The following is an 84,353-nucleotide window of genomic DNA, read 5'->3' on the forward strand; positions in this document are numbered from 1 at the left end:
TCCTCGCCAGCGATGACTCGTCCTTCGTCAACGCCACCGACTTCCTGGTGGACGGCGGCATTTCGGGCGCGTACGTCACGCCGCTCTAGGAACGAGACGGTCACACCACAGCCCCTGGTGCACCACCACGATCGCGCGCCAGGGGCCCGGGCCGACCGGCTACAGGAACGTGTGGCCCTCACCGCGATACGTCGGCGCCGTGGCCGTCACCTCGTCGCCCGTCACGAGGTGCAGCACGTCGAACCGTTCGCACAGCTCGCCCGCCTTGGCGTGCCGGAACCACACCTTGTCGCCGATGAGGAGATCGTCGGCGGGCGCGCCCAGCAGCGGCGTCTGGACCTCCCCGGGGCCTTCCTGGGGGTCGTACTTCAGCCCCTCCGGCAGGTACGGGACGGGCAGCCGGTCGCGGCCCGCGGCGCCCGAGGCCGGGTATCCGCCGCCCAGCACGGTGACCACGCCGACGCCCGGCCGGCGGACGACGGGCTGCGCGAAGAGCGCCGCCGGACGTCCCCTGAACGAGGTGTAGTTGTCGAAGAGCCGCGGGACGTACAGCCCCGACCCGGCCCCGATCTCGGTGACCGCGTCCTCGGCGGCGGTGTACTGGACGCTGCCCGTGCCGCCGCCGTTGACGAACTCCAGGTCGGGCGCCACGGCCCGGACGGCTCGCACGACCTCGGCGCGCCGCTCGGCGAGCTCCTTCCTCGCGGCGGCCTGCATCAGCCGGACGGCCCGCGAGCGGAACGGCCGCCCCGCGAGGGAGTCGCCGACACCGGCGATGTGCCCCTCGTACGCCATGATCCCGACCAGTTTGAACCCGGGCCGCCGGGCGACCGTACGGGCCATCTCGGCGACCTGGGCGGGGGAGTGGAGCGGGGAGCGTCGTGCGCCGACGCGCACCCGTCCGCCGAGCAGCTTCAGGGACGTGTCCAACTCCAGGCAGACGCGCACGACTTCGGAACCGCCCGCGCGGGAGTCGTCGATGAGCTGGAGCTGGGCGGGGTCGTCGACCATGACGGTGACGGCGGCGGCCAGCTTGGGGTCACCGCTCAGCTCGGCGTAGCCCGAACGGTCCGCCGACGGATAGGCGAGCAGGACGTCGTCGAAGCCGGACCGCGCCAGCCACAGGGACTCGGCGAGGGTGAAGGACATGATGCCCGCGAAACCCTCACGCCCCAGGACGCGTTCGAGCAGGGCCCGGCAGCGGACGGACTTGCTGGCCACGCGGATCGGCTTGCCGCCGGCCCTGCGGAGCATGTCGTCGGCGTTCGCGTCGAAGGCGTCCAGGTCGACGATCGCCACGGGGGCGTCGAGATGAGCGGTGGCCCGGTCGTAGCGGGCGCGGTCAGCGGCACGGGCAGTCATGAACGAAGCCTGCCAGACTCGATTACCGCTGGGTAGGGGGACGTTCCGGGCAGATCCCCCGGGCCTGTGGACTGGTTCCCTCTCGGCGCGCGTCAACCCGTAGAGTGACGCGAACGCAGGGGACGACCTCGGCCGGGGATGGCCACGTGCTGTCACGGGTACGGATGCTCGTGGCGACACCTGGTCAGGCGGCTCCGGAACGACGATCGCGCCCCACGGGCGGTCGTACGCCCGGACGGTCTCCGCGGCGGCCTGACACGAGGAAACGGGGGGTGCATGAGCACGGAAGCGCGTCGTGCCTCCATCCCCCCACGCCCCACGACTCCACCCCGTCCACCGGCTCCTCCGCGGCCATCGGGTGGGAACGGATCCGCCGCACCCGGGAACGCCGCACCCGGGAACGCCGCACCCGAGGACGCCCCGTCCGGGGCCGACGCCACCGGGTCCGTGCCGGACGACCCGCGACCGGGCTTCGCCGCAAGGAGCGCCGTGCCGGGGGGATCCCGCTCCACGAGCGCCCCGTTGCCCCCTCCACGACCCGCGCCGTCGTCCACTCCGGCACCCCCAAGCCCACAGCACCCACCGACCACCGGCGCGCCGCCCATGCCTCCCTCCACCCCGCCGCGCACCCCGTCGGGTGCCTCCCGCGACGCGGCCTCCCCGAAACCCGAGGCTGCCGGACAGCGGTCGCGGCCGCACGACTTCCGCCGGGCAGCCGCACAGGGCAACGCCCCGGGCACCAGCACCCCTGGCGCCCCGCCCCCACCCGTGGCCTCGGCGCGGTTCCCCGACGCGCCACCACCGGCGTCGGCGGGCTCCGCACGGCCCGCGGACGCACCGAACCTGCCGGGCGCCACGCCGTCCGGTTCCGCGCCGTCCGGCTCCGCCACCGGAGCTCCGCCGAGGCCCACGGCGGCGCCGCCCCGCACCGCCCTGCCCGAGGAGACCCACACCGAGGCGACCACCCGGCTGCGGCCCGTCCCGGACGAGGAACCGCCCGGCTGGACACCCGCGTCGAGTTCGTCGCGGCGCTCCGTCGAGGCGCTCGACGCGGCACTCGGCGTACGCCCGGGCCGCCCGTACATCACCTTCGCGCGGCCCGAGACGTACCACCCCGAGACGCGCGACGACACACAGGCGCGGCCCAGCCGCTCCCGCGCCGTGGCGGCCGCCGCCTGCGTCGTCCTCGGCCTGGGACTCATCGGCGGGGCGGTGACCGGGAGCTGGCTCACCGGGGACGCGGACGCCGACGGCGACCGGGGCAGCTTCACGGCCGCCGGACAGCTGTGGCACGGCGTGCCCGTCGACCAGCTGTTCCCGCGCACCGTCGACGGCGAGGGCGCCGGACCCGGCGGCGCCGACCGGACCTGGACCCGGATCGCCGTCGCCCCCGACAGCGGCTGCCGGAACGCCTTCGACCCGCTGCTCCGCAAGGCCCTCGCCCCGGTCGGCTGTCTGCGGCTGCTCCGCGCCACGTACACCGACTCCACCCGCAGCCATGTCACCACCGTGGGCCTGCTCTTCACCACGGCCGACTCCGCCGCCATGACCTTGCTGAAGTCCCGCTTCGAGAAGGACGGCCTGGCCCGGCGCACCGACCTGATGCCCCTCCCGTACGCGGCCAAGGGCACCGTCGCGGCCGGTTTCGGCGCCGAGCAGCGTGCCTCCTGGACCCTCTCCGTCCTCACCGACGCGCCGGTCGTCGTCTACGCCGTCTCCGGTTTCGCCGACGGCCGCACCGTCACCGAGCCGCAGCCCGCCGAGGAGGCCATGAAGCCCGGTGCCACCACCGCCCCCGCGCAGGCCGGTCTCGGCCACGAGGCACAGGGCCTCGCCGACCGCGTCGAACGCGGCTTCCGCAAGACGGTCGCCGCCGCCGGGGACGAGTCCTCATGACCCGTGGAGTCCTCACGACCCATATGAGGCTCATAACCCGTACGAAGCTCATAACCCGTACGACGCTCATGAAGGCCCACATGAACCGCAGGACCGGAGCGCTGAGCGTCCTCCTCGCCGCCTCCCTCGCCCTCGTCCCGTCCACCACCGCCCAGGCCGACAGCATCCGCTCCCAGCAGTGGGCCCTGGACGCCATGCACACGCGGGAGGCCTGGCGGACCACCAAGGGCGCGGGCGTCACCGTGGCCGTCCTCGACACCGGCGTCGACGACGAGCACCCCGACCTCGTGGGCAACGTCCTGCCCGGCAGGGACATGGTCGGCTTCGGAGCGAGCCGGGGCGACCGCGCCTGGGCCCGGCACGGCACCGCCATGGCCGGGATCATCGCCGGCCACGGACACGGCCCGGGAGGCGAGGACGGCGTCGTGGGCATCGCCCCGGCGGCCAAGATCCTTCCCGTCCGCGTCATCCTCGAGGACGGCGACTCCGCCCGCACCAAGGCCCGCAACACCCGCGGCAACGCCCTCGCCGAGGGCATCCGCTGGGCCGCCGACCAGGGCGCCGACGTCATCAACCTCTCCCTCGGCGACGACTCCAAGTCCGCCCACCCCGAACCCGCCGAGGACGCGGCCGTCCAGTACGCCCTCAAGAAGGGCTCCGTCGTCGTCGCCTCCGCGGGCAACGGCGGCGAGAAGGGCGACCACATCTCGTACCCGGCCGCCTACCCGGGTGTCATAGCCGCCACCGCCGTCGACAAATACGGCACGCGCGCCTCCTTCTCCACCCGCCGCTGGTACGCCACCGTCAGTGCCCCCGGTGACGACGTCGTCATCGCCGACCCGGACCACAAGTACTACGAGGGCTGGGGCACGAGCGCCGCGGCCGCGTTCGTCTCCGGCGCGGTGGCCCTCGTCCGGGCGGCCCACCCCGGCCTGACCCCCGCACAGATCAAGCAGCTCCTTGAGGACACGGCCCGCGACGCGCCCGCGGGCGGCCGGGACGACGCCCACGGCTTCGGCTTCGTCGATCCGGCCGCCGCGATCAAGGTGGGCGGCAGGATCGAACCGGAAGGGCTCCACCCGGCGGCGTACGGCCACAAGTACTTCGGATCAGGCCCCGACACGGCCCAGGACGACGACAGCGCCTTCAGCTGGGCGGCCCCGGCCGCGGGCGGCCTGGGCGTCCTGCTGCTGGGCGGGGCCGTGGCGCTGTGGCGGGGCCGGGGCCGGCGGGACGACCAGACGGACCACTACGGCGTCTGAGCCGGGGAGAGGCCGCTATTGCGCCTGCCGCACCGGCTCCGCGACGGTCTCGGCGTCCTCGCCCCCGCCTCCGTACTCGTCTCCGTCCTCGCTCCTGTCCGCGAACACCGACACGGCCGCCTTCGCCGCCGCCTCCACCAGTGCGACGCCCTTCACCTTCGTGGTGTTGCCGTCCGACAGCACCGCGACGAGGTAGTCGTGACCGTCCGCGGTGACGCGCCCGATGCTGTTGATGTCCCACAGCCCGGTCGTGCTTCGGGGCAACCACCCGTTCTTCAGGGCGAAGTCCGACCCGGCGGCCGACACACCCCAGTCCTGGTCCACGGCGATCCGCCCCATCAGCTCCCGCAGACAGGTCCGCGAGGCCTCGCTGAGCTCCGAGTCGTCCCCGAACACCTGCTGGAGCAGCACGAGTTGATCGGCCGCGGTGGTCTGCGTCAGCCCCCACAGCGGCCCGTCGCCGCCCTCGGTACCGGTCAGCCCGAAGCGCTCGTTCGCGGCGTCGAGGCCGGCCGCCTGGCCGATCGCCTTCCACAGCGCGGTCGCGGACGCGTTGTCGCTGTTCTCGATCATCGCGGTGGCGTATGTCTTCTCCTGCGCGGTGAGCCGCCGGCCCGCGTCCTGCGCCTGGAGGAGCAGCGTCGCCAGGATGTCGACCTTCACGATGCTCGCGGTGTCGAACCGCGCCTTCCCGTACACCGCGCTCACCCCGGACTCCACGTCCAGTACGGCCACGGACACGTCGGCGCCGTCCTCGACCGTCACCTCCTCCATCGCGGCCGCGAGCAGCGCGTCGTGGTCCGCCTCGGGAGCCGCCACAGGTCGCAACGAAGCTTCCTCCGTAACCTCTTGAGCGGATGACGATGACGCCGACGACGCTACGGTGCCCTCCGTGCCGTGCGCCCTCCCTTTCACGTAGACGGTCCCGGCGGCCGTGCCGGTCACGATGACGGCGGCGGCCAGCACCGAGCAGAGGACGGAACGGCGCCGGGGCGGCCGAGCGCGGCGGCGGACTCTGTGAGGAGGCATGCCGCGATGCTTCAGGCCGGCCCTGTGCGCCGGGTTAGCCGGTTGTTAGACGCGTGTCAGGGGATGCTGAGAAACGCATGAGCCCGGTGAACGCCACGTTTCCGGCCCCGGGAAAGGCCCAGGAGACGCCCCCCCCGGGAGGGCCCCGATAGGGTCGGTGACCGTGGCGAACAAGAACATTCCCGACCCCGGTTTCTCCGACGACGACGGCTCCGCCGATCCCCGGCTGAGCGCGGCACTCACGGCCTGGGCCGAGGACCGCACGGCCGTGGGGCCCGTCCTGGAGGCCCTCAAGGGAGCCCGGCTGCTCGTCCCCGTCGTGGCCCTCCTCGGCGAGGTCGAGGAGGACGAGAACGGCCTGCACCGCGAGAAGACCAGCGACATGGCGGTGCCGACCCTGAAGGCCGGAAACCGCACCGCCCTGCCCGCCTTCACGTCCACCGACTCACTCGCCCGCTGGGACCCCGCCGCCCGCCCCGTCGCCGTACCCCTGCACCAGGCCCTCCAGGCCGCCGCCCACGAGAAGGCCGACACGATCGTGCTGGACCTGGCCGGGCCGGTGCCGTACGAGCTGTCCGGGCCCGCGCTGCTCGCGCTCGCCGAGGGACGGACGACCACGGACCCCCTCGCCGACCCGGCCGTCGTCGAGGCCGTACGCGCCGTCGTGGCCGCCGAGCCCGCCGTACTCCGCGCCCACCTCGGGCCGGGACAGGCCGACGGCACCCTCGCCCTCGTCCTGGATCCGTCCGCGCCCCCGGCCGAGGCCGCTCGGGCGGTCGCGCAGCGCCTCGCCGCCGACGAAACGCTGCGGGCCCGCCTGGTGCGCGGCCTCGACCTGGCACTGCTGCCGGCCGGGACAACGCCTCCGGGCGAGCCCCTGTACGTACGGTGATCGACTAGCCGTAGACCGGGCCCGTGTACTTCTCGCCCGGACCCTGACCCGGCTCGTCCGGGACCAGCGACGCCTCGCGGAACGCCAGCTGCAGGGACTTCAGTCCGTCGCGCAGCGGGGCGGCGTGGAAGGAGCTGATCTCGGTCGCGGACGCGTCGAGGAGACCGGCGAGGGCGTGCACCAGCTTGCGGGCCTCGTCCAGGTCCTTGTACTTGTCGCCCTCCTCGGTGAGACCGAGCTTCACGGCGGCGGCGCTCATCAGGTTCACCGCGACCGTCACGATCACCTCGACCGCCGGGACCTCGGCGATGTCGCGGGCCATGCTGTCGAAGTCGGGATTCGTGGCGGAGCCGGGAGATTCTGCGGAGCCGGAGGAGCCGGCCGGGCCCGAGGGGGAGGTGTCACTCATGTCCCACACGATAAGGCCGAGTCACCGGGGTACCCGAGCGCGGGAGGCGCCCGCACGCCGGTTCGCACCTGCCTCAGGTAGCTGCTAACCTTGGGTGACGACCGGTCGGACGCGCCAGAAGAGATATCAGCGTGCCCGACCCGCAAGTGGAGGCTCCGAACTCCCACCTGACCCTCCTCCGGGACGGCAGGTCACCGGTCAGGCGGCCACCACCGTTCCGTACGGACGGTGGAGTCGCCCGAAGCGCGCCCCGCGGTTCACTGCGGCGGTGCTCCGGCAGTCTGGAGCTCCCGCCTGTGTCCCGTCCGGGGCATTTTTCATGCACCGCGATGGTTGGTCTCTATGTCAGCCAGACATACACGGCGGTCCGCCAGACCGTCGTGGGGTGCTATCCGAGGAGGATCCATCAGCGCCGAGCCCCGCATCAACGACCGGATTCGCGTTCCCGAGGTGCGACTTGTCGGTCCCAGTGGCGAGCAGGTGGGCATTGTCCCCCTGGCCAAGGCACTGGAGCTTGCGCAGGAGTACGACCTGGACCTGGTCGAGGTCGCGGCGAACGCCCGTCCGCCCGTGTGCAAGCTCATGGACTACGGGAAGTTCAAGTACGAGTCGGCCATGAAGGCCCGTGAGGCGCGCAAGAACCAGGCGCACACGGTCATCAAGGAGATGAAGCTCCGGCCGAAGATCGACCCGCACGACTACGACACCAAGAAGGGTCACGTCGTCCGGTTCCTCAAGCAGGGCGACAAGGTCAAGATCACGATCATGTTCCGTGGTCGCGAGCAGTCCCGGCCCGAGCTGGGCTACCGACTGCTGCAGCGGCTCGCGGAGGACGTCCAGGACCTCGGATTCGTCGAGTCGAACCCGAAGCAGGACGGCCGCAACATGATCATGGTTCTCGGTCCGCACAAGAAGAAGACCGAGGCGATGGCCGAGGCCCGTGAGGCGCAGGCGGCCCGCAAGGCCGAAGCGAAGGCCAACCCAGGCCGCTCGCAGAACGCCTCTGAGGCCGAGGTCGAGGCCCCCGCCGAGGAGCCTGCCGAGGCGTGATTCCCCCGGACGCGAGTCCAGGGACCCCTGGGCCGACAGTCCAGGACGTCAACCGATAGACAGGACGCTCCACCGTGCCCGGTTTCACGACCGGGCATCGGAGCGCCATGACGAGGAGAGAACGGCGCTATGCCGAAGAACAAGTCGCACAGCGGTTCCAGCAAGCGCTTCAAGGTCACCGGCTCGGGCAAGGTGCTCCGTGAGCGCGCCGGCATTCGCCACTACAACGAGCACAAGTCGTCCCGCGTGACGCGTCGCCTCACCGGCAACGCCGAGATGGCCCCGGGCGACGCCAAGAAGATCAAGAAGCTTCTCGGCAAGTGAGGCAGGGTGCGCCTGACGCCCGACCGGCGTCCGGCGCCCGCCTTCACCGAGAGACCGGGACCCATTCGTTTCCGGGCCGTGTGAGGAACCACCGCGGCCCCGCTACAAGGAGTTAAAGAAGTGGCACGCGTCAAGCGGGCAGTCAACGCCCACAAGAAGCGCCGGGCGATCCTCGAGCAGGCCTCCGGCTACCGCGGTCAGCGTTCGCGCCTGTACCGCAAGGCCAAGGAGCAGGTCACCCACTCGCTGGTCTACAACTACAACGACCGCAAGAAGCGCAAGGGCGACTTCCGTCAGCTGTGGATCCAGCGCATCAACGCCGCTGCCCGCGCCAACGGCATCACGTACAACCGCTTCATCCAGGGTCTGAAGGCCGCGAACATCGAGGTCGACCGCAAGATCCTGGCCGAGCTGGCCGTCAACGACGCGGGTGCGTTCGCCGCGCTCGTCGAGGTCGCGCAGAAGGCGCTGCCGAGCGACGTCAACGCGCCGAAGGCGGCGTGACGCTGCGCCGGCTCAAGCCGCGTACGTAACGTGACCCGGACCCGCAGGCCGTTCGCCGCCTGCGGGTCCGAGTGCGTCCGGGGCCGGTTTTCCTCGCCCCCGCCGCTCCTACCCGTCCCTTCCCGGGGGCTCCGCCCCGGACCCCGCTCCTCAAGCGCCGGAGGGGCTGCATGCCCCACCCACCCGTACGGACTCCCAAAGGTGCCCCCATGCCCCCCGCCCCCGAGCTGATCTCCCCGCGCTCCGCTCGCGTGTCCGCCGCGCGGCGGCTTACCAAGCGGAACTTCCGAGGGAAGGAACAGTTGTTCCTCGCGGAGGGGCCGCAGGCTGTGCGGGAAGCGGCCGGGCACCGGACCGGCGACACGCCCACGCTCGTCGAACTGTTCGTCACCGTCGACGCCGCGGAGCGCTACGCCGACATCGTGGGCGAGGCCCGCGCCGCAGGAGCCCGCGTGCACCTCGCGTCCGAGGACGTGATCGCCGACATCTCGACCACGGTGACCCCGCAGGGCCTCGTAGGGGTGTGCCGCTTCCTCGACACCCCCTTCGAGCACGTGCTCAGGGCCCGCCCCAAGCTCGTCGCCGTCCTCGCACACGTACGGGACCCCGGAAACGCCGGTACCGTACTGCGCTGCGCCGACGCCGCCGGAGCCGAGGCCGTCGTGATCACCGACGCCTCCGTGGACCTCTACAACCCCAAGGCCGTGCGGGCCTCCGTGGGTTCCCTCTTCCACCTGCCCGTCGCCGTCGGCGTGCCCGTGGAGCAGGCCGTGGCCGGCCTCAAGAGCGCCGGAGTGCGCGTGCTCGCCGCTGACGGGGCCGGGGACGACGACCTCGACGACCAGCTGGACAAGGGGGCCATGGGCGGTCCCACCGCCTGGGTGTTCGGCAACGAGGCGTGGGGGCTTCCGGAGGAGACGCGTGCGCTGGCCGACGCCGCCGTGCGCGTTCCCATCCACGGGATGGCCGAAAGCCTGAACCTCGCGACCGCCGCCGCCGTATGTCTCTATGCGTCCGCCCGTGCACAGCGCGCCTCGGGAGGGTGCCGTTCCGTCACACTCGGCTAGTAGGGTGGCGGGCTCGGGGGCCCTCCCCCCGAGCTCTCGGCTGCTCTCCCGGTTCTCGGGCTCCGCTCGAACAGGGGGACCCCATGAGCAGGGAGGACCCCCATGCAAGACGAGAGGTGGGGTACGGGGATGAGTGTCGGCACGAGCAGGGCGCCGGGCGCACGGGGCGTGCGCGCCGAGGCGGCCACGACCCGGCACGGTGACGCCGCCGAACTCGCCGAACTCGGCATCGACCCCGACGACCTCCCCGACGGACTCGTCGTCGCCGACGAACAGGGGCGTGTCATCTGCTTCAACGCCGCCGCCGCCCGGATCACCGCCGTCCCCGCCGACGACGCCCTCGGACGCCGGCTCGAGGTGGCCCTTCCGTTAGAGGACCTGGAGGGCCGTCGGTGGTGGCAGCTGACGGATCCTTACGGCGGACTCGCCATCCGGGTCGGACAGCCCGAGCGGAACCTGCTGCTGCCGGGTGGCCGCGAGGTCCTCGTCTCGGCACGCTACGTCCGAACGGAACCCACCGGGCCCGTCCACCGTGTCGTCGTCTCGCTCCGCGACACCGAGGCACGCCGCCGCACCGAGCGCAGCCATGCCGAGCTGATCGCCACGGTGGCCCACGAGCTGCGCTCGCCGCTCACCTCCGTCAAGGGCTTCACCGCCACCCTGCTCGCCAAGTGGGAACGGTTCACGGACGACCAGAAGAAGCTGATGCTGGAGACCGTCGACGCCGACGCGAATCGTGTCACCCGGCTCATCGCCGAGCTCCTCGACATCTCGCGGATCGACTCCGGGCGGCTGGAGGTGCGCCGCCAGCCCGTCGACATCGGTGCCGCCGTCGGACGGCACATCCAGGCGTACGTCGCCGCAGGTCAGCCCGCCGACCGGTTCCTGCTGCGCATCCAGCAGCCGCTGCCCTCCCTCTGGGCCGACCCCGACAAGATCGACCAGGTGCTCAGCAACCTGCTGGAAAATGCCGTGCGCCACGGCGAGGGAACCGTCACGATTGACGTCCAGCCCTCGGCGTCCCCCCGGGAAGGGGAGGACGGCGAGAACACGGCCACGTCGGTCACGGTGAGCGACGAGGGCACCGGCATCCCGGAGGAGTCCATGAACCGCGTCTTCACCCGCTTCTGGCGGGGCAGCAAGCGCGGTGGCACGGGTCTCGGGCTCTACATCGTCAAGGGCATCGTCGAGGCCCACGGCGGCACCATCACGGTCGGCCGCGCCCCGGCCGGCGGCGCCGAGTTCCGATTTACGTTGCCCGTGGGCACCCCGGCGTATCTGCAGTAACGCCGACCGAGGCCCCACGGGCGCATTCACGTACGTCACCCCCGTTAGACTCAAGTTTTGGCACCTTTGTGTCCCGGAGTCGGCGACGATCCGCGATCGGATCAGTGACGGGGACCACCAGCCAGCCAATCGGAAGCACGGGAAGAGATGTCGGCACCGAATAAGTCGTACGACCCTGTCGAGGTCGAGGCGTTGAAACCGGAAGAGATCGAGCGCATGCGGGACGAGGCGCTCGCCGCCTTCGCCGCCGCGGACTCCCTCGACGCGCTCCAGGAGGCCAAGGTCGCCCACACCGGCGGCGCCTCCCCGCTGGCCCTCGCCAACCGCGAGATCGGAGCCCTGCCCCCGCACGCCAAGGCCGCCGCCGGCAAGCTGGTCGGCCAGGCCCGTGGCGCCGTCAACAAGGGTCTCGCCGCCCGTCAGGCCGAGCTGGAGGCCGATCGGGACGCCCGTGTGCTGGTCGAGGAGGCGGTGGACGTCACGTTGCCGTACGACCGCGTACCGGCCGGCGCCCGCCACCCGCTGACCACGCTGTCGGAGCGCATCGAGGACGTCTTCGTGGCCATGGGCTACGAGGTCGCCGAGGGCCCTGAGGTCGAGGCCGAGTGGTTCAACTTCGACGCCCTGAACATCGGACCGGACCACCCGGCGCGTGGCGAGGCCGACACCTTCTTCGTGCGGGGCCCGGAGGGCGGCACCGAGTCCGGAGTCGTGCTGCGCACCCACACCTCGCCCGTGCAGATCCGTTCCCTGCTGGCGCGCGAGCTGCCGGTCTACGTGATCTGTCCCGGCGTCGTCTACCGCACCGACGAGCTGGACGCCACGCACACCCCGGTCTTCCGCCAGGTCGAGCTGCTCGCCGTGGACGAGGGGCTGACCATGGCCGACCTCAAGGGCACCCTCGACCACATGGTCCAGTCGCTGTTCGGCGCGGACATCGAGACCCGGCTGCGGCCGAACTTCTTCCCGTTCACCGAGCCGTCCGCCGAGATGGACATGGTGTGCTACGTCTGCCGCGGCGAGTCCGTCGGCAACCCCGACCGGCCCTGCCGCACCTGCTCGTCCGAGGGCTGGATCGAGCTCGGCGGCTGCGGCATGGTCAACCCGAAGGTGCTGACCGCCTGCGGCGTCGACCCCGAGAAGTACAGCGGATTCGCCTTCGGGTTCGGCATCGAGCGAATGCTGATGTTCCGCCACAACGTCGAAGACATGCGAGACATGGTCGAGGGTGACGTCCGGTTCACCCGGCCGTTCGGGATGGAGATCTGATGCGGGTCCCGCTTTCCTGGCTGCGGGAGTACGTCGACCTGCCGGCGACTGAGACCGGGCGCGACGTCCAGGCCAAGCTCATTTCGGCCGGTCTGGAGGTCGAGACCGTCGAGCAGCTCGGCGCCGACCTCAAGGGGCCGCTCGTCGTCGGTCAGGTGCTGACCATCGAGGAGCTGGAGGGCTTCAAGAAGCCGATCCGCTTCTGCACCGTCGACGTCTCCACCGCTGGGGGCACCTCCCAGGCTTTCGGCACTGGGGGAGGCACCGGCGAGCCCCAGGAGATCGTCTGCGGCGCCCGCAACTTCGCCGTCGGCGACAAGGTCGTCGTGGTCCTCCCGGGCGCCGTGCTGCCCGGCGGCTTCGCGATCTCCGCCCGCACGACGTACGGCCGGAACTCGCACGGCATGATCTGCTCCAGCGACGAGCTGGGCATGGGCGACGACGGCACCAAGGGCATCATCGTGCTGCCGCCGGAGACCGAGGTCGGCAAGGACGCCGTCGAGCTCCTGGAACTGGTCGACGAGGTCCTCGACATCGCCGTCACCGCCAACCGCGGCGACTGCCTGTCCATCCGTGGTGTGGCCCGCGAGACCGCCATCGCCTACGGTCTGCCGCTGCGCGACCCGGCGCTGCTCGACGTGCCCGTCCCGAACGCCTTCGGCTACCCCGTCGAGGTCTCCGACGCCGCCGGCTGTGACCGCTTCACCGCCCGTACGGTCACCGGTCTCGACCCGGAGACGCGCTCCCCGATCTGGCTGAAGCGCCGGCTGCAGAAGGTCGGCATGCGCCCGATCTCGCTCGCCGTCGACATCACCAACTACGTGATGATGGAGCTCGGCCAGCCGCTGCACGCCTACGACCGGGGGCTCGTCCAGGGCACCATCGGCGTGCGCCGGGCCGAGGAGGGCGAGAAGATCACCACGCTCGACGGTGTCGTGCGCACCCTGCACGCCGAGGACCTGGTGATCACCGACGAGAGCGGCCCGATCGGTCTCGCGGGCGTCATGGGCGGCGCCAACACCGAGATCGCCGACCACGACGCCGAGAACGGAGCGAACGCCTCCACCGAGGTCGTCATCGAGGCCGCCCACTTCGACCAGGTCGCGATCGCGCGCACGGCCCGCCGCCACAAGCTGTCCTCGGAGGCCTCCCGCCGCTTCGAGCGCGGGGTCGACCCACTGGCCGCGGCCGCCGCCGCCCAGCGCACCGTCGACCTGTTGGTCCTGCTCGCGGGCGGTACCGCCGACGCCGGTGTCACCGAGGTCGTCGCGTCGTCCGCGCCGCGCACGATCACCATCCCGGCCGACCACCCGGACAAGGTCGCGGGCGTCGTCTACGGCCGCGAGACCGTCGTACGCCGCCTCCAGGACGTCGGCTGCGACGTGCTCGGGCAGGACGAGCTGACCGTGACCGTGCCGTCCTGGCGGCCCGACCTCACCGACCCGAACGACCTGGCCGAGGAGGTCATCCGCCTGGAGGGCTACGAGAACCTGCCCTCCACGCTGCCCAAGCCGCCCTCGGGCCGCGGACTGACCCACCGGCAGCGGCTGCACCGCCGCGTCGGCCGCGCCCTGGCCGGCGCCGGATACGTCGAGGCGCCGAACTACCCGTTCATCGGTGAGCAGGTCTTCGACCAGCTCGGTCTGGACGCCGACGACCCGGCCCGCCGCGTCGTCAAGCTCGTCAACCCGCTGAGCGACGAGGAGCCGGCGCTGCGCACATCGCTGCTGCCGGGCCTGCTCGGCGCGCTCAGGCGCAACGACGGGCGGGGCTCCCACGACCTGGCCCTGTTCGAGACCGGCCTGGTCTTCTTCTCGCGCGAGGAGCAGCACGTCGCCGTCTCGCTGCCCGTCGACCGCCGCCCGACCGACGAGGAGATCGCGTCGCTGGGTGCCGCGCTGCCCGAGCAGCCGCGCCACGTCGCCGTCGTCCTCGCGGGCGCCCGCGAGCAGGCCGGCTGGTGGGGCAAGGGCCGCCCGGCCGACTGGGCCGACGCCGTCGAGGCCGCGCGGACCGTGGCCCGCGAGACCGGCGCCGAACTGGTCATCCGCAAGGGCCAGTACGGTCCATGGCACCCCGGCCGCTGTGCCGAGCTGGCGATCACCGTCGACGGCGGCGCCGAGCGGGTCGTGGGCCACGCCGGCGAGCTGCACCCGCGGGTGGTGAAGGCCCTGGGCCTGCCCGCGCGCACCTCGGCGATGGAGCTCGACCTGGACGCGCTGGAGCAGGTGGGCGACGGCACGCCGCAGGCGCCGGGGATCTCCACGTTCCCGGTCGCCACGCAGGACGTCGCGCTCGTCGTGGACGAGTACGTCCCGGCGGCGGATGTCGAGGCCGCGCTGCGCGAGGGCGCCGGTGAACTGCTGGAGTCCATCCGGCTGTTCGACGTCTACGAGAACGCCGAGCAGCTCGGGGAGGGGCGGAAGTCCCTGGCGTACGCGCTGCGCTTCCGCGCGGGCGACCGGACGCTGACGGTTGACGAGGCGTCGGCGGCGCGGGACGCGGCGGTGGCGCTGGCCGCGGAGCGTATGGGCGCCGTGTTGCGAGGGTGACTCCGCCGGGGCGTGGGGACTGAGGGTTCGGTGGTCGGCCGCGGGCCGTCCGTGGCTGATCGCGCGGTTCCCCGCGCCCCTTTCGGGGCGCTTCCGTGCGCCCTGGAGAAAGCTTTCGCACTCCTGTTGTGCGCCCCTGGGCTCCCACGGGTCACTTCACTCATTTGGGTGACAAGTCGGGGCGATCTGGCCCGATCGGGGCATGTGGCCGACAGAATCGGACCGGCCTTCCGGGGTCATCTGTGTGCTGTCAGGGCCTGATGGGGGGCCATCGGCATGTTTCGTTTCAGGGCCGCGCGGGCCGGGGCCAGGTTCGTCAGCGGTGCCATGATCTTCGCTGTCGGCACCGGGCTGATGCTGCACCTCGGGCATGTGCTGTTCCGGGAGCTGCGGCAGGTCCGCAGGTCCGCGGGTACCGCACAGGGCGCACTGCTCAGGCCGCTGCCCGCGCGCATCGACGGGCTGGCCACGGCCGCCGCACAGCTCTCCGCCGACCGAGGTGCCGCCGTCGGAGGCGACCTCTACGACGTGATCGCCACCGAGCACGGCGTACGGGTGGTGATCGGCGACGTCCGCGGGCACGGCATCGGTGCGGTCGGGACCGTCGCCGCCGTCCTGGGCTGCTTCCGCGAGGCCGTGCACGACGAGGTCGAACTCGCCGGTGTGCTCCGGCGGCTGGACAGCGCCCTCGCCCGACACCTGCGCCGGCAGGCGACCACGGGACCGGACGCCGACACCACGGTCATCGAGGACTTCGTGACGGTCCTGCTGCTGGAGATCCGGCGCGACGGCGAGCTGCGCGCCCTCAACTGCGGCCACCCCTGGCCGTACCTGCTGGGTGAAGGCCGCGCACAACCCCTCACCGGCGCCGACCCTCTGCCCCCGCTCGGGCTGTTCCCTCTCCCCTCCGAGCTCCCGCTCGTCGACTGCGGCAGACTCCGGCCGGGTGAGGCCCTGTTCCTCCACACCGACGGCGTCACGGACGCGAGAGACGACCACGGCGGGTTCTTCCCGCTGCCCACCGCGCTCGCCGAGGCCGTACGCGACCGCCCGAGCTCACCTCAGTCGGTGCTGCGAGCCGTCTTCACCCAACTCCTGCGCCACACAAGGGGGAGGCCCGCTGACGACGTTGCCATGCTGGTGTTGTGCAATGACCGTCGGCCCAGCCATGCCCCAGTAGGGGCGCGGGGAACTGCGCGACCAGCCACAACCAACCGGCAGCCGACAACCAACCTGTAGTCCCGAGCTCTTGGTCATCGGCGCCCCCAGCGGAGTGCACCGGCGGAGCCGTCCGCCCCGCCACGGAGTGTCGGGCAGGCAGCCGGGCGGACGGCGTGGAATCGGGCCACCGCACTTGTACGAGGGGGAGCCGGCGGCCCGGCCGGCCTCTTTGCGAGGCATTTCAGTCAACCGGCCCGAAACTCTCCGCGACAGCGCGCGCACAACGCGGATACGAGCGCTCGGTTCACACCCCGTGTGAAGAGGGAAGCGCTACGCTGCACGCGGCCGGTACGAGCCACCGGAGGGCACCCATGCAGCCCAACACGCTGCTCGACGCGATCCTCGACGAGGCCGGGATCTCACACGCGGGCCTCGCCGCCCATGTGAACCAGGCAGGGCGCGCACGCGGTCTCGCCCTCAGGTACGAACACACCGCGGTGGCACGGTGGTTGAAGGGCCAGCGCCCGCGCGGCCAGGTGCCCGACCTGATCTGCGAGGTGCTCGCGACCCGGCTGCACCGCACCGTCACCCTCGACGACATCGGACTCGGCATCCCCGGAGAGCCGGCCGGTGCCCACGGTTCGTCGCTCTCCGGCTTCGTGGAGCGCGCCACCGCCCTGTGGCGCTCCGACGAACAGCAGCGCCCGCACATCCTCGGCGCCCCGGCCGTCACCGGAACCCCCGCCGTGATGCCCGTGTGGGAGTGGGAGAACCCGCCCGAGGACGTGGACGTCTCGCGCGGCGGCCGGCACCAGGTCAGCATGGCCGACATCGAGATGCTGCGATCGGCCCGCACCCACTACGAGCAGATGTACCGCAAGGCGGGCGGCATAGCGACCCGCACCCGTATCGTCGGCTTCCTCAACGCCGAGGCGGCGCCCTTGCTGCGCGGCAGCTACACCGATGCCACCGGGCGTCAACTCCACCGTGCCACGGGCGGTTTGGTGGCCGTCGCGGGCATCTGCGCCTACGACTCCGACGCCCACGGGCTCGCCCAGCGCTACTTCCACCAGGCGCTGCGCCTGGCGAAGGCCAGCGGGGACCGGGGGCTCGGCGCGTACGTGATCGCGCTGCTCGTGAACCAGTCGCTGTTCATGAAGGAGTACCGGCAGGCGGTCGCCTTCGCGGAGGCCGCCCTGCGCACCGCGGGCAAGCACATCACCCCGGCGCTCGCCTCGGACCTGTACGCGATGCAGGCCAAGGCGTACGCGCACCTCGGTGACGGCACGGGCGCGCTGTCCTGCATCCGGCGTGCCGAGCAGGCCGCCGAGCGCATCCGGCGCGGGTACGAGCCGGACGAGACCGGTTATGTCCAGCCCGGCCTGGTCAACGTACAGGTGGCGGAGGCGCTGCTCAGCCTCGGCGATCTGACGGCCGCGGCCGAGCACGCCGCCCACGCGGTGGACACGCCGGCGCACGACCGGGGGCGCGTCCACCGGCTCGCCATGCTCAGCCAGATCGAGCTGCGGCAGGGCAACGCCGACAAGGCGGTGGCGAGCGCCGTCGAGATGGCCGAGACGGCGCGGGGGATGGAGTCCCAGCGGCTGCGCGACAGACTGCGGGCGGTGCGCGAGCACCTCGTGCGCAGCGGCTGCGCGGGCACGGCCGAGGCCGCGGAACTCATCGACGGGGCACTGCGCGTACCGCTGTAGCGTGGAAGGCGTACCGAGGAAGACTGTGCCCTCTGCGCCTCTCCGCTCGGAACATACGGGAAAAATAGGGGAAGACCGCGCCTCCGCTGTGTCGCGAGCGGGCCGCCATGCGCTCACTGTGAGCCTGCTGTCAGGCATCTCCTGCTGCGATATTGCCACTTACTCGGCGGAAGGTGGCAGAACCGTGCAGTGGACGAAACAGAACGAACAAACTGTGTATGAAAACCGCTGGTTCAGCGTCAATCTCGCGGATGTCGAGCTGCCGGACGGGCGGCACCTCGATCACTTCCTGATACGGCTGCGGCCTGTGGCCGTGGCCACGGTGGTGAACGAGGCGGACGAGGTGCTGCTGCTGTGGCGGCACCGCTTCATCACCGACAGCTGGGGATGGGAGCTCGCCGCGGGCGTGGTCGAGGACGGCGAGGACATCGCCGAGGCCGCGGCCCGCGAACTGGAGGAGGAGACCGGCTGGCGGCCGGGACCCCTGCGTCACCTGATGAGCGTCGAGCCCTCCAACGGGCTCACCGACGCCCGGCACCACATCTACTGGGCCGACGAGGGCACGTATGTCGGCCACCCCGTGGACGACTTCGAGTCCGACCGCCGGGAATGGGTTCCCCTCAAACTCGTTCCCGACATGGTCGCCCGCGGCGAGGTCCCGGCCGCCAACATGGCGGCCGCGCTGCTCCTCCTGCACCATCTGAGGTTCGGGCAGGACGCCATGCCCTGATCCCCCCCACGGCGTCCGGCGGGTCAGCGGCCCGCGGCCTGCCAGATCGCCACGACGAGCGCGCCCACTGCCGTGAGCGCCGCCACCGCGGGCAAGGGCCAGCGGGTGTGCTCCAGGGCGACGATCCGGGCGCTCAGGTCGTCGATCTCCTTGGCGGTCTGCTCGGTACGGTGACTGAGCAGGGTGATCCCTCCCTCCACGCGGGCATGCGCCACGTCGAGGCGGCGGCGTAACTCTGCGAGTTCACCGTGGACCACGGGATGCTCGGGGTCGGTGGCCACGAGTCCCACTCCTTTCTGTAGTCGTTTCACTCCTGCATGCGCACGTGCAGTCAACTCCCCTGGTGGGCGCGTGGGGAGCGTGTGCGAGGGGCATATGCGTGCCCGGCGCGCACACGGTGTGTGAATGCAGTGGGCCCGGCACCTGTTTCGGTGCCGGGCCCACGGACATCTCAAGTCCTACGCAAAGTAATCATATTGACCTGAACGGTTGATCCGGCATCAGACCGACACGCGATCAGGCCGACGCGCGATCAGGCCGACGGGTCAGCAGGCTGACGCGCCATCACGGGTACGTGTAGAAGCCCGACCCCGACTTCCGGCCGAGCCGGCCCGCGTCGACCATGCGCTGGAGCAACGGGGGAGCGGCGTACAGCGGCTCCTTGTACTCCTCGTACATCGAGTGGGCCACCGAGGCCACCGTGTCGAGGCCGATCAGGTCGGAGAGCTTGAGCGGGCCCATCGGGTGGGCACAGCCCATCTCCATGCCGTTGTCGATGTCCTCGCGGCTGGCGATGCCCGACTCGAACATCCGGATCGCGGAGAGCAGATACGGGATCAGCAGCGCGTTGACCACGAAGCCGGACCGGTCCTGGGCGCGGATCGCGTGCTTGCCCAGCACCTTCTCGGTGAAGAGCTGGGCCCGGCTCAGCGTGCCCTCGGAGGTGGTGAGCGCGGGGATCAGCTCGACCAGCTGCTGCACGGGCGCCGGGTTGAAGAAGTGGACGCCGATGACCTGGTCGGGGCGCGAGGTGGCGACCGCCAGCTTCACCAGCGGGATGGACGAGGTGTTGGAGGCGAGGATGGCGTCAGGACGGGTCACCACCTGGTCGAGCACCTGGAAGATCTCGGTCTTCACCCCCTCGTTCTCGACGACGGCCTCGATCACCAGGTCGCGGTCCGCGAACTCGCCGAGGTCGGTGGTGAAGCTCAGCCGGGCCTGCGTCGCGTCCCGCTCCTCCGCGGTGATCTTCCCGCGCTCGGCCGCCTTCGACAGCGAGTTGAACAGCCGGGTCCGGCCGATCTCCAGCGCCTCGCCGGTGGTCTCGGCGACCATCACGTCCAGTCCGGCGCGGGCGCACACCTCGGCGATGCCCGCTCCCATCTGTCCGCAGCCCACGACTCCGACACGTGCGATATCTACCGAACTGCCTGTCACATCGTCCCTCTCGCCAGTGCACGGACCATCGCAGGAAACCAGCCGATCAGGTCCTGCGCCAAACCTGCACGTTACCTTCGGCGGCTACTGATCAGTATCGCGGGTTGCACATGGCAGGCTTTCCGGACACGGGCGCTCGCAGAGGGGCGGCACCCGGCACGCAGACGGAGGGCACGGGAATGAGTCGGATGTCGCGGCGGCTGTTCGCCGGGGCGATGCTCGGCGGCCTGGTCACGGCGGGAGGCGCGGCCGCCTGGGGCGTCACCACAGGGAACGCCGACAACGCCGCCAACGACGACAAGGCCCGGCGCGAGGCGCCCACCACCGCACTGCGCGGCATGTGGCTGGCGTCCGTGACCAACCGCGACTGGCCCTCGCGCTCCGGCCTGACCGCCAAGCAGCAGCGCGCCGAACTCATCGCCCACCTCGACACCGCCGTGCAGCGCCGCCTCAACGCGGTGATCTTCCAGGTCCGGCCCGCGGCCGACGCGCTCTGGCCGTCCCCGTACGAGCCGTGGTCGCAGTACCTCACCGGCACCCAGGGCAAGAACCCCGGCTGGGACCCGCTGGGCACGGCGGTCAAGGAGGCCCACGCGCGAGGGCTGGAGCTGCACGCCTGGTTCAACCCGTACCGCGTCGCGCTCCACGACGACCCGACGAAGCTGGTCGCCTCCCACCCCGCCCGCAAGCACCCCGACTGGGTCGTCCCCTACGGCGGCAAGCTCTACTACAACCCGGGCATCCCCGCGGTCCGCGCCTTCGTCGAGAAGGCCATGCTCGACGCCGTGCGCCGGTACCCGGTCGACGCCGTGCACTGGGACGACTACTTCTACCCGTACCCGGTCGCGGGCCAGACCTTCGACGACGACGCGGCGTACGACGAGTACGGCGGTGGTTTCCCCAACCGTGCCGCCTGGCGGCGCGACAACATCGACAAGCTGGTGCGCGAGACGGCGGCGCAGATCAAGAAGATCCGGCCCGGCACCCAGTTCGGCATCAGCCCCTTCGGCGTCTGGCGCAACGCGGCCACCGACCCGCTCGGCTCCGACACGAAGGCGGGCGTGCAGACGTACGACGACCTTTACGCGGACACCCGCAAGTGGGTCCGCAAGCACTGGATCGATTACATCTGCCCGCAGCTGTACTGGAACATCGGCTTCGCCGCCGCCGACTACGCCAAGCTGGTCCCGTGGTGGGCGAACGTGGCCAAGGGCAGCGGAACGCGGCTGTACGTGGGTGAGGCGCTCTACAAGGCCGGCGACCCGGCCCAGCCGGCGGCCTGGCAGAAGCCCGGGGAACTGTCCAAGCACCTCACCTTCGCCCGCGACTACCCGCAGGTGCGCGGGCACGTGTTCTTCTCGGCCAGGGAGGTCAAGGAGGACAAGATCGGCGCGATGGCACGCGTGGTCGCCGACCACTACAAGCGGCGGGTGAATCCGCCGCGCTGACGCACCGGGCTCCGTGAGGGGCGCGGGGCAGTGTCGACATGCGGCTTCGCCTAGTGCGCGGGTTCCCCGCGGTGGCGGACGACCGAGTCCGGTCCGGGGGAGATCAGGGCCTCGTGTCCGTCGTCCTCGAAGCGGACCCTGAACGGGGGAGTGCCGTTCGGTCCCAGGACTTCGACGATCATCGCGGTCCTGTCGTGCTGCCCGACGGTCCGGCCGTGCACCAGCAGGATGTCGCCTACGTCTGCACGCATCTGGAGGGCCTCCTCGTTCGCACAGGAGTGGTCCGTAATCGCAGTCTATGGCGGATGGCGCCGGTTGGGACCGGCAAGGGCACCGCGGTCGGGCGGTCAGCCACGCGCTCGCTGCGTGACCGCGATGCAGACCAGTACGGCCGCCGCCGTCACGGGCGCGGCGGGAGTGAGCCGCTCACCGAGCAGCAGCACCGACCACACCAGTGTGAGCAGAGGCTGTGCCAGCTGCAACTGGCTCGCCTTCGGGATGCCGATGGCGGCCATGCCCCTGTACCAGACCACGAGACCGAGGAACTGGGAGCCCGCGGCGACCCACAGCAGCCCGGTGACGCTGTGCGCGGTCAGCTGGACCGGCTCGTACGACAGCGCCACCAGCGCGCCCGGCACGGTGAGCGGCAGACACAGGACCAGCGCCCAGCCGATCACCTGCCAGCCGGGCATGACCCGGGCCAGCCGGCCCCCCTCGGTGTAGCCGGCCGCGCAGACCACCAGTGCGCCGAACAGGTACAGATCCGCCGTCGTGAGGGCGCCGCCGCTCTGCCCCACGGTGAACGCGACCACGGCGGCCGCCCCCGCGAGGGCCGCCGCCCAGAAGGTCCGGGAGGGGCGGGTTCCCACGCGCAGGGCGGAGAACAGGGCGGTCGTGAGCGGGAGCAGGCCGACGACGACGGCAGCGTGCGCGGTGGTCGACGTCCGCAGCGCGAGCGTACTCAGCAGCGGAAAGCCCAGGACGACACCGGCGGCGACGACCGCCAGTCCCGCCCAGTGGCGGCGACCGGGCAGCGGGACGCGCAGTACCAGCAGACAGCCGGCCGCGAGCGCGGCTGCGAGGACGGTGCGCACGGCCACCAGTGACCAGGGGCCGAAGCCCTCCAGCCCCCAGGCCGTGGCCGGGAAGGTGAGCGAGAAGGCGGTGACACCGAGGGCGGCCTGGAGGATGCCGACGGTGCCGGGGTTCTGCCGTGAGCCGTTCTCCCGTGCGGTGGTCCGCCGCGGAGTGCTGACCGCTATCCGGCTTGGCGCAGTAGCGCTATCCTGTGCTCTCATGCAAGAGCGTAGCAGTGTCCGTGAACTGGCGAAACAGCTGCGGCAGGAGCTCGATCGCTACTCTCCCGGAGGAAAGCTGCCGTCGAGTCGCGCACTGGTCGAACGCTTCCGGGTCAGCCCGGTGACCGTCTCGCGTGCCCTGGCACAGCTGGCGGCGGAGGGGCTGGTGGTCACGCGTCCCGGCGCGGGCGCCTTCCGCGCCGAGCCCCGGACGACTCCCGCTCCCGCCGGGGACACCTCGTGGCAGGAGGTCGCGCTGAGCGCGGACGGTGCCGCCGACCTGGTGCCGCGGACCGTGGACGCCTCGGGGGTACTGGTCTCGCTGGCCGCCCCGCCGCCGGGCGTGATCGAGTTCAACGGCGGCTATCTGCACCCCTCGTTGCAGCCCGAGCAGGCGATGGGCGCGGCCCTGTCGCGGGCCGGGCGCCGTCCCGGGGTGTGGGCACGGCCGCCCGTGGAGGGGGTCCCGGAGCTGCGGGAGTGGTTCGCGCGGAGCATCGGGGGCACCGTCACCGCGGCCGAGGTGCTCGTCACGGCGGGCGGCCAGTCCGCGCTGACCACCGCGCTGCGCGCCCTCGCGCCGCCGGGCGCCCCGGTACTCGTCGAGTCACCCACGTACCCCGGCATGCTGGCGATCGCGCGGGCGGCCGGACTGCGCCCCGTCCCGGTCCCCGTGGACGCGGACGGAGTGAGGCCGGCGCTGCTCGCCGACGCCTTCCGGGCGACCGGCGCGCGGGTGTTCGTCTGCCAGCCGCTGTTCCAGAACCCCACGGGCGCCCTGCTCTCGGCCGAGCGGCGGGGCGAGGTGCTGCGGATCGCGCGCGCGGCGGGCGCGTTCGTGGTCGAGGACGACTTCGTCCGACGGCTCGTGCACGAGGACGCGGGGCCGCTGCCGCGCCCGCTGGCGGCCGAGGACCCCGACGGGGTGGTCGTCCACGTCTGCTCGCTCACCAAGGCGACCTCGCCCAGCTTCCGGGTGGGCGCCCTCGCGGCCCGCGGGCCCGTGCTGGAACGGTTGCGCGCCATCCAGGTCGTCGACACCTTCTTCGTGCCGCGCCCCCTTCAGGAGGCCGCACTCGAACTCGTCGGCTCCCCGGCGTGGTCACGGCATCTGCGGGCGGTGTCGGCGGAGTTGAGGCGCCGCCGGGACACGATGACGTCCGCCCTGCGTCTGGAGCTGCCCGAGTACTCCCTGCAGCACATCCCCTCCGGCGGCTACCACCTGTGGCTGCGCCTGCCCGACGGCACGGACGAGTACGCCCTGGTCACCGAAGCCCTCCGCGCGGGCGTCGCCGTCACTCCCGGGCGGCCCTACTTCAGCGCCGAACCCCCGGCCCCCCACGTGCGGCTGAGCTTCGCCGGTGTCGCGGGAGCGGGGGAGATCACGGAGGGGGTGCGGAGGCTGAGATCGAGTCTCGACCCGGAACCGAGCCCCGGCCCGAGCCGCAGTCGCTGAGCGGCCAGGACCGAGGCCGGATGAGAGCAGGTCAGGAGAGGAGCGAGCGGCCTGTGGGCGCCAGCCGCAGTGTCCGCGGGGCCGCTGTCTGCACGCGCTCGATGCCCGGCAGAACCTCGTTCCGCGCGAGGGGATGGGCCCGGACTTCGGCGAGGTGCCGTCGGTGAGCACTCTCGTCGGGGTAGGAGGTGAGCACCACGGCGACGTTCTCTCCGCCGCGGACCGGCAGCCTGGGGAACGTGTTGGGCGCCGTCTCGGTGGTGAGGGCGGCGAGCGGAGCCGGCCCCGTCTTGTGGAGCAGGGGGAGGAGACCGTCCCGTATCAGTGCGACGCCGTCCTGCCGCTCGGGAGGGAAGGACCACACGGTGGCGGACACGAATCGCTCCGGTTCCGGGGCACCGGCCCGGGGCCGCTCCGCCGGGCGGACGACGGGACCGTTCCCGTCCGACACGGGACGCAGGAGCAGGACGTCGTCGGAGTCGACCATGGTGGCGTTGGCCTGAGGTCCGTGCTCGGCCCAGACGGGGCCGCCGTAGAAGGCGGTCAGCGCCCGCTGCCGTAACGCCATGTCGCGGAACCCCCGCAGCCAGACGAAACGGTCCGGATCGTCGAGGTCCCGGAACTGGCCGAGCACGACCATCCCGGCCTCTTCCTGGGTTTCGACGAACTCCCGGTCGAACAGCTCGATGAGCTCGTCGCGCATGCCGGAACGCAGTGTGTACTGGCGAAGCTCGATCACGGCGGGGTGGCCGACAGGGTCGGTGGTGGGCACGAAGGGCTCCTGTTCCGTTCTCTTCTCCGGGCGCGGGTTCGCGGCTCGTTCGGTCGGAGCCGGGCGCAGGCCGACGGTAAGCGGGCCGTGTGCCAGGTGCTGTCAGGGTTTCCGGGGAGAATGCGCTCATGTCTGCCGGTCGACTGCTGTCGGTGCTGCTGTTGCTGCAATCCCGTGGCCGCCTGTCCGCGCGAGAGCTCGCCGAGGAACTGGGCGTGTCCGTACGGACCGCCTACCGCGACCTGGAGCGTCTGCAGGCCGCCGGGGTCCCGGTCTACGCGGAGCCGGGCCGCGGGGGCGGCTACCAGCTGGTCGACGGCTATCGAACCCGCCTGACCGGGATGAGTGAGGGCGAGGCGCGGATGCTCTTCTTCGCGGGACTGCCCGGCCCCGCCGCCGACCTGGGGCTCGCGGAGGAGGTGACGGCAGCACGGCTGAAGCTGCTGGCGGCGCTGCCCGCGGGACTGCGCGAGGAGGCGGCACGGACCGCGGCGGTGTTCCACCTGGACGCTCCGGGCTGGTACCGGGAGCCCGAGCAGACGCCGTATCTGCCGCTGTTCGTCGACGCGGTGCTCACCCAGCGTGTGGTGGACGTGCGCTACCGCCGTTGGCGCGCGCCGCAGGAGGTGCGTCGCCTCCTTCGACCCTACGGTCTGGTACTCAAGTCCGGTGTCTGGTACCTCGTGGCTGCCGCGGAGAGCCGGATCTCGACCTACCGGGTCACCCAGGTCCTCGACGCGGCGCTGGGCGACGAGCGGTTCGACCGGCCGGAGGATTTCGACCTGGGCGCGTACTGGGCCTCCTACCTCGAAGACTTCCAGGCTCGCCGCTACACCGGCACAGCCACCATCCGCCTGTCCTCACGAGGACGCCGACGCCTGCCCGACAACGTCCCCCCGGAGGTCGTGCGGGCAGTCGACTCCACCGCGACCGCCGTCGGCGACGACGGGTGGGTCGAGGCGGTCATTCCGACCGAGAGCACCGAGCACGCGTGCGGTGAGCTGCTGCGGCTCGGCATCGACGTCGAGGTCGTCGCACCGGCCGCACTGCGTCAGGCCATGGCCGACACGGTGGGCGTACTCGCCAGGGCCTACGGGCGTGGCTGACCCGCCAGGACGCGCGTCGGCCCCGGGCACGGCTTGCGTCCCTTCCGGGACCCGGACGCCGTCGAGGGCACCGAGGACGAGATGAATCGTCCTCCGGGCGGACATCCTTGTCGCCGAGCACCGCTCGTCCGCACCGAGATCAAGGGCCGCCCGCGACCTGTTGCCCGACCCCGGCCGCCATGCGGTGTCTTCCCGACACGCCCTTGCGTGACAGCAACGATGGCTGATAGTCACCTTTTAGCACTCTCGCATGGAGAGTGCTAACGCGTGGGCTGATGAGCTGCTCGTTCGCAGTGGATGCCGGGACGCAAGGGGGTGGGACAGCTGTGTTCGATGTCCTGCGAGTGCGCGATTTTCGCCTGGTGGCGATCGCGGAGCTCCTGTCCAGCCTCGGAGACTGGCTCCTGCTGGTTGCCGCACCCTACTTCGTGCTCCGCCTGACAGGATCAACGCTGGCCACCGGACTGACGTTCGCGGCCGAGACGGCTCCCGCCCTCCTCCTCGGCCCGGTTGCCGGGGTGCTCGCCGACCGCTGGGACCGTCGCCGCACGATGCTCGCCATCGACGTGTCACGGGCCGCGACAGTCGCACTCATGCTCCTCGTCCACCACCCGGGCCAGGTCTGGCTCATCTACGTCGCGCTGATCGGCGAGGCCGGCCTCGGGCTGCTCTTCGGCCCCGCCCGGAAAGCGCTCATCCCGGCGCTGGTGGGGCGCGGTCCGCAACTGACCTCGGCGAACTCCCTGGCGGCGCTGGTCTCCGGCACTGTCCGGCTCGTCGGCGGGCCGGCCGGAGGCGCCCTATACGCGCTCGCCGGCTTCACCACGGTCGTGGCCCTCGACGCCGCCAGTTACGTCGCCTCCGCCATCCTGATCACCGCGATCCGTCACCGCCCCGAACCGGCAACTCCGCAAGATCACGGGGGCACAGTGCTGGGGCGGTTCACTAACGACCTGCGAGCCGGCGCAACGCATCTCCGCGCGACCCCAGGCCTGCCCGCCGTGTTCGCCACAGCCGCGACATTCCTCGTCGGCAACGCCGCCCTGACCGCACTGCTCGTTCCCTACACCGGCACAGTCCTGCACGCCGGAGCCGGGAAGCTGGGCCTGCTGTTCGCGGCGCTGGGCGTCGGTTACCTGGCCGGAGCCCCGCTCAGCCGGGCTGTCGCCGCACGCCTCTCCGACCGGACCGTCATGACCAGCAGCCTGGCCGGACTGAGCGGGGTCTTCGCCGTCACCTTCAACACCCACGACATCGCCTGGGCTCTCGTCCTGTTCGTCCTCATCGGACCGCCGGGCGTGTGCTTCCTGGTCACCGTCGACACCTACCTCGCCCGCCGTACCCCCGACGCTCTACTCGGCCGCGTCAGCTCCGCCTACGGCATGCTCCAGGCGGCAGCCACGTTGGTAGGCATGCTCGGGGGCGCAGCCCTCGGCCAGCAGGCGGGTATCGGCATCACCGCAGATCTCGCTGCCCTCTGCGTCGCTGTCTCGGCAGCTACCGCACTGCTGACGCTCCGCCCCACCACGGCCGACAGCCCCGCGCCCCTGCCGACCTACAAGCCCGAAGTGTGAAACAGGCACTCAGGATGAGCGCCTGTTGCTGATCCCGCCGAAAGCGGTGTCGCATCCCGCAGCCTCGTGGCGTGCCTGGCTCGGCGGTCGACCGTTCGGGCGGATCCGCCAGGCCTGGTCGGCACCTCATGCGCGTCAGCAGGCGGCGGGCTTGCCGAAGCGTGCCAGGCAGTGCCAGACCTTCTTGAGATCCTGGAGGGCGTAGCGGCCTGTGCGGGCGGCGTCTCCGATGATCCTGGGATCGAGCCGGCCAGCAATGGCGATGTGGGCTCCCAGCTCGACGTATTCCGGGCCGCGGTAGCTCGGATGGCGTCGCAGTTCGTCCACGCTGAGCTGAAATCCTGCATGCCACTCGACCGTGCACGCGAGGCCGTGGGCGGCGGACTCGACCGCTGTGCCGCGATAGCTGGGATCCAGCACCAGGGCCTCTACGTCACGGTCGAATCTGACCGGTCCGTGAATCTGTGCCTCGATGTGGCAGTCAAGAGCATCCAGGTCCTCCGCCTCGGCAAGCCCGATGAGCGAGCAGCGGTCGGCGATGCCGAAAGCGGAGGGCTCGGTGGAACTGTCGGGGTAACAGAACGTAGTGCGAGCCAGCGTCGCAGCGGTGAGTCTGAAGTACGAGGAACCGAACCTCGGCGCGCCACCGACCGGATCACGACGGTAGTTCAACGCACCGTAGACAGGCCGCTGGTCAGCCGCCGCGCCGTCGTATGCGCCGGCGAAGATACGGCTCTCCCAGCGCCACCGGTCTCCGCCGGGACGAGCGGTCAGGCCACCGTTGCTCGTACCTGTCACGAACTGCGACCGGTAGACGCCGTCTTCGGCCATCTGGACCAGGATGGGACGGGTCCCCGCAGCACGATCGGGATGAAAGTGCATCGTCACCCGCAGGTCACGAGCCAGCGGCTCGCCCCTGGACGAAGCCGCGACATGCCGCAGAGCCCTCTTCCGAAGCGACACGGCGATGTCAGCACCCATGCGCAGAGTGTGCACGGACGGCGGACATCAACGCACCTCGATTTGTCGGGTCTTCTGCCCCGAGCCGGTTACCCCATTGCCGTGAACGCCTCCCGGTGGTCGCGTGCCCACTGCTCGAACGTGCCCGCCGGGCGCCGGAGCAGGTGGGGTACGTGGTCCGTGATGTAGGCCGCACCGTCGGCGCGCGCCCAGTTGATGCCGGTGATCACCTCGGCAGGCAGCTGTTCGAGCGCGCTGACGTCGGTGATTTCGACGGGCCGTTCCAGCACGCGCTCCAGGATCGCCGCCTGATCCGCGAAGGTCAGCAACTCCGGTCCCGTCAGGTCGAATCGCTGCCCGTCGTACGCGTCGCTGGTCAGGGCGGCAACGGCGACCGCGGCCACGTCCCTCGGGTCGACGACGGCCTGCCGGGAGTCGCCGATCAGGTTCGGAATCGGCTCTCCGGTCCGGATCAGAGTGCGGTGGTGCAGGAAGTTCGACGCGAAGCTCGGCGGGCGGAGCATCGTCCACGCGAACCCACCGGCCTCGATGGCTTCCTCACCGGCGAGGTGCCACGCGCCGACCGTCGCCCCGTCGAACCGCTCGCCGCTGCCGATCGCGGAGAGCTTGACGATCTTGCGTACGCCCGCGTCGCGTGCCGCCGTCACCAGGGCGATGTCGTGGGCCGCGGTCGGCACGGGCGGCACGGTCACCAGGAAGACCGTGGTGACGCCGGCCAGTGCGCGCGTCAACGACGCCGGATCGTCGAAGTCGGCCCGTACCCAGCCGGGGCGCTCACGCCGGGACATCGCCCGGAACGGGATGTCGTGCTCGGTGAGAAGACGGACCACATGACTGCCGATGGTGCCGGTGGCACCCGTAACAAGGATCATGTCCCGACGGTCGCATCGCGCTCACGCCGCGCTATAGGAAGTTTCGGCACTATCGTGGGCCGCGTGAGTTCCCTCGTCGTGCCGCCCGCCCTGCTGCGTTGGGTGGCCGGGGTGGACGTGGCCGAGGCGTCCGGTTCGGCGGCGGTCGACGTGCCCGACCACGCCACGACACTTCTCCTGCGCATCGAGGAGCGGGAGTTGATCGTCATGGGCCCGCGCACCCGGGCCGCGTACCACGTCGGCGCGCCCGGCCGCTCGTGCCTGCGGGTTCGCATGCGGCCCGGCCGTGTCCCCGCTCTGCTGGGCCGTCCGCTGCGTGGTCTCGCCGACCGGGTCCTGCCGCTCGGCGCGCTGCCGGGCCTGGACGTCGACCGGCTCGCCGCCGACCCGATCGCCGCTCTCGAAACGGCCCTGGCCGACCGCCCCGAGCCTCCGGAGCGGCTCGACGAGGCGGCACGCCTCCTGGCCGGCACCACGGTCGCCGCGACCGCGGCCCGGTTGCATCTGAGTGAGCGCCGGCTGCACACCCTGTTCACCGACGCGACCGGCTTGTCCCCCAAGCTTTTCGCGCGCATCGATCGCGTTCGCACCGTGCTGGCGGCGGGCTCCGGCCGGTGGTCGGACATCGCGGCGACGGCGGGTTACTTCGATCAGTCCCATATGACGGCCGAGTTCCGCCAGTTCATGGGTGTCCCGCCGGCCACGTTCACCGCGGGGCGGCGTCCCGCCCCGACTCCCTGCACCGCCTGAGGTCCACGAGCGGGGGACAAACAGCCGCCGCCGGCCCACCGGCCGGGGCGAGCGCGAGGCGGTGTGGGTGCGGCCGTGGACCGAGGCGGCGCCGCTGGTGGGTCGACCCCGAGGTGCGCGGGAGAGGCCGAGGTGGCGCGGTGAGCGCCGCGAGGCCCGGGTCACTCCTGCGTAACGCCCATTGACCTGCGGAGTCCCGCGTTCCACTATCGCCGCATGCATCTTCGGGTCACGTTCGTCGCCGCCGCGCGCAGCGCCTCTCTGCTCGCGGAACGCTTCGGGGACGACCGGCCGCTGGACCAGGCGGGCTGGCACGAGGTGCAGCGCGCCGCCCACGCCCTCATACCGCTGGCCGCGGCCGAGCTGCGCTACTGCTCGCCCACGCCGCGCAGTCGGGCCACCGGTGAGGCCCTCGGCTTCGCGCCGCTGGCCCAGCCCGCGCTGCGGGACTGCGACATGGGCCGGTGGCGCGGCTTCACGCTCGGCGAGGCGATGGCCCGGGAGCCCGAGGCGGTCGACGCGTGGCTCGCCGATCCGCGCGCGACGCCGCACGGAGGGGAGTCCCTTCACTCCTTCATCACCCGTGTCGGCGGGTGGCTCGACACACGTCCCGGCGACGACGGCGGTCGCATCGTCGCCGTGGCCGAACCCTCGGTCGTCCGGGCCGCACTCGTCTACGCGCTCAAGGCCTCGCCGTCGACCTACTGGAACATCGACGTCCGCCCCCTGTCGACGGCCACCATCGCAGGCCACTCCGGCCGCTGGCACCTCCGCCTGGACGGAACGACGGCGCGGGACTAGTTGTATTGACCCGCGCCATTCCCGTCGCGGTGTGGACGGTCATTGCCGGACAGGTCCTACGCGTCCGGGGCGCGCGTGTAGTCGGTCGTCAGCAGCAGGTCCTTGGCCGGGCCGCGCACCCGCCACACCGTGCGCCAGTGGTCCGCGTCGTACGCCGTGAACTCGCCCCGGTAGAGGTCCGCCGAACAGGGATGGTCGGCCACCCAGTGGCCCGTGGTGAGGTCCAGGTCGTGGAACGGGCGGCCGTCCGCGAACCGTACGTCGGCGGTGCCGGGAGCGTCGTCCGGCAGGAAGCGCAGCGTCCGCTCCGCGGGTCGGGGGACGCCCTGCCAGGTGAAGGTGCCGGACTCGTGGTGCAGGAGGCCGCCGCCGTCCAGCGGGCTGAAAACGGTGGTGCCTTCGAAACGGCCCTCGCGGCCCTCGTCACCGCCGGCGAAGTCCCGCGCCGTGCGGTGTACGTGCCACCGCCCCGCGAGGTACGCCAGAACGTCCGGCACCGGCAGACACTCGCCCATCCGTGCCCTCACTTCCCTCACTTCCGACACTTTCGCTGCTGCGTGACCCATTGACGTGTACCGGTCCCCTCCCTATCTTGCCGTTCGAAGTGCTGATCAGTGTCCGATATTTCGAACATCGAACGACTGCTGTCAACGACTCCTATTGCTGAGCCGCGGAGCATTCCATGTCACACAGCACCACCCGCAATCGCTGGAGACTTGCCCTCGGGGCAAGCGCTTTCCTGCTGGCGGCCGCCGTCATCCCGGCCCCCGCCCACGCCGAGGACGTCACCGACTACGCGATCACCGTCGACCCCACCGCCAAGGGCGCGAAGATCGACGACACGATGTACGGCGTCTTCTTCGAGGACATCAACCGGGCCGCGGACGGCGGCCTGTACGCCGAGCTCGTGCAGAACCGGTCCTTCGAGTACTCCACCGCCGACAACAACTCGTACACGCCCCTCACCTCCTGGGCGGTGGACGGCAGCGCGCAGGTCGTGAACGACGACGGACGACTCAACGCGCGCAACCGCAACTACCTCTCCCTGGGCGCCGGTTCGGCCGTGACGAACGCCGGCTACAACACCGGCGTCCACGTCGAGGAGGGCAAGAAGTACGACTTCTCGGTGTGGGCACGGGCCGAGAGCGGCACCACTCTGACCGTCACCCTCAAGGACGCCGACGGCACCCTGGCGAGCGCCCGCCAGGTGGCCGTGAAGGGCGGCTGGGCCAAGTACACCGCCACCTTCACGGCGACCCGCACCAGTTCGGTCGGGCGTCTGAGCGTGGCCTCCTCGGGCGCGGCCGCCCTCGACATGGTGTCCCTGTTCCCGCGCGACACCTACAAGCACCAGTCCAACGGCCTGCGCAAGGACCTCGCCGAGAAGGTCGCCGCCCTGCACCCGGGTTTCGTGCGCTTCCCCGGCGGTTGCCTGGTCAACACCGGTTCCATGGAGGACTACAGCGAGGCGTCCGGCTGGCAGCGCAAGCGCTCCTACCAGTGGAAGGACACCATCGGTCCGGTCGAGCAGCGCGCCACCAACTCCAACTTCTGGGGCTACAACCAGAGTTACGGCCTCGGCTACTACGAGTACTTCCGCCTCTCGGAGGACATCGGCGCCATGCCGCTGCCCGTCGTCCCCGCCCTCGTCACCGGCTGCGGCCAGAACAAGGCGGTCGACGACGACGCGCTGCTCAAGCGGCACATCCAGGACACGCTCGACCTCATCGAGTTCGCCAACGGACCGGTGACGTCGACGTGGGGCAAGAAGCGCGCGCAGATGGGCCACCCCAAGCCCTTCCACCTCACCCACATCGAGGTCGGCAACGAGGAGAACCTGCCGAACGAGTTCTTCGCCCGCTTCCAGCAGTTCCGCGCCGCCATCGAGGCCAAGTACCCGTACGTGACGGTGATCTCCAACTCCGGCCCCGACGACTCCGGTTCGACCTTCGACACGGCCTGGAAGCTGAACCGGGACGCCAAGGTCGACATGGTCGACGAGCACTACTACAACAGCCCGCAGTGGTTCCTGCAGAACAACGACCGCTACGACTCCTACGACCGCGGCGGCCCGAAGGTCTTCCTCGGTGAGTACGCCTCCCAGGGCAACACCTTCAACAACGGCCTCGCCGAAGCCGCGTACATGACCGGCCTGGAGCGCAACGCGGACGTCGTCAAACTCGCCTCGTACGCACCGCTGTTCGCGAACGAGGACTACGTGCAGTGGCGCCCGGACCTGGTCTGGTTCAACAACCACGCCTCCTGGAACTCGGCCAACTACGAGGTCCAGAAGCTCTTCATGACCAACGTCGGCGACCGCGTGGTCCCGTCGACCGCGACCGGCACGCCCTCCACGACCGCCCCGATCTCGGGCGCCGTCGGGCTGTCGACGTGGGCGACCACGGCCGCGTACGACGACGTCGAGGTCACGAGCGCGGACGGGCAGACCCTGCTCAGCGACGACTTCAGCGGTGACGCCTCGAAGTGGAACCACACCGGCGGCGGCAGCTGGAGCATCCAGGACGGTCAGTACGTCCAGACCGACGTGGCCGCCGAGAACACCATGGTCTCGGCCGGGGACGCCTCCTGGCACGACTACGACCTGAAGGTGAAGGCCACCAAGAAGTCCGGCAAGGAGGGCTTCCTGGTCGCCTTCGGCGTCAAGGACACCGGCAACTACTACTGGTGGAACCTCGGCGGCTGGAACAACACCACGTCCGCGGTCGAGCAGGCCGTGGGTGGCGGCAAGTCGTCGCTGATCTCCAAGCCGGGGACCATCGAGACGGGCCGTACGTACGACATCGAGGTCAAGGTGCGGGGCCGTCAGGTGACGCTCTACCTCGACGGCCAGGAGTGGGGCAGCTTCCAGGACGACAAGCCGGCCGAACCCTTCCGGCAGGTGGTGACGAAGGACGCCAGGACCGGTGACCTGATCGTCAAGGTCGTCAACGCCCAGTCGTCGGACGCCCGTACGGCCGTCGACCTCGGCGGCGCGAAGGTCCGCTCGACGGCCCGGGTGACCACGCTGAAGGCCGCCCCGGACGCGGTGAACACCGAGAAGGAGACGCCGGTCGCGCCGGTCACGTCCACGTTCACCGGAGTGGCCGACACGTTCACGTACACCTTCCCGGCCAACTCCGTGACGTTCCTGAGGATCAAGCAGAAGTAGAGCAGAAGTAGAGCAGAAGGGGAGCAGAAGGGGAGTGGAAGGGGAGCGGAAAGAGAACGGTCCGTGATCCCGCGGGCGGCTCAGGCGCCGAAGTACGCCTGGGCCGCCCTCACTCCCTCCGCCAGCGCGTCCACTTCCTCCGGAGTGTTGTAGACGTAGAACGTCGCCCGGGTGGTCGCCGGGACCCCGAAGCGGCGCACGATCGGGCGGGCGCAGTGGTGGCCGACGCGGACGGCGACGCCGCGGTCGTCCAGGACCTGGCCCACGTCGTGCGGGTGGATGCCGTCCACGGTGAAGGACACCGCCGAGCCGCGGTCCGTGACGTCACGGGGGCCGACGATCCCTACGCCAGGGATCTCCTGGAGCAGCGTGAGCGCGCGGGCGGTCAACTCGTCCTCGTACGACGCCACTTCGTCCATGCCCAGCGCCTGGAGGTAGTCCACGGCCGCGGCCAGGCCCACTGCCTGCGGTGCCATCGGTACGCCCGCCTCGAAGCGCTGCGGTGGCGGCAGGAACGTCGCGCGGTCCATCTCCACGATCTCGATCATCGAGCCGCCCGTGAGGAACGGCGGGAGGTCTTCCAGCAGTTCGCGTCGGCCCCAGAGCACGCCGATGCCGTTCGGGCCCAGCATCTTGTGCGCGGAGAAGACCAGGAAGTCCGCGCCCAGTTCGACCACGTCTACCGGCCGGTGGGGCACGGACTGGGCGCCGTCCACCACGACCAGGGCGCCCACGGCGTGCGCGCGGTCGGCGAGGTCGCGCACCGGATTGAGCGTGCCGAGCACGTTGGACTGGTGGGTGACGGCCACGATCTTGGTGCGCTCGTCGAGGAGTTCGTCCGCGCGGGTGAGGTCCAGGCGGCCGTCGTCGGTGAGCCCGAACCAGTCGAGCGTGGCGCCCGTGCGTGCCGCGAGCTGCTGCCAGGGCACCAGGTTCGCGTGGTGCTCCATCTCCGTCACCACGATCCGGTCACCGGGGCCGAGCCGTCGCCCGTTGCCCAGCCCGTACACGACGAGGTTCACGCCCTCCGTCGCGCTCTTGGTGAACACGATCTCGTCCTCGGCCGCCCCGACGAACCGGGCCACGGTACGGCGCGCGTCCTCGTACGCCTCCGTGGCCTCACCGGCCAGTTGGTGGGCGCCGCGGTGCACGGCCGCGTTGTGCGTGAGGTAGAAGTCCCGCTCGGCGTCGAGGACCTGGAGCGGTTTCTGGGTGGTCGCGCCGGAGTCCAGGTAGACGAGCCGGGCGCCGCTCCCGACCGTACGGTCCAGGATCGGGAAGTCCTTGCGCAGCGCGTGCACATCGAAGGGCACGACGGTCACCTCTCACTTCATCTCACGCCATCACGATCGATTCTCCGTGAGAAACGCTAGGCATCCTCACGGAGAATCGCAAGCATTGGCATGAGAACCTCGGCTCGCTAGCATGGCGTCGTGGATCACGAGGCCCCCCACTACCTGCACCAGCTCCAGGTCCCCGGCGAGGAGCGCTACCTGTCGTTGGCCCTGGTCAACACGCTCTTTTCGGTGAGCCACGGCCCGGTCGACCTGCTCGACGACGCCGAGGCCGCGCACCTGTGGCTCGTACGGCACGCGCTGCTGCCGGACCGGGCGGCGCTGAACGGGAGGCAGTTCGGGCGGCTACTGGCGCTGCGGGAGTCGCTGCGCTCGCTGTTCGCGGCGCGGGCGAGCCGTGCCGAGCCCGCGGAGGAACCCCTCGCCACGCTCAACTCCGCGCTGGCGGCCGCCCCTTCGACGCCGCGGCTTGCCTGGACCGCCGACGGCCCGCACCGCGCCCACGAGCCTGACACCGGCAACCCGGCCGGTGCCGCGCTCTCCCTCCTCGCCGAGGACGCCACGGACCTGCTCACCGGCTCCGAGGCCGACCAGCTCACGGAGTGCACCGCCCAGGGCTGCGCCCGCTGGTTCCTGCGCTCCCACGCGGCCCGCCGCTGGTGCACCACCAAGTGCGGCAACCGGGTACGGGCGGCGCGGGCGTACGCGGCACGCAAGGGAAAGTAGATGTCCCCTATGCGCGTCATCGCCGGCCAGCCCGCCACCTGCCCGGCCAGGGCGGGGGCATGTGCCTTTGGAGTGCCCGTGGAGTGGCCGTGGAGGGCCCGTGCACGGAGCGGCCCGGCCGGTGTGCCTATGCTGACGCGCATGCAGTCCTACACGATCGGCCAGGCGGCGCGGCTGCTCGGGGTGAGCCCGGACACCGCGCGGCGCTGGGCGGACGCGGGGCGGGTGGCGACCCGTCGCGACGAGACCGGGCGACGGCTCATCGACGGGAAGGACCTCGCCGCGTTCTCCGTGGAACTGGCAGGCTCCGGCGGGGCCGACGAGGAGGTCTCGTACACCTCGGTCCGCAACGCCTTCCCCGGCATCGTCACCGCCGTGAAGCTCGGTGACGTCGCGGCCCAGGTGGAGATCCAGGCGGGCCCGCACCGGCTGGTCTCGCTGCTGACCCGGGAGGCCGTGGAGGAACTGGGCCTGGAGGTCGGCATGGAGGCCACCGCGCGGGTGAAGTCGACGAACGTGCACATCGACCGCTCCTGAGCGGTGGAGGCGGGTGGCCGCTACGGGGCGTCCCTCGCGCTGATCACGTCCACGCCGGGTAACCACCGTCCACGCGAATCGCGTTGATGCCGCTGATGTGCCGGGCTCCGCAGCGGTCCTGGGGCAGGACGAGCTGGGGTCCGGCGCGGTCGAGCGGGGTGTCGTCGATGCTGACGGCGAGCAGGACCGGCGCGCGGCCGAAGTCCGGGTCGATCTCGGCCCACGAGAGCAGGGCGTGGTGGCCGTCCGCGCCCGTCACCGCGATCAGGAAGCGGAGGCGGTCCTTGCGCCGGGCGGGGTCGAAGCCCGGGCCGGCGTCGGACAGCACGTCGTGCAGGAGCGGTCCGCGGAAGCGGTGGTGCTGGGTGCCGCTGGTGGCGCACTCGAAGCTGACCCGCTCCTGGTGCTGGGGCCAGGCGAGCAGGTCGGACACGGTCAGCCGGGCCGGGCGCGCGAGGTCTCCGGTCAGGGCGAGCTCCGCCACCTGATCGGCCACCGGCTCCGCCAGGGACTGGCTCATGGGCCACCACCTCCCGAAGGACGGTACCCGGCCGACGCCGCGGTGCAAACGCACCTGCGTATGCTGGTCGGCCGAGAGTATGGCTCATGCGAAGCGACAGGGTACTTACACCTCGCATATGCGCCAGTATGATCAGTGCGAGGACAGCGGCTGCCAACGTGGTCGTCGGAGGCCTTCAGCGAAGACGTTCAGCAAAGGAAGTGGACCCGTGATGACCCGTTCCGCGCGCCGGACCCGCCGGACCCGCCGGATGCTGCAGGTGGCCGGCGCGGGCGCCGCCGCGCTGCTGGCCCTGAGCGCCTGCTCTTCGTCCGACTCGGACTCGGGCTCGGACTCCGCGAAGACGGGCTCCTCGGACTCCTCTTCGCCGAAGCTGTCCGGCGAGGTGACCGTCTTCGCCGCGGCCTCGCTGAAGGAGAGCTTCACGACGCTGGGCAAGGAGTTCGAGAAGGCCCACCCGGGCACGAAGGTCACCTTCAGCTTCGGCGGCAGCGACGCGCTGGCCGCGAGCATCACGGGTGGCGCGCCGGCCGACGTGTTCGCGTCCGCCAGCCCCAAGACGATGAAGATCGTCACGGACGCGGGGGACGCCTCCGGCGCGCCCGCCACCTTCGTCCGCAACCAGCTGGAGATCGCCACCCTGCCGGGCAACCCGCACAAGGTCTCCTCGCTCAAGGACCTCACCAACTCGGACCTGAAGGTCGTGCTGTGCGACAAGGCGGTGCCGTGCGGTGCCGCCGCCCAGAAGGCCCTGGACGCGAGCAAGTTGAAGCTCACCCCCGTCTCCTACGAGGAGGACGTCAAGGCCGCCCTGAACAAGGTGGTGCTGAAGGAGGCCGACGCGGCGGTCGTCTACAAGACCGATGTGAAGGCGGCGGGTGACAAGGTGGAGGGCGTGGAGTTCCCCGAATCGGCCGACGCCATCAACGACTACCCGATAGCCCAGCTCAAGGACTCGAAGAACGCCGAGGCCGCCAAGGCGTTCATCGCGCTCGTGCGGTCCGCCGACGGCCAGAAGGTCCTGACCGGGGCCGGGTTCCTCAAGCCGTGACCTCCCCGAGCGGCCGGTCCGGCGCCGCGACTCCGTCCGGCACGTCCGGCGTCCCGGCCGACACCCTCCGGGGCGGGCCGCGGCGCCGGCGCGTCCGGACGAGCGGCGGTCGGGGTGTGCCGCTCGCCCTGCTCGTGCCCGCGCTGATCGGTCTGGCGTTCCTGCTCGTGCCCCTGATCGCCCTGCTCGTACGGACTCCCTGGCGCAGCCTGCCCGAGCAGCTGAGCAGCGCCGAGGTGTGGCAGGCGCTCCAGCTGTCCCTGATCTGCGCCACGGCGGCCACCGCCGTGAGCCTCGTCATCGGTGTGCCGCTGGCCTGGCTGCTGGCCCGGGTCGAGTTCCCGGGCCGAGGCGTCGTACGAGCCCTCGTCACACTGCCGCTGGTGCTGCCGCCGGTCGTGGGCGGTGTGGCGCTGTTGATGGCGCTGGGCCGCAACGGTGTCGTCGGACGGTGGCTGGACTCCTGGTTCGGGATCACCCTGCCGTTCACGACCGCCGGTGTCGTGATCGCGGAGGCGTTCGTGGCGATGCCGTTCCTCGTCATCAGCGTGGAGGGCACACTGCGGGCCGCCGATCCGCGCTACGAGGAGGCCGCCACCACGCTGGGCGCCTCCCGCTTCACCGCGTTCCGCCGGGTCACCCTGCCGCTGATCGCACCCGGGATCGCCGCGGGCGCGGTGCTCGCCTGGGCGCGTGCGCTCGGCGAGTTCGGCGCGACGATCACCTTCGCGGGCAACTTCCCCGGCCGGACGCAGACGATGCCGCTGGCCGTGTACCTCGCCCTGCAGAACGATCCGGCCGCCGCGATCTCCCTCAGCCTCGTGCTCCTCGCCGTGTCCGTCGCCGTCCTCGCGGGACTGCGTGACCGATGGATGACCGCCACATGACCGATACCGAGAAGGCCGGACGCGAGGCCGTGGCCGCCCCCGGCCCGGCTGCCGACGGGCTGGACGCCCGGCTCGTCGTCGACCGCGGCGGCTTCCACCTCGACGTGGCGCTGACCGCCGCGCCCGGGGACGTGGTCGCGCTGCTCGGCCCGAACGGCGCGGGCAAGACCACCGCCCTGCGCGCCCTCGCCGGGCTCACCCCGCTCACCGGAGGCCATCTCCGGCTGGACGGCGCGGAGCTGGACCGTACACCGCCCGAGTCCCGCCCGGTCGGTGTCGTGTTCCAGGACTACCTGTTGTTCCCGCACCTCACGGCCCTGGACAACGTGGCCTTCGGCCCGCGCTGCCACGGCGCCACCAAGGCGGAGGCCCGTGCGCAGGCCGCTGCCTGGCTGGAGCGCATGGGTCTCGCGGACCACGCGGGCGTCAGGCCCCGCCGGCTCTCCGGCGGCCAGGCCCAGCGCGTCGCCCTCGCCCGGGCCCTCGCCACCCGTCCTCGGCTGCTGCTGCTCGACGAACCCCTCGCCGCCCTCGACGCCCGTACCCGCCTGGAGGTGCGTGCCCAGCTCCGGCGCCACCTCGCCGCTTTCGAGGCCGTCGCCGTCCTCGTCACGCACGACCCGCTGGACGCCATGGTGCTCGCCGACCGCCTCGTCGTCATCGAGGACGGCCGCGTGGTGCAGGAGGGCACACCGTCGGACATCGCGCGCCGTCCGCGCACCGACTACATCGCCCACCTGGTGGGGCTGAACCTCTACAAGGGGCACGCCGAGGGCCACACGGTGCGCCTGGACATCGGCATGGAAAGCGATCTGGCCACCGACCTGGCCACCGACCTGTCCACCGGCCCGGACGCCGCCGACCTGGACGCCGGTCCCGCGATCACGACCACGGAGGACCTCTCCGGCCCGGTCTTCGTGGCGTTCCCACCGAGCGCCGTGACGCTGTACGCGCAGAAGCCCACCGGCTCAAGCGCCCGCAACCTGTGGCGTTGCGAGGTGGCCGGCCTGGAGACCCACGGAGACCAGATCCGCGTGGACCTCACCGGTGGACTCCGTCTCGCCGCCGACCTCACCACGGTCGCCGCGGCCGAACTCGGCCTCCACCCGGGCGCACCGGTCTGGGCGACCGTCAAGGCGACGCAGACGCACGCGTACCCCGCCTGACGCGACGCGCCGCCGGAGCCCTGGCAGACTACGGCGAGGTAGGCAAAAGAGGACTAACCCTTACCGACCCACCCATCCTCTGCGAGGCGAGCGAGGCGAGGCGCACCATGAGCCTGTCCATCCGCAACCAGCTGCCGGGCACGGTCACCGCCATCACGCCCGGCGAGGCCATGGCCACCGTCAGGGTCCGGCTCGACGGCGGCCAGGAGATCACCGCGGCCATCACGCGCGAAGCGGTCGGGGAGCTCGGGCTCGCCGAGGGTTCCGCAGTCCAGGCCCTGGTCAAGGCCACGGAGGTCTCGCTGGCCACCGGTGCGGTGGACGGCCTGTCCATCCGCAACCGGCTGCCCGGCACGGTGAGCGGTATCGCCACCGGTGGCGCCATGGCCACCGTCAAGGTCGCCGTCGAGGGCGGCGAACTCACCGCCGCGATCACCGCGGACGCGGTCGCCGATCTGGGCCTCGCGGACGGCTCCTCCGTCACCGCGTTGATCAAGTCCACCGAGGTCTCCCTCGCCGCAGGGTGAGCCACCCGGCCCCGCCACCACGAGCCCGCGATCACACCCGCCCAGGATTGCATAAACGTGCAGCGAAACGTATAGTCATGCCATCCAAGAGGAGGGTTCCATGGCGGTACGTGCAGCGGTGGCGGGAGCGAGCGGTTACGCGGGCGGGGAACTGCTGCGTCTGCTCCTGGCACACCCCGAGGTCGAGATCGGCGCCCTGACCGGCAACTCCAACGCGGGCCAGCGCCTCGGCGCGCTGCAGCCGCACCTGCTGCCCCTGGCCGACCGCGTCCTTGAGGGGACCACGGCCGAGGTCCTCGCCGGGCACGACGTCGTTTTTCTCGCCCTTCCTCACGGGCAGTCCGCCGCCGTCGCCGAGCAGCTCGGCCCGGACGTCCTCGTGATCGACATGGGCGCCGACTTCCGGCTGAAGGACGCCGGGGACTGGGAGAAGTTCTACGGCTCCGCGCACGCCGGGACCTGGCCCTACGGCCTCCCCGAACTGCCGGGTGCCCACGCCGCGCTGGAGGGGTCCAAGCGCATCGCGGTACCCGGCTGCTACCCGACGGCCGCCTCGCTGGCGCTCTTCCCGGCGTACGCGGCCGGGCTCGCCGAGGCCGAGGCCGTGATCGTCGCCGCGTCCGGCACGTCCGGCGCGGGCAAGGCGCCCAAGCCCCATCTGCTGGGCAGCGAGGTCATGGGCTCCATGTCCCCGTACGGCGTCGGCGGCCTCCACCGGCACACCCCCGAGATGATCCAGAACTTCAGCGCGGCGGCGGGGGAGCGGGTGTCCGTCTCCTTCACGCCCACCCTCGCGCCGATGCCCCGCGGCATCCTCGCCACGTGCACCGCGAAGGCCCGCGGCGGGGTGACCGGGGAGTCGCTCCGCGCCGCGTACGAGAAGGCGTTCGCCGACGAGCCGTTCGTCCACCTCCTCCCCGAGGGGCAGTGGCCCGCCACGGCGTCCGTCTACGGATCCAACGCCGTCCAGGTGCAGGTCGCGTACGACGAGAGCGCGGGCCGGATCATCGCGATCAGCGCCATCGACAACCTGACCAAGGGCACCGCGGGCGGTGCCGTCCAGAGCATGAACATCGCCCTGGGGCTCGACGAGACCACGGGCCTTTCGACGATCGGAGTCGCACCGTGAGCGTGACGGCAGCCAAGGGATTCACGGCGGCGGGCATCGCCGCCGGAATCAAGGAGAACGGCAACCCGGACCTGGCCCTCGTGGTCAACGAAGGGCCTCGCCGCGCCGCCGCGGGCGTCTTCACCTCCAACCGGGTGAAGGCCGCGCCGGTGCTGTGGTCCGAGCAGGTACTGAAGAGCGGCCAGGTCTCCGCCGTCGTCCTCAACTCCGGCGGCGCCAACGCCTGTACGGGACCCAAGGGCTTCCAGGACACGCACGCCACCGCCGAGAAGGTCGCCGAGGTCCTCGACCGCGGCGCCATCGAGGTCGCCGTCTGCTCGACCGGCCTCATCGGCGTCCTCCTGCCGATGGACAAACTGCTCCCGGGAGTCGAGGAGGCCGCCGCCCAGCTCTCCGAGCACGGTGGCGAGAAGGCCGCCATCGCCATCAAGACCACCGACACCGTCCACAAGACGTCCGTGGTGACCAAGGACGGCTGGACCGTCGGCGGCATGGCCAAGGGCGCGGGCATGCTCGCCCCCGGCCTCGCCACCATGCTCGTCGTCCTCACCACCGACGCCGACCTCGACAGCGACGCCCTGGACAAGGCGCTGCGCGCCGCGACCAGGGTCACCTTCGACCGCGTCGACTCCGACGGCTGCATGTCCACCAACGACACCGTGCTGCTGCTCGCCTCGGGGGCCTCCGAAGTCACCCCGGAGTACGGGGAGTTCGCCGAGGCCGTACGACAGGTCTGCGACGACCTCGGCCAGCAGCTGATCCGCGACGCCGAGGGCGCGAGCAAGGACATCAAGATCGAGGTCGTGGGCGCCGCGACCGAGGACGACGCCGTCGAGGTGGGCCGCTCCATCGCCCGCAACAACCTCCTCAAGTGCGCCCTCCACGGCGAGGACCCCAACTGGGGCCGTGTGCTCTCCGCGATCGGCACCACGAGCGCCGCCTTCGAGCCCGACCGGCTCAACGTCGCCATCAACGGCGTCTGGGTCTGCAAGAACGGCGGCGTCGGTGAGGACCGCGACAAGGTCGACATGCGCTACCGCGAGGTGCACATCGTCGCCGACCTCGCGGCCGGTTCCGAGACCGCCACCATCTGGACCAACGACCTCACCGCCGACTACGTCCACGAGAACAGCGCCTATTCCTCATGAGCAACGCACCCGCGCGGAAGCACACCGCCCTTCCCAAGGCACAGATCCTCATCGAGGCGCTGCCCTGGCTGGTCCGGCACAACGGCAAGACCGTCGTCATCAAGTTCGGCGGCAACGCCATGATCGACGAGGACCTGAAGGCGGCGTTCGCCCAGGACGTCGTGTTCCTGCACCACGCCGGCCTCAAGCCCGTCGTCGTGCACGGCGGCGGCCCCCAGATCAGCGCCGCCCTCGACAAGCACGGCATCGTCAGCGAGTTCAAGGCCGGCCTGCGCGTCACCACCGAGGACGCCATGGACGTCGTACGGATGGTGCTGGCCGGACAGGTCCAGCGCGAGCTGGTCGGGCTGCTCAACCAGCACGGGCCGCTCGCCGTCGGCCTCACCGGCGAGGACGCGCACACCATCACCGCCACCCGGCACCAGCCCGAGATCGACGGCGAACTGGTCGACATCGGACGGGTCGGCGAGATCACCGCCATCGACACGGGCGCGATCGAGGCGCTGCTCGCCGACGGCCGTATCCCGGTCGTCTCCTCGATCGCCCGCTCCGAGGACGACGGACATGTCTACAACGTCAATGCTGATACGGCGGCTGCGGCACTCGCTGCTGCTCTGGGCGCCGAAACCCTCATGGTCCTCACGGACGTCGAGGGCCTCTACGAGGACTGGCCCAACTCCGACGAGGTGATCAGCCGCCTCACCGCTTCCCAACTGGAGAAGCTGCTGCCGGAGTTGAGCTCCGGCATGGTCCCGAAGATGGAGGGCTGCCTGCACGCCGTACGGGGCGGCGTCACCAACGCCCGCGTCATCGACGGCCGGGTCCAGCACTCGATCCTGCTGGAGATCTTCACCGACGAGGGCATCGGCACGATGGTCGTGCCCGACGCCGAAGAGGGGGATGCCGAATGACCGCCAACTCAAGCAGCGCCGCCAACTCCACGAACGCCGCCAACTCCGCCAACGAGGAGCTCACCCAGCGGTGGCAGGGCGCGCTCATGAACAACTACGGCACCCCGAGGCTCCCGCTCGTCCGCGGTGAGGGCACCAGACTGTGGGACGCCGACGGCAAGGAGTACCTCGACTTCGTCGGCGGCATCGCGGTCAACGCGCTCGGCCACGCCCATCCCGCGATCGTCGAGGCCGTGAGCAGGCAGATCGCCTCCCTCGGCCACGTCTCCAACCTGTTCGTCGCCGAGCCGCCCGTCGCGCTCGCCGAGCGGCTGCTCCAGCTCTTCGGCCGCGACGGCAAGGTCTACTTCTGCAACTCCGGCGCCGAGGCCAACGAGGGCGCCTTCAAGATCGGCCGGCTGACCGGGCGCACCCACATGGTCGCCACCCAGGGCGGCTTCCACGGCCGCACCATGGGCGCCCTCGCGCTCACCGGCCAGCCCGGCAAGCAGGAGCCGTTCCTGCCGCTGCCCGGCGATGTCACCCACGTCCCGTACGGCGACGCGCAGGCCCTGGCCGCCGCGGTCACCGAGGAGACGGCCCTCGTGATCATCGAGCCCCTCCAGGGCGAGAACGGCGTGGTCGTGCCGCCCCCGGGCTACCTCAAGGCCGCCCGCGCGATCACCGCGGCCACCGGTTCACTGCTCGTCCTCGACGAGGTGCAGACCGGTGTGGGCCGTACCGGCAACTGGTTCGAGTACCAGGCCCACGAGGGCGTCCTGCCCGACGTCGTCACCCTCGCCAAGGGGCTCGGCGGCGGGCTGCCGCTGGGCGCCACCGTCGCCTTCGGCCGGGCCGCCGAACTGCTCCAGCCCGGCCACCACGGGACCACGTTCGGCGGGAACCCCGTCGCGTGCGCCGCCGGACTCGCCGTACTGGAGACCATCCAGGCCGAGGGACTGCTGGAGAACGTCAAGCGGCAGGGTGAGAAGCTGCGCGGCGGGGTCGAGGCACTGGGACACCCAATGATCGACTATGTCCGTGGTGCGGGCCTTCTGCTGGGTATCGTGCTCACGGAGCCGCTCGCGCCCCAGGTGCAGCAGGCGGCTCAGGACGCCGGTCTCCTGGTGAACGCGCCCGCCCCCGATGTCGTACGGCTCATGCCGCCACTGACCATCGGCGGGTCAGAGGTGGACGCGTTCCTCCAGGCGCTGCCCGGCGTCCTCGACGCAGCGCACGAGACCAGTGAGGCCGGACGACCCGGAGAATGAGACGACGATGAGCCAGGCGCAGGACCACGAGAACGCCGCAGGGCCTGCCGTTCCGCAGACCCGCACCGCCCGCCACCGCCGGATCGTGGACATCCTCAACAGGCAACCGGTGCGCTCCCAGAGCCAGTTGGCGAAGCTCCTCTCCGACGACGGGCTGAGCGTCACCCAGGCGACGCTCTCCCGGGACCTGGACGAGCTGAACGCGGTGAAGATCCGCAACACCGACGGCGACCTCATCTACGCGGTGCCGAGCGAGGGCGGTTTCCGCACCCCGCGCGCACCGCTCGGAGGGTCGGCGAAGGAGGAGCGGATGCGGCGACTGTCGCAGGAGCTGCTGATCTCCGCGGAGGCCTCCGCCAACCTCGTGGTCCTGCGCACCCCGCCGGGTGCCGCACAGTTCCTCGCCTCGGCCATCGACCAGGCCGAACTGCACGACATCCTCGGCACGATCGCCGGCGACGACACACTGCTGCTGATCAGCCGTGACCCGACCGGGGGACAGGCGCTCGCCGATCACCTGCTCCGGCTGGCCCAGAACAACCACTGAGCGGGTCGGCCGCCGGTACCAACGAGGGCGGGGCGTACCGGAGTTCCGGTACGCCCCGCCCTCGCATGGGGGAACTTGCGTGGGGGTCTTCAGTTGGGCCCCGCGTGGGGGAGCGGGGACTCGGGGCGGAGGGTGGGGCCTCAGCCCAGGCGAGCGGCGAGCCCTCCGGTGCAGCGGACCTCGTCGCCGGCCGTGATGAGCAGGGCCTCGGTGTCCGGCAGGTCCTCCAGCCAGCTCAGCGCGTCCCGCGAGCCCATCGCGAACGCGGCCGTGGCCCAGGCGTCGGCCCAGGTCAGCTTGGGGGCCACCACGGTCACGGCGACCAGGTCGGTGACGGCCGACTTGCCGGTGCGCGGGTCCACGATGTGCGTGCCGCGCTCGGCGGTGCCGGAGGTCGCGACGGCCAGTTGCGCGGTGCCCGCGGCGGAGACCACGGCGGCCAGCCCCCCGGGGCGCAGCGGGTCGGACACACCCACCCGCCAGGGCCGCTGCGGGCCGGGCACCCCGCACAGCTGCACGTCACCGCCGCCGTTCACGCTGACCCCGGAGGCGCCCGCCGCGACCAGGTGGAGGGCGGCCCGCTCGGTGGCCCAGCCCTTCACGATGCCCGTCGGGTCGAAGGTCCCCTGGAAGGTGGCGCTGAACCAGCCGTCGCTGAGCCGCTCGGCCTCGGAGCACAGCGAGAGGATCTGGGCGACCTCCGGATCGCACTCCTCGATCGTCAGCTCGCCGCGGGCCAGCCGCGAGATCTGGCTGTTGTCGCGGTAGGTGCTGAACACCTCGTTGACCCGGTGGAGTCCGGCCACGGCCTCCACCAGTGCCTTCTTCATCGCGGCGGTCTCGCCGCCGCGCACGTCGAAGGAGAAGACCGTGCCCATCACCTCCTCGACGTGGCGCAGTTGGGGCGGCGCCGGCGCCTCGGAGGGGTCAGGCATTGTCCAGGGCGGACTGGAGGGACTCCTTGTAGCCCGCGCTCGTGTAGGTGGCACCGGAGACGGCATCAATGTCGGCACTCCCTGCTGCGACGGCTTCCTGGTTGAGCTTCGGTATGGCGTTGCCGCTGACCTGGGTGGAGCGTCCGCCCATCGGCATCTGGACGGCCTCGGCCTTGGTGATCCTGCCGCCGCTGAGGGTGACACGGACCTGGACCGGCCCGTACTGCGTCTTGACGACCTCACCCTGCAGCGTCTCGCCCTTGGCCTGCGCGCTCCCCGACCCGGCGGCGGAACCGGACCCGGCCCCCGCCCCCGCCTCGGCGGAGCCCGACTCCTGCTCGGTGCCCGCCTCCTGGCCGGCGGACTCCTGCGCCCCCGAACCCTGCGCGCTCTTGACCTTGTCCAGGGCGGACTGCAACGACTTCTTGTAGCCGGCGCTGGTGTACGTGGCACCGGAGACCGCGTCGATGTCGGCGCTGCCCGCGGTCACCGCCGCCTGGTTCAGCTTCGGAACCGAGTTGCCGCTGATCTGGTCGGAGCGGCCGCCCTCCGGTTTCTGGACGGCCTCGGCCTTGGTGATCTTGCCGCCGCTGACGGTGATGCGGACCTGGACCGGCCCGTACTGCGTCTTCTCGACGTCACCGGTGACGGTCTGGGCCTGGGCGCTGCCCGCACCCGACCCCGAGCCCTGCCCGCTGCCGGCCTTGTCGAGGGCGGACTGCAGGGACTTCTTGTAGCCGGCGCTGGTGTAGGTGGCACCGGAGACGGCGTCGATGTCGGCGTTGCCCGCGGTGACGGCCGCCTGGTTGAGCTTGGGGATGGCGTCGCCGCTGATCTGGTCGGAGCGGCCGCCCTCCGGTTTCTGGACGGCCTCGGCCTTGGTGATCTTGCCGCCGCTGACGGTGATACGAACCTGGACCGGCCCGTACTCCGTCTGCTCGACGGCACCCGTCATCGTGCCGTCGGCGACGGCCTGGGCGCCCGCCTGCCCCTGCGGTGCGACCGACTGGCCCTCCGCGGCCGCCGGGTCCGACGACGGCTTCAGCGTCAGCAGCAGCACGATGCCGGACACGGTGGCGGCACTGGCGAGCAGGACACGCCGAATGGGATGGCTCTTCTTCATAGCTCCTGAGCTCCTGGCTCCGATAGGTCGCGTAGGTCCCGTGATCCGTGGATCCCCGTCGCTCACATCTCGAACGACTCGTGATGGATGCGGCGGGTGGGAACACCCGCACCGCGCAGTGCTTCGTACACCTGCTGTGCGAACCCGGGCGGCCCGCACATGAAGACGTCGTGCTCCTCGATGTCGGGGATCTTGCGGCGCAGCGTGTCCGGCGAGATGTCGGGGCGCTCACCCTCGGGACTGTTCACCGCGTACATCAGCCGGGCCCCGCGCTCCTCGGCGATCGACGCCAGCTCGTCCCACAGCGCCAGGTCCTGGGTGCTGTTGGCCCGGTACAGCAGCGTCAGGTCGCCGGCCGCGCCCGGCAGTGTCTCGAACAGCGCCCGCATCGGAGTGATGCCCACGCCGCCGGCCACCAGCAGCACCTTGCCGCTTCTGCGCCTGCTGGCCGTCATCGCCCCGTAGGGGCCCTCGGCCCACACCCGGACACCGGGCTGCAGCTCGCGCAGCGCCGAGCTGTGGTCGCCGGCCGCCTTCACCGTGATGCGCAGCATGTTGGGGCGGGGCGCCGCCGACAGCGAGTACGGGTGCGAGCTGAACCGCATGCCCGGCGCGAGGAAACGCCAGCGGAAGAACTGCCCGGCCTCCGCGCCCATCCGGTGCAGCTTCCGCCCGCTCATCAGCACCGAGACGACCCCCGGCGCCTCCTCGATGACGGCCTCGACACGCAGCCGGTGCCGCATGTTCAGCCGGATCGGCGTGAGGATCCGGTACCACACCACCAGCGCCGTCACCGTCCCGTACAGCGCGTACCAGACGGTCTTCGCGATGGGCTCCACCACGAACTCGTTGCCCGTGGACAGCTGGTGCCAGAACGTCAGGAACGTCGCCACGTACGTCAGCAGGTGGACGTGGTACCAGAGGTCGTACGGGATCCTCTTGCGTACCGGCCCCATCGAGATCAGCCCGATGAACACCAGGACACCGGTGCCGATCGCGGCCTTGCCCATGTCCGGCAGCTGGTTGATCGAGTCGATCGTCTGCTGCACGATGTCGGCGAAGGTGAGGCCGGCCTGGAGGGCGTACCCGTACATCGTCAGCACGACGTGCGCGACGACCAAGGAGATCGTGTACCGCCCGCTCATCGCGTGCCAGCGCGCCACCCGGTCCGAGCCGACCCGGCGCTCCAGCGCGGGCACCCGGGCCATCTGCAGTACGACCAGCGCCATCAGGTACCCGGCGAGCAGCCCCGTGATCCGGCCCGCGGCCAGCCACTTGCTGGCGGTGTCGGCGAGGGACGGCGTGTTGTTCCACCACAGCCAGATCACCCCGGCCGCACCCGCGAAGACGACGAGCAACAGCGGGACGGCGGGGGAGCGTCGGGGTCGAATACGGCGCATCGTCTGGCGCCGCGCGGCGCGGCCGCCTGCGATCGTGGTGGTCACGGTTCCTCCGTGGTGGCGTGCAAGGGATGGGGCGTGTCCCTTGGCCCTGAGATACGTGCCGCGACCGCCGAGTGTTCAGAGGCCCGCTTGGTCAAGCGCGGATTGAAGTGACTGGCGGTAACCCTCACTCGTGTAAGTGGCTCCGGAGACCGTGTCGACGTCGGCGCTCTGCGCGGTCAGCGACTCGCTCCTCAGCCTCGGGATCGCGTAGCCGTTGATCTGCTGGTCCCTGGGGTTTTCCTGGGGGTACGTCACCGCGGTGGCGTCGGTGATCCTGCCGTTCTTCACCGTGACGCGGACCTGCACGGGCCCGTACCGGGTCTGCGCCGCCTCCCCGGTGACGGTGCGCGTGCCGGTGGCCGATCCGCCGGCCGCGCTGCCGGACGGGGCGGGCGAGGCGACGGAGCCGGTCGACGGGGCCGACGAGGCGATGGCCGGTGCCGTGTGCGGCTTCAGCGACAGCAGCAGCACCATCCCGGACACGGTGGCGGCGCTCGTCAGCACGACGCGGCGCAGCGGACGGTTCTTCTTCAGGGCGTGCACGACGGCCTCACAGTTCGAACGACTCGTGGTGGATACGGCGGTCCGGCACGCCGGCGGCGCGCAGCGTCTCGTACACCTCCCGGGCGAACCCGTGCGGCCCGCACAGGTACACATCGCGCTCGGGGAGGTCGGGCACGGCCGCCCGCAGGGACGCCGGCGTCAGGTCCGGGCGCTGCCCCCGCGGACCGTTGAGCGCGTAGAGCACACGAGCCCCGCGCCAGTCGGCGATCGCCTCCAGCTCGGCGCCCAGGGCGAGATCCTCGACCGTGCGCGCCCGGTACAGGAGCGTGACGTCACCGGGCAGCGTCTCGAACAGCGCGCGCAGCGGAGTGATGCCGACGCCACCCGCGATCAGCAACGCCCCGGACGCGGTGCGCCGCTCCGCGGTCAGCGACCCGTAGGGACCCTCCGCCCACACCCGGGTGCCCGGCCGCAGCAGCGAGACGGCCGCGCTGTGGTCGCCGAGCGCCTTGACCGTGATGCGCATCCGGTCCCACCGGGGCGCCGCCGACAACGAGTACGGCGTGGACGTCCAGCGCAGCCCCTCCGCCAGGAACCGCCAGCGGAAGAACTGCCCCGGCAGCACCCCCAGTTCGTGCAGGCGCCGACCGCGCACCACGACCGACCACACGCCGGGCGTCTCCCGCTCCACGGACTCCACGCGCAGCCGGTGCCGCACATTGAGCCGCACCGGCGCCAGCACACGGAACCACACCACCAGGGCCGCCGCGCCCAGGTAGAGGGCGTACCAGGCGAGTTGGGCCACCTGGTTCCCGGTGAACTCCGCGCCCAGGGCGAGCTGGTGGCCGAAGGCGAGGAAGACCGCGGCGTACGTCAGCAGGTGCACGTGGTACCAGAACTCGTGGCCGACCCGGCGCCGCACGGCGCGCACCGAGGTGATCCCCACGGCGAACAGGATCACCGTGCCCGCGGTGGCCTTGAGCATCTCCGGGTAGTCCAGGACCACCGTGACCGTCTCACGCAGGACCGAGGAGCCGTCCTGCGCGGCGTACCCGGTGAGGATCAGCACGACGTGGGCGACCAGCAGGCAGATCGTGTACCGGCCCGCCATGGCGTGCCAGCGCGTCACCCGGTCCGAGCCGATCCGGCGCTCCAGCAGCGGGACCCGTGCCATCAGCCCTACGAGGACGGCACACGCGTACCCGCACAGCAGCCCCGCGATCCGGCCCGCCCCGGTCAGCCAGTCCGCCGCACCCACCACCGAGCGGGTGTCGTGCCACCACAGGGCGACCACCGCCGCGGCACCGGCCCACAGCAGGGCCAGCACAGGACGAGCGGGAGAGGTACGGGCCGACGGCGCGGGGGCGTGCCGCACCGTGGTCGTGGACGCAGTCATGGCAGGCACTGTGCCGCCCCGACCTCTGAGCGGGCTCTGAGCGGGCGCCCTCCATGGCCCACTCAGAGGAAACTCAGAGCCTCCGGCGTCACCGGACACCCCCGGACGGGGTGATCCTGGAAGTGCCATGAACAGATCCCGCTCCGGTCGCCCCGTCCTCACCCGCCCCGACGGCACCGCCGTCCGGGTCCTCGTCGTCGACGACGATCCGGACCTGGCGGAGGTGCTCTCGGGCGCCCTGCGCTACGAGGGCTGGGAGGTGCGGACGGCGGGGGACGGCGCGTCGGCCCTCACCGAGGCGCGCGACCTGCTGCCCGACGCCGTGGTCCTCGACGTCATGCTCCCGGACACCGACGGCTTCGCCGTGCTGCGCGACCTGCACGGTGTGCGGCAGGACGTCTGCGTCCTGTTCCTGACCGCCCGGGACGCCGTCGAGGACCGTATCGCGGGCATCACCGCGGGCGGCGACGACTATGTGACCAAGCCCTTCAGCCTGGAGGAGGTCGTCGCCCGGCTGCGCGGACTGCTGCGTCGCGCGGGCATGGCCAAGCAGCTGGAGGAGGGTCCCCGCCTGGTCGTCGGCGACCTCGCCATGGACGAGGAGGCCCGCGAGGTGACCCGGGCCGACGAACTGATCGAGCTGTCCCCCACCGAGTTCGAGCTGCTGCGCTTCCTGATGCGCAACCCGCGGCGGGTGCTCAGCAAGGCGCAGATCCTCGACCGGGTCTGGTCGTACGACTTCGGCGGTCAGGCCCACGTCGTGGAGCTGTACATCTCCTACCTGCGCAAGAAGGTGGACGCGGGACGGGAACCCATGATCCACACCGTGCGGGGCGCCGGGTACGTCCTCAAACCGGTGGTCCGGTGAAGCGGGGGACGCGGCTGCGCGGGTTCCTGCGGGCGGCGGGGCGCCGGGCCGCACGGCTGCCCCGGCTCAGGACCCTGCGGGCACGGCTCGCCGCCGGACTGGTGGTGCTCCTCGCCGTCAGCTGCGCCGCGGTCGGCGTGGCCGCGGTGGTCGAGCTGGAGCGCTTCCTCACCGGTCGCGTCGACCAGCAGCTGACCGAGGCCGGGCCCCGGTTCCCGGCGAGTCTGGAGCACGACGAACAGGCCCGGTCCGACCACGACGGCGACGAGCGCGGCGACACCCGCAGAATGGCCACGGGCACGTTCGGTGCCCGCCTGGTCGGCGGCAGGGTCACGCACGCCGCCGTGGTGCGCTCCGGCGACCTCGCCACGGGCCTGAACGTCACCCTGACGGCGAGGGACGAGGCGGAACTCGCCGCCGTCCCGGTCGACGGCAGGGGCCACGACGTCGAGCTGTCCTCCCTGGACGACTACCGGGTCGTCGCCGCGAAGGGCCTGGACGGCGACGTACTGATCACGGGGCTGCCCATGGAACCCGTCCAGGCCGCCGTCCACCGCCTGGAACTGGTCGCCACGGTCGTCTTCGGCGCGGCCCTCGCGATCGCCGGCTTCACCGGTGTCCTGTGGGTGCGCTGGTCGCTGCGGCCTCTCGACCGGGTCACCGCGACCGCGACCCGGGTCAGCGAACTCCCGCTGGCCAGCGGCGAGGTGACCCTGCCCCCGCGGGCGCCCGGGTCCGACCCCGGCAGCGAGGTCGGGCGGCTGGCCGACGCCTTCGACCGGATGCTCGGCCATGTGGAGGACGCCCTGACCAAGCGCCACGCGAGCGAGGAGCGACTGCGCAGTTTCGCCGCCGACGCCAGCCACGAGCTGCGCACCCCGGTGGCGTCGGTGCGCGGTCACGCCGAACTGGCGCTGCTGCATCCCGGGCCCGTGCCCGCGAAGGTCACGCACGCGCTGACACGCATCGTGTCCGAGTCGGGGCGCATGGGGGAGATGGTCGACGATCTGCTGCTGCTGGCCCGCCTTGACGCGGGCCGGCCGCTGGAGCGGCTCCCCGTGGACCTCACGCGCCTCGTCCTCGACGCGGTCACCGACGCGCGGGCCGCAGGCCCCGGTCATCGCTGGGTGCTCCAGCTGCCGGAGGAACCGGTCACGGTGCAGGGCGACGCCCACCGCCTCCACCAGGCGCTGGCCAATCTGCTGGCCAACGCGCGGACACACACCCCGGCCGGCACCACGGTGACGGTGTCCGTGGAGTCCGGCGCCACCGAAGCGGTCCTGACCGTCCACGACGACGGCCCGGGGGTCCCCGACGAGGTCCGGCCCCGCGTCTTCGAACGCTTCACCCGCGCCGACCGCCGCCGTACGGAGGGCTCCGGCGGCGGTGCGGGCCTCGGCCTGTCACTCGTCGCGGCGGTCGCGCAGGCGCACGGCGGCGGCGTCACCCTGGCGAGCCGCCCCGGCTCGACGACCTTCACGGTACGGCTGCCCACCGGTGCTGATGCCCAGTAACACCTAGCGCCGGGTAACACCTAGTGCTGGGTAACACCTAGTACCGGGTGATGCCTAGTACCGGGTGATCGCCGTGGGACCGCTCGTGGTCCCGATCGCGATGTGCGGCGCGCGCTCCGGGTCGGCCCACGCGAGGACCCTCCGCATCGCGTCCCTGGGCACGGAGACACAACCCGCCGTCGCCCCGCTCCCGTTGACGTGCAGGAAGATGCCGGCGCCGCGCTCCCGCACCGGCTTGGCGTAGTTGAAGGCGATGACGTAGGCGTACGCGTACTGCGTGTCGTACGTGACGAGGTGCTCGGCCTCGGTGGCGCGGCAGTCGGAGGCGAGGGGCTCGGTCCAGCGGTTGTAGGAGCCGGACTCGTTGTCCTGGCACCACCACGAGTCGTCGCGGACCCGCCGGTACGGTGCCCTAGTGCCGGCGGGCGCCTCCTCGATCCCGAAGGCGTACGGGAGGTCGTACAGCCCGGTGGGCGTCGTGTTGGTCCCCTGCCGGCGGGAGCCGCCCTCGGCGAGCCCCTTGGCCCCGAAACGCGCCGGAGCGGAACCCGCCTCCACCCACCGGCCGTCCTGCCGGTCCCACCACGTGACCGTGCCCGTCGTCGAGGAGGTGCCCTCGGCCACGGCGGTGATCAGCTGGGTGCCGCCCCCGGTGTCGGCCATCCGCTCGGGCAGAGGCGTCTCACCCGCGGGCGCGGCACCGAGTGCGAGGGAGGCGGCGGCGAGGACGGCGGTGGTCAGGGCAGGGCGCATGCCTCAGACGCTAGAGGGAGGAAGCGGCAACGGCAGCCCGGGTAGTCCATCCAGGCTGGTCGCGACGTGCTCCTTCTTGGTGAAGTAGGCGCTGAGCGAGGCGTCGTCCTCCCGCGCGAAGCGCTTGCCGTGCAGGTCGCGGTCCTCGTCGTACGACATGAAGGGCACCGCGTACCCGCAGGTGTCGCGCACGAGGTCGGCCCGTACGACGATGATCGCGCGCAGGCCGTGCTGCGTCGGGTCGATGTCGGGGAAGTGCGCGAGCAGGTCCGCGAAGCGAGGGTCGTCGCGGAAGACGGGCTCTCCGCGGCCGTGCACGCGGACGATGTTCGGCGGGCCCTGGAAGGCGCACCACATGAGGGTGATGCGGCCGTTCTCCCGCAGATGAGCGATGGTCTCGGCGTTGCTGCCGGCGAAGTCCAGGTAGGCGACGGTGAGTTCGTCGAGCACGGCGAAGGAGCCCCTCAGGCCCTTGGGGGAGAGGTTGACCGTGCCGTCGCCGGAGAGGGGCGCGGTGGCCGTGAAGAAGAGAGGCTGGGCCTCGATGAACGTACGGAGGCGGCCGTCAATGCGCTCATAGGTCTTTCCCATGTCAAACGATTGTCCGGGAAAGCCTTTCGACTGTCTAAGGAATTGTGGATCTGACTGAGGGGGTTCTGTCGGCGGATCTGTGCCCCTGGTCCGGGCAGAACCAGGCCGTGGCCGCCCCGGCCGGCGCGCGGGGCGGCCACGGCAGCCCTGTTACTGGTTCAGCTCGCAGGGGGCGAGGGCTTCGAGGCCCTCGGGCTTGTCCGCGGCGCGGCCGATGGCGGTCTCGATGCGGTTGAGCGCGGCGACGCGCTTGTCCTCGAGGGGGCCGAGGATGGCGTTCTGGACGAAGTTGGCGCCGCCCTGGCCGACGGTGTCGACGAGGCGCTGGTTGGCTTCCTGGATCTGGGTGTCGAGGAGGGCGAGGTTGCGGTCGACCTCGGCCTGCGCGGAGGCGGGGATCGTGGGCAGCTCGCCCTCCACCGCCGGGCAGCTGATCGTGCCGGCGGCTCCGCCGCCCGCCGCGTCACCCGCGTCCTCGGCGCCGCCGGCGTTCCCGGCGTCGCCCGCTGCCTCACCCGCGGCGTCCCCGCCGGCGGCGTTGTCGCCTGCCGCCTCGTCGCCCGCCGCCCCGCCGGCCTCGGCCGCGGCGTCCTCACCGCCGGCCTGCGCGTCCTCGCCCGCCGCCGCGTCACCACCGGCGTTCAGCTCGCAGGGGGCGAGGGCTTCGAGGCCCTCGGGCTTGTCCGCGGCGCGGCCGATGGCGGTCTCGATGCGGTTGAGCGCGGCGACGCGCTTGTCCTCCAGGGGGCCGAGAATGGCGTTCTGGACGAAGTTGGCGCCGCCCTGGCCGACGGTGTCGACGAGGCGCTGGTTGGCTTCCTGGATCTGGGTCTCGAGCTGGGCGAGGTTGTTGTCGACCTCGGCCTGTGCGGAGGCGGGGATCGCGGGCAGCTCGCCCTCCACCGCCGGGCAGCTGATCGTGCCGGGCGAGGCGGCCTTGGTCGACGCGTTGGTGCTGCTCTTCGACGTCTCCCCGGCCAAGGCGGACCCGGCGATCACCGCCCCGGACAACACCACAGCGGCGGCGCCGCCGATCATGAAGACGCGGCGCTTGTGGTACTTCGGAAGAGCCCTGGACATGCGGATGCCTCACTAGGGGTCGGGGGGTCGGGGCCGTCCGTCGGTCGGCGGGAGGGCCCGGTCCTCTGTTTCCTTTGTTTACAAACGCGGCGCCTGCGTTCGGGGAGAGGTACGAGAAAGCGCGTTCCCTCGTTCAAGGGCTCCTGAAATTTCGTTCAACTTCTTTCCGGGGGCCGCGCCCGGGGCGCGCCAGGCCCTCCCCAGATTGACGAATCATGCAGACCCCTGCATACTCATGCATGGCAGTGAGCGCACCGTGAGGAGAAACCCGTGACCGAGCGCGTCGTACTCGCCTACTCGGGCGGTCTGGACACCTCCGTCGCCATCGGCTGGATCGCCGAGGAGACGGGCGCCGAGGTCATCGCCGTCGCGGTCGACGTCGGCCAGGGCGGCGAGGACCTGGAGGTCATCCGCAAGCGCGCCCTCGCCTGCGGTGCCGTCGAGGCCGAGGTCGCCGACGCCAGGGACGAGTTCGCCGACGAGTACTGCCTCCCGGCGATCAAGGCCAACGCCCTCTACATGGACCGCTACCCGCTGGTCTCGGCGCTCTCCCGGCCGACGATCGTCAAGCACCTCGTCGCCGCCGCCAAGAAGCACGGCGCCACCACGGTCGCCCACGGCTGCACCGGCAAGGGCAACGACCAGGTCCGCTTCGAGGCCGGCATCGTCGCCCTCGCCCCCGGCCTCAAGTGCATCGCCCCGGTCCGTGACTACGCGATGACCCGCGACAAGGCCATCGCGTTCTGCGAGCAGAAGAACCTCCCGATCGCGACCACCAAGAAGTCCCCGTACTCCATCGACCAGAACGTCTTCGGGCGCGCCGTCGAGACGGGCTTCCTGGAGGACATCTGGAACGCGTCGATCGAGGGCACCTGTCGAACCCCTGACCAGGACTTCGCCCTTCAGGGTGGAGGTGTAGGGCGTTCTGCGCGCAGGGGCCCGAAGAGCCGCAGCGGCATGGCTAGAATCACCCCATCGGATAACGGAGTTGTCCGATCTACCGCCGGACGGGCGGGAAGTCAGGCCTGCGGAGGCCACGTTAGACCGACTCTCACCAGTTGGCAGAGGCCTGTGAAACAGGAACCCGTGGTGGTACTGCCTAGCAGTGCGGACCGAGATCTCCTGCCCTCGGGCAGGGGAGGGCGTCAAAAGCGGCAGGTCGAGCAGTGCTGTGCTGGGGCGAACTGGTCTACGACGGGCAGTTCGCCTCGCTCAAGCGCGCCCTGGACGGTTTCATCAACCAGGCCAACCAGCAGGTCGACGGCGACATCCGGATGACCCTCCACGGCGGCCGCGCCGTCGTCACCGGCCGCCGCTCGGAGTCCTCCCTCTACGACTTCAACCTCGCCACCTACGACACCGGCGACACGTTCGACCAGGCCGCGGCCAAGGGCTTCATCGACATCTACAGCCTGTCGTCGAAGATCGCGGCCAAGCGGGACCTGGCGTAAGCAGTAGCGTGAGTGCCGCCTCCCTGGCCGCCGGTCGGCAGGGAGGCGGCGGCACACCCGTATCTCTTCTAGGAGCAACCCAAGTGAGCAGCAACAGCGGTGACGTACGGCTCTGGGGCGCCCGTTTCGCCGACGGCCCCGCCGAGGCCCTGGCGAAGCTGTCCGCCTCCGTCCACTTCGACTGGCGGCTCGCGCCGTACGACATCGCCGGCTCGCGTGCCCACGCGCGCGTGCTGCACAAGGCGGGCCTGCTCACGGACGACGAGCTGACGCGGATGATCGCCGGCCTCGACCAGCTCGAAGCGGATGTCGCCGACGGCTCCTTCGTGGGCACCGTCGCCGACGAGGACGTCCACACCGCACTGGAGCGCGGCCTGCTGGAGCGCCTCGGCCCCGACCTCGGGGGGAAGCTGCGCGCGGGCCGCTCCCGCAACGACCAGGTCGCGACCCTGTTCCGTATGTGCCTGCGCGACCACGCCCGCACCATCGGCGGCCTGATCGCCGAACTCCAGGACGCGCTGGTCGGCCTCGCCGAGGCCCACCCGGACGTCGCCATGCCGGGCCGCACCCACCTCCAGCACGCCCAGCCGGTCCTGTTCGCCCACCACGTCCTGGCCCACGCCCAGTCCCTGTCGCGTGACGCCGAACGCCTGCGCCAGTGGGACGAGCGGACGGCCGTGTCGCCGTACGGCTCGGGCGCGCTGGCGGGCTCCTCCCTCGGCCTGGACCCGGAGGCGGTGGCGAAGGACCTCGGCTTCGAGCACGGCAGCGTCGGCAACTCGATCGACGGCACGGCCTCCCGCGACTTCGTCGCCGAGTTCGCCTTCATCACCGCGATGATCGGCGTGAACCTCTCCCGGATCGCGGAGGAGGTCATCATCTGGAACACGAAGGAGTTCTCCTTCGTCACCCTCCACGACGCGTTCTCCACGGGCTCGTCGATCATGCCGCAGAAGAAGAACCCGGACATCGCGGAGCTGGCCCGCGGCAAGAGCGGCCGTCTCATCGGCAACCTGACCGGTCTGATGGCGACCCTCAAGGCCCTGCCCCTCGCCTACAACCGCGACCTCCAGGAGGACAAGGAGCCGGTCTTCGACTCCATCGACCAGCTGGAGGTCCTGCTCCCCGCGTTCACCGGCATGATGGCAACGCTCACCGTCCACCGCGAGCGCATGGAGGAGCTGGCCCCGGCCGGGTTCTCGCTGGCCACCGACGTCGCCGAGTGGCTCGTCAAGCAGGGCGTGCCGTTCCGTGTGGCCCACGAGGTCGCCGGCGAGTGCGTCAAGGCCGCCGAGGCCGAGGGCAAGGAGCTGGACGAGCTGACCGACGACCAGTTCGCGAAGATCTCCGCCCACCTCACCCCCGAGGTCCGGTCGGTACTCAACGTGCCGGGCGCCCTCGCCTCCCGCAACGGCCGCGGCGGCACGGCCCCCAGCGCGGTCGCCGTCCAGCTCACCGAGGTCAAGGCGGACGTGGCGGCGCAGCACGCATGGGCGAACGCCAAGAAGCAGTAAGGCGCGCGTGAAGCAGTAGGGCGCGCGTGAACCCCCGCCTCCTCGGGCAGACAGTGAGGCGGGGGGACACATGGAGAACACCGCGCCGGGGCATCGCCGGCTGCTCGGCAGGTTCCGTGCCGCTCCAGGGCCCTTCTGATGGATCTCCGCGGCGTCGCGACGCCCGGCACGCACTCTCGCCGCACCGGACAAAAGCCCTAGTAGCTCCGCTACGAGGACTTCCGCCCGGCACGCCGAGAGCACGCACCGAACGCCGCTCCTTCTCCCACGGAGATCCATCAGAAGGGCCCAGCGCTGTGCGTCCTGCTCGCCGGCCTGAGCCTGGCCCTGCTGTCCAACGGCCGTGACGGCTTCGGCTGGGCCGTCCTCAATGAACTCGCTCTCTTCGCGGCGGCCGGTATCGCCGTCCCCTTCTACTACGACCTGTTCCTGCGGGACGCCGAACGGCAGACGTTCCTGGAGGAGTTGGCCGGTGTCATCGACGAGCGACTGCCCGCGGGCGACGGGGGACACGGCCTGACCGTCCACGCCCACGGACGGCCTCCGCCCACGGAGAAAGCCGCGTTCCTCGCGGGGGCGCAGACGGAGATCATCGAGATCGGCGTCGCCCTGCGGAGCCTGACGAGCCTGTTCGTCTCCCGTCCCGAGCGGGACTTCGCCGACCCCGTGCGCCGGCTGCTCAGCCGGGGCGTGCGGATCACCTATCTCGTGGCCGACCCGGAATCCGCGCTGACCATCTAGTACGCCCGCAGCATCGGCGACCCCGACCTGCCGGTACGGGCCGCGGAGTCTGCCCGCCAACTGGCTGCGGTGGCCCGGGAGTTCGCGGCGGAGGGACCCCCCGGCAGATGGCCGTGCGCTTCACACGGCACCTGCCCACCTGCTACCGGGATTCATTCGCAGTGCTCCGGCCTTCAGGCCAGGGATGAAGCGAAGCTCGCCGTGGCGACGCAGAGCGTCGCGGTGCTGTTACGGCGGAGCCGTGGAGTGCACGGCGTCGGTGACATCTCGCGCACATGTTCCCAGCGACAGCGGGTGTTCGAGCTTTCTAGAGTGATCGTCATGCAGCTCAGGTACGCGTTCAGGCTCTACCCGAATGCCGGTCAGCGCACCGCGCTGGCCAGGGCGTTCGGGTGCGCCCGGGCGGTGTTCAACGACGCCGTCCGCGCCCGCGAGGACGCCCGCCGAGCCGGGCAGCCATTTCCGACGGCCGGTCAGCTGTCGAAAAGGCTGATTACCGAAGCGAAGCAGACGGCGGCGCGCTGCTGGCTGGGTGAGGTGTCCGCGGTGGTGCTCCAGCAGTCGCTGCGGGACGCCGAGACCGCGTACCGCACCTTCTTCGCCTCCCTCAAGGGCACCCGCAGGGGCCCGAAGGTGGGAGCACCACGGTTCAAGTCCCGCAAGGACGCCCGGCAGTCGATCCGGTTCACTGCCAACGCCCGCTGGAACATCACCGACAGCGGCCGGCTGAACCTGCCGAAGATCGGCGCGGTCAAGGTGAAGTGGTCCCGCACCCTGCCCGCCACCCCCACCTCCGTCACCGTCATCAAGGACGCCGCCGGCAGATATTTCGCCTCCTTCGTCATCGACACCGACCCAGCCGCCGACGCGACCCGGATGCCGGAAACCGACCGCACCATCGGCATCGATCTCGGCCTCACCCACTTCGCGGTCCTGTCCGACGGCACGAAGATCGACTCCCCACGCTTCCTTCGGCGCGCGGAGAAGAAGCTGAAGAAGGCCCAGAAGGAACTGTCCCGCAAGCGGAAGGGCTCAAGGAACCGGGCCAAGGCCCGCCTGAAGGTCGCCCGCGCCCATGCCAAGGTTGCTGACGCGCGCCGTGAGTTCCACCACCAGCTCTCCACGAAACTGATCTCCGAGAACCAAGGGATCGCCGTGGAGGACCTGTCGGTGGCGGGGCTGGCCCGTACGAAGCTGGCCAAGTCCGTGCACGACGCCGGATGGGCCTCGTTCATCAGCATGCTGGAGTACAAAGCAGAACGGCACGGCCGCACCCTGATCAAGATCGGCCGGTTCACACCGACCTCCCAGACCTGCTCCACCTGCGGCGTCAAGGACGGACCCAAACCCCTCAACGTCCGAAAATGGACCTGTACCGCCTGCGGCACCCTCCACGACCGGGACACCAACGCCGCGATCAACATCAAGACGGCCGCCGGACTGGCGGTATCGGCCTGCGGAGCGCCGGTAAGACCAGGAGCAATCCCGGCACAGCGCGGAGAAACAGGAAGCCACGGATTCCCGACCGGACCCCGCGCCGCGTAGCGGCACAGGGTCCGGTCGAGAAGGCCAGAATCCTCGCCTTTCAGGGCGAGAAGCATGTCAAGTCTCCCTCGTCGATCCCGACTCCGCCTCGGGCCGCTGCCGTACCTCCCACTACCTGGCGGGGATGCGCAGAGCCGACTCGCCCGTGGTCGACATCCTCCGGGCCGGCCAGCCCGAACTGTTCGAACGCTATGTCCGGCACGCGCGACGCGCACTGACCGACAGCAGGCCCGCGGACGCGCACGGGTAGCCCTTCCCGTGCCTCCCGCCGGTCCGCCGTCACCTGGCGGGTTAGGTTGGATCCGCACTGCAAGGAGCCGACCGAAACGGAGCCGCGATGCCCTTCGCCCGCCTCGCCTCAGCGACGACTCCCACCTGTCACATCGGCTTGGGCCTGGCCGCCGTGGGCCGCCCCGGTTACATCAACCTCGGCCGGGACGAGGACCTCCCCGCCGGGCGCAGCGTCGACGACCTGCGGGCCCGCAGCCACGAACTCCTCGACGCCGCCTATGCCCAGGGCGTCCGCTACTTCGACGCGGCCCGTTCCTACGGCCGCGCCGAGGAGTTCCTCGCCGACTGGCTGACGGCCCGCCCCGACGTCGACGACGTCGTGATCGGCAGCAAGTGGGGCTACACGTACACCGCCGACTGGCGCACCGACGCCGAGAAGCACGAGGTCAAGGACCACAGCCTCCAGACGTACGAGCGGCAGCGCGCCGAGACCGCCACACTCCTCGGCGATCGGCTCGACCTGTACCAGATCCACTCGGTGACCCCGGACAGCCCGGCCCTCACCGACAAGGAGCTCCACGCCAAGCTGGCCGAGGCCGCGGCGCGGGGCACCACGATCGGCTTCTCCACCAGCGGCCCCGCCCAGGCCGACGCGATCCGCGCCGCGCTCTCCGTGACCGTCGACGGCGAGCCCCTCTTCCGCACCGTGCAGTCCACGTACAACGTCCTGGAGACCTCGGCCGCCCCGGCACTCGCCGAGGCGCACGACGCCGGGCTCACGGTGATCGTCAAGGAGGGCATGGCCAACGGGCGTCTCGCCGGGCCCCACGCCCCCGAGGAGGTCAGGGCCATCGCCCAGGACGCCGGACTGGGCACCGACGCGGTCGCCCTCGCCCTCGTGCTGCGCCAGCCGTGGGCGGGCGTCGTGCTGTCCGGCGCGGCGACCACCCTCCAGCTCGCCTCCAACCTGCACGCCGCCGTCGTCGACCTCGACGACGACCAGGCGGCCCGCCTCGCCGCACTCGCCGAGGAACCGGCCGCGTACTGGGAGCGGCGCGGGCAGCTGCCCTGGCACTGACACCGACTGAACCCGCTCGAACCGAGGGCCGTGAGACGCCTGCGCCTGCAGTGAGACATAAATGTCTCACATGGGCTATGGTTGTCTCATGGCCCTCGATCGTGATCACGTACTGCGCAGCGCCGCCGCCCTGCTGACCCGCAAATCCAGCGCCACCATGGACGAGGTGGCCAAGGCGGCGGGGATCAGTCGGGCCACTCTGCACCGCCACTTCGCCGGGCGCGACGCCCTCGTCCGGGCGCTGGAGGCGCTCGGCATCGAGGAGTGCGGCAAGGCCCTGGACGCGGCCCGCCTGGACGAGGGGCCGGCGAGCGAAGCCGTACGGCGGCTCGTCGGGGAGTTCGAACCCGTCGCCGGGCTGCTCGCCTTCCTCTACGGCGAGAGCCAGCTGTTCGAGGGCGAGGGGCAGAACGAGGGCTGGGCGCGGCTCGACGCGCGCATCGCCGCGCTGTTCCGGCGCGGCCAGGAGAGCGGTGAGTTCCGTATCGACCTCACCCCCGCATGGCTCACCGAGGCGATGTACGGGCTCGTCGCCTCCGGCGCCTGGGCCGTACTCGACGGCCGGGTGGCCACCAAGGACTTCCAGTTCATGATCGTCGAGCTGCTGCTCGGCGGCGCACTACGGAGAGAGGAATCATGACCAGCACCCTGCAGCCGGCGAACACGACCGAGGCGGTGAAGCGCCCTGGCCGTTGGGCGGCGCTCGGCGTCCTCGTCCTCGCCGTGCTGCTGGTGGCCGTCGACGCCACCGTCCTCGGTCTCGCCACGCCGTACATCAGCGAGGAGCTGAAGCCCTCGGGCACCCAGCTCCTGTGGATCGGCGACGTCTACTCGTTCGTGATCGCGGGCCTGCTCGTCTCCATGGGCAGCCTCGGTGACCGCATCGGCCGCAAGAAGCTGCTGCTGATCGGCGCCACGGCCTTCGGCGCGATATCCGTGCTCAACGCCTACGCCGTGACCCCGGAGCTGATGATCCTGGCGCGGGCGTTGCTCGGTGTCGCGGGTGCCACCCTGATGCCCGCCACGCTGGCCCTGATCCGCAACCTCTTCCATGACCCGCGTGAACGCAGCCTCGCCATCGGCATCTGGGGCGCCACCGCCTCCGCCGGCACCGCGGTCGGCCCGGTGCTGGGCGGTTTCCTGCTCGAACACTTCTGGTGGGGCTCGGTCTTCCTGATCAACCTCCCGGTGATGGCCGTCCTCGTCGTCGTCGGCGCCAAGCTGCTGCCCGAGTCGCGCAACCCGGCTCCCGGTCCCTGGGACCTGACCAGCGTCGTCCTGTCGTTCGCCGGCATGATCGGTGTCGTCTACGCGGTGAAGGAGCTCGCGACCCACGGGCTGTCACCGGACGCGCTGGGTGCCGCCGCGCTCGGTGCGGGCGCCCTGTACTGGTTCGTACGGCGCCAGCTCGCGCTGCCCCAGCCGCTGCTGGAGATGCGGCTGTTCCGCAACCGCGGGTTCTCCGGAGCCGTGCTCGCCGACCTGCTGACCATCCTCGGCCTGGCCGGAGTGGTGTTCTTCCTCTCGCAGTACCTGCAACTCGTCCAGGGCAGGGGCCCGTTCGAGGCGGGACTCGCCGAACTGCCCGCCGCTGTCGGTGCGGTGGCGACCGGACTGGTGGCGGGCTCGTTCGCCCGCAGGTTCTCCGTGCGCTCCGTCGTCGCGGGCGGACTGGCGGCGGTCGGCCTGGCGCTGGCAGCGCTCACCGTGATCGACCAGTCCACCGGCTACCCGCTGATCGGTACGGCACTGCTCGTGGTCGGCGTCGGCGCGGGCTTCTCGTTCACCGTGACCGCCGACGTGATCCTCTCCAGTGTGCCCAAGGAGCAGGCGGGCGCCGCGTCCGCGGTGTCCGAGACGGCGTACGAACTGGGCGCCGCCCTCGGTATCGCCCTGCTCGGCTCCATCGTCACCGGCGTCTACCGCGGCTTCCCGGCTCCGGCGGGCACCCCGGCCGCGGCGCACGAGTCGCTGGGCGGTGCCGTAGAGGTGGCGTCGGCCCTGCCCGCGCACAACGCGGCCGCCCTCATGACAGCGGCCCGCGAAGCCTTCGTGGACGGCCTCGCGATCGCGGCGGGCCTCGGCGCAGCGGTCCTACTCACCGCATCGGTCGCAGCCTGGTTCCTCCTGCGCAACCAGAAACTGGAGAACGCCCCCACCCACTAGCGCAGCCCCGCGCCCAGAGGGGCGCGGGGAACCGCGCAATAACCACAACGAACCGGTACCCGACGAGCGACCGGCATCACGCATCAGGGGCGCGGGGAACTGCGCAAAAAACCACAACGAACCCGCAGTCAACCAACAACCCGCACCCCCACCCCCACCCCGCCCAGCGGAGCGTCAGGCCGCTTCCTTGGCCTTCGTCGCGTACATGTCCACATACTCCTGCCCCGACAACCGCATGACCTCAGCCATCACGGAGTCGGTCACGGCACGCAGCACGTACCGGTCCCGGTCCATCCCCTCGTACCGGGAGAACTCCATCGCCTCACCGAACCGCACAGTGACCCGCCGAGGCCGCGGCAACCCCGAACCCCCCGGCTGGATCTTGTCCGTACCGATCATCGCGAACGGCACCACCGGCGCACCGGTCATCAGCGTCAACCGCGCGATGCCGGTGCGCCCCCTGTACAGACGCCCGTCGGGCGACCGCGTGCCCTCCGGGTAGATGCCGAACATCCGGCCCTCCTCCAGCACGCGCCGCCCGGTCATCAGCGCGGCGACCCCGCCCCGGCCGCCGTCCCGGTCGACGGGGATCATGCCGACGCCGGTGAAGAACCAGGCCATCAGCCGGCCCTTGAATCCCTTGCCGGTGACGTACTCGTCCTTGCCGATGAAGAACACCTGCCGGTCGCACACCAGCGGCAGGATCATGGAGTCGATGAACGTGAGGTGGTTGCCGGCGAGGATCACCGGACCGTCCCCCGGGATGTGCTCCGCACCCTCCACCCGTGGGCGGAACATCAGGCGCATGATCGGTCCGAGCACTGCCTTGATGAGCGCGAAGCGGGACAACAGGCCCTCCGGTGTCAAGGGGGTTGATATGAGTCTGTGCAGGTGAGGACGATACTCGCGGTTCCCCGGGTCTCGCACATCGGGTTCACGGAGTAGATACGTACTGTTGACGTAGTTTTACCTGCGGTTGCGCCCCGTTGAGCGTTTCTACACCGGGGCCGTTCGTGTGACGGACATCGCACGCTGTCCTCGGCCGAGTACCCAGGGCCGCCCCGCCCAAGCCGACGGCACGTCAACTCACCCGCCATGCAAGGCGGCTGGAAGACATCCAGCGTCATCCGCGTGTTCCGTCCCAGGTCTCCCGTACGTCACCTCACGCCACCTACGATCGTCGCGCTTTGAAAGGTGCAGGGCGTCTGGTGGGAGGAAAGCCGTATGGGGACGCAGGAGTCGTACGAGCAGCAGGACCGGGGCACGGGACGGCGGGCGCTGCTCGGCGCCGCGGTGCTCGGAGCGGGCGGAGCGGTCCTCGGGCTGTCCGGTACGGCGGCCGCCGCCGACGCCCGGCAGGGCAGCGGCGGGCTGAAGAGCCTGCCCGTGCCGACGATCATCGGCCACCGCGGGGCCAGCGGCTACCGCCCCGAGCACACCTTCGGCTCCTACCAGCTGGCCCTCGACCTCGGTGCCGACATCGTCGAGGCCGGCGACCTGGTGCCGACCAAGGACGGTCACCTCGTCTGCCGCCACGAGCCGGAGATCGGCGGCACCACGGACGTCGCGGACCACCCCGAGTTCGCCGACCGCAAGACCACGAAGTCGCTGGACGGTGTCTCCACCACCGGCTGGTTCACCGAGGACTTCACGCTCGCCGAGCTGAAGACGCTCCGCGCCGTCGAGCGCATCCCGGCCAACCGCCCGCACAACACCCTCTACAACGGCCGCTGGGATATCCCCACCTTCGAAGAGGTCCTGAAGTGGCAGGACGAGCAGACCCGTAAGCGCGGCAAGCAGGTCTGGATCTACCCCGAGCTCAAGCACCCCACCTACTTCCGCAAGCTCGGCCTGGGCACGGAGGAGCGGGTCGCCAAGCTGCTGCGCAAGTACGGCAAGGACTGGCGGAACTCGCCGGTCATCGTGCAGTCGTTCGAGCCGACCAGCATCCAGCGCCTGAACAAGCTCATCGACAACCCCCTCGTCGTCCTGCTCTCGGGCGCCACCACCCGCCCGTGGGACTTCGTCGAGACGGGCGACCCGCGTACGGTCGCCGACCTGATCAAGCCGCAGGGTCTGCGGGAGATCGCCGGCTACGCGCAGGGCATCGGCCCGACGCTCGACCTGATCATCCCGAAGGACACGAACGGCAACCTCACCACGCCCACCACGCTCGTCGCCGACGCCCACAAGCGCGGACTGGTCCTGCACCCCTACACGATGCGCAACGAGAACCCCTTCCTCCCCACGAGCTTCCGCAAGGGGACGGACGCGGACGCCTACGGCGACGTCTTCAGCGTCTTCAAGACGTACTTCGCCACCGGCATCGACGGTGTCTTCACCGACAACGCCGACACCGGGGTGCTGGCCCGCGAGGACTTCGTCAACAGCTGAGCGACAGGCCCCGATGGGGTGACAGGCGGCCGCCCGGGCAACCCCTTGCCCGGGCGGCCGCGTCGTGTCGCATATGACACACGACCTGGTCACCGTCCTGCGCCCGTTGCTGACCGCCGAGGCCTCGGCCGAGGCGCACGCCTCCGGAACCGAGCCGGGCGACCTGGAACAGGCCGTCTGGCTCCGCCTCCTGGAGCGCCTCGACTCCGACGGCCCACCGGTGGACCCGCAGGGGTGGCTGCGCCGGGCCGTTCGCTCCGAGGCGCGCCGTACGCGCCGTACGACCCGCCGGGAACGGCGATACGAGGACGAGGCCGCCGGGCCCGCCGAACTCGCCGGACTCACCGAGCCCGCCGACGACCGCGACCGGGGCCACGAGCAACTGGCCCTCGCCGCCGCCCGCCGCCGTGCCCTGTATGCGGCGGTGCGCCGGCTGCCCGGCCGCTGTCCGCGGCTGCTCGCGGCACTCCTGTCCCCTCGGGACCTTACGTACCGTGAGATCGCGAGTGAGTTGGGTATCTCACAGGGGAGTCTTGGGCCGGAACGCTCCAGATGTCTGGGATGTCTGCGTCGTTTGCTTGTCGCGGAGGTTGCGGCCCGGGAACCGCGGGGATAGGAGTGAGGGACAACAGGCGACAGGTGAGCGGGAGGCGTGCACACATGGGCATGAGCGTGACCATCTCCGTGGCGACCGAGCAGGATGCCGAACAGATCTTCAGGCTGCAGTACCTGTGCTTCCAGAGTGAGGCCGCTCTGTACGGCAACTACCGCATCGAGCCGCTCGTGCAGCCGCTCGACTCGGTCCGCGAAGAGATCACGGCCGACTGTGTGTTCGTGGCCCGGCTGGGCGACGAGGTGGTCGGGTCCGTCCGGGGCGCCATCAGCGAGGACGGCGCCGCGTCCATCGGCAAGCTCTGCGTCCACCCGCGCCTCCAGGGCCACGGGATCGGCGCCCGCCTCCTCCGCGCGGCCGAGTCGGCCCTCGCCGAGGAACGGGGCGCCACGAGGTTCCGCCTCCACACGGGCCACCGCAGCGAGGGGAACCTGCGCCTGTACCGGCGAGTGGGCTACGAGACGGTGGGCACATCGAAGGGTCAGGACGGCGTACCGATGATCGTCCTGGAGAAGTCGGTACAGGCGGGTTCGTACGCGGCGACGGCCTAGCGCGTAAGGGGTGCGGGGAACTGCGCGACAAGCCAAGAACAACCTGCAGCCGCCCGATCACCCAAGGCGGCACCCTCTATCGCGCCCCCTTCCGCAACCAGTACATGGCCGACAAGGGCAGCAGCACGGGAATGAACAAGTACCCCAGCCCATAGTCGGACCACACGGTCGCGTCGGGAAAAGCAGACGGCTCAACCAAGGTCCACGTCCCCACGGTCAGCACGCCCAACAGCTCGGCGGCGCAGCACACCAACGCCGCCTTGCGGGCCGTCTCCCCACCCCGCACCAGCGAGTACGTGATGAACCCGTAGACGAGCCCCGCGACAGCCGAGAGCGAGTACGCGAGGGGCGCGTGCTCGAACTCGGTGGAGATCTGCACCACCGAGCGCGACACCGCGCCGACGACCATCACGCCGTACAACCACACGAGCAGCATCCCCGGCCCCTTGATGAGCCGCGTCCGCTGCGGACGCTCCTGCGCGGTCGTCATCTCAGCCTCCCCAGATGTCGTAGAGCCGCACTTGGAGCACGGCCAGCACCACACCGCCGGCCGCGACGGTCACGCTGCCCCAGCGGGTGCGTTCGGCGAGCGACATGAAGCCGGCCACCGGAACGCAGGCCAGGGCCCCGAGCAGGTAGGCCACGAAGATCGTGGTGCCCTGCTCCGGCTTCTCGCCGCGCGCCAGCTGCACGATGCCGACCACCAGCTGCACCAGGGCCAGCAGCGACACCACGGCCATCCCGATGAAGTGCCAGTCCTTGGTCGGCTGGTCGCGGTAGGCCGCCCAGCCGCACCAGGCGGCCAGCAGCAGCGCGGCGACGGCGGTCGCCACGGTCAGGGCATCAAGCATGCCGTGACCCTATTACGGGCCAAAAGCCCTGGTGCCCTCGCCCCCGGCCTCCCCGCGGCGGGCCTCACCGCCGGTGCCACCGCCGGTGCCACCGCCGGTCCCGCAGCCGGCGTGGCCATCGTGGCGTTGACCACAACCCGTCAAGTCCGCACGCCGCCCACCGACCCCTCGGACCAGGGCCGAAGGCCACGACAGCCCCGTCCATGACTGTCCATCATGTGGACAACGGGTGCCGTGTCAGGACCGTAGGTCTGGTTTACTGATCGCATGACCACGACGAGCTGCCGCATCCCTGCGACCGAGGCGACCCTGACGCCCGGTGCTCGTTGTCTGTGTCGAATGTGCGCCTTCTAGAGGGCCCCCGCATCACTCCCGAGTCTCGCGCCCCGAAGCGAGCCGCTGTGGCATGTCCGTACGCCGTTCGCCGTACATGACGCAATGCCCCGCCCCCACGGCCTGACAGACGTGGGGCACCCCCTTGCGCACCTGTTCCCCTCCGTGCCCGGGCACACCCACGCCCGCGCACTCGACAGTGATGGAAACCCAGTGATCACCACATCAGGCCTCACCAAGGTCTACCGCTCGCGCGGCCGTGAGGTCACCGCCCTCGACGGCGTCGACCTCCACGTCCGCGAAGGCGAGGTGTACGGCGTCATCGGCCAGTCGGGCGCCGGCAAGTCCTCGCTGATCCGCTGCGTCAACCTGCTGGAGCGACCCACCTCCGGGACGGTCACCGTCGCCGGGCGGGACCTCACGGCCCTGACCGGACGCGGACCGCGCGCAGGCCGGGAACTCCGCGCCGCGCGCAGCCGGATCGGCATGGTCTTCCAGCACTTCAACCTGCTGTCCACGCGCACCGTCCAGGACAACGTCGAACTCCCGCTGGAGATCCTCGGAAAGTCGGGCAAGGAGCGTTCCCGCAAGGCGCTCGAACTCCTCGACCTCGTCGGCCTCACCGACCAGGCGAAGGCGTACCCGGCCCAGCTCTCCGGCGGCCAGAAGCAGCGCGTCGGCATCGCCCGCGCCCTCGCCGGCGACCCGAAGGTGCTCCTGTCCGACGAGGCGACCAGCGCCCTCGACCCGGAGACCACCCGGTCCATCCTCCAGTTGCTGCGCGACCTGAACCAGCAGCTCGGGCTCACCGTCCTGCTCATCACGCACGAGATGGACGTCGTGAAGTCCGTCTGCGACTCGGCAGCCCTCATGGAGCAGGGCCGCATCGTCGAGTCCGGCACCGTCAGCGACCTCCTCGCGACCCCCGGCTCCGAGCTGGCCGCGGCCCTCTTCCCGGTCGGCGGAGACGCCTCCGGGGACGACCGCACCGTCGTCGACGTCACCTTCCACGGCGAGGCGGCCACCCAGCCCGTCATCTCGCAGCTCTCGCGCACCTACAACATCGACATCTCGATCCTCGGCGCGGCCATCGACACCGTCGCCGGCAAGCAGATCGGCCGTATGCGCATCGAACTGCCCGGCCGCTACGAGGACAACGTCGTACCGATCGGCTTCCTGCGCGAACAGGGCCTGCAACTCGACGTCCTGGGCCGCGAACAGCAGCCCGCGCCGGTGAAGGAAGGTGCCGCCAAGTGACCTGGTCGGAAATGCAGCCCCTGCTGGAACAGGCCTGTTGGGACACCCTCTACATGGTCGGCTGGTCCACCCTCATCGCGGTCGTCGGCGGCCTGCCGCTCGGCGTGCTGCTCGTGCTGACCGACCGCGGTGGACTCCTTCAGAACGTCGTCGCCAACAAGGTCATCGGGCAGGTCGTGAACGTGGCCCGCTCGATGCCGTTCATCATCCTCATGGTGGCGCTGATGACGTTCACGCGCTGGATCACGGGAACGACCATCGGCCGCGAGGCCGCCATCGTGCCGCTCGCCATCGGGGCGATCCCCTTCTTCGCGCGCCTCGTCGAGACGGCCGTCCGCGAAGTGGACCACGGGCTCGTCGAGGCCGTGCAGGCCATGGGCGGCAACACCTGGACGATCGTCCGCAAGGTCCTCGTACCGGAGTCCCTGCCGTCCCTGATCGCCAGCACCACCACCACGATCGTCGCGCTCATCGGCTACTCGGCGATGGCGGGCACGGTCGGCGCGGGCGGCCTCGGCGACATCGCCATCCGCTACGGCTACCAGCGCTTCGAGACCGGGCTCATGTGGATCACCGTGGCGATCCTCGCCGTCGTCATCTCGCTCATCCAGTTCGCCGGCGACTACGCGGCCCGCGGGCTGCACCGGCGCGGCGGACGCTCGGGCCCCGCCCCGAGGCTGCGGCTGCTGAAGTCCAAGGAGCCCGCGACCGCGAACGTCGGCAAGGCCACCTGAGGGCTTCCCCGGACTCCCCGCCCGCCCACCCGTCGCCCGACCACCGCCCCTCAACGAGGGCGCTCCGCGCCGACACCCCTCACTCGGGGTCGCACCACCAAGAAGGAAAGGCACTTTTCGTGCGTAACACCGCCAAGCTCACCACCGCCGTCCTCGCCGCCGGAGCCCTCACCCTCGGGCTCACCGCCTGCGGTGCGGGCAACGACTCCGGCTCCGCCGACGGCCCGCTGATCGTCGCCGCGAGCCCCACCCCGCACGCCGAGATCCTCACCTACGTCAAGGACAACCTGGCGAAGAAGGCGGGACTCGACCTGGAGGTCAAGGAGTTCACCGACTACGTCACGCCGAACACGGCGACGGAGGACGGCTCCGTGGGCGCCAACTACTTCCAGAACAAGCCGTACCTCGACGACTTCAACAAGAAGAACGGCACCCACATCGTGCCCGTCGTCACGGTCCACCTGGAGCCCCTCGGCCTCTACTCGAACAAGGTCAAGAAGGCCGGCGACCTGAAGAGCGGCGCTACCGTCGCCGTCCCCAACGACACCGTCAACGAGGGACGCGCCCTGAAGCTGCTCGCCGCGAACGGCCTCATCACCCTCAAGGACGGCGCGGGCAACTCGGCGACCCCCTCGGACATCGCCAAGAACCCCAAGAACCTCAAGTTCAAGGAGCTGGAGGCGGCCCAGACCCCGCGCTCCCTGGACGACGTGGACGCCGCGGTCGTCAACGGCAACTACGCCCTGGAGTCCGACCTGTCGCCCGCCGACGACGCCCTCGTCCTGGAGAACGCCAAGAACAACCCCTACGGCAACTTCCTCGCCGTCAAGGAAGGCCAGGAGAAGGACCCGCGGGTGAAGAAGCTCGCCAAGCTCCTCACCTCCGACGAGGTCAGGAAGTTCATCGAGACCAAGTACGCCAACGGGTCCGTGCTCCCCTCCTTCTGATCCTTCTGATCCTTTTGAGGTTCCGACAGAGCGTGCCTGCTGACGTACCACGTCACCGCGCGGGGTCCACTCCTCACCGGGTGTGGACCCCGCGCGTGCGGTTGAGTGCTTTCATGCTGCATGCTGGGCAGTTCAGCAGGCCCGAAGGTTTCCGAAGGTTACGGAGCGGCGCATGACTACCACCTTCCCCGACATCTCCATCAGCACGGAGCGGTTGGTGCTGCGCCCCTTCGACGAGGACGACGTCCAGGCCCTCGCCGAGATGATGAACGACGAGCAGGTCATGGCCTGGACGGACGTCAACCAGCCCTTCACCGAGGACAGCGCCCGCACCTGGATCACCGAGTACGCGCCCGCCGAACGCACCGAGGGCCGGGGACTGGACCTCGCCGTCACCGAGTTCCTGACCCAGCGTCCGGTCGGCATCATCCAGCTGACCAAGACCAACTGGCACGTGCGGTCCGCGGAACTGTCGTACGTCATCGCCCCCTGGGCCCGCGGCGAGGGCTACGCCTCCGAAGCGGCGCTCGCCACCGCCCAGTGGCTGTTCCGGGACCAGAAGTTCGAGCGCATCGAACTCCGTACGGCCGCCGACAACACCGCCTCCCAGCAGGTCGCCCAGAAGATCGGCTGTATCAGCGAGGGCGTCCTGCGCAACGCGTGTATAGCGCGCACCCGCACCGAGGAGGGCTGGATCGAGGTCCGCACGGACTACATCGTCTGGAGCCTCCTGCCCGAGGACATCGAAGGCGTCAGCGAGGAACTGGCCGACAGCGGTGGCTTCACCGAGTTCTCGAACTGGAACTGATTCCTCGATCTCCTGGGACCGGCCGGTCCCCCGACTGCCCAGGCGGCACCAGCACGGCGGGGCGCAGGGCATGGACACCGCCCTTTCCGGTACTTCCCGCCTCGATGACGTACGACGACGTACCGCGGCCACCACCGTCCCGGCCCCGTGCCGTACGACCTGCGCGGCGCCCCCGAGCCCGACCAGGTACCCTCACGGAGCCCGTGCCCGGGCTGCATCTGACGATCTGCGCGAACCCTGGAGACTGACGACGATGGCCGACCGCGTCACGGTGATCGGCTGGGACGGCTCGCCGCTGACCGCCGCGGCGCGCTCCGCCCTCGGCGCCGCCACGCTCGTCGCCGGCGCGGCCCACCACCTGGCGCTCGCCGAAGTGCCCCCGCACGCAGAGCGCATCCGCCTCGGCAGCGTCGCCCTCGCCGCCCGCCGCATCGCCGGCCACCGCGGCACCGCCGTCGTCCTCGCCGACGGGGACCCGGGCTTCTTCGGAGTCGTCCGCACCCTGCGCGCCCCCGAGTACGGCCTGGAGGTCGAGGTCGTCCCCGCCGTCTCGTCCGTCGCCGCCGCCTTCGCCCGCGCCGGCATGCCCTGGGACGACGCGCAGGTGGTCGTCGCGCATCGCCGCACCCTGCGCCGCGCGGTGAACGTGTGCCGCGCCCACACCAAGGTCGCCGTCCTCACCTCACCCGGTGCGGGACCCGCCGAACTCGGCCTGCTCCTTGAGGGAATCCACCGCACCTTCGTCATCTGCGAGGAGCTCGGCACCGAACGCGAACAGGTCACCGTCCTGACCTCCGACAAGGCAGCCGACCACACCTGGCGCGACCCGAACCTCGTCATCGTCATGGGCGGCCCGGTCACGGCAGGCGAGGGCGGCGGCTGGATCGCCGGACGCGACCCCGGTGCCGAACCGCGCGGCTGGGCGCTGCCCGCCGACGAGTACGGCGGCGACCTGGGCGAGGGCGAGACCGACCTGCTGCGCGCGGCCCAACTCGCGCGCCTCGGACCGCGCGTGGGCGACCTCGTGTGGGACATCGGCTGCGGCAGCGGGGCTTTCGCGACCGAGGCCGCGCGCTGCGGCGCCGCCGTCATCGCTGTGGACCGCACTCCCTACGCCTGCGGCCGCACGGCCGTCGCCGCCCGGCGCTTCGGCCTCCAACTGCAAGTGGTGCACGGCACCGCACCCCACATCCTGGAAAACCTCCCCGAACCCGACGTCGTCCGCGTCGGCGGTGGGGGAGCACCGGTGGTCTCCGCCGTCGCCGACCGCCGCCCGCAGCGCATCGTCACGCACGCGGCCACCCGCGATGCCGCCGAGCTCATCGGCCGGGACCTCGCCGAACACGGGTACGAGGTCCAGTGCGCCCTCGTGCAGTCCGTCGAACTCGACACGCGGGCCTGGACGGAGAAGGAACGGAGTGTCGCGTTCCTGCTCACGGGGGAACTGGGGCGGCGCGAAGCCTCCCGCTGAAGGGCGGTCGGCGAGCGGCGAAAGGGCGGCCGTCCGGACCTTCCCTGTGATCCTGTTGTCGTACCGGCGCGGTAGGCTGGCCGATCGTTGTACCGCACTCGGGCGTCCGGTGGTTCGTAGGCCAATGTCCGGAAAGCGCGCCCGTTTTGGGGCGGGTCGTGGTACGGCGGAACCGGAGGGCGCGCAACGTGGCGCAGTCCACAGCGGACCGTCGCGGATCAAGCTGTCGCGACGGCGGGGCGACCGCGACAATAGCCAGTCAGTGGCTTTGTCGACTTGAACGTGAGTCGTCTCGTGCCGCTGGGCACGCATGCTCGTTCTCCACTGTGGGGCGGTCGGTGCGCCGTTCCGGGCCAGCTGGCGAAGAGCACTACCAACGGGCGAGGGGTTACGCATGACCGACACCGGCCAGGTCCCGGGCGAGGGACTGCCGGAGAACGCAGGCATGGTGGAGCAGCCGGGCGTCCACGCGCCGGGTGCGTACACCTACCTCTCCGAGACCGAGACCGCCGCCGAGGAAGAAGAGCTGCTGCTGCCGGGCGCGCAGGGCGCGTGGGGCCACGATGTGCCGCAGTCGGCCCCGGAGCACGTCACCCAGGTCGTCCATGAGCCGGGCCCCCACGAGACCGACGGCCGGGACAGCGGTGCCGTGGACGTGAGCGCCGTCCGCGCCCCCGGTCCAAGTGCCGTCGCACCCGAGGCAGCCGCCACGGCACAGGAACCCGGCGCCCTCCGCGCGCCGGTCGCCACGGCTGTCCCGCAGCCGCCTGTGGCCCGCCGCCCGCTGCATCTCGGCCCGCCGATCCCCAACGGCGCTGCCAGCCCGGTCCGTTCCCTCGCCGACCGAGGTCCCGCCGGCGCCCCGCTCCCGCCCGGCGCCGTCCGCCAGGCCCCGCAGCCCGGAACAGGCCCGGAGTACCTCGACACGCCGCAGCACACCGAAGCCGTACCCCGGGCCGCGTCGCCCTGGGTGGCCGTACCGGTGACGTCCTCGCTGACCACCGGGGTTCCGGAGGCCGCAGTGGGCGTGGAACCGGTGCCGTCCACCGCGGCGCCTGTCGAGAGCACGCCCGGTGGAGCCGTGCCCGCGGAGGGGACGGTTGCAGAAACGGTCGTCCCGGAGACCGGGCAGGTGCCGGCGACGGGGGAGGTGCTGACGCCCCAGGCCCCCGAGCTCGTGCACAACCCCGACGCCCTGGACGGCTCCCTGGACCCTTCGGTCCCCGACCCGAACGCGTTCGCGGTGGCCGAGGCCCCCCAGGTGACCGACGGCGCGCTTCCGCCCGCCGAGACTCCGGCGCAGGACCAGTCGGCCGAAGTGCAGGACCAGGTCGTCGCGGAGCAGGTCGTACCGGAGCAGCCCGCTGTGGCGGCGCCCCAGCCGCTCCCGCTCCCGGGCCCGCAGCCGGTACAGGAGGTGGCTGAGGCCGAGGAGCTCGCGCCCCAGGAGCCGACGGACGCGGGGGGTGCCCCGGTCGCGGCCCAGCCGCAGCCCACCGAGCAGGGCGCTCAGCCCGCCGATCCGGCCGCCCACATCGCGGACGCCGCGTCCCAGATCCCGGAGATGGCCTCCCAGGACGTCGCCGAACGCACTGCGGACCCTGCGGACCTGGTGGCTCAGACGGAGACTCCTCAGACGGAAACTCCTCAAACGGAGCAGGCGGAGATCCTGCCGCAGACGGAGGGCACGCCTCAGGAGGAGACCGCGCCGCAGGCGGAGACCGCACCGCAGCCCGAGGCGGTGCCGCAGGTCGAGGCGATGCCCCAGGCTGACGCTCCGCACCCCCTCGCCGCCGAAGCCGCGCCCGCTCCCGAGGAACCGCTGCCCGCGCCCGCCACGCCGGAGCAGCCCGTCCAGCAGGCCGAGCCCGTCCAGCAGGCTGAGCCCACTCAGCAGACAGAGCCCATCCAGCAGACCGAGCCCGCTCCGCAGCCCCTGCCCGTTCCGGAACCGGCCCCCGCCCCCGCCATGGACCAGGCCCCTTCGGCCGAGCCCACTGCGCCCGAGCCGCTGCACGCGGTGTCGGCCGCAGCGACCGCGCAGGGTGAGGCAGCCCCGCAGGATGCCGCGGGCGAGGAGCCGCCCACCGGGCAGGTGGCCCCCGTCGAGGGCCCGGCGCCCACCTCGCCGCACGCCGCGGCCGCGCCGCTCCCCGCCGAGGAGCAGCCCGCACAGGCTCCGGAGCCGCAGTCCCCGGCCGCGGCCGAGGAGCAGGCCGAGCCCGTCCAGGCTCAGGACGCGCCCGTCCGGCCCGAGGACCAAGCCGCCGACGTCGCACAGGCTCCGGAGCACCCCCAGCTCCACGAGAGCGCCCAGCCGCCGGTCGCCGTCGTACCCACCGCCCCCGCACCGGAGGAGGCCGCGGTCGCCGAAGAGCCCACGGCACAGGTGACGGCCGAGGAGCCGCCCGCGGCAACCGTGGAAGAGGCGCCCCCCGCAGCCGACCCCGAGCCGCAGGACTCGACCGACCCGGAGGCCGGGCCCGAGCTCGGCGAGGAGACGCGGGCCTCCGTCCCGGACGAGCCCCTCGCCGTCTCATCGGTCCCGGAATCAACTCCGCAATCCGCTCCGCCTGCTGCCCCGGAACCGGAGACGCCCTCCATCGTCACGGTCCCGGCCCCCCGTGAACCCGAGGCGTCCGTCACCCCCGTGGCCCCCGCCGGGCCGGAGGTTCCCGCCGAACCCCAGGTGCCCACGACGGAGTCGCCCACTCCGGAACCGCTCGCGGCGGACGCGGAGCCCGAGCCCGATGTCGTACAGCACGCGGAGGACCTGGACACCAGGGTCGCCGACCAGGAAGAGAGCAAGGTCGCCGTGGGAGAAGTCAGAGAGTCCACGGGCCCCGCCGCACCCGGCTACGCGGACTCCGAGCGTGAGGCCGTCCTGCGGGTGATGCGCGAACGACGCGACATCCGCAACGGCTTCCGCAGCGACCCGATCCCGCACGACGTGCTGCTGCGCGTCCTGGAAGCTGCCCACACGGCTCCGTCCGTCGGCCACTCGCAGCCCTGGGACTTCGTCGTCATCCGCTCGGCCGAGACCCGCCGCACGATGCACGAACTGGCCCAGCGCCAGCGCGAGGCGTACGCGAAGTCGCTGCCCAAGGGGCGGGCGAAGCAGTTCAAGGAACTGAAGATCGAGGCGATCCTCGACACCCCGGTGAACATCGTCGTCACCGCCGACCCGACCCGGGGCGGCCGCCACACCCTCGGCCGTCACACGCAGCCCCAGATGGCCCCGTACTCCTCCGCGCTCGCGGTCGAGAACCTGTGGCTCGCCGCCCGCGCCGAGGGCCTCGGAGTCGGCTGGGTCAGCTTCTTCGACGAGCGCGAGATGGTGCGCGCCCTGGGCCTGCCCGAGCACCTGGAGGTCGTGGCGTACCTGTGCGTCGGGTACGTCGACGAGTTCCCGGAGGAGCCCGAGCTGCTGCAGGCGGGCTGGTCCAAGCGCCGCCCGCTGTCCTGGGTCGTCCACGAGGAGACGTACGGCCGCCGCGCCCTCCCCGGTGAGGAGCCGCACGACCTGCTCGCCGAGACCGTCGCCGGTATCCGCCCGCTGGACGCCAAGGCACTCGGCGAGGCGTGGGAGCGGCAGAAGCGCATGACGAAGCCCGCGGGCGCGCTCGGCATGCTGGAGATCATCTCGGCCCAGCTGTCCGGCCTGTCCCGCCAGTGCCCGCCGCCGATCCCGGAGCCCGCGGCCGTCGCGATCTTCGCGGGTGACCACGGCGTGCACGCCCAGGGCGTGACCCCCTGGCCGCAGGAGGTGACGGCCCAGATGGTCGCCAACTTCCTCGGCGGGGGAGCGGTCTGCAACGCCTTCGCGGGCCAGGTGGGCGCCGAGGTCTGCATCGTGGATGTCGGCGTGGCCTGCGAACTCCCCTCCACCCCCGGTCTGCTGCCGCGCAAGGTCCGCGCGGGCACGGCCGACATGACGACCGGCCCCGCGCTGACCCGCGAGGAGGTCAAGCAGGCCATCGAGGTCGGCATCGAGACGGCCCGCGACCTGGTGGCCGCGGGCAACAAGGCCCTGCTGACGGGCGAGATGGGCATCGCGAACACGACCGCGTCCGCCGCCCTGATCTCGGTCTTCACGGACACGGACCCCTCCGAGGTCACGGGCCGTGGCACGGGTATCAACGACGAGACGCTGGCCCGCAAGACCGAGGTGGTCCGCCGCGCCATCGAGCTCCACCAGCCCGACCCGGCCGACCCCATCGGCGTCCTCGCGGCGTTCGGCGGCCTGGAGCACGCGGCGATGGTGGGCCTGCTCCTCGGCGGCGCCTCCCTCCGTACGCCGGTGATCCTCGACGGCGTCAGCGCGGGCGCCGCCGCCCTCGTGGCCCGCGCCATCGCCCCCGAGGTCCTGGCCGCCTGCATCGCCGGCCACCGCAGCGCCGAACCCGGCCACGTGGCGGCCCTGAAGAAGCTCGGCCTCCGCCCCCTGGTCGACCTCGACCTCCGCCTCGGCGAGGGCACGGGCGCGCTCCTCGCCCTGCCGATGGTCCAGAGCACGGCGAGGGCGATGCACGAGGTGGCGACGTTCGACTCGGCGGGGGTAACGGAGAAGTAGGCGACAGGAGCCCGGAACGTTCGTTCCGGGCCCATTCGCACACGGGCCCGCACCCGACAACGGCGCATCCGACCCAGCAGGGGGGGCCGGGGGCGGAGCCTCCGGTTTCGGGAAGGGGTGGGCTTGGGGAGAGAAACCCCACCCCACCCCGGCCACCCACCATCCCCGCCCATAAAATCCGCACGTCAGAGCCGCTCCAAAGCCGCAGCGCGCCCACCCCTAATGAGCCCCGCAGGGAGCCGCACCCCCATGGCCGAACACCCCGCCTACCCCGTAGGCCTCCGCCTCACCGGCCGCCGAGTGGTCGTCCTCGGCGGCGGCCAGGTCGCCCAGCGCCGCCTCCCGGCCCTCATCGCCGCGGGCGCTGCCGTCCGCCTCGTGTCCCCCGAAGCGACACCCTCCGTCGAGGCGATGGCGGACGCGGGCGAGATCACCTGGGAGAGGCGTCCCTACGCGGACGGCGACCTCGCCGACGCCTGGTACGCCCTCATCGCCACCAGCGACCCCGAGGCGAACACCAGGGCCTCGGCCGAGGCGGAGGCGCACCGCGTCTGGTGCGTACGCTCCGACAACGCCGACGCGGCCACGGCCTGGACCCCCGCCACCGGCCACAGCGAGGGCGTCACGGTCGCGGTCCTCACCACCCGCGCCCAGGGCCGCGACCCCCGCCACACCGCGGCCATCCGCGACGCGGTGGTGGAGGGCCTCCGCGACGGAACCCTTGTGGCGCCCCACCACCGCACCCGCACCCCGGGCGTCGCCCTCGTCGGCGGTGGCCCCGGCGACCCGGACCTGATCACCGTGCGCGGCCGCCGCCTCCTCGCCGAGGCCGACGTCGTCATCGCGGACCGCCTCGGCCCGCGCGACCTGCTCGCCGAACTCCCGCCGCACGTCGAGGTGATCGACGCGGCGAAGATCCCGTACGGCCGCTTCATGGCGCAGGAGGCGATCAACAACGCGCTCATCGAGCACGCGAAGCAGGGGAAGTCCGTGGTCCGCCTGAAGGGCGGCGACCCGTACGTCTTCGGTCGCGGCATGGAGGAGCTCCAGGCGCTCGCCGAAGTCGGCATCCCCTGCACGGTCGTGCCCGGCATCTCCAGCTCCATCTCGGTCCCGGGAGCGGCCGGTATCCCGGTCACTCACCGGGGTGTGGCGCACGAGTTCACGGTGGTCAGCGGCCACGTGGCCCCCGACGACGAGCGTTCGCTGGTCGACTGGGCGTCGCTCGCCAAGCTGACGGGCACGCTCGTGATCCTCATGGGCGTAGACAAGATCGGCCGCATCGCCGAGACCCTGGTCGCCAACGGCAAGGCGGCCGACACCCCCGTGGCCCTCGTCCAGGAGGGCACGACGGCAGCCCAGCGCCGCGTCGACGCGACGCTCGCCTCGGTCGCTGAGACCGTCCGCAGCCAGGACGTGAAGCCCCCGGCGGTCATCGTCATCGGTGAGGTCGTGAAGGTGGGTCCGGAAGCGGCTCCGGCGACGCACTCGCCGGCATCCGAGTAACCCCGGGTAACACAACCCGTTCCAAGCCGTTGGCACCGCACCCAGGACAAGGCAGTATCACCCTGTGGCCGATCTCATCACCGTTGAGGACCCCGACGACCCGCGCCTGCGCGACTACACCGGCCTGACCGACGTGGAGTTGCGCCGCAAGCGCGAGCCCGCCGAGGGCCTGTTCATCGCCGAGGGCGAGAAGGTCATCAGACGGGCCAAGGAAGCGGGCTACGAGATGCGGTCGATGCTGCTCTCGGCCAAGTGGGTCGACGTCATGCGGGACGTCATCGACGAGCTCCCGGCCCCGGTGTACGCGGTGAGCCCGAAGCTCGCCGAGCAGGTCACCGGCTACCACGTGCACCGCGGCGCCCTCGCCTCCATGACGCGCAAACCGCTGCCGACGGCCGGCGAACTCCTCCGGACCACCCGCAGGGTCGTGGTCATGGAGTCGGTCAACGACCACACCAACATCGGCGCGATCTTCCGCTCGGCCGCCGCCCTCGGCATGGACGCCGTCCTGCTCTCGCCCGACTGCGCCGACCCCCTCTACCGCCGCAGCGTGAAGGTCTCCATGGGCGCGGTCTTCGCCGTCCCTTACGCCCGTCTGGAGACCTGGCCGAAGAGTCTGGAGTCCGTCCGCGAGGCCGGCTTCGCGCTCCTCGCGCTCACCCCCGACGAAAAGGCCAAGACCCTCGACGAGACGGCCCCGCACCGGATGGACCGGGTCGCCCTCATGCTCGGCGCCGAGGGCGACGGCCTCTCCACCCAGGCACTGGTGGCGGCCGACGAATGGGTCCGCATCCCCATGGCCCACGGCGTCGACTCCCTCAACGTGGGAGCGGCGGCAGCGGTCGCGTTCTACGCGGTGGCGACGGGACGACCACAGGCCTGAGGGGGCTCGGGTCCGCGCCCCGCAGGGGCGCGGGGAACTGCGCGAGAAACCACGATGAACCCGCGCCGGTCAACGACCCGCAGTCCCGAGCGCTCCTCTGCCCGTCAAGACGTCAGCCGCTCTCAATCGTCGACGCGTACCGCGCGGTCATCAACTCGCCCCGCAACGGTTCGTACGACTGTTCCTTCCGTTGTTCCTTCCGTACCCCCCCGTCCTCCAGCCCTCGCGACGGCCCCTGGCACCCCTGTGCCGCCGCGATGCCAAGGGCCACAAGCAGCGTCACCACGACGAACACGATGAGCCGCTGCCGCAGCAGCCGCGGGTTGGCGGGCCGCCGACCGGTCCCGTTGGTACGCGGCGCCGGCCGGCCGCCGCGGGGCACGGGACGACCGCCGGACCGGGTGGTGTTGCGCGCAGGCGCGGGACGCGCCCCCGATCCAGGTCCCGCCGGCCGCCGGCCGCCGGTCCCGGGTGACGAGCCGCCCGTACGGGACCCGCCTCCCGTACGCGGCAAGGGCGTTCCCTGCGCGCTCTGCGGTCGCCGCTGGGTGCGCTGCTCGACGTGCTGCTCCGCGAGCCGCCCGGACGACGACCGGTCGGGAGAGGTGCGCGGCGCGGGCGGACGGACATCGGCGAGCCCCTGTGACTCGCGCGCGGCGATCTCCTTCAGCCGCAGCGACAGTTGAAGGGTGCTGGGCCGCTCCTCCGGATCCTTCGCGAGGCACGCGCGGATGAGCGGAGCCAGGGCGTCCGGCACACCGTTCAGCTGCGGCTCCTCGTGCACCACCCGGTACAGCATGACCTCGGAACTGCCGTGCCCGAAGGGCGAGTCGGCGGTCGACGCGTACGCGAGGGTCGCGCCGAGCGAGAAGACATCGGTCGCCGGAGTGACGGCCGCGCCGCGCACCTGCTCGGGCGCGAGGAACCCGGGCGACCCGACGGCCGTACCGACGTGCGTCAGGGTGGAGGCACCCGTGGCCCAGGCGATCCCGAAGTCGATGATCCGCGGCCCCTTGGGGGAGAGCAGGATGTTGGACGGCTTCAGGTCACGGTGGACGACACCCGCCTCGTGCACGGCGACGAGCCCCTCGGAGAGGGCGGCCCCGACCGCCGCGATGTCGGCGGCGGACAGCGGCCCCTCGCCGGCGACCTTGTCGTGCAGGGAGGGCCCGGGAACGTACTGCGTGGCGAACCACGGCCGTTCCGCGTCCAGGTCCGCGGCGACCAGCCGGGCCGTGCAGCCGCCCCGGATCCGCCGAGCTGCCCCTACCTCCCGCGCGAAGCGCGACCGGAACTCCTGATCCTCTGCCAGGTCAGGCCGGATCACCTTCAGTGCGACCCGTTGCCCCCGCTTGTCGGAGCCCAGGTAGACAACGCCCATGCCGCCCGCGCCCAGCCGTCTGTGCAGCCTGAACGAGCCGACGACGCGCGGGTCCTCGCGCCTCAGGCGCATCATCGCCATGTTCATCCCCGCTGCCCGGTCCGTGTGACGTGGCACAGCTTACGTTTCCACACCCGGGTCCGCGCAGAGGCCGCGCCCTCTCGGCCCGATCGATTGTCAGTGCCGGGTGGGAAACTTGAAAGGTGGTCAGGGAACAGGAGTTCGGGCGCGCCTTGGGTTGCCCGTGATCCCAACCACCCGTCACAGAAGGGGGATTGAACCCGTGAAGGGTGATCGTGTGGAGATAGTCGTGGACGCAGGTGACACGACGCGCACATACGAGGTGGTGGCGAGCCGGGCGGGCCGTCGGGTGGAGACCGCGGTGCGCAGAGGTGTGGTGGAAGTGAGCGAAGTCACGCGCAACGGCTCGGTGGTGCGCACGGCCCGCTTCATGGCGAACCGGGTGCTGGCCCTCGTCGAGCAGCCTGTCCCTCGGGAGGACATCTCGGAACAGGCGGGGCACACCGGGCGTCCCCTCCGGGAAGACCCTGAGTCCTAGGTCCTCGTCTCCACCCAGGGGAGTACATCGCAGGTCATGGCTCATCCTCGGGGAGGCCCGGCAATCGGTACGAGGGCATGACGACCGGTACCCGTCGCGCGCCTAGATTTGAGGTCAAGCGGCGGGTGCAGCACTCGTCCCCCGAGGTCAGACACCCGCCGCTGCCAACGACAAGCACACACAGGTCAGGAGAGGGACCATGGCCCACACGGCACCGCGGACGATGGTCCGCACGCAGGGGCGCAAGGCGTACGCCGCCGCGTTCCGTACCCGTCGCCAGGGCCGCCGCCACCCGCTGGTGGCGACCGCGATGGTCCTTCCCCTGGCGGCCCTGCTCGTGTACGCCTTCGGCGGCTGGGAGGCAGTGGTCACACAGGCGTCGTCCGTGGGAGTGATGCTGGGGCGCTGAGCGGCGACCCCAGGCCCGGAAGAGCGGTCCGGGCGGGGACATCCACCCATGAAACCCCGTGGGGACGGGGGTGCGGCGGACGGCACAGACGCCCGCGCAGCTGGGGAGCTGCGCGGGCGCCTATTTTTTGCGCCCATGCCGGCCCATCCGGACCCTGGCTTCCAGCCCCTCCGGGCCTGGTCTTTCAGCCCCTCCGGCGTTTGAGGAGCGGGGGTCCGGGGGCTGGCCCCCGAAACGGGGTCCGGGGCGGAGCCCCGATAGGGCGGGGGGGTTCCAGGGGGCGC

General features: G+C 71.3%; 79 protein-coding genes and 2 pseudogenes (1 of these 81 only partly in view). 56 read left to right on the forward strand and 25 right to left on the reverse strand.

What is annotated here, in order from left to right; translation table 11 throughout:
• Nucleotides 1-89, forward strand: partial view of a 3-oxoacyl-ACP reductase gene (locus AB0959_RS29830; protein WP_366829722.1) — the end only. 694 nt of this gene lie to the left of the window's left edge; 89 of the gene's 783 nt are visible here — the last part of the coding sequence; its start codon lies beyond the left edge, outside the window; it ends in the stop codon at nucleotides 87-89.
• Nucleotides 90-159: 70 nt separating this feature from the next.
• Here the strand turns inward: AB0959_RS29830 and AB0959_RS29835 are convergent, their stop codons facing one another.
• Complete coding sequence (locus tag AB0959_RS29835; protein ID WP_366829724.1) at nucleotides 160-1,362, reverse strand: amino acid deaminase/aldolase; 1,203 nt, start codon at nucleotides 1,360-1,362, stop codon at nucleotides 160-162.
• A 603-nt stretch (nucleotides 1,363-1,965) separates the two neighbouring features.
• On the opposite strand from AB0959_RS29835, the gene AB0959_RS29840 reads away from it, so the two are divergent.
• The gene (locus AB0959_RS29840; protein ID WP_366829725.1) at nucleotides 1,966-3,258 is read left to right on the forward strand and encodes a hypothetical protein; all 1,293 of its coding nucleotides are present in this window, start codon (nucleotides 1,966-1,968) and stop codon (nucleotides 3,256-3,258) included.
• 80 nt (nucleotides 3,259-3,338) lie between these two features.
• Complete coding sequence (gene mycP, locus AB0959_RS29845) at nucleotides 3,339-4,520, forward strand: type VII secretion-associated serine protease mycosin (RefSeq protein WP_366829726.1); 1,182 nt, start codon at nucleotides 3,339-3,341, stop codon at nucleotides 4,518-4,520.
• A gap of 15 nt (nucleotides 4,521-4,535) precedes the next feature.
• On the opposite strand, the gene AB0959_RS29850 is transcribed toward mycP, so the two are convergent.
• Nucleotides 4,536-5,549 (reverse strand): serine hydrolase, encoded by a 1,014-nt coding sequence (locus tag AB0959_RS29850; RefSeq protein ID WP_366829727.1) that lies wholly within the window; start codon nucleotides 5,547-5,549, stop codon nucleotides 4,536-4,538.
• Nucleotides 5,550-5,712: 163 nt separating this feature from the next.
• Between AB0959_RS29850 and AB0959_RS29855 the strand changes: the two genes are divergently transcribed.
• Nucleotides 5,713-6,441, forward strand: coding sequence for an SseB family protein (locus AB0959_RS29855; protein ID WP_366829728.1), 729 nt, complete (start codon nucleotides 5,713-5,715; stop codon nucleotides 6,439-6,441).
• A 4-nt stretch (nucleotides 6,442-6,445) separates the two neighbouring features.
• Here AB0959_RS29855 and AB0959_RS29860 read toward each other — a convergent pair whose 3' ends face one another.
• A complete protein-coding gene (locus tag AB0959_RS29860) occupies nucleotides 6,446-6,850 on the reverse strand; it encodes a DUF1844 domain-containing protein (RefSeq protein WP_366829729.1) in 405 nt (134 codons plus the stop codon).
• A 342-nt stretch (nucleotides 6,851-7,192) separates the two neighbouring features.
• On the opposite strand from AB0959_RS29860, the gene infC reads away from it, so the two are divergent.
• The 10 genes from infC to AB0959_RS29910 all read left to right on the forward strand — a co-directional run bounded on the left by infC (nucleotide 7,193) and on the right by AB0959_RS29910 (nucleotide 18,506).
• Entirely contained in the window at nucleotides 7,193-7,900 is a 708-nt protein-coding gene (infC, locus tag AB0959_RS29865; RefSeq protein ID WP_366829730.1) for a translation initiation factor IF-3, read from the forward strand.
• A 129-nt stretch (nucleotides 7,901-8,029) separates the two neighbouring features.
• Nucleotides 8,030-8,224, forward strand: a complete 195-nt coding sequence (gene rpmI, locus AB0959_RS29870; protein WP_366829731.1) for a 50S ribosomal protein L35 — start codon at nucleotides 8,030-8,032, stop codon at nucleotides 8,222-8,224.
• A 120-nt stretch (nucleotides 8,225-8,344) separates the two neighbouring features.
• Complete coding sequence (rplT, locus tag AB0959_RS29875) at nucleotides 8,345-8,728, forward strand: 50S ribosomal protein L20 (protein WP_019325184.1); 384 nt, start codon at nucleotides 8,345-8,347, stop codon at nucleotides 8,726-8,728.
• A 209-nt stretch (nucleotides 8,729-8,937) separates the two neighbouring features.
• The gene (locus AB0959_RS29880) at nucleotides 8,938-9,795 is read left to right on the forward strand and encodes an RNA methyltransferase (protein WP_366829732.1); all 858 of its coding nucleotides are present in this window, start codon (nucleotides 8,938-8,940) and stop codon (nucleotides 9,793-9,795) included.
• Between the two features lie 129 nt (nucleotides 9,796-9,924).
• Nucleotides 9,925-11,082: an ATP-binding protein gene (locus AB0959_RS29885; RefSeq protein WP_366829806.1), complete on the forward strand. Its 1,158-nt coding sequence runs from the start codon at nucleotides 9,925-9,927 to the stop codon at nucleotides 11,080-11,082.
• Between the two features lie 147 nt (nucleotides 11,083-11,229).
• Nucleotides 11,230-12,351 carry a phenylalanine--tRNA ligase subunit alpha gene (pheS, locus tag AB0959_RS29890; protein ID WP_366829733.1) on the forward strand — a complete coding sequence of 374 codons (1,122 nt, stop codon included), beginning with the start codon at nucleotides 11,230-11,232 and terminating at the stop codon, nucleotides 12,349-12,351.
• Nucleotides 12,351-14,903 (forward strand): phenylalanine--tRNA ligase subunit beta, encoded by a 2,553-nt coding sequence (gene pheT, locus AB0959_RS29895; protein ID WP_366829734.1) that lies wholly within the window; start codon nucleotides 12,351-12,353, stop codon nucleotides 14,901-14,903. The genes pheS and pheT overlap by 1 nt, the downstream gene beginning before the upstream one ends.
• A 276-nt stretch (nucleotides 14,904-15,179) precedes the next feature.
• Nucleotides 15,180-16,142, forward strand: a complete 963-nt coding sequence (locus tag AB0959_RS29900) for a PP2C family protein-serine/threonine phosphatase (RefSeq protein WP_366829735.1) — start codon at nucleotides 15,180-15,182, stop codon at nucleotides 16,140-16,142.
• A gap of 293 nt (nucleotides 16,143-16,435) precedes the next feature.
• Nucleotides 16,436-17,776, forward strand: a complete 1,341-nt coding sequence (locus AB0959_RS29905; RefSeq protein ID WP_366829736.1) for a transcriptional regulator — start codon at nucleotides 16,436-16,438, stop codon at nucleotides 17,774-17,776.
• A 184-nt stretch (nucleotides 17,777-17,960) separates the two neighbouring features.
• Nucleotides 17,961-18,506, forward strand: coding sequence for an NUDIX domain-containing protein (locus AB0959_RS29910; RefSeq protein ID WP_366829737.1), 546 nt, complete (start codon nucleotides 17,961-17,963; stop codon nucleotides 18,504-18,506).
• Between the two features lie 23 nt (nucleotides 18,507-18,529).
• Here the strand turns inward: AB0959_RS29910 and AB0959_RS29915 are convergent, their stop codons facing one another.
• Together AB0959_RS29915 and AB0959_RS29920 are read right to left on the reverse strand one after the other, a co-directional pair.
• Nucleotides 18,530-18,787, reverse strand: a complete 258-nt coding sequence (locus AB0959_RS29915) for a hypothetical protein (RefSeq protein WP_366829738.1) — start codon at nucleotides 18,785-18,787, stop codon at nucleotides 18,530-18,532.
• Between the two features lie 283 nt (nucleotides 18,788-19,070).
• A complete protein-coding gene (locus tag AB0959_RS29920; RefSeq protein ID WP_366829739.1) occupies nucleotides 19,071-19,943 on the reverse strand; it encodes a 3-hydroxybutyryl-CoA dehydrogenase in 873 nt (290 codons plus the stop codon).
• 179 nt (nucleotides 19,944-20,122) lie between these two features.
• Between AB0959_RS29920 and AB0959_RS29925 the strand changes: the two genes are divergently transcribed.
• Nucleotides 20,123-21,391: a family 10 glycosylhydrolase gene (locus AB0959_RS29925; protein WP_366829740.1), complete on the forward strand. Its 1,269-nt coding sequence runs from the start codon at nucleotides 20,123-20,125 to the stop codon at nucleotides 21,389-21,391.
• A 50-nt stretch (nucleotides 21,392-21,441) separates the two neighbouring features.
• Here AB0959_RS29925 and AB0959_RS29930 read toward each other — a convergent pair whose 3' ends face one another.
• Nucleotides 21,442-21,642: a DUF1918 domain-containing protein gene (locus tag AB0959_RS29930; RefSeq protein WP_366829741.1), complete on the reverse strand. Its 201-nt coding sequence runs from the start codon at nucleotides 21,640-21,642 to the stop codon at nucleotides 21,442-21,444.
• Nucleotides 21,643-21,738: 96 nt separating this feature from the next.
• Nucleotides 21,739-22,689, reverse strand: coding sequence for a DMT family transporter (locus AB0959_RS29935; RefSeq protein WP_366829742.1), 951 nt, complete (start codon nucleotides 22,687-22,689; stop codon nucleotides 21,739-21,741).
• Here AB0959_RS29935 and AB0959_RS29940 point away from each other — a divergent pair.
• Nucleotides 22,688-24,145, forward strand: coding sequence for a PLP-dependent aminotransferase family protein (locus AB0959_RS29940; RefSeq protein ID WP_366829743.1), 1,458 nt, complete (start codon nucleotides 22,688-22,690; stop codon nucleotides 24,143-24,145). The two genes, AB0959_RS29935 and AB0959_RS29940, sit on opposite strands and share 2 nt — an antisense overlap.
• A gap of 31 nt (nucleotides 24,146-24,176) precedes the next feature.
• Here the strand turns inward: AB0959_RS29940 and AB0959_RS29945 are convergent, their stop codons facing one another.
• Nucleotides 24,177-24,917 (reverse strand): NIPSNAP family protein, encoded by a 741-nt coding sequence (locus AB0959_RS29945; protein WP_366829744.1) that lies wholly within the window; start codon nucleotides 24,915-24,917, stop codon nucleotides 24,177-24,179.
• Between the two features lie 128 nt (nucleotides 24,918-25,045).
• On the opposite strand from AB0959_RS29945, the gene AB0959_RS29950 reads away from it, so the two are divergent.
• Both AB0959_RS29950 and AB0959_RS29955 read left to right on the forward strand, forming a co-directional pair.
• The gene (locus AB0959_RS29950) at nucleotides 25,046-26,023 is read left to right on the forward strand and encodes a WYL domain-containing protein (RefSeq protein WP_366829745.1); all 978 of its coding nucleotides are present in this window, start codon (nucleotides 25,046-25,048) and stop codon (nucleotides 26,021-26,023) included.
• A gap of 275 nt (nucleotides 26,024-26,298) precedes the next feature.
• Nucleotides 26,299-27,597 (forward strand): MFS transporter, encoded by a 1,299-nt coding sequence (locus tag AB0959_RS29955; RefSeq protein ID WP_366829746.1) that lies wholly within the window; start codon nucleotides 26,299-26,301, stop codon nucleotides 27,595-27,597.
• Between the two features lie 135 nt (nucleotides 27,598-27,732).
• On the opposite strand, the gene AB0959_RS29960 is transcribed toward AB0959_RS29955, so the two are convergent.
• Both AB0959_RS29960 and AB0959_RS29965 read right to left on the reverse strand, forming a co-directional pair.
• Nucleotides 27,733-28,578 carry a DUF3626 domain-containing protein gene (locus tag AB0959_RS29960; RefSeq protein WP_366829747.1) on the reverse strand — a complete coding sequence of 282 codons (846 nt, stop codon included), beginning with the start codon at nucleotides 28,576-28,578 and terminating at the stop codon, nucleotides 27,733-27,735.
• A 68-nt stretch (nucleotides 28,579-28,646) separates the two neighbouring features.
• Entirely contained in the window at nucleotides 28,647-29,450 is an 804-nt protein-coding gene (locus AB0959_RS29965) for an NAD(P)H-binding protein (protein ID WP_366829748.1), read from the reverse strand.
• 63 nt (nucleotides 29,451-29,513) lie between these two features.
• Here AB0959_RS29965 and AB0959_RS29970 point away from each other — a divergent pair, with 63 nt between their 5' ends.
• Complete coding sequence (locus AB0959_RS29970; protein WP_366829749.1) at nucleotides 29,514-30,200, forward strand: AraC family transcriptional regulator; 687 nt, start codon at nucleotides 29,514-29,516, stop codon at nucleotides 30,198-30,200.
• Between the two features lie 216 nt (nucleotides 30,201-30,416).
• Complete coding sequence (locus AB0959_RS29975; protein ID WP_366829750.1) at nucleotides 30,417-31,001, forward strand: histidine phosphatase family protein; 585 nt, start codon at nucleotides 30,417-30,419, stop codon at nucleotides 30,999-31,001.
• 56 nt (nucleotides 31,002-31,057) lie between these two features.
• Here AB0959_RS29975 and AB0959_RS29980 read toward each other — a convergent pair whose 3' ends face one another.
• Nucleotides 31,058-31,516 carry a DUF6314 family protein gene (locus AB0959_RS29980; protein WP_366829807.1) on the reverse strand — a complete coding sequence of 153 codons (459 nt, stop codon included), beginning with the start codon at nucleotides 31,514-31,516 and terminating at the stop codon, nucleotides 31,058-31,060.
• A gap of 167 nt (nucleotides 31,517-31,683) precedes the next feature.
• On the opposite strand from AB0959_RS29980, the gene AB0959_RS29985 reads away from it, so the two are divergent.
• Nucleotides 31,684-34,170: an alpha-L-arabinofuranosidase C-terminal domain-containing protein gene (locus tag AB0959_RS29985; protein ID WP_366829751.1), complete on the forward strand. Its 2,487-nt coding sequence runs from the start codon at nucleotides 31,684-31,686 to the stop codon at nucleotides 34,168-34,170.
• A gap of 80 nt (nucleotides 34,171-34,250) precedes the next feature.
• Here the strand turns inward: AB0959_RS29985 and AB0959_RS29990 are convergent, their stop codons facing one another.
• A complete protein-coding gene (locus AB0959_RS29990; RefSeq protein WP_366829809.1) occupies nucleotides 34,251-35,483 on the reverse strand; it encodes a cysteine desulfurase in 1,233 nt (410 codons plus the stop codon).
• Between the two features lie 120 nt (nucleotides 35,484-35,603).
• On the opposite strand from AB0959_RS29990, the gene AB0959_RS29995 reads away from it, so the two are divergent.
• Nucleotides 35,604-36,191: an ABATE domain-containing protein gene (locus tag AB0959_RS29995; RefSeq protein WP_366829752.1), complete on the forward strand. Its 588-nt coding sequence runs from the start codon at nucleotides 35,604-35,606 to the stop codon at nucleotides 36,189-36,191.
• Nucleotides 36,192-36,332: 141 nt separating this feature from the next.
• Complete coding sequence (locus AB0959_RS30000; RefSeq protein ID WP_366829753.1) at nucleotides 36,333-36,728, forward strand: helix-turn-helix transcriptional regulator; 396 nt, start codon at nucleotides 36,333-36,335, stop codon at nucleotides 36,726-36,728.
• Between the two features lie 43 nt (nucleotides 36,729-36,771).
• On the opposite strand, the gene AB0959_RS30005 is transcribed toward AB0959_RS30000, so the two are convergent.
• On the reverse strand, nucleotides 36,772-37,248 hold the full coding sequence (locus tag AB0959_RS30005) for a molybdopterin-dependent oxidoreductase (protein ID WP_366829755.1): 477 nt from the start codon (nucleotides 37,246-37,248) through the stop codon (nucleotides 36,772-36,774).
• A gap of 211 nt (nucleotides 37,249-37,459) precedes the next feature.
• Here AB0959_RS30005 and modA point away from each other — a divergent pair, with 211 nt between their 5' ends.
• The 9 genes from modA (at nucleotide 37,460) to AB0959_RS30050 (ending at nucleotide 45,864) form a co-directional block, all read left to right on the forward strand.
• The gene (gene modA, locus AB0959_RS30010) at nucleotides 37,460-38,299 is read left to right on the forward strand and encodes a molybdate ABC transporter substrate-binding protein (protein WP_366829756.1); all 840 of its coding nucleotides are present in this window, start codon (nucleotides 37,460-37,462) and stop codon (nucleotides 38,297-38,299) included.
• Nucleotides 38,296-39,186, forward strand: coding sequence for a molybdate ABC transporter permease subunit (gene modB / locus AB0959_RS30015; protein ID WP_366829757.1), 891 nt, complete (start codon nucleotides 38,296-38,298; stop codon nucleotides 39,184-39,186). Before modA ends, modB begins: the two co-directional genes overlap by 4 nt.
• Nucleotides 39,183-40,352, forward strand: a complete 1,170-nt coding sequence (locus AB0959_RS30020) for an ABC transporter ATP-binding protein (protein ID WP_366829758.1) — start codon at nucleotides 39,183-39,185, stop codon at nucleotides 40,350-40,352. The genes modB and AB0959_RS30020 overlap by 4 nt, the downstream gene beginning before the upstream one ends.
• A 107-nt stretch (nucleotides 40,353-40,459) precedes the next feature.
• Entirely contained in the window at nucleotides 40,460-40,879 is a 420-nt protein-coding gene (locus AB0959_RS30025; RefSeq protein WP_366829759.1) for a TOBE domain-containing protein, read from the forward strand.
• Nucleotides 40,880-40,979: 100 nt separating this feature from the next.
• A complete protein-coding gene (argC, locus tag AB0959_RS30030) occupies nucleotides 40,980-42,008 on the forward strand; it encodes an N-acetyl-gamma-glutamyl-phosphate reductase (protein ID WP_366829760.1) in 1,029 nt (342 codons plus the stop codon).
• Nucleotides 42,005-43,156 carry a bifunctional glutamate N-acetyltransferase/amino-acid acetyltransferase ArgJ gene (gene argJ, locus AB0959_RS30035; RefSeq protein WP_366829761.1) on the forward strand — a complete coding sequence of 384 codons (1,152 nt, stop codon included), beginning with the start codon at nucleotides 42,005-42,007 and terminating at the stop codon, nucleotides 43,154-43,156. Before argC ends, argJ begins: the two co-directional genes overlap by 4 nt.
• The gene (argB, locus tag AB0959_RS30040; protein WP_366829762.1) at nucleotides 43,153-44,067 is read left to right on the forward strand and encodes an acetylglutamate kinase; all 915 of its coding nucleotides are present in this window, start codon (nucleotides 43,153-43,155) and stop codon (nucleotides 44,065-44,067) included. Before argJ ends, argB begins: the two co-directional genes overlap by 4 nt.
• Nucleotides 44,064-45,317, forward strand: a complete 1,254-nt coding sequence (locus AB0959_RS30045) for an acetylornithine transaminase (protein WP_366829763.1) — start codon at nucleotides 44,064-44,066, stop codon at nucleotides 45,315-45,317. The genes argB and AB0959_RS30045 overlap by 4 nt, the downstream gene beginning before the upstream one ends.
• Nucleotides 45,318-45,324: 7 nt before the next feature.
• The gene (locus AB0959_RS30050) at nucleotides 45,325-45,864 is read left to right on the forward strand and encodes an arginine repressor (RefSeq protein WP_366829764.1); all 540 of its coding nucleotides are present in this window, start codon (nucleotides 45,325-45,327) and stop codon (nucleotides 45,862-45,864) included.
• 140 nt (nucleotides 45,865-46,004) lie between these two features.
• Here AB0959_RS30050 and AB0959_RS30055 read toward each other — a convergent pair whose 3' ends face one another.
• The 5 genes from AB0959_RS30055 to AB0959_RS30075 form a co-directional block, all read right to left on the reverse strand.
• Nucleotides 46,005-46,799, reverse strand: a complete 795-nt coding sequence (locus AB0959_RS30055) for an FAD:protein FMN transferase (RefSeq protein ID WP_366829765.1) — start codon at nucleotides 46,797-46,799, stop codon at nucleotides 46,005-46,007.
• Complete coding sequence (locus tag AB0959_RS30060; protein ID WP_366829766.1) at nucleotides 46,792-47,922, reverse strand: FMN-binding protein; 1,131 nt, start codon at nucleotides 47,920-47,922, stop codon at nucleotides 46,792-46,794. Before AB0959_RS30060 ends, AB0959_RS30055 begins: the two co-directional genes overlap by 8 nt.
• A gap of 62 nt (nucleotides 47,923-47,984) precedes the next feature.
• The gene (locus tag AB0959_RS30065; protein WP_366829767.1) at nucleotides 47,985-49,367 is read right to left on the reverse strand and encodes a ferredoxin reductase family protein; all 1,383 of its coding nucleotides are present in this window, start codon (nucleotides 49,365-49,367) and stop codon (nucleotides 47,985-47,987) included.
• 75 nt (nucleotides 49,368-49,442) lie between these two features.
• On the reverse strand, nucleotides 49,443-49,910 hold the full coding sequence (locus AB0959_RS30070) for an FMN-binding protein (RefSeq protein WP_366829768.1): 468 nt from the start codon (nucleotides 49,908-49,910) through the stop codon (nucleotides 49,443-49,445).
• Between the two features lie 7 nt (nucleotides 49,911-49,917).
• A complete protein-coding gene (locus AB0959_RS30075; RefSeq protein WP_366829770.1) occupies nucleotides 49,918-51,267 on the reverse strand; it encodes a ferredoxin reductase family protein in 1,350 nt (449 codons plus the stop codon).
• 127 nt (nucleotides 51,268-51,394) lie between these two features.
• On the opposite strand from AB0959_RS30075, the gene AB0959_RS30080 reads away from it, so the two are divergent.
• Nucleotides 51,395-52,135, forward strand: a complete 741-nt coding sequence (locus tag AB0959_RS30080; protein WP_366829771.1) for a response regulator transcription factor — start codon at nucleotides 51,395-51,397, stop codon at nucleotides 52,133-52,135.
• A gap of 14 nt (nucleotides 52,136-52,149) precedes the next feature.
• The gene (locus tag AB0959_RS30085; protein WP_366829810.1) at nucleotides 52,150-53,649 is read left to right on the forward strand and encodes a HAMP domain-containing sensor histidine kinase; all 1,500 of its coding nucleotides are present in this window, start codon (nucleotides 52,150-52,152) and stop codon (nucleotides 53,647-53,649) included.
• Nucleotides 53,650-53,703: 54 nt separating this feature from the next.
• Here AB0959_RS30085 and AB0959_RS30090 read toward each other — a convergent pair whose 3' ends face one another.
• The 3 genes from AB0959_RS30090 to AB0959_RS30100 all read right to left on the reverse strand — a co-directional run bounded on the left by AB0959_RS30090 (nucleotide 53,704) and on the right by AB0959_RS30100 (nucleotide 56,073).
• A complete protein-coding gene (locus tag AB0959_RS30090) occupies nucleotides 53,704-54,402 on the reverse strand; it encodes a L,D-transpeptidase family protein (RefSeq protein ID WP_366829772.1) in 699 nt (232 codons plus the stop codon).
• Between the two features lie 3 nt (nucleotides 54,403-54,405).
• A complete protein-coding gene (locus AB0959_RS30095) occupies nucleotides 54,406-54,993 on the reverse strand; it encodes a pyridoxamine 5'-phosphate oxidase family protein (protein WP_366829773.1) in 588 nt (195 codons plus the stop codon).
• Between the two features lie 150 nt (nucleotides 54,994-55,143).
• Nucleotides 55,144-56,073 carry a hypothetical protein gene (locus tag AB0959_RS30100; RefSeq protein WP_366829774.1) on the reverse strand — a complete coding sequence of 310 codons (930 nt, stop codon included), beginning with the start codon at nucleotides 56,071-56,073 and terminating at the stop codon, nucleotides 55,144-55,146.
• Nucleotides 56,074-56,343: 270 nt separating this feature from the next.
• Here AB0959_RS30100 and AB0959_RS30105 point away from each other — a divergent pair.
• The 9 genes and pseudogenes from AB0959_RS30105 to AB0959_RS30145 all read left to right on the forward strand — a co-directional run.
• Nucleotides 56,344-56,940: pseudogene (locus tag AB0959_RS30105) on the forward strand (argininosuccinate synthase domain-containing protein); the annotation flags it as partial.
• Between the two features lie 276 nt (nucleotides 56,941-57,216).
• Nucleotides 57,217-57,524 (forward strand): annotated as a pseudogene (locus AB0959_RS30110) (argininosuccinate synthase); the annotation flags it as partial.
• 83 nt (nucleotides 57,525-57,607) lie between these two features.
• A complete protein-coding gene (gene argH / locus AB0959_RS30115) occupies nucleotides 57,608-59,038 on the forward strand; it encodes an argininosuccinate lyase (protein ID WP_366829776.1) in 1,431 nt (476 codons plus the stop codon).
• A gap of 465 nt (nucleotides 59,039-59,503) precedes the next feature.
• On the forward strand, nucleotides 59,504-59,779 hold the full coding sequence (locus tag AB0959_RS30120; protein WP_366829777.1) for a hypothetical protein: 276 nt from the start codon (nucleotides 59,504-59,506) through the stop codon (nucleotides 59,777-59,779).
• A gap of 321 nt (nucleotides 59,780-60,100) precedes the next feature.
• Entirely contained in the window at nucleotides 60,101-61,324 is a 1,224-nt protein-coding gene (locus AB0959_RS30125; protein WP_366829778.1) for an RNA-guided endonuclease TnpB family protein, read from the forward strand.
• A gap of 124 nt (nucleotides 61,325-61,448) precedes the next feature.
• Nucleotides 61,449-61,574 carry a hypothetical protein gene (locus tag AB0959_RS30130; RefSeq protein WP_366829779.1) on the forward strand — a complete coding sequence of 42 codons (126 nt, stop codon included), beginning with the start codon at nucleotides 61,449-61,451 and terminating at the stop codon, nucleotides 61,572-61,574.
• A gap of 87 nt (nucleotides 61,575-61,661) precedes the next feature.
• Complete coding sequence (locus AB0959_RS30135) at nucleotides 61,662-62,633, forward strand: aldo/keto reductase (protein WP_366829780.1); 972 nt, start codon at nucleotides 61,662-61,664, stop codon at nucleotides 62,631-62,633.
• 88 nt (nucleotides 62,634-62,721) lie between these two features.
• Nucleotides 62,722-63,273: a helix-turn-helix domain-containing protein gene (locus AB0959_RS30140; protein ID WP_366829781.1), complete on the forward strand. Its 552-nt coding sequence runs from the start codon at nucleotides 62,722-62,724 to the stop codon at nucleotides 63,271-63,273.
• A complete protein-coding gene (locus tag AB0959_RS30145) occupies nucleotides 63,270-64,799 on the forward strand; it encodes an MFS transporter (protein WP_366829782.1) in 1,530 nt (509 codons plus the stop codon). Before AB0959_RS30140 ends, AB0959_RS30145 begins: the two co-directional genes overlap by 4 nt.
• A gap of 174 nt (nucleotides 64,800-64,973) precedes the next feature.
• Here the strand turns inward: AB0959_RS30145 and AB0959_RS30150 are convergent, their stop codons facing one another.
• Nucleotides 64,974-65,648, reverse strand: a complete 675-nt coding sequence (locus AB0959_RS30150; protein ID WP_366829783.1) for a lysophospholipid acyltransferase family protein — start codon at nucleotides 65,646-65,648, stop codon at nucleotides 64,974-64,976.
• A gap of 375 nt (nucleotides 65,649-66,023) precedes the next feature.
• Here AB0959_RS30150 and AB0959_RS30155 point away from each other — a divergent pair, with 375 nt between their 5' ends.
• The 3 genes from AB0959_RS30155 to AB0959_RS30165 all read left to right on the forward strand — a co-directional run bounded on the left by AB0959_RS30155 (nucleotide 66,024) and on the right by AB0959_RS30165 (nucleotide 68,357).
• Nucleotides 66,024-67,193, forward strand: a complete 1,170-nt coding sequence (locus AB0959_RS30155; protein WP_366829784.1) for a glycerophosphodiester phosphodiesterase — start codon at nucleotides 66,024-66,026, stop codon at nucleotides 67,191-67,193.
• A gap of 73 nt (nucleotides 67,194-67,266) precedes the next feature.
• Nucleotides 67,267-67,809, forward strand: coding sequence for a sigma-70 family RNA polymerase sigma factor (locus AB0959_RS30160; protein WP_366829785.1), 543 nt, complete (start codon nucleotides 67,267-67,269; stop codon nucleotides 67,807-67,809).
• A gap of 44 nt (nucleotides 67,810-67,853) precedes the next feature.
• Nucleotides 67,854-68,357 carry a GNAT family N-acetyltransferase gene (locus AB0959_RS30165; RefSeq protein WP_366829786.1) on the forward strand — a complete coding sequence of 168 codons (504 nt, stop codon included), beginning with the start codon at nucleotides 67,854-67,856 and terminating at the stop codon, nucleotides 68,355-68,357.
• Nucleotides 68,358-68,433: 76 nt separating this feature from the next.
• Here AB0959_RS30165 and AB0959_RS30170 read toward each other — a convergent pair whose 3' ends face one another.
• Nucleotides 68,434-68,847 carry a hypothetical protein gene (locus tag AB0959_RS30170; protein WP_366829788.1) on the reverse strand — a complete coding sequence of 138 codons (414 nt, stop codon included), beginning with the start codon at nucleotides 68,845-68,847 and terminating at the stop codon, nucleotides 68,434-68,436.
• Between the two features lies 1 nt (nucleotide 68,848).
• The gene (locus AB0959_RS30175; RefSeq protein ID WP_366829790.1) at nucleotides 68,849-69,208 is read right to left on the reverse strand and encodes a hypothetical protein; all 360 of its coding nucleotides are present in this window, start codon (nucleotides 69,206-69,208) and stop codon (nucleotides 68,849-68,851) included.
• A 546-nt stretch (nucleotides 69,209-69,754) separates the two neighbouring features.
• Between AB0959_RS30175 and AB0959_RS30180 the strand changes: the two genes are divergently transcribed.
• The 8 genes from AB0959_RS30180 (at nucleotide 69,755) to AB0959_RS30215 (ending at nucleotide 81,720) form a co-directional block, all read left to right on the forward strand.
• The gene (locus tag AB0959_RS30180) at nucleotides 69,755-70,798 is read left to right on the forward strand and encodes an ATP-binding cassette domain-containing protein (protein ID WP_366829791.1); all 1,044 of its coding nucleotides are present in this window, start codon (nucleotides 69,755-69,757) and stop codon (nucleotides 70,796-70,798) included.
• Entirely contained in the window at nucleotides 70,795-71,532 is a 738-nt protein-coding gene (locus tag AB0959_RS30185) for a methionine ABC transporter permease (RefSeq protein ID WP_366829792.1), read from the forward strand. The genes AB0959_RS30180 and AB0959_RS30185 overlap by 4 nt, the downstream gene beginning before the upstream one ends.
• A gap of 119 nt (nucleotides 71,533-71,651) precedes the next feature.
• A complete protein-coding gene (locus AB0959_RS30190) occupies nucleotides 71,652-72,479 on the forward strand; it encodes a MetQ/NlpA family ABC transporter substrate-binding protein (RefSeq protein WP_366829793.1) in 828 nt (275 codons plus the stop codon).
• 172 nt (nucleotides 72,480-72,651) lie between these two features.
• On the forward strand, nucleotides 72,652-73,287 hold the full coding sequence (locus AB0959_RS30195) for a GNAT family N-acetyltransferase (protein WP_366829794.1): 636 nt from the start codon (nucleotides 72,652-72,654) through the stop codon (nucleotides 73,285-73,287).
• Between the two features lie 253 nt (nucleotides 73,288-73,540).
• Entirely contained in the window at nucleotides 73,541-74,758 is a 1,218-nt protein-coding gene (gene cbiE / locus AB0959_RS30200; protein ID WP_366829795.1) for a precorrin-6y C5,15-methyltransferase (decarboxylating) subunit CbiE, read from the forward strand.
• A gap of 394 nt (nucleotides 74,759-75,152) precedes the next feature.
• Nucleotides 75,153-79,331, forward strand: coding sequence for a nicotinate-nucleotide--dimethylbenzimidazole phosphoribosyltransferase (gene cobT / locus AB0959_RS30205; protein ID WP_366829797.1), 4,179 nt, complete (start codon nucleotides 75,153-75,155; stop codon nucleotides 79,329-79,331).
• 249 nt (nucleotides 79,332-79,580) lie between these two features.
• Nucleotides 79,581-80,837 (forward strand): uroporphyrinogen-III C-methyltransferase, encoded by a 1,257-nt coding sequence (gene cobA, locus AB0959_RS30210; RefSeq protein WP_366829798.1) that lies wholly within the window; start codon nucleotides 79,581-79,583, stop codon nucleotides 80,835-80,837.
• 64 nt (nucleotides 80,838-80,901) lie between these two features.
• The gene (locus AB0959_RS30215) at nucleotides 80,902-81,720 is read left to right on the forward strand and encodes an RNA methyltransferase (protein WP_366829799.1); all 819 of its coding nucleotides are present in this window, start codon (nucleotides 80,902-80,904) and stop codon (nucleotides 81,718-81,720) included.
• A 112-nt stretch (nucleotides 81,721-81,832) separates the two neighbouring features.
• Here AB0959_RS30215 and AB0959_RS30220 read toward each other — a convergent pair whose 3' ends face one another.
• The gene (locus AB0959_RS30220) at nucleotides 81,833-83,188 is read right to left on the reverse strand and encodes a serine/threonine-protein kinase (RefSeq protein ID WP_366829811.1); all 1,356 of its coding nucleotides are present in this window, start codon (nucleotides 83,186-83,188) and stop codon (nucleotides 81,833-81,835) included.
• Between the two features lie 196 nt (nucleotides 83,189-83,384).
• Between AB0959_RS30220 and AB0959_RS30225 the strand changes: the two genes are divergently transcribed.
• Nucleotides 83,385-83,660, forward strand: coding sequence for a hypothetical protein (locus AB0959_RS30225; RefSeq protein ID WP_366829800.1), 276 nt, complete (start codon nucleotides 83,385-83,387; stop codon nucleotides 83,658-83,660).
• A gap of 199 nt (nucleotides 83,661-83,859) precedes the next feature.
• On the forward strand, nucleotides 83,860-84,069 hold the full coding sequence (locus AB0959_RS30230; RefSeq protein ID WP_366829801.1) for a hypothetical protein: 210 nt from the start codon (nucleotides 83,860-83,862) through the stop codon (nucleotides 84,067-84,069).
• Nucleotides 84,070-84,353: the final 284 nt, after the last annotated feature.

This window comes from Streptomyces sp. NPDC046862 (assembly GCF_040704615.1).
In the GTDB taxonomy this organism is placed as follows: Bacteria; Actinomycetota; Actinomycetes; order Streptomycetales; family Streptomycetaceae; genus Streptomyces.

Coding starts and splice junctions, on each gene's coding strand:
- AB0959_RS30100 (WP_366829774.1), bottom strand. CDS start 56,073: ATGTCCAGGGCTCTTCCGAAGTACCACAAGCGCCGCGTCTTCATGATC.
- AB0959_RS30060 (WP_366829766.1), bottom strand. CDS start 47,922: ATGAAGAAGAGCCATCCCATTCGGCGTGTCCTGCTCGCCAGTGCCGCC.
- AB0959_RS30020 (WP_366829758.1), top strand. CDS start 39,183: ATGACCGATACCGAGAAGGCCGGACGCGAGGCCGTGGCCGCCCCCGGC.
- AB0959_RS30230 (WP_366829801.1), top strand. CDS start 83,860: ATGGCCCACACGGCACCGCGGACGATGGTCCGCACGCAGGGGCGCAAG.
- AB0959_RS29960 (WP_366829747.1), bottom strand. CDS start 28,578: ATGGGTGCTGACATCGCCGTGTCGCTTCGGAAGAGGGCTCTGCGGCAT.
- AB0959_RS30055 (WP_366829765.1), bottom strand. CDS start 46,799: ATGCCTGACCCCTCCGAGGCGCCGGCGCCGCCCCAACTGCGCCACGTC.
- AB0959_RS29885 (WP_366829806.1), top strand. CDS start 9,925: ATGAGTGTCGGCACGAGCAGGGCGCCGGGCGCACGGGGCGTGCGCGCC.
- AB0959_RS29940 (WP_366829743.1), top strand. CDS start 22,688: ATGCAAGAGCGTAGCAGTGTCCGTGAACTGGCGAAACAGCTGCGGCAG.
- cobT (WP_366829797.1), top strand. CDS start 75,153: ATGACCGACACCGGCCAGGTCCCGGGCGAGGGACTGCCGGAGAACGCA.
- modA (WP_366829756.1), top strand. CDS start 37,460: ATGACCCGTTCCGCGCGCCGGACCCGCCGGACCCGCCGGATGCTGCAG.
- AB0959_RS30195 (WP_366829794.1), top strand. CDS start 72,652: ATGACTACCACCTTCCCCGACATCTCCATCAGCACGGAGCGGTTGGTG.
- AB0959_RS30160 (WP_366829785.1), top strand. CDS start 67,267: ATGACACACGACCTGGTCACCGTCCTGCGCCCGTTGCTGACCGCCGAG.
- argB (WP_366829762.1), top strand. CDS start 43,153: ATGAGCAACGCACCCGCGCGGAAGCACACCGCCCTTCCCAAGGCACAG.
- AB0959_RS29935 (WP_366829742.1), bottom strand. CDS start 22,689: ATGAGAGCACAGGATAGCGCTACTGCGCCAAGCCGGATAGCGGTCAGC.
- AB0959_RS29965 (WP_366829748.1), bottom strand. CDS start 29,450: ATGATCCTTGTTACGGGTGCCACCGGCACCATCGGCAGTCATGTGGTC.
- AB0959_RS29980 (WP_366829807.1), bottom strand. CDS start 31,516: ATGGGCGAGTGTCTGCCGGTGCCGGACGTTCTGGCGTACCTCGCGGGG.
- AB0959_RS29880 (WP_366829732.1), top strand. CDS start 8,938: ATGCCCCCCGCCCCCGAGCTGATCTCCCCGCGCTCCGCTCGCGTGTCC.
- AB0959_RS29900 (WP_366829735.1), top strand. CDS start 15,180: ATGTTTCGTTTCAGGGCCGCGCGGGCCGGGGCCAGGTTCGTCAGCGGT.
- AB0959_RS30050 (WP_366829764.1), top strand. CDS start 45,325: ATGAGCCAGGCGCAGGACCACGAGAACGCCGCAGGGCCTGCCGTTCCG.
- pheS (WP_366829733.1), top strand. CDS start 11,230: ATGTCGGCACCGAATAAGTCGTACGACCCTGTCGAGGTCGAGGCGTTG.
- AB0959_RS30220 (WP_366829811.1), bottom strand. CDS start 83,188: ATGAACATGGCGATGATGCGCCTGAGGCGCGAGGACCCGCGCGTCGTC.
- AB0959_RS30130 (WP_366829779.1), top strand. CDS start 61,449: ATGCGCAGAGCCGACTCGCCCGTGGTCGACATCCTCCGGGCCGGCCAG.
- AB0959_RS29975 (WP_366829750.1), top strand. CDS start 30,417: ATGCATCTTCGGGTCACGTTCGTCGCCGCCGCGCGCAGCGCCTCTCTG.
- pheT (WP_366829734.1), top strand. CDS start 12,351: ATGCGGGTCCCGCTTTCCTGGCTGCGGGAGTACGTCGACCTGCCGGCG.
- AB0959_RS29950 (WP_366829745.1), top strand. CDS start 25,046: ATGTCTGCCGGTCGACTGCTGTCGGTGCTGCTGTTGCTGCAATCCCGT.
- AB0959_RS29955 (WP_366829746.1), top strand. CDS start 26,299: ATGAGCTGCTCGTTCGCAGTGGATGCCGGGACGCAAGGGGGTGGGACA.
- AB0959_RS29850 (WP_366829727.1), bottom strand. CDS start 5,549: ATGCCTCCTCACAGAGTCCGCCGCCGCGCTCGGCCGCCCCGGCGCCGT.
- AB0959_RS29860 (WP_366829729.1), bottom strand. CDS start 6,850: ATGAGTGACACCTCCCCCTCGGGCCCGGCCGGCTCCTCCGGCTCCGCA.
- AB0959_RS30165 (WP_366829786.1), top strand. CDS start 67,854: ATGGGCATGAGCGTGACCATCTCCGTGGCGACCGAGCAGGATGCCGAA.
- argC (WP_366829760.1), top strand. CDS start 40,980: ATGGCGGTACGTGCAGCGGTGGCGGGAGCGAGCGGTTACGCGGGCGGG.
- AB0959_RS30000 (WP_366829753.1), top strand. CDS start 36,333: ATGCAGTCCTACACGATCGGCCAGGCGGCGCGGCTGCTCGGGGTGAGC.
- AB0959_RS30170 (WP_366829788.1), bottom strand. CDS start 68,847: ATGACGACCGCGCAGGAGCGTCCGCAGCGGACGCGGCTCATCAAGGGG.
- AB0959_RS30155 (WP_366829784.1), top strand. CDS start 66,024: ATGGGGACGCAGGAGTCGTACGAGCAGCAGGACCGGGGCACGGGACGG.
- AB0959_RS30125 (WP_366829778.1), top strand. CDS start 60,101: ATGCAGCTCAGGTACGCGTTCAGGCTCTACCCGAATGCCGGTCAGCGC.
- AB0959_RS29905 (WP_366829736.1), top strand. CDS start 16,436: ATGCAGCCCAACACGCTGCTCGACGCGATCCTCGACGAGGCCGGGATC.
- AB0959_RS30090 (WP_366829772.1), bottom strand. CDS start 54,402: ATGCGCCCTGCCCTGACCACCGCCGTCCTCGCCGCCGCCTCCCTCGCA.
- AB0959_RS30045 (WP_366829763.1), top strand. CDS start 44,064: ATGACCGCCAACTCAAGCAGCGCCGCCAACTCCACGAACGCCGCCAAC.
- AB0959_RS30095 (WP_366829773.1), bottom strand. CDS start 54,993: ATGGGAAAGACCTATGAGCGCATTGACGGCCGCCTCCGTACGTTCATC.
- AB0959_RS30145 (WP_366829782.1), top strand. CDS start 63,270: ATGACCAGCACCCTGCAGCCGGCGAACACGACCGAGGCGGTGAAGCGC.
- rpmI (WP_366829731.1), top strand. CDS start 8,030: ATGCCGAAGAACAAGTCGCACAGCGGTTCCAGCAAGCGCTTCAAGGTC.
- AB0959_RS29840 (WP_366829725.1), top strand. CDS start 1,966: ATGCCTCCCTCCACCCCGCCGCGCACCCCGTCGGGTGCCTCCCGCGAC.
- AB0959_RS30080 (WP_366829771.1), top strand. CDS start 51,395: ATGAACAGATCCCGCTCCGGTCGCCCCGTCCTCACCCGCCCCGACGGC.
- AB0959_RS30175 (WP_366829790.1), bottom strand. CDS start 69,208: ATGCTTGATGCCCTGACCGTGGCGACCGCCGTCGCCGCGCTGCTGCTG.
- cbiE (WP_366829795.1), top strand. CDS start 73,541: ATGGCCGACCGCGTCACGGTGATCGGCTGGGACGGCTCGCCGCTGACC.
- AB0959_RS29985 (WP_366829751.1), top strand. CDS start 31,684: ATGTCACACAGCACCACCCGCAATCGCTGGAGACTTGCCCTCGGGGCA.
- AB0959_RS29925 (WP_366829740.1), top strand. CDS start 20,123: ATGAGTCGGATGTCGCGGCGGCTGTTCGCCGGGGCGATGCTCGGCGGC.
- AB0959_RS30135 (WP_366829780.1), top strand. CDS start 61,662: ATGCCCTTCGCCCGCCTCGCCTCAGCGACGACTCCCACCTGTCACATC.
- AB0959_RS30025 (WP_366829759.1), top strand. CDS start 40,460: ATGAGCCTGTCCATCCGCAACCAGCTGCCGGGCACGGTCACCGCCATC.
- AB0959_RS30140 (WP_366829781.1), top strand. CDS start 62,722: ATGGCCCTCGATCGTGATCACGTACTGCGCAGCGCCGCCGCCCTGCTG.
- AB0959_RS29930 (WP_366829741.1), bottom strand. CDS start 21,642: ATGCGTGCAGACGTAGGCGACATCCTGCTGGTGCACGGCCGGACCGTC.
- AB0959_RS30005 (WP_366829755.1), bottom strand. CDS start 37,248: ATGAGCCAGTCCCTGGCGGAGCCGGTGGCCGATCAGGTGGCGGAGCTC.
- mycP (WP_366829726.1), top strand. CDS start 3,339: ATGAACCGCAGGACCGGAGCGCTGAGCGTCCTCCTCGCCGCCTCCCTC.
- cobA (WP_366829798.1), top strand. CDS start 79,581: ATGGCCGAACACCCCGCCTACCCCGTAGGCCTCCGCCTCACCGGCCGC.
- infC (WP_366829730.1), top strand. CDS start 7,193: ATGTCAGCCAGACATACACGGCGGTCCGCCAGACCGTCGTGGGGTGCT.
- AB0959_RS30075 (WP_366829770.1), bottom strand. CDS start 51,267: ATGACTGCGTCCACGACCACGGTGCGGCACGCCCCCGCGCCGTCGGCC.
- AB0959_RS29835 (WP_366829724.1), bottom strand. CDS start 1,362: ATGACTGCCCGTGCCGCTGACCGCGCCCGCTACGACCGGGCCACCGCT.